Source organism: Variovorax sp. 10L426 (assembly GCF_056395305.1).
In genome coordinates this window covers 57,254-169,540 of record NZ_JBFTJF010000006.1, presented here as the reverse complement: position 1 = coordinate 169,540, position 112,287 = coordinate 57,254, and the positions used below count along the sequence as shown (strand labels likewise).

Genomic DNA, 112,287 nt, shown 5'->3' with positions numbered 1-112,287 from the left:
GAAGAAAGCCTTCGCCGGCAGGCTGCCGGCGGCCTGAGCGCCGGTGCAGCCGCCTTTGCGCGCGTGGGGCGCAACGACCCGTGCCCCTGCGGCAGCGGCAAGAAATACAAGCATTGCCACGGCAAGCTCTCTTGATATTCATCTGCAGGACATACCCATGCCCGTGAATCTCTCCGCCCCCGATCCCTCAGCGCTGCACGCGGTTCCAGGTGTCCGCATCGGCGTCGCCGAAGCCGGTGTGCGCAAGGCCAATCGCAAGGACCTGACGGTGGTGCTGATCGATGAGGGCGCCGCCGTGGGAGGTGTGTTCACGCAGAACCGCTTTTGCGCGGCGCCGGTCCAGGTCTGCCGTGATCACCTGGAGAAGAATTTCGGGATTCGCGCGATGCTGATCAACACCGGCAATGCGAATGCCGGAACGGGCGAAGACGGTTTGGCGCGCACTCGGGCGACGTGTATTGCGCTCGCCCGCGAGCTGAACCTGGCGCCGGAACAAATCCTGCCCTTTTCCACTGGCGTGATCATGGAGCCGCTTCCGATCGACAGGATCGAAGCCGGGCTGCCTGCCGCCCTGGCCGACGCCGCACCCGCGAACTGGGCGCGCGCCGCAGAAGGCATCATGACCACCGACACCGTGCCCAAGGCCTTCAGCCAGCAAGTACGCATTGGTGGCGCGACTGTCACCATCACCGGTATCAGCAAGGGCGCCGGAATGATCCGTCCGAACATGGCGACCATGCTCGGATTCATGGCGACCGACGCGAAGATCGATGCATCGCTGATCCAACCGCTCGCCGGGGCGCTGGCCGATGCATCCTTCAACCGGGTGACGATTGACGGCGACACGTCGACCAACGATTCCTTCGTGGTCATCGCCACGCAGAAGGCGGCGCACGACACCATCACCTCCCTCGATTCCGCCGAAGGGCGTGCCCTGCTGGAGGCCATGCAAAACGTTGCCCGCCAACTGGCGCAAGCCATCGTGCGTGACGGTGAAGGGGCGACCAAGTTCATCACGATTCGCGTCGAAGGCGGTCGTGATGGGGCCGAGTGCCGGCAGGTGGCCTATGCGGTCGCGCATTCGCCGCTGGTCAAGACGGCGTTTTTTGCGAGCGACCCCAACCTTGGGCGCATTCTTGCGGCCGTCGGCTACGCCGGCATCGTCGACCTGGACCAGACGGGCATCGACCTTTATCTCGACGACGTGCATGTGGCGGTCAAGGGCGGCCGCAATCCGTCCTACCGTGAAGAAGACGGCCAGCGCGTCATGAAGCAGAGCGAGATCCTGGTGCGCATCGTGCTGGGTCGCGGCAATGCTGCGGATACGGTCTGGACTTGCGATCTCAGCCACGACTACGTGTCGATCAACGCCGACTACCGGTCATGAACGAGAAGTTCGAACGCCTGATCGAACGCGCCGAGCAACTGATTGGTCGCATCGAATCGATCCTCCCCCAACCACTGGCGGCCCCCGCCGACTGGAATGCGTCCATCGCATGGCGCTATCGCCGCCGCAGCTCCGGCCATGGCACGTTGGAGCCGGTGCGTCACGTTGCCAAGATGCCACTCGACGCGTTGAAGGAAATCGACGCCCAGAAGGAAAAAATCGAGCGCAACACCCGCCAGTTCGTCGAAGGCAAGCCGGCCAACAACGTTCTGCTGACCGGTGCCCGGGGCACTGGAAAGTCGTCGTTGATCCGCGCGTGTCTCCATGCCTATGCGCCGCAGGGCCTGCGCCTGATCGAGGTCGACAAGGCCGAATTGACGGATCTGCCTGACATCATCGAAGTGGTCTCGAACCGGCCGGAGAAGTTCATCGTCTTCAGCGATGACTTGAGCTTCGACGAGGGCGAGCCGGGTTACAAGGCTCTGAAGTCGATCCTGGACGGATCGATCGCGGCGGCCACGCCGAACGTTCTGATCTACGCGACCAGCAACCGGCGTCATTTGCTGCCCGAGTACATGAAGGACAACCTGAGCTACACCCACACCGAGGATGGCGAGGTGCATCCTGGCGAAGTGATCGAGGAGAAGATCTCTCTCTCCGAGCGCTTCGGTCTCTGGGTGAGCTTCTACCCGTTCAGCCAGAACGAGTACCTGACGATCGTCGCGCAATGGCTTTCGTCATTTGGCGTCGACGCGAAGGCCATCGAGGCAGCGCGCCCCGAGGCCTTGGTATGGGCACTCGAAAGAGGCTCGCGCAGTGGACGCGTCGCGTACCAGTTTGCGCGCGACTACGCTGGACGAGCCTGATGTCCGAGACCACGACGCCACGCAAGCACACTGAGGTCGCCGTCGGCATTCTCATCCGCGAAGACGATGCGCTGCTGCTGTCGACGCGACCGGAAGGCAAGCCTTACGCGGGGTATTGGGAGTTTCCGGGCGGCAAGATCGAAGTCGGCGAGACGGTCGAACAGGCGTTGCGACGCGAGCTCCACGAGGAGCTTGGAATCACGATCAAAGGGGCGGTCATCTGGAAGGTGACCGAGCACGACTATCCGCACGCGCTCGTAAGGCTGCATTGGTGCAAGGTCACGGCCTGGGCAGGTGACTTCGAAATGCGCGAAGGCCAATCGATGTGTTGGCAGCAATTGCCGCTCGATGTGGCACCGGTGTTGCCGGGGGCGCTGCCGGTCCTGGAATGGCTCGCTGAGGAGCGGGGTCAGTCCAAGGTCACCTGACCGGAAAGCCGACGGGGCCAGCCAACGAGGGCCCGTAGGCTGGTGGTCAATCCATCATCATTGGCGCTTGGGATCGCCGAATGGATCGTCGTCGGGCGGCGTTTCTGCCGGCATCCTGAATTCTTCACTCGCCCAGGCGCCGAGATCGATCCCCTTGCAGCGAGCACTGCAGAACGGACGGTAAGGGTTGCGCGGCGCGTAGATGCTGTCCTGCCCACACGCCGGACACCTGACGATACGCTCGCCAAAAGAATTCTCGGGGCTCATGCGCAAAGGGTCAGCTCGAATGGCGTGTCGTCGGTGCTCTGGTGCAAGCGGTCGTCGGCTTCCTGTCGCATGAGACGCACAGACACCATCAAGCGATTTCCACTGATTTCAGGGATAAGGCCGAGTTTGGGATCGATCTTCAGACGGAGCAACTGAAAGCTGCGGCCCTGCGGTAGCGTCTGCTGGAATTGCCCATGCGCCGCCATGACTTTGTAGGGCACGTCCGCATCGCGCAGCAACTTCAACAACAGATAGATCGACTCGGCCAGCGGCGCCAGCGTCGACGACCAACGTTCCAGATCTGCGCGTCGCTCAGTGGGGCGGCCGTTCTGCCAGGCGAAGTAAGCTGGCAGATCGAATTCACAAGTGCCGCCTGGGATGCTTGCACGGCTGCGAATGCTCATCAGCCACTCGTTCTCGGTCAAGGCTTGGCCCGCCTTGCCCGGCACGGTATTGAGCGTCGTGAAGTTGCTCTCAAGCTTGCTGACGACCTGATCCAGCACCGATTCGGCGATCGCCGGGTTGCCGCGATAGCTGTTGAATACGTTCTTGTGTTTGTCGAGATCTCTGAGGACGTCGGCCTTGAGATCGGCACGGGCCGCCACGTCCATGATCTCGAAGATCGTGACGAGCGCGTAGTGATGCAGCAGGGCCGAATCGGCAGGCACCAGTTCACCAAGACGGCGGAACAGGTGCTCCAGCCGCAAATAGGTCCGGATGCGCTCGTTGAATGGGTACTCGTAAAGAATCACGCGTGACGGCTTCCGATCAGAGACGATGATAGCCTCAAGATGGCTTCGCCGGCGGTTGCGGCACGATCTTGCGGACTGCCTCGAGCATGATCTGGCCAACCGCCAACTGTCCATGCATCGACAGGTGCGTGTCGTTGGGGAAAAAGAAGTCGCGGATCTTCTTCCTCTGCTCCCTGGCAAAGGTAAAAAGGTCCGGCCCCAGCCCTGCTTGAGTGAAGGCTGTCACAAAATCTTTCGAATGATCCGGCATGACGTAGGTTGTCGTCTTGTTGGGAATCACCATCCACATGATCGAGCGGCTCGGATGGGCCTTGTTGAAGGCCTCCATCTGCGCGACGTTCTCAATGGTTAGCTCGCCGTTGTCGACGTCGTCCCTGAAGAACAATGCCTTCTCGCAATATCGATTGCTGAACATGGAGCAGCCGTCGGGCACGGGGCGCACCCATGTCACGTTGCTGGCCAGCGTGGCACCGTCCGATTTCTTCGCCGCGCGAGTATTCCGGTAAGTTGTATAGCCCGATGTCAGCTTTGCCGTCCAGTTGAGGGCGAATCCGGGCGGGTGTTCGGGATTTTCGAAGAAGGGCTTGGCCAGGGGCTCGATTGGCTTGAGCATCTTGGCGCATTTCTGCGTGTTGACAAGTCGATCGTTGAGCAAGCGTTCGGAGCTTTCGATCACGACCAGCTTGCCCCGGAAGCCCGCGCGATCAAGCCATGCATCGAAGTCATCGCACAGCGATTCGCCTAGCTCGCCCCAATAGACCGTTGAGATCCGGTAACCCTGCTTCGTGAGCACCGATTGCCAACGGTATGTCATTGAGTAGCTGTCGCCGAGCACCAGAATGTCCGCATCCGTGATGGGCGAGCCTCGAAGATATCGAGGATCGACGTGGGGCGGTTCCAACTGCCAACCGAACTCGTGATCGGAGACCAATCCGATCCTCGACAAATCGCCATAGGGGATGGTCGTGCTCAAAGTGACGATCAGCATCGCGACGATCACGGCGAAGCCTGCCGCGAAGATCTGCAACCAAAGTTTTGCGGGCGTCATATCAGAACTGGAAATAGAGGAATGGGCTGTAGGTACCCAGCCTCGACACGCAAAGGCCGAAAAGAATCACAGTCACCAGTGCCATGAGTGCGGTGAAAACCGTCGCGGCACGTGGGCGACCGGCCAGGGCCTGCGCCTGCGGGACCCAACGCTGCAGCGTGATGGTCGGTGGCAAGGCGAGGCAGATGAAGAGTCCGACCAGCATCGTCTGGAAGAACTCGGGCTTGCGAGACGGAACGCGGCCGAACTCTTCGAAGGCCACGAGCGGCGCGCCGTGCATTCCAAGCATGCCCTTGTAGATCTCGATCGCAGCATGCATGCTTTCCGCGCGGAAGACGACCCAGGCGATCATCACGAAGACGAAGGTCAGGAACCAGCCAAGAACGCGTGCCGGGCGGCCCGGCTTGGAATTGCGACGCACCTTGGCGTTCCAGAGGTGGTTGACGGCGAGAAATGCGCCGTGCAGGGCGCCCCAGATCACGAAAGTCCAGGCCGCGCCATGCCAGAGACCGCCGAGCAGCATCGTGATGAAGAGATTCAGGTATCGACGCGCCGGCCCCTTGCGATTGCCGCCCAGAGGAACGTAGAGGTAGTCGCGAAGGAACGTCGAAAGCGAAATGTGCCAGCGGCGCCAGAATTCGATGAGGCTGGTCGACTTGTACGGAGAGTTGAAGTTGAGCGGTAGTTCCACGCCCAGGCACAGCGACAGGCCCACCGCCATGTCCGAATACCCCGAAAAGTCGAAGTAGATCTGCAGGGTGTAGGCGAGCACACCGAGCCATGCGGTGTAAAGCGTAGGCACGGCACCGTTGTGGACGCCGGTGAACATGAGGTCGGCATATTCGCCCATCTTGTCGCCGATGAGCAGCTTCTTGGCCAGACCGAACACGAAGATCGCGAGGCCCAGTGCGACCTTGTTCAAGTCCACTCGATAAGTCGCCGGGTTGGCGAACTGGGGCATCATTTGCGCGTGATGCAGCACGGGGCCCGCAATCAGGTGCGGGAAGTACGTGACAAAGAGCACGTAGTGCACGAAGCTGCGTTCGTGGACCTTGTCCTGCCAGCAATCGACCAGGAATGCAATCTGCGTGAACGTATAGAAGGAGATGCCGATTGGCAGTGCAATGTGCAGCAACGGCAATGGCGTGAAGCCGGCCGCGGCAAGCCCTTCATTCACATTGCTGACGAAGAAGTTCGCGTACTTGAACGTGGCGAGCACGCCAAGATTGACCACCAACGCGATGATCAGCATGCGCTTTCTACCGGACTCGGTGCGCCCGGGTCCGTTCGTCAGGCGCAGTCCTGCCCAGTAGTTGAAGCAGATCGATCCGACCAGCAGCGGGACGGCATTGACGCTCCACCAACCGTAGAAGAACAGTGACGCCAGCGCGAGGAAACCGGCCGCAGCGCGCGCATTTCGCTTTCCGATGAGGAAGAACCCGAAAAGGACGATCGGGAAATAGCAGAAGATGAACGCGTATGAATTGAAGAGCATCTTTGGGGCTGTCTCGCGGGGCTTACTTGTGCGCCGCTTTCTTGTTGTCCGGCGCATGGGCCGGCTAACCGGGGATTATCGCGTGCCCGCGACCACCCACCGCTCCCAGAGACCCCGTACGTTGGAAGAGAGTTCCTCCAAGCTCAAACTCTCGTTGTAGATCACGGCGTCGGCCGCCGCCCTGCGCAAGGCGCGAGCGACCTGTTGGGCGATCACCGAGCGAACCGCATTGGGCGTCCAACCCGACCGGGCGACCACGCGTTCCAGCTGTGTTTGCTCGGTCGCATCGATCACCAGAACGCGATCGACGATTCCGCGCCAGCGCCTTGATTCGACCAGCAACGGCACGTCGAACACGATGGGTTGCCCTACGGCCGCCGAGGCGGCCTGGCGTTCGCACTCGGCGCCGATCAAGGGATGCAGGATGGCTTCCAGGCGCTTCTTGGCCATGGGGTCGAGGAACGCAATTTCCCTCATGTGCGTTCGGTCCATGCTGCCGTCCGGCGTGATGATGGACGGACCGAATTCCGCCTCGAGCGCCGGCATGGCCGCGCCGCGCGGCGCGGTCATCGCTCTTGCGATGGCATCGGTGTCGACCAGATGTGCGCCCAGAAGGACCAGCATGGACGCGACGGTGCTTTTGCCGCTTCCTATGCCTCCGGTCAGGCCGATGCGCATGGTTCGCGGGACCCTAAAGGCCCACCACTCGGAGGATCGCGTCGGGGCCGAAGACCATGGCGGTGAAGCCAGCCCCTGCCAGGAACGGCCCGAAAGGCACATAGCCGCCTTCGCGCAGTTTGCTATTGATCTTGAGTGCGAGACCGACGATCACGCCAATGACCGAAGCCATCAGGATGATCGGTACCAACGCTTGCCACCCGAACCATGCACCGAAGGCGGCAAACAGCTTGAAGTCGCCGTAGCCCATGCCTTCCTTTCCGGTCGTCAGCTTGAACAGCCAATAGACGGCCCAGAGCGAACAATAGCCGGCAACGGCACCCCAGACGGCGTTGGTGACCGAAATTCCCGTGAAGCCAGCGATGGAGGCCAGCAGGCCCGCCCACAGCAACGGCAGCGTGATGTCGTCGGGGAGGAGGGTCGTATCCCAGTCGATCAGCGCCAATGCCAGGAGCGCCGCCGCGAAGCCGCACCATGCAAGGCTGCCGAACGTGCCCGGCATGCGCCAGACACACCACGCGAACAACGCCGCGGTCACTATTTCGACCAACGGATAGCGCAGGCTGATCGGCGTTTTGCATGCCGAGCATTTGCCGCGCAGGAACACATAGCTGAGAACCGGAATGTTTTCGTACCAGCGAATCACATGGCTGCATTTCTGACAGCGCGAGTGCGGCACCATCAGGTTGAACCGCTCCGCGGGAGGTGGCTCCGATTCGTTCAAGCTGGCGCAGTCCGCAGCCCATTGCTGTTCGAGCATCTTGGGCAGTCGATAGATCACGACATTGAGAAAGCTGCCGATCAACAACCCGAGCAAGCCGGCCAACGCGGCGTCCACCCCGTGCGAAACCAGCATCAGACGACCTGGCCGAGCTTGAAGATGGGCAGGTACATCGAAACCACGATGCCGCCGATGATGACGCCGAGGAACACGATGATGATGGGTTCCATCAGGCTCGAGAGGCCGGCGACCATATCGTCGACCTCAGACTCGTAGAAGTCGGCCGCCTTGCCCAGCATGTGATCAATGGAGCCTGATTCCTCTCCAATGGCGGTCATCTGCAAGACCATCGAAGGGAACAGGTTGGCGTTGGTCATTGCCGTAGTCAGGCTTGTTCCGGTCGACACTTCCTGCTGGATCTTGGTCGTCGCTTCCGCGTAGACCGAGTTGCCGGATGCGCCGCCCACTGAATCGAGCGCTTCGACCAGCGGGACGCCCGCGGCAAACATGGTGGCAAGTGTTCGCGTCCAGCGCGCAACGCACGACTTGTCGATCAGCGCACCGAATATCGGCAGACGAAGGAGAAGGCGGTCCATGACCTTCTGAACGCGCTCGTTGCGCTTCCATGCCTGGAGGAAAAAGTAAGTGCCGCCGCCGACGACGCCGAAGATCAACCACCAGTAGGAAACGAAGAATTCGCTGATGCCCATGACGATCAGGGTCGGGGCGGGCAGGTCTGCGCCGAAGGAGGTGAACACCTGCTTGAATGCGGGGATCACGAAAATCATGATGATGGCCACCACCACGAAAGCAACCACGATCACCGAGGTCGGATACATCAGGGCTGACTTGATCTTCGACTTGATCGCCTCGGTCTTCTCCATATAGGTGGCCAGACGATCGAGCAGGTCTTCAAGAATACCGGCGGCCTCGCCGGCCTCGACCAGATTGCAATAGAGATTGTCGAAATACTTTGGAAACTTGCGAAACGCGGAGGACAGCGAGGTACCAGTTTCCACGTCGCTGCGGATGTCGTTGAGCAGTTTTGCCACGCTCGGATTGGCGTTGCCGCGGCCCACGATGTCGAAGGCCTGCAGCAAGGGTACGCCCGCCTTCATCATGGTGGCCAATTGGCGGGTGAAGATCGCGATGTCCTTCGGCTTGATCGCCTTGCCGGAGCGCATCCGACGCTTCTTGATCTTCGTCGTCAGCACACCCTGGCGCCGCAGAGCGGCCTGCACCTGGTTTTCGCCAGCGGCCCGTACCTCGCCGCGGACTGTCTTCCCGCTGCGGTCCTTTCCCTCCCACTCGAAGATGTATTCCTTGAGCGTTCGGTTTGATGCTGCTGCCGTTGCCATTGATTCTCCGCTTCTCGGTGCTATTCGTTGGTGACCGCGACCACTTCTTCAAGTGACGTCAGTCCCTGCATAACTTTCTTCAACCCGGATTGGCGCAGCGAACGCACGCCCTCGGCCTCCGCCTGCTTGGCGATATCCAGCGAAGATCCGTCGCGAAGAATGATCTTCTGGATCTCCTCGCTGATCGGCATCACTTGGTAGATGCCGACGCGGCCCTTGTAGCCGCCATTGCAGGCGGAGCATCCGACCGGGTGGTATGGCTTCCAGGTGCCGTCGACTTGATGATCCTTGAAACCCGCGTCGATCAATGCCTGTTTGGGCACGTCTGCGGGGGCGCGGCATACGGTGCACAAGCGCCGAGCAAGGCGCTGCGCGGTGATCAGGATCACGCTGGAAGCGATGTTGAAGGGCGCAATACCCATGTTGCGCATCCGCGTCAGCGTGGTGGGCGCGTCGTTGGTGTGCAGGGTTGAAAGTACCAGGTGGCCCGTCTGCGCCGCCTTGATTGAAATGTCGGCCGTCTCGAGGTCACGAATTTCGCCAACCATGATGATGTCGGGATCCTGCCGCAGGAAGGCACGTAGCGCTGTCGCGAAAGTCAGGCCCGCCTTCTCGTTGACGTTGACCTGATTCACGCCTGGCAGATTGATTTCGGATGGGTCTTCTGCCGTCGCGATGTTGACGCCCGGTTTGTTGAGCATGTTCAGACAGGTGTACAGCGACACTGTCTTGCCCGAACCCGTGGGCCCTGTGACCAGCACCATGCCGTAAGGGCGGGCGATGGCTTGCAGCAAGCGCTCTTTTTCGTCAGCGTCGTAGCCGAGCGCGTCGATGCCTAGTCGTGCACTGCTCGGGTCAAGAATACGGATGACGATTTTTTCGCCGAACAGGGTTGGCAGCGTGCTCACCCGGAAATCGATGACCCGCTCGGGACCGATCTTGAGCTTCATTCGCCCGTCCTGGGGAATGCGCTTCTCGGATATGTCCAGTCTTGAGATGACCTTGATGCGCGAGGCCAGCTTGTCCTTGATGACGGTCGGCGGACTTGCGATTTCGCGCAGTTCGCCGTCGATGCGGAAGCGAACACGGTAGTTGTGTTCGTAGGGCTCGAAGTGAATATCGGACGCGCGCATGCTGAACGCGTCGAGCAGCATCTTGTGAAGAAACCGGACGACCGGCGCATCCTCGACTTCGGCAACGGCTTGGTCGGGAGTCTCACCTGGTGTGTCCGTCGAAATCTCGTCGAACTCGAACTCAGCGCCGATGATGCTGTCGATCGTTTCGGAGGCCGTGACGGCCGCCGCTTCGATCATGCGAGAGAGCTTGTCGTACTCCGCGATGACCCAGTCAACGCCCATTTGCGACGCGAACTTGATCTTTTCAGCTGCCTGCTGATCGGAGGGATCGGCTGTTGCGACAATGAGACGGTTATTGCGCTTGCTAAGGACAACGACTCGGTAGGCCTGGCAAAGCTTGGTGTCAAGCAAGTCTTTGGGGAGACGCTGCGGATCGATGGCGTCGAGATCGAGCAGCGGCGCACCAAAGGCGCTCGATAGCGTATGCGCCAGATCGGCCGCCGAGACCGCACCTGTGCCGGTCAACTCCGCAATGAAGCTGGTGCGCCCGCTAAGGGACTTCTGATAGATGTCTTCCGCAACTTTAGCGGGGAGCTTTCCAGCCGAGACCAAGGCGCGCGCCAGTCCCGGAAGGGCGACAGGCGAGCTTTCTTTGACTAGGGGTTCGGCAGCGGCCATTCAACAATGTAAAAAACGTGAAAAAGTGCTTCACGATCATCGCTGATCACCCAGGGGCTGTAAACCTCTTCGCGATCGGTGATCGCGGAGGATTTGGCACTTGCAGCTCAAAAGGCTGGTCGGCTCAGCGAGGATTGAAGCCTCTAACCTCTTAAAAGGGAAAGGCATCTTATCAGCAGACCGAAGAAGCGCGGGGTGGGTTGAATGACGTTGCCGAAAGACGGAGACTCCGCTCCCATGCCCCATTGCAAGGCTGGCATTCAATGCTCGACGCTAGGAGGCCGCGCGGCAGAAGGTTGAGATGATGTCGATGGCGCAAGATTCAGCGCCGGCGACGCGGCCACCGGCAACTCGATAACCGTAGCGCCCAGTGCAAGCCTCGATGCGACTGTCGAGCGCCCTGATGTTCATGTTTCCGAGTGCCATCGGGCCTTCGGATCCTCTCAGGCACAGCGCATTGCGCACATCCTTTTCAGGTTCAGCGCCATGCACACGAGCTTGAACTCGGCCTCGACCTTCCTCAGACCCCGGAGGCTGAACTGCCGGAAGCCCAACACGCTCTTGATCCACCCGTTGGGCGCCTCCACGATCCACTTCCTCTTGCGGTAGGCCGCCTGTGTTTCTGGCGTCTTGAACTTGGCTTCCATCGCCGCGGTGCGTGGATATTGTTCGGCGTTGATGTCCACCGCCTGCTTGCCCTCCCGGCCCAGCGCCACGATCAGCTCGCTTGGACCCTCGCTGAACTGCTCGAACACCGCCTCCGAGCGGAACCCCGCATCGGCCAGCACTTGCCGGGCATCCTCGCCCAGGTTGGCCTTCACGGCTGCCAACAGCACCGGCAGTTGCTCACCGTCGGACGCGTTGTTGGTGAGCTCCGCAGCGACCACAATCTGCGCCGTCTCGTCCACTGCGGTGTGGGCGTTGTAGCTGTAGTCGTAGCCTCCGCCAGCGCGTTTCATGACGCGGCTGTCTGGATCGGTGAAGCTCTCCTGGGAACTGTCCTTGGGAACGCCGAAGTCGCGACTGAATTGCCGGCCTCGCTTGGGCTTGCCATCCTTGTCTCGGGGCTTGCGCTCGTCATCCTTGCTGCGCCCGCGGGCCGCATCGGCTTCTTGCTGGCGTTGCTCCAGTCGCAGCTTGGCCGCGGTGATCGCGGCCAGCCGGTCAGTTCTGCGTTTGATCTCGCCGGGAATGTCCAGATCCGGCTCGTTCTTCTCCAGGTCGTCGGCCGCTTTGGCGCGATTGAGCAGGCCGTCGATCTGCTCCTTGAGTTCGGCCTCGGCCTTGACCATGCGGTGATAGCTCATGGCCTTGTGGCGGCTGGCGTTGGCCTTGAGCTTGGTGCCGTCCACCGCCACGGTGCCCAGCTTCACCAGCCCGCATTCGCGCGCCAGGCGTACCACCTGCACGAACAGGGCTGCCAACTCCTCGAGGTGCAGCGCCCGGAAATCCGAGAGCGTGCGATGCGCGGGGTAGTTGTCTGCGGCCAGAACACGAAGTACAACGTCTTCGTGCAGCTTGGCCGCCAACTTGCGCGAGCTGAAGGTGCCCGTCGCGTAGCCGTAGATGAGCACCTTGACCATCATGGCCGGATGGAACGGCTGGTTGCGCGGGCCGCCCAGGGCATACCGGGCGTGGAATGCGCTCAGATCAAGACTGTCGACGCTGTCGCTGATGAAATACGCCAGGTGCCCTTCAGGCAGCCAGTCTTGCAGTGCGTCGGGCAGCAGTCGTTGCTGTTGCGGCTCGTAGGGCAGATAGCTTGCGGGCATGGGACCGCAATCTACCAAGCCATCATGCGTCCGTCACGCTTCTGCCGCGCACGCTCCTAGCGGGAATCTGGTCGGGGTGAGAGGATTCGAACCTCCGGCCTCTACGTCCCGAACGTAGCGCTCTACCAGGCTAAGCTACACCCCGATGGTTGCAAGAAAAGAGAGTCGTCCTTCGTGGTGACTTAGGCGCGTCGCTCAAGCAACTGAGCCGCTAATTGTAGCAAACCGGCGGAGTGCGAATTTGCAGGAAAACCACGAAGTGCGTCCATCGCACGCTGAGCCTCTGCCGCTGCAGCGTCTCTCGTGGCTTCAAGAGCGCCCGTTTCCCGCACGATTTCCACGATCCGCGGCAACTGTGTCGTATCTCCGGCTTCTATGGCCGCGCGGATGAAATCTCGTTGATGCGACGTGCCGCGTTGCATGGCGAGAATCAAGGGAAGTGTGGTCTTGCCTTCGCGAAGGTCATCTCCCACGTTCTTGCCGGTCTCGTTCGCGTCGCCGGCGTAATCCAGGACATCATCGATGACTTGGAAGGCCGTGCCGAGCGCTTGGCCGTAGGTGGCGCACGCCTCCTCGACTTCGGGTGTTGCCTTGGCGAGTACCGCCGCAAGCCGAGTGCTTGCCTCGAACAACTTGGCGGTCTTGGAGCGAATCACCCTGAGATAGGCTTCCTTGTCGAGCGAGGCGTCATGCATGTTCATCAGTTGGAGCACTTCCCCTTCGGCGATGACATTGGTTGCCTCGGCGAGTATCTCCATGACCCGGATGTCGTTCGCGTCCAACATCATTTGGAACGCGCGGGAGTACAGGAAGTCACCCACGAGTACGCTCGCGGGGTTTCCAAAGGATTCATTGGCTGTCGGTCGGCCGCGGCGAAGCGTCGATTCGTCGACGACGTCATCGTGTAACAGCGTCGCCGTGTGGATAAATTCCACGACGGCAGCCAAGTTGAAGCGTTGCTCCCCCTGATAACCCAGCGAGCCAGCCATGAGGAGGAGCAATGCGGGCCTCAGTCGTTTGCCGCCCGCGGAAATGATGTACTTCGACACCTGGCTCACGAGCGGCACGCCAGTATCGAGCCGGCGGGCGATCACAAGATCGACCCCGGCCATATCTTCTGCAATCAGGCTGAGGACGTTGGCGGCGGGGGAGGTGTCTGCGGCGGGAACTGACAAGGCGAGGGCGCTTGCGCGCTGCGAGAGGTGCGACGATGGCGCTTGGCCGGAAGTCGCCGATTATAGGGAGGCCAAAGGATTAATGGCCTCGCACCTTGGAATGATGGGTGTAGTCAGGCCGCATGCGTGCTAGAATCTTGGGCTCTGCGGAATTTGCCGTAGAGCCATCTTTTCCCAAGAGGTCCACATGTACGCGGTCATAAAAACCGGCGGCAAGCAGTATCGCGTTGCTTCCGGCGAGAAAATTAAAGTAGAACAGATTGCTGCGGACGTAGGCCAGGAAATCGTGATCGACCAAGTTCTCGCAGTCGGCGACGGCAGCGCAATCAAGGTCGGTACGCCCCTGGTGTCCGGCGCATCGGTGACAGCCACGGTGCTGTCGCACGGCAAGCACGACAAGGTTCGCATCTTCAAGATGCGTCGTCGTAAGCACTATCAGAAACGTCAAGGCCATCGCCAGCAGTTCACTGAACTGCAAATCGGCGCGATCGCCGGCTAAGGAGCTGATTCCATGGCACAGAAAAAAGGCGGCGGCTCTACGCGGAACGGGCGTGATTCGAAGCCCAAAATGCTCGGTGTTAAGGCCTTCGGCGGCGAATTGATCAGTGCAGGCTCGATCATCGTGCGCCAACGCGGCACGCAATTCCACCCTGGCATCAATGTCGGCGTGGGCAAGGACCACACGCTATTTGCGCTGGTGGACGGCCATGTGTCTTTCGGCACCAAGGGCGCACTCAACAAGCACACGGTCAACGTGACTCCGGCCTAAGCCTGTCACTTCGATCTTTTCGGAGCCCCGCTTTGCCGGGGCTTCTTCATTTGTAAACTGGATATCTCATGAAGTTCGTGGACGAGGCCTTCATCGACGTTGCTGCCGGCGACGGCGGCAACGGCTGCGTGTCGTTCCGTCATGAGAAGTACAAGGAATTCGGCGGGCCGAACGGCGGCGACGGAGGGCGGGGTGGCCACGTGTTCGCGGTGGCGGACTCAAACCTGAATACCCTGGTCGACTTCCGGTTTTCGCGCCGCCACGAAGCGAAGCGAGGGCAGCACGGGATGGGCTCGGACATGTTCGGCGCCGCCGGCGAAGACATCACGCTCAAGATGCCGGTCGGAACGATCATTTCCGATGCAGAGACCGGCGAGGTGCTTTATGAGCTGTTGGCGCCGGGCGAGGTGATCACGATTGCCAAGGGCGGTGACGGTGGTTTCGGCAACATGCGATTCAAGAGCGCCATCAATCGCGCCCCGCGGCAGAAGACCCCGGGCTGGCCTGGCGAGAAGAAGAACCTCAAGCTCGAACTCAAGGTTTTGGCAGATGTCGGCCTGCTAGGCATGCCGAACGCCGGCAAATCAACGCTCATCAGCGCCATTTCCAACGCGCGGCCGCGCATCGCTGACTATCCCTTTACAACGTTGCATCCCAATCTCGGCGTCGTCCGCGTCGGTCCGGAGCAGAGCTTTGTCGTGGCCGACCTCCCAGGATTGATCGAAGGTGCATCGGAAGGTGCTGGCCTTGGTCATCTCTTTTTGCGTCATCTTCAGCGCACTCGTTTGCTTCTGCACGTGGTCGACCTCGCACCGTTCGACGAGGGAGTCGATCCGGTGGCGCAGGCCAAGGCGATCGTCGGCGAGCTGAAGAAATACGATGCCGCTCTCTACGAAAAGCCTCGCTGGCTGGTGCTGAACAAGCTCGACATGATCCCCGTCGACGAGCGTGCCACGCGCGTCAAGGATTTCGTCAAGAGATTGCGTTTCAAGGGGCCGGTTTTCGAGATTTCTGCGCTCACCCGCGAAGGGTGCGAGCCGTTGGTTCAGGCGATCTACCAGCACGTCAAGGCTCAGCAGGTGGCCGAGCAGCCGCCGACTGAGATCGATCCGCGCTTTTCGTGAGTCCATCCGAGGACGGACAGTCCAGTAGCCATCAAGTTAGCCATAGCTCCATGACCTCAAGTTCTGGTTCAGCCGCACTCCGTGACGCACGTCGCATTGTTGTCAAAGTGGGCTCTAGCCTGGTCACCAATGAAGGGCGTGGCCTGGATGAGAGCGCCATTGGTGAATGGTGCCGCCAACTTGCAACGCTGGTCCGCGATGGCCGGGAGGTCGTGATGGTGTCGAGTGGCGCGATCGCCGAAGGCATGAAGCGACTGGGTTGGCGTGTTCGCCCGCATGAGATTCATGAGCTGCAGGCAGCCGCGGCAGTTGGCCAGATGGGCCTGGCGCAAGTCTATGAAACCAAGTTGCGCGAAAACGGTATCGGCAGCGCGCAAGTGTTGTTGACGCACGCAGATCTCGCGGACCGTGAACGCTATCTCAATGCGCGTTCCACCCTCGTTACCTTGCTTGCGCTCGGTGTGGTGCCGGTCATCAACGAGAACGACACGGTCGTCAACGACGAAATCAAGTTCGGCGACAACGACACCCTTGGCGCGTTGGTTGCCAACCTGGTCGAGGCCGACGCGCTGGTCATCTTGACGGACCAGAAGGGCCTTTTCACTGCCGACCCGCGCAAGGATCCTGATGCCCGCTTCGTGCACGAAGCGGCAGCGGGCGACCCGGCGCTCGAGGTCATGGCCGGTGGAGCCGGCAGCAGCATCGGCCGCGGCGGCATGATCACAAAAATCCTTGCGGCCAAGCGTGCGGCGGGGTCCGGTGCGTCGACTGTGATCGCCTGGGGCCGCGAGCCTGATGCTCTGCTGCGGCTGACGTGCGGCGAGCCTATCGGCACGCTTTTGCTCGCGCAAACCGCCAAGCATCAGGCGCGGAAGCGCTGGATGGCCGACCACCTTCAGCTGCGTGGCGCTGTGTCGGTGGATGCGGGCGCGGCGGCCAAGGTGCGTGGCGAGGGCAAGAGCCTGCTCCCGATCGGCATGACGAGCGTCGAAGGCGAGTTCTCGCGCGGCGACGTGATTGCGATACGCGATGACCGGGGAGTCGAACTCGCGCGGGGCCTTGCCAACTACTCAAGTGTCGAGGCTCGCATGCTCTGTCGCAAGCCATCGATGGAATTCGAGCGGCTCCTGGGCTATGTCGCCGAAGCCGAGATGGTCCATCGGGACAACATGGTGTTGATGCCCGACGGCCACTGACCGATCACTCGACCTCGCGGACCGGTGTCGTCAAGTTGCGAACCATTTCGTTCACTGAGGCCCGCGGGGCATGCCCGCGACACAGTCCCTGTGTAGCCAACGCGTAGACGTAGCGTGCGCTTCGTTCGCTGAAACGCCTCCATTCGGGATCGACCTGCTGCTCCCATGCTCCATTGATGAAGCGTGCGTAGGTCTTGTGCTCGTCGGTCGCGCACCGCACGCCTTCGTAGAAGGCATTGAATCCGCCGCCTTCGCGGTTGGATGCGACGACCACATAGCGCACCACGCCATCGCGTGTCACCTTGATGGTCGCGGGATCGACGCCGAACTTCAGGCTCATGTAGCGTGGCATGTCGATGCCGATCAGCTTGTCCTGGCTGAAAGCCGGGGGCGGTGGCACTTCGGATTCCTTCCAGTCGGCATCCTCAAACAACTGGGCGTGGGCGAGGCTCGAAGCGCCAAGAATGCAGGCGAGGGCGATTCGCCAGCTAGCGCGGAGCATGAAACGGGTCGCTGGTCGAGGGAGAGTCGTTCGCAAGGTTGGCATTCGGATTCGGGTCGAAGCTGGCGCCGGGCGGCAGTTCGAAGGTCGGTTCATGGCCCGGGCCGGGCGGATGGCGCTCGAATTCGCGCGCGCGCACATTGCTGCGCAGGAACCGGTTGCGGAAATCCTGCCGAGGCAGGTAGCGGGCGAGTTCGGTCAATGCCATCTCATAGACGCCGCGCTTGAATTCGACCACCACGTCCAACGGGACCCAGTAGTCATGCCAGCGCCAGGCGTCGAACTCGGGATGATCTGTGGCGCGCAGGTTCAGATCCCAGTCGTGACCGATCAATTGCAGCAAATACCAGATCTGCTTCTGGCCTTTGTAATGGCCGCGCGCGTCACGGCGGATGAACCGATCCGGCACCTCGTAGCGCAACCAGTCACGGGTACGGGCCACGATGCGCACATGCTCCGGGTGGAGACCCACTTCCTCATGCAGTTCCCGGAACATCGCCTGCTCGGGACTTTCGCCGCGATCGATGCCGCCTTGAGGAAACTGCCAGGAGTGTGTACGAATACGCTTACCCCAGAAAACCTGGTTTCTCTGGTTGAGCAGGATGATGCCGACGTTGGGCCTGAAGCCGTCCCGGTCGAGCATAATCAAACCCCAATTTTTGAACTGAGTCGATTATGCCTGCCGGCTTGCGTACGGCAAGCGGCCGGTTCCGGGCCTTCCGCCCTGCCACCAACCCCCTGCCCGTATTCTTTCTTTGCGTGACCGATGAAAGCTTCCCGATTCTTTATCTCCACCCTCAAGGAAGCGCCAGCCGACGCCGAAGTCGCGAGCCACCGTCTCATGATGCGTGCTGGCATGATCAAGAAGCTCGGCACCGGCATCTATACCTATATGCCGATGGGCCTGCGGGTCATACGCAAGGTCGAGGCGATCGTCCGGGAAGAAATGAACCGGGCGGGTGCAGTTGAGCTGACCATGCCCGTGGTTCAGCCCGCCGAATTCTGGGAAGAGAGCGGGCGCTTTCAGGGCTACGGCCTCGAACTCCTGCGCATCAAGGACCGTCACGAGCGCTCGTTCGTCATCCAGCCGACGAGCGAAGAGGTCGTGACCGATATCGCGCGCCAGGAAATTCGCAGCTACAAGCAGCTGCCGAAGAACCTGTACCAGATCCAGACCAAGTTCCGCGACGAGCGCCGACCGCGCTTCGGCCTGATGCGTGGGCGCGAGTTCATCATGAAGGACGCGTACAGCTTCGATCGAGACCTCGAAGGCGCGAAGGCCAGCTACAAGGTGATGGCCGACGCCTACCGGAAGATCTTCGACCGATTCGGCCTGCGCTACCGAGCTGTGGCGGCGGACAGCGGTGCGATCGGCGGTGACGTGAGCCAGGAATTCCAGGTGATCGCGGCGACGGGTGAGGACGCGATCGTCTATTGCCCCGACAGCGACTACGCCGCGAACATGGAAAAAGCCGAGGCCCTTGCACCGGCCGGGCCGCGCGGCGCGGCGACGAAGCCCCTGACGAAGACACCTACGCCGGGCAAGAGCACCTGCGAGGACGTGGCTGAATTGCTGGGCGTGCCGCTCTCGACAACCGTGAAATCGCTGGTCTTGGCGACCGACACACTGGACGCGGCGGGCAACATCAAGGGCGTCCAGGTATGGCTGCTGCTGGTTCGCGGCGACCATGAGATGAACGAGATCAAGGTGGGCAAGGTGCCGGGCCTCGACCAGGGCTTCCGCTTTGCAACCGTCACCGAGATCGAGGACCACTTCGGCAGCAAGCCGGGCTATCTGGGGCCGCTGAATCTCAAGCAGGCGGTCAAGATCGTCGCGGACCGCGAGGTTGCGGTGATGGCCGACTGGATCTGCGGCGCCAACGAAGTCGATTTCCATATCACCGGCGTGAACTGGGGTCGCGACCTGCCGGAGCCCGACGCCGTGGCCGACATCCGCAATGTCGTCGCTGGCGACCCGTCCCCCGACGGAAAGGGCATCCTGGCGATCGAACGTGGCATCGAGGTCGGCCACGTCTTCGTGCTCGGCACCAAGTACAGCAAGCCGATGAATGCGACCTTCCTCGACGAGGCCGGCAAGCCGCAGTTTCTCGAGATGGGTTGCTACGGCATCGGAATCACCCGGCTACCAGCCGCGGCGATCGAGCAAAACAACGACGAGCGGGGCATCATCTGGCCCGATGCGATCGCGCCATTCACCGTCGTGGTCTGCCCGATCGGCATGGACCGCAGCGCCGACGTGAAGGCGGCAGCCGAAGCTCTCTATGAGCGACTCCTGGCTGCCGGCGTCGATGTGCTGCTCGACGACCGCGGCGAACGCCCCGGCGCGATGTTCGCTGATTGGGAACTGATCGGCGTGCCGCATCGCGTCGTGATCTCCGATCGCGGGCTGAAGGAAGGCCAGTTCGAGTACCAACATCGCCGTGAAACCGCCGCGACCAAGGTGCCGATGGGCGGCATCGCGGATTTCATTGCCGGCAAGCTGGCTGCTGCATGAGCCTGACGGCGTCCATAGAAGCGTCCGGGCTTTCGCGGCGCCTCTGTCTGGGCGCCGCCGCCTGCGGGGCGCTGTCCCTGGCGCTGCCGCGCGAGGCCATCGCCGGTGCGCAGATCGAGGAACCGCTGATCGATTCCGTGCGCACCGCGCTGACGTCGGCCATCCGCAACAACGCGCCGCCGATCCCGGAATTCAAGGACACAGAATCCCGCCTCGTGTACTTGCGATGGCTCGGCGAAATGAGCGAACGGCTCAAGAAGAAACTGCCCGACTGGCCGACGCGGAAGGAATTCCTGCAAACCGTCTGGTACGAAGCGCGTCGCGCTGGCCTGGACGTCAGCCTCGTGCTCGGGTTGATCCAGGTGGAAAGCAACTTCCGCAAGTTTGCGGTGTCGAGCGTCGGCGCCCGGGGCTACATGCAGGTCATGCCCTTCTGGACCCGCGTGATCGGCGACGGCGATCCATCCAAGCTCTTCCACATGCAGACCAATCTGCGCTTCGGCTGCGTGATCCTGCGTCACTACCTCGACCGTGAATCCGGCGATTTGTTCATGACGCTCGGTCGCTACAACGGCAGCCGTGGCAAGTCGCCCTATCCGGATGCTGTCTTTGCGAATCAGCGGCTCTGGGTGTTCAAGGATCCGCGCAAGGACATCAGGCCGGACTGAGGCTCAGGCCTTGGCCGTCATCGCGGCCGTGCGGGTGACCATCACCTGGTCGATGCGGTAGCTGTCCACGTCCATCACTTCGAAGGTGTAGCCCGCCCAACTGACGCTGTCGGTTCTCTTGGGAACGCGGCGGAGCATCACCATGAGGAAGCCGGCGAGCGTTTCGTACTCGTCCGGATGTGGCAGTTCCTCGATGTCGAGCGCCCGCTGGACGTCCTGAATCGGCGTCACGCCGTCGATCAGCCACGAGTTCTCGTCGCGCTTCACGATCTGCTGTTCTTCGTCCTGATCGCCGACCAGGTCGCCCATCACGGTGCTCATCACGTCATTGAGCGTGATCACGCCGACCACCAGGCTGTATTCGTTCACGATGATCGCGAAGTCCTCGTGGGCCTGTTGAAATTGTTCGAGCACCTCGGTCAGCGACAGTCTGTCGGGAATGACGAGCGCCTTGTGAAGCGGCAGACCATGGTCGAAGGAGAGCGGCTGATCGCTCAGCACGCGCTGGAACATGTCCTTGCTGTCGACGTAGCCGAGCACATGGTCGATCTCGCCGTCGCACACGGGGTAGGCGGAAAAGGGTTCGGCCACGATGCGCGCGCGCAGCACCGTCTCCGGGTCGTCCCGAAGAAACCAAGCGATGCGGTCGCGCGAAGTCATCACGCTGCTCACCAGTCGGGTGTCGAGCTCGAACACGTTGGCGATCACCTGCTGCTCCCGCTGCGCCAGAACGCCCGCGCGCGCGCCAGCTTCAGTCATCGCGAGGATGTCGGCCGAGGTGATCTTTTCGTCGCGCTGCATCGGCATGCCGAGCAGCTTGAAAAGCACATCGGTGCTGACCGTGAAGAACCAGACCAGCGGCTTGAAGGTGGTGATCAGCACCTGCATCGGGCCGACCATCCGCACCGCAAGCCGCTCGGGGCTGCTCATGCCGAGCCGTTTGGGAAACAGGTCGGCAAACACGAGGAAGACCGCGATGATCGTGATGAACGAAGCGAGGAAGGCCGCAGTCTGCGCGGCCTCGACGCTGAGCCAAAGCTCGAACAGGCGCGCGTAATAGGGGCTCAGCGAACCTTCGCCGACCACACCGCCGAGGATCGCGACGGCGTTGAGTCCGATCTGGACCACGGTGAAGTAGTGGCCCGGCTGCTCCTGGATGCGCATCACGCGCTCGGCACGGACGTCGCCTTCGTCGGCCATCTGACGCAGGCGGAGACGGCGGGAAGCGGCCAGGGAAATTTCGGCGAGGGAGAAGAAGGCGCTCGTCGCGATGAGCGCGACGATGACCAGCAAGCTTTGGGTCAGGGTCATGGGTCGGTCGATGAAGACCGACATGGTGCCACGACCCGGGCGCGTTCCATCCCGGGTCGACCCGGCACGCTTCTATTGCACGAAACCGATGCGGCTTCGAGGCGTGCTGACCCGTGGAAGATCCTCCACGCGCACCTCGCCCCGGCCGGCCAGGCGGGCATTGCCGAAGCCGGTCATCAGCGCGCGCCGCATCTCGCGCGGCGCGAGGGTTGCGAGTTGGTCGAGTACATCGTCGGAGGGTTCTTCGGTCAGCAGGCGGCCCCAGTCATGCTCGCCCTTGATCGACACGTAGAGTTGGCGCGCAATCTGCCGAGAAGCTTCTGGCGAGGGCGCCTCGATCTCGAACACGTTCATGCGGTTCAGGATGGGCTCGGGAATGCCGCGTTCGTCATTTGCGGTGGTAATCCAGATCACCTGGCTGGCGTCGATCGGGACTTCGGCGAACTCGTCGACGAACGCGTGGGCTGTGTCGTGCTCCAGCAGGCTGTAGAGCGCGCCGAGCGGGTCGTACTGGCTGTCGGCACCTGCCTTGTCGATTTCGTCAATGACCATCACGGGGTTTGCGTACTGGCCGTCGACCAGCGCTTCGAACACCTTGCCGGGCTTCGCGCCCTTCCATTGCGAGGATGCACCGGACAACAGCCAGCCGGCTGTCATGGAGTTCATCGGAACCAGCGACATTCCGGTACCCAGCAGGTCGGCCAGTTTCCTTGCGAAGTGGGTCTTGCCGACACCCGGCGGCCCGAGCAGCAACATCGGCGTGACTTCGAGTCCGTCGCGACTGTCCTGGGCGAGCGCCACGTGGCGACGCACGTCGTCGAGCACTTCGGTGAAGTTGGGCAGTTGCGCGTAGAGGCCGGACATCTCTGGCACGCCGCTGGGCTTGACCTGGAAGCGATCGGGGCCGCGTTCGAGCATGCGTTCGTAGGTCGTCCGCAGGTGTTCGTGGTCGCGATCGGGGAGCTTGGCGAGCTTGCGCTCGACGTCGTGCGTCTGGAAAACGCTGCGCAGGTTGGCGACCGGCAACTGGAACGACGACGCGGGGACGAGACTGCGGGAATCCATGGACACCTCCGGTTTCGAACACTTGGATACAGCATAAGCCGTGCCCGGTGTTCGCAGATGTCTATGTTTTCTCGGATTTGCCGTTTTGTCGCGAAGAGGTCAAATACCGCCTTGCGGGTGCGTGGGATCGACCCATAGAACCGACTCGGGCTTCTCGACAGGCTCAATGTCGAGGTTGATCGCCACGGCCTGGCCGTCACTGCGGCAGAGCACGCATTCGAGGGCTTCGGTCTCGCTGGCGTTGATTTCCTGGTGCGGCACGTAGGGCGGCACATAGATGAAATCGCCCGGACCTGCCTCAGCCGTGAACTCCAGTTGTTCACCCCATCGCATGCGGGCGCGCCCCCGAACGACATAGATCACCGATTCGAGGTGACCGTGGTGATGTGCACCGGTTTTGGCATTCGCATGAATGGTCACGGTCCCCGCCCACAGCTTCTGCGCGCCGACGCGCGCAAAGTTGATGGCCGCCGCCCGGTTCATGCCCGGCGTCTGCGCCGTGTTGGTGTCAAGCTGATTGCCCGGAATCACGCGCACGCCATCGTGCTTCCAGGCCGGGTCGTCATGCGCGTGCCCGTCATCCCCATGGTCGTGACTCATGCTCAGTCTCCATTCATGAAACACCGCGGAACCTGCTTAGCCGGGCCGCCGGTGTTGCCCCCGGCAGGGGGTGGGCGCCCGACACGGAGTGCGGGCAACCTGGGGGCGAGCAATATCAAGCCGGATTGCTGTTCAGCATTTGCTGCAATTCGCCGGATTCGTACATTTCCATGAGGATGTCCGAGCCGCCGACGAACTCGCCCTTCACGTAGAGCTGCGGAATAGTCGGCCAGTTGCTGTATTCCTTGATGCCCTGGCGAATGGCATCGTCTTCCAGCACGTTGACGGTCTTGAGCGTTCGGGGGTCGACACCTACCGCCTTGAGGATCTGGATCGCGCGACCCGAGAATCCGCACATCGGAAAGCTGGCGTTGCCCTTCATGAAGAGGACAAGATCGTTGGTCTTGACGAGGTCGTCAATGCGTTGCTGGGCTTCGGACATGGGTGACTCCTGAAATTGGGCTGGGCGGATTATTTCACCGCCCGCCAGATCCCGCCGGAACATCGCGCGATGCCGGCGAGGTCGTCGCGGCTTTGGGATTCGGAAAAACCCTGTCGAGACAGCAGTTGCCGGACCGGCTCGCTCTGGTCGTAGCCGTGTTCGAGCAAAAGCCAGCCGCCTTCTTTCAGATGCGCGGGCGCTGATTGGACGATGCGGCGGATGTCGTCCAGGCCGTCGTCGCCGGAGACGAGTGCGCCCTGTGGTTCGTGGCGCAGGGCGGCCAGATGCGCGTCGCCGTGGGCGATGTAGGGCGGATTCGAAACGATCAAGTCGAGGCCGCGTTCGGCGCCGGCGAGCCAGTCTGCCTGCGTAAAACGCACAGGCAGTCCGAGCCGCTCAGCATTCGCGCGCGCCACCATGAGTGCCTCGGCGCTGGCATCCACTGCCGCCACGTGGGCGTCGGGACGCGCGTGTTGGATCGCCAGGGCGATGGCGCCGCTGCCGGTGCCGAGATCCAGCACCGAGGGCGTCTCCCGCCCTTCCAGGCATTGCAGGGCCCAGTCGACCAGCGTTTCCGTATCGGGACGAGGGACCAGGACGCGGCCGTCGACTCTCAGGCTGAGCCCGTGAAATTCCTTTTCGCCAACCAGGTAGGCCACCGGCTCGCCTGCCCTTCGCCGGGCACACAGTCGTTCGAAACCGGGCCAGACCTCTTCCGCCAACGTGTCGGTGTCATGGGCCAGGAGCCATGCTCGTTCATCTGCGGGACGCCCCAGCACATGCAGCAACAGAAGCTGCGCATCCAGCCGGTCGATGTCCAGGGCGGCCGCTGCAGCCAACATGGCGGCTGGCGTCGAGGGCGAATTGGCTTCCGCTGTGTTCACGCTGGCAAGGCGGCTTCGAGTTCCGCGAGTTGCTCGGCTTCGCGCGCGGATTGCAGGGCGTCCAGCACGTCACCCAGATCGCCCTCCATGATGGCCAGCAGCTTGTAGAGCGTCAGGTTGATGCGATGGTCCGTGAGCCGCCCCTGGGGAAAGTTGTAGGTGCGGATCCGGTCGCTGCGGTCGCCGCTGCCGACGAGTCCCTTGCGCAGCGCAGCATCCTTGGCCGCTCGTTCGCTGCGCTCCTTTTCCTGGATGCGTGCCGAGAGCACTTGCAGCGCCTTGGCCTTGTTGCGATGCTGGCTGCGATCGTCCTGGCACTCCGCGACGATGCCCGTCGGGACGTGCGTGATGCGTACTGCAGAGTCGGTCTTGTTGATGTGCTGGCCGCCGGCGCCGCTGGCGCGGAAGGTGTCGATGCGCAGGTCGGCCGGGTTGATCTGCACTGCTTGCGCCTCGTCCGGCTCTGCGAGCACGGCGACCGTGCATGCGCTGGTGTGGATGCGGCCTTGCGTTTCGGTGGCAGGCACGCGCTGCACGCGATGGCCGCCCGATTCAAAGCGAAGCTTGCCGAACACCTCGTCGCCGACGACGCGAATCACCACTTCCTTGTAGCCGCCGAGTTCGCTTTCGCTTTCGCTGACGATTTCGCAGCGCCAGCCCACTCGGTCGGCATAGCGCGTGTACATGCGCAGGAGGTCGCCGGCGAAAAGGGCCGACTCGTCGCCGCCCGTGCCGGCGCGGATTTCAAGGAAGGCATTGCGCGCGTCGTCCGGATCCTTGGGAAGCAGCAGGCGCTGGAGTTCATCTTCGAGTTGCGTCAGCTCCGCTTCGGCGCTCGCGATTTCCTCCTGTGCCATCTCGGCCATGTCAGGATCGTCGAGCATCTCGCGCGCCCCGGCCAGATCCGCCTCGCGTTGCAGGTAGCGGGTGTACCGGCCAGCGATCTGCGTGACTTCCGCGTGCTCGCGGGAGATGGTGCGGTACTGCGCCATGTCGGACATGATGTCCTCCCGCGAAAGCAGGAAGTCGAGTTCGCCGAGGCGTTGCGCAAAGCGCTCGAGCTGTTGACGCAGGAAGGGTTTCACGGGAAAGGGGCGAAAGAGGGCGGGTTTGCGAAAGGTTCAAGCCGCGTGCGAAGGCGAAGGCGGCAAGGGCGTGTTCGGCGCGCGGCGCCGGAGCAGGGGCGTCGCTAACGCTCTTTGCGCGTGTCGCTGCGGAGTTCGTTTCGCAGGAAGAGGCGCGAAATGGTCTGCGCCGTGTGTTCGCGCGCGGCGGCGTCGCCGGCGTGCAACTCGGCCAGGGCGCCGTGGAGCATCTTCTGGGTCAGCCCGCGCGACAGCGCTTCGAGTACGGCTTCGACGCTCTCTCCCTTGGCAAGCAGCCTGCGCGCCCGCGCCAGTTCGGCGGCACGCCATTCGTCGGTCTGAGCGTTGAGTTGCTGGATCAGCGGCACGGTGCCGCGCTGGTCCAGCCAATGCATGAAGCTCTGGACCCCGGCGTCGATGATGACCTCGGCTTGCGCCACTGCGGCCTGCCGGCTGGCGTGCCCCTGCTGCACGACTTGCGCGAGATCGTCGACCGTGTAGAGATAGATGTCTTCGAGCGCCTTGACCTCGGGCTCGATATCGCGCGGCACAGCAAGGTCGACCATGAACATCGGGCGGTGCTTGCGCAGCTTGAGCGCGCGTTCGACGGCGCCCAGGCCGATCAGCGGCAAGGTGCTGGCCGTGCAACTCACGACGATGTCGAATTCGGCCAGACGGGCTGGCAGGTCGGCCAGCCGCATGGCCTCGCCGCCGAAGCGCGAGGCCAGCTTTTCGCCGCGCTCCAGCGTACGGTTGGCAATGACGATGGACTTGGGTTGCCTGGCCGCGAAGTGCGTCACGGCCAGGTCGATCATCTCGCCGGCACCGACGAACAGCACGCGGGTGCGTTGCAGATCCTCGAACAGCTGACCAGCCAGGCGAACGGCCGCCGCGGCCATGCTGATCGAGTGGGCGCCGATTTCAGTGGCGGTGCGGACTTCCTTGGCGACGGCGAAGGAGCGCTGGAACAGCTGGTTCAGCGTGCTACCGAGGGCGCCGGCCGTCTCGGCGGCGCGCACGGCATCCTTCATCTGGCCGAGGATCTGGGCCTCGCCCAGGACCATGGAATCGAGCCCGCTGGCGACGCGGAAGGCGTGGCGGGCGGCCTGGTCGTCGTGCAGGGTGTACGCGTGCGAGCGGAGGAGCGCTGGCGACACCCCGCCACTGTGGGCGAGCCAGTCGACGGTGTGGTCGAGCGCGAGATGATTGGCGGCGCAGTAGATCTCGGTGCGGTTGCAGGTCGAGATGATGGCCGCTTCGACGTCGGGATGCCTGTTGGAGCCAAACGAATGCCGAAGGCTCTGGAGCGTCGGAGCGATTTGGTCGATGGCGAACGCGAAACGACCGCGCAGGTCGAGCGGCGCGGTCGTGTGGTTCAACCCGAGGGCCCAGACTGACATAGCCGGCGATTATAAAATCTGCGGCCCGTAGACGGTCCGGCATCGAAAAATGGCCGTTGCCAGAGCTTCCCAATCCCGTGGATTCCCGTCTCGCGAGCCTTCGCAATGACGCCTCTGGACCTTTTCGATCATCTCCTCAACTTTGTTGCCCCGGCGTTCGCGGTCGGCTTTCTGTGCGCGCTCCTGGGTCGATTCACGATGCGCCGGTCCGGCAAGCCTCGGGCTTGGTGGACTCAGGGCGCGGTCAATTTCGTCGTTGGCGTTGCAGTCCTGGTCGCTGGGCTGATCGTCTTCGGTCAGGACGGCAGGATGGCGACCTACGCCGCGCTGGTGGCGGCGTGCGGGACCAGCCAGTGGCTCGTCTCCGGAGGCTGGCGGCGCTAGGTGGCGGTTCCCGGCAGCACGCTGGGTGGCGGCGGCACAGCGGCCACGGGGGAGGGAGGCGCCGGCATGCCGGCCGGTACTCCAGGATAGGCAGCCATCGGCAAGCCTGCCGCGCGAAGCCCATCGAGGATGGTGAACAGCACGTCGCTGCGTATTCCGCCGGAAAGCCGCGGGCTCTGCACATAGGCAACCGCCTGGAAGATCATGAAGCCGACCTCGATACCTTCGAGCGTGACGGCCGGTGCCGGGGTGGCCAGCACGCCCGGATGGTTCGCAAACGCCGACAGCATCACCTCCCGCGCGCGCTTGGCGTCGGTCGTCAGAGGCATGGGCAGGCGGATCAGCACGCGGCCCTCGGCGTTCGAGAGCGTCATGTTGCGGACCGTCTTGGTGATGAATTCCGAATTCGGAACGATCATCGTGGACCGGTCGCCCAACTGGATCTCGGTCGCGCGAACGTTGATGCGGCGGATGTCTCCCTCGGCATTGCCCAGGACCACCCAGTCGCCCACCTTCACCGGCCGTTCCGCCAGCAGGATCAGCCCCGAGATGAAGTTCTGCACGATCGCCTGCAAGCCGAAGCCGATACCCACCGACAGCGCACTGGCCACCCAGGCGATGCGTTCGATGCCGATGCCGAGCGCCGACATCGCGAAAGCGATCACGATGATCCCGCCCACATAGCCCAGCAGCGTCGTGATCGAGCTCTGCATCCCCGGCTCGAGGGCCGTGGTCGGCAGGAAGCGTGTGTCCAGCCAGTTCTTGACGATCCGCAGGGCGATGAAGCCGGCAACGAGCACCGCGATCGCGCCGAAGATCGCGCCGGGCACCAACTGGATCTCGCCGACCTTCACCCCCGTGCCGTATTTGCCGCTTCGCTGGAACACCTCGCCCGGGCTCGTGCCGAGGGGCGTCGCCAGCGCGATGATCATGTAGAAGAACAGCGCGACGCGGCTCAAACCCGACAACGCGACGGCCGTCTGATCCAGCGTGCGCTGGGTGAGTCCGAAACTCAGGTGCAGCCGTTGGCCGAAGCTGCTGCGCGACGACACCACCGCCATGAAGAAATCGTCGGCGAACTTGAAAAGCACATAGAAGGCCGACACGACGATGCCGGACCAATTGAGTTGGCTGGCGAGAAAGCTCGCCAGGGCGACGTAACCGGTCGCGACCAATACCCAGATCACGATGAGGATCAGCGTGACCAGCCCCAACAGCACCCCCACCCAGAGCGGTCGCTCCGTTGCGTCCGGCACAGCGGGTGCAGCGGCAGCGTCGCCCGTCGCTTCGGTCGCTGGCGCCGGCACAGCGTCGCGCGGACCCCGCAGCCGCAGCAGCATCGCGCCGATGATTCCGGTAAGGGCCAGGGCCATCACCACGTGCGCCGCAACCACGGCTGCGAAGCTGGCGTCGACCAACGCATTGACCTGCGTCGGCACCCATACCAGGACGGCGACCAGCGCCATCAACCAGGGGTAAGGGGCAAGCCGCGCGGCCATCCAGTTGGGGATCGGCGGCAGCCGCCACGATGGCCGGCCGTTGGACAGCAGCGCCCGGCCGAGGCCGACGACGAAGGCGATGAAAACGCTCGACTGCACCATCGCCTGCCCCAGTTTCCGCGTCTTTTCGCCCCACACCTGGTGGAGGTCGAGCGTGGTGAAGACGCCATGCGCCGCCAGTCCGACCAGAAGGACGTTGGTGCTGACGATCGCGATCACGAGCAGCGATCGTCGCAGTCTTCCAGTCGGCAGCACGCGAGCGGCAATCCGGGTGAGCGCTCGCTCGGCCAGCCAGTTGCCCGGCAACGCCAGGAGCAGCGCCACGATCAGGCTGACGAGCACCGCCGTGGCATGGGCCGGCTGCCTGGCAACGTTCAGACTTGCTTCCAACTCGGTGCCGAGTTCACTCAGTCGATCCACGTCGCCGGACCAGGCCTCGGCCATGTCGCCCCAGAACTCCCTGCCGAGTGGCGAGGGCGCGCGTTCGGTCAACTGGGCTTCGAACATGGCGCGTCGCTTGGCGAGGACATCACTGGCGCGTTGCTGGGCGTCGACGGTCACGAGGCGGGCCAGCCGAATGTCGGCGTCGAGCGCGTTGCGTTCCTTGGTCAAGGTGGCGCGGCGACGGGTGATGTCCGGGTTCTCGGGGGCCGCGCCCGCGGGCGGTGGGTTGCCGAGTTCGCCGAGGCGTGCGTTGAGATCGTTGAGGTCGCCGGTGCGCGAGGCGATGAACTTGTCGGTCGCGGCGCTGATCCCGTTGAGTTCCGTGATCACGCCGGCGACGTCCTCGGCGTTCTCGACATTCCGCGGGACGGCGTCGAGCCGGGCTCGCAGCGCCGCCACGGTGGGGGCGACATCGGCTGTTTCGCTCCCCTGCGCCATCGCCGTGCAGCAAAGCATGGCGGCCAGCAACAGGGCCGCAAGACGTGGGAGCCAGGTCATGTCTTCATCATAGAAGGCGCGCGTCCGGCGGACGAAACGAGGTGCGACGCGACGATCAGTCTGCCGGACTGAACCTGTCGATCCGATCCGTGATGATCCCGTCGGTGCCGAGCGCGATCAATCGCTGCGCGGCCCATTCGTCGTTGACGGTGTAGCTCAGCGCGCGCAGGTCCGCCGCGTGCACCTGCGCCACGGTCGAAGCGTCCCATAGCGCGTAGTTGCAGACGACCGCCGAACAGCGCAATTGCAGCGCTGTGTCGAGCCAGCCGTCCCACAGCGTGTCGAGCAGCAGGCCGCGCGGTAGCTCCGGACGTGTCGTCAATGCGCCCCGCAGCGCGTCGGGCTGAAAAGACGTGAGGAAGGGCGGAGGAAGCGTGGGGTCAGTCCACAGCATGGCCGCATGGCGTGCCACTGCTTCACCGGTGGGCCGCTCTTGGCCGGGCGTGGGCTTGATCTCGATGTTGAGTGCATGCCGGTTTGCCAGGCAGAAACGGATCAGTCCCTGGAGTGTGGCCAGCGGCTCGCCGGCATAGCGGCGCGAATGCCATGTGCCGGCGTCCAGTTGGGACAGTGCCATCCAGGGTTGGTCGCCCGCGACGCCGTGGCCGTTGCTCGTGCGTTCGAGCGTGCTGTCGTGCAGGAGGAAGGGCACGCCGTCGGCGCTGAGCTTGGCGTCGCATTCGAACATGCGAAAACCATACTCGGCGCCGAGCCGGAAGGCGGCCAGCGTGTTCTCCGGCGCGAGCTTGCCCGCGCCGCGATGGGCGATCCAGCGCGGATAGGGCCACGGTTTCATGCTCGCTTCCCGGAGCCGGCGTCGAACCAGTGGAGCTTGTCCTGCCGCGCGGCGATTCGGATGGTGTCGCCCGCGACAGGCGGCGTTTGGCCTTCGTCGGCGCGCATGACCAGTTGCTCGTCACCGATGCGGCCGTAGATCAGCCGTTCGGCGCCCAGCATTTCCACGTACTCGACCTCCACCGACCAGCCGTTCGAGTCGAGCGTCAGGTGCTCGGGTCGGATGCCGAGGATCATGCCCGTCCTCACACCCGGCGCGTGCTTCAACAGGTTCATCGGCGGCGAGCCCATGAAGCTCGCGACGAAGGTCGTGGCGGGGCGCGAGTACACCTCTTCGGGCGTGCCGAACTGGTCCATCACGCCGCCGTTCATCACGATGATCCGCTGGGCGAGCGTCATGGCCTCGACCTGGTCGTGCGTGACGAAAAGCGAGGTAATGCCGAGTTCGCGGTGGAGCTTCTGGATCTCCAGCCGGGTCTGCGCGCGCAGCTTGGCGTCGAGGTTCGACAGCGGCTCGTCGAACAGGAACACCTGCGGTTGCCGAACGATCGCGCGGCCCATCGCGACGCGCTGCCGCTGGCCGCCGGACAACTCGCGCGGCTTGCGCGCCAGCAGGTGGCCGAGTTCCAGGATCTTCGCGGCCTTGTCGACCCGGGCCTTGATCTCGGGCACCGGAATCTTGGCGATCTTCAGGCCGTAGGCCATGTTGTCGAACACCGACATGTGTGGATAGAGCGCGTAGTTCTGGAACACCATCGCGATGTCGCGCTCTGCCGGTTCGAGGTTGTTCACCACCCGATTGCCGATGTGGATCTCCCCGACGCTGACTTCCTCCAGCCCTGCGACCATGCGCAGCAGCGTGGACTTGCCGCAGCCCGAGGGCCCGACGATGACGATGAATTCGTGGTCTGCGATGTCGGCGCTGACGCCGTGGATGACCTGGTTCGCCTTGGGCCCGTGCCCATAGCGCTTGATGACGTTGCGAAACGAGAGAGCTGCCATGTTCTGATTAGTTTTGACCAATGGCTACCAGCGAGCTGGCATCCAAGTTCCAGGAATACCGCGGAACCGGCTTCGCCGGGCCGCTGGTATTGCCCCCTGAAAGGGGGTGTGCGGCTACGCGAAGCGAGCAAGCCTGGGGGTGTTTCATTTTTCGGTATCCACGAGGCCCTTCACGAACCATTTCTGCATGAGGACGACGACCAATGCGGGCGGCACCATCGCAAGGATGGCGGTGGCCATCACCACGTTCCACTCGTTCTGCGAATCGCCGCCGGCGATCAGGCGCTTGATGCCGACGACCACCGGGTACATGTCCTCGCCAGTGGTCGCAAGCAGCGGCCAGAGGTACTGGTTCCAGCCGTAGATGAACTGGATCACGAACAGCGCGGCGATCGACGTCTTCGACAGCGGCAGCAGCACGTCCCAGAAAAAGCGCATCGGGCTGGCCCCGTCCATGCGCGAGGCCTCGGTGAGTTCGTCCGGCACCGTCATGAAAAACTGGCGGAACAGGAAGGTCGCCGTCGCCGATGCGATGAGCGGCACCGTCAGCCCCGCATAGGTGTTGAGCATGTGGAGATCCGACAGCACCTTGTAGGTCGGCAGGATGCGCACCTCCACCGGCAGCATCAGCGTCACGAAGATCATCCAGAAGCAGAACCGCCGAAACGGGAACTTGAAGTAGACGATCGCGAACGCCGACAGCAGCGAGATCGTGATCTTGCCGATCGCGATGACGAGTGCGGTGACCAGGCTGACCCACATCATGTGGGCCACCGGCGCGTTGGAGCCGGCGCTGGTCTCGCGACCGAAAAGCGCCGATTTGTAGCTCTCCATCATGTGACTGCCCGGCAGCAGCGGCATGGGCGCCTGGACGATCTCTTGCGCCGTGTGCGTCGAGGCCACGAACGCGAGGTAGATCGGAAAGGCGATGATGAAGACGCCGAGCACCATCACCACTTGGGCGAGGATGCCGTGAGTGCCACGCTTCTCGACCATGGTTCAGTACTGCACTTTCTTTTCGACGTAACGAAACTGGAGGACCGTCAGCACGATCACGATCAGCATCAGGACGACCGATTGCGCGGCGGAGCCGCCGAGGTCCATCGCCTTGAAGCCGTCGTAGTAGACCTTGTAGACGAGGATTGTGGTGTCCTTGCCCGGGCCGCCCATCGTGGCCGCGTCGACGATCGCGAAGGTGTCGAAGAAGGCATAGACGATGTTGATCACGAGCAGGAAGAAGGTGGTCGGCGACAGCAGTGGGAACTGCACGGTCCAGAACCGGCGCCAGGGACGCGCGCCGTCGATCGCGGCGGCCTCGATGAGCGATTTCGGGATCGACTGCAGGCCGGCCAGGAAGAACAGGAAGTTGTAGGAGATCTGCTTCCAGACCGACGCGAGCACGATCAGCGCCATGGCGTGCCCCGAATTCAAAAGGTGGTTCCAGTCGAAGCCGAACTTGCCCAACGCGTAGGAGACCACCCCGAGTGAGGGCGAGAACATGAAGACCCACACGACCGCAGCAACGGACGGAGCGACCGCGTAGGGCAAGATCAGCATGGTCTTGTAGACCATGCCGCCGTGGATGATGCGGTCCGCAAAAACCGCCAGCGCGAGCGACAGGCTCAGGCCGATGCCCGCCACGAGCACCGAGAACACCGCGGTGGTCTTGAATGACTCGATATAGCTTGGGTCATTGAACAGCTGGCGAAAGTTGTCGAGCCCCACGAACTCGACCGACGTACCGAACGCATCCTGCTGCTGGAGCGATTGCAGGATCGCCTGCGCCGCGGGCCAGAAAAAGAACACGAGGATCACCAGGATCTGCGGAGCCATCAACAGCCACGGCAGCCAGCGGGATCGGAAAACAACCCGTTTTTCCATGCAACCTCAAAAAAAGAAAACCCGCCAGTCTTGGAAGAGGCGGGCGGGGCGAGTCTACTGCGGCATCAATTGTTGGGAGGCACCCTCCCCGCTTGGCGGGGAGGGCAGGGTGGGGTGCAAATACGGCAGCTGAAAGCTGGCAAGGGCTTCAGCCCTTGTTGGCTTTCTGGAAGCGCTCGATCTGCTCGTTGCCGCGCTTGACGATCTCGTCCAGCGCTTCCTTGGCCGTCTTCTTGCCGTTCCAGACCTGTTCGAGCTCTTCGTCCTCGATGGCGCGGACCTGCACGTAGTTGCCCAGGCGGATGCCGCGACTCTTGTCCGTCACCTTGCGGATCATCTGTGTCACGGCGACATCGGTGCCGGGGTTTTCCTTGTAGAAGCCCGACTTCTCGGTGAGTTGATAGGCCGCCGTCGTGATCGGCAGGTAGCCCGTGCGCTTGTGACTGGCCGACTGCACTTCAGGCTGCGAGATGAAGCTGAAGAACTTCGCAACACCCTTGTATTCGGCCGGCTTCTTGCCCGACATCACCCACAGGCTGGCCCCGCCGATCACGGTGTTCTGCGGAGCGCCCGGAACGTCCGGGTAGTAGGGCAGCGGTGCCAGCCCATAGGCGAACTTGGCGTTCTTGGCGACGTTGCCGTAGAAGCCCGAAGACGTGTTGATCATGGCGCACTCGCCGGACACGAAGCTCGCCTCGGGCACGTTGCCGCGGCCCTTGTAGACGAAGAGACCCTGCTTGGCCATGTTGGCCAGGTTCTCGATGTGGCGCACGTGCAGCGGCGAGTCGATCTTCATGCGCGCGTCAAGACCGGCCAGGCCGTTGCTCTTGGTCGCGAATTCGACGTTGTGCCAGGCAGAGAAGCTCTCGAGCTGTGTCCAGCCCTGCCACGCCGTGGTGAAGGGGCACTTGTGGCCCGCGGCCTTGAGCTTGGCGGCGGCGGCGATGACTTCGGGCCAAGTCGCAGGGGCCTTGTCGGTCGGCAGGCCGGCCGCCTTGAAGGCGTCCTTGTTCCAGTAGAAGATCGTGGTCGAGCTGTTGAACGGGAAGCTCAGCATCTGGCCGTTGGGCGCCGTGTAGTAGCCGGCGACAGCGGAGATGTAGCCGCTCGGGTCGAACTTCTCGCCCGCGTCCTTCATGACCTGGCCGACCGGAACGATGGCGCCCTTGCTGGCCATCATGGTCGCGGTGCCCACTTCGAACACCTGCAGGATGTGCGGCGCATTGCCGGCGCGGAAAGCCGCGATCGATGCCGTCATCGATTCGTCGTAGGTGCCCTTGAACACCGGCACCACCTTGTATTCCTTCTGGCTCTCGTTGAACTGCTTGGCCAAGTCATTGACCCACTCGTTGTTGACGGCGGTCATGGAATGCCACCACTGGATCTCGGTCTGCGCGAACGCGGGTGTGAACAGCGTTGCTGCAAGGGCCGAGGCCAAGGCGAGCGTTTTGAATCGCATGAAGACTCCTGAGGGGAATTGGAAAGAAATGAACGCGCGAATGCTAGGTGGCGCGTATGACACGACAACGTCACATATTCTTTGTGCGGCGCGCAGTGTGCCTCAACGGGGGAAACCCTTTTGGTGCGCGACGACCCCAGTCTCTGCATGTTGCAGCGCACCATGCTAGCATCGCCCTCCCTTTTTTCGGCTCCGCCTCTTGCGTTCCGGGCGGGCCTTTCCTGACTCGCAATGAGCAAGACCTCCCTCGACAAAAGCAAGATCAAGTTCCTCCTGCTCGAAGGCATCCATCCTTCGGCGGTCGAGGTGCTTCACGCAGCGGGCTACACCAACGTCGAGACGCTTTCCGGCGCCTTGCCAGACGCCGAACTCAAGGCGCGCATTGGCGATGTGCACTTTCTCGGCATCCGGTCGCGCACGCAATTGACTGCAGAAGTGTTCGCCGAAGCGAACAAGCTGGTGGCCGTCGGCTGCTTCTGCATCGGCACCAACCAGGTCGACCTCGACGCGGCGCGCGAACATGGCGTGGCCGTTTTCAATGCGCCGTTCTCGAACACCCGCTCGGTTGCCGAACTGGTGCTGGCCGAAGCCATCCTGCTGCTGCGCGGCGTGCCCGAGAAGAGCGCCGTCGCCCACCGTGGCGGCTGGCTCAAGTCGGCCGACAACGCATTCGAGATTCGCGGCAAGACCCTCGGCGTCGTGGGCTACGGTTCGATCGGTGCGCAGCTCTCGGTGCTCGCGGAAGCGCTGGGGATGAACGTTGCCTTCTTCGATGTCGTGACCAAGCTGCCCCTGGGCAACGCACGGCAGGTACGGGAACTGAAGGATCTGCTCGCGCAGAGCGACATCGTGAGCCTGCACGTACCCGAGACGCAGGCCACCCAATGGATGATCGGCGCCGCCGAGATTGCCGTCATGAAGCCCGGCGCCATCCTGATCAATGCCTCGCGCGGCACGGTGGTCGAGATCGAGGCGCTGGCCGTGGCCCTGAAGGAGAGGAAGCTGCTGGGCGCGGCGATCGACGTGTTCCCCGTCGAGCCGCGAAGCAACAAGGACGAGTTCCAGTCGCCACTTCGCGGCCTGGACAACGTGATCCTCACGCCTCATATCGGCGGCTCGACGATGGAAGCACAGGCCAACATCGGCCTCGAAGTGGCCGAGAAACTCGTCAAGTACAGCGACAACGGCACTTCGACCTCGTCGGTGAATTTCCCCGAGGTGGCGCTTCCGGCGCACCCCGGCAAGCACCGGCTGTTGCACATCCACCGCAACGTGCCGGGCGTTTTGTCGGAGATCAACCGGATCTTTTCCGACAACAACATCAACATCTCCTCGCAGTTCCTGCAGACCAACGAGAAGGTCGGCTACGTGGTGACCGACATCGATGCGGCCTCGTCCGACCTGGCGCTCGAAAAGCTCGCCAAAGTGCCCGGCACGATCCGGAGCCGGGTGCTCTTCTGACCTGTCTGCAGGCCTTTCGGGGCTGCCTTAAAATTCACGCCCCTGGTTCATGGGGCGCGCAGCGCCCGACCGAGGCCACTCCCCGATGAATGCTCCGACCGCGTTGACGGCGTTGTTGTCGCAGGCCGCAGAGCCCGCGCGATTGCGTGAGATCCCCTACAACTACACCAGCTTCTCCGATCGCGAGATCGTGATTCGCCTGCTCGGCGAACGAGGGTGGGAACTGCTGCAAACCCTTCGATCAGAGCGCCGCACCGGCCGGTCGGCCCGCATGCTTTACGAGGTGCTGGGCGACATCTGGGTCGTCCAGCGCAATCCCTACCTCGTCGACGACCTGCTGGACAACCCGCGTCGACGGGGCCAGCTGGTGGATGCGCTCAATCACCGTCTCACTGAAGTGCAGAAGCGGCGCACGCCCGATACCGATGCCCAGCGCGACGCGCTTGTGGGCGAATTGACCGGCCTCGCGGCACAGGCCATCTCGACCTTCGACACCATGTTCCGCGACGTTGCGGCCCTGCGGCGCATGGCGACGCGCACGCTGCGCCGGCTCACGGCCAAGGACAACATCAAGTTCGACGGTCTCTCCCGCGTGTCGCACGTGACCGACGCCACCGACTGGCGTGTCGAATACCCCTTCGTCGTACTGACGCCCGATACCGAGGCCGAGATGGCCGCCCTGGTCAAGGGTTGCATCGAACTCGGTCTGACCATCATTCCGCGTGGCGGCGGCACCGGCTACACCGGCGGCGCGATCCCGCTGACGTGGAACAGCGTCGTCATCAACACCGAGAAGCTCGAGGCGATGACCGAGGTCGAGATGGTCTCGCTGCCCGGTCTCGAAGCGCCGGTCCCGACGATCTGGACCGAAGCCGGCGTGGTCACGCAGCGCGTGGCCGATGCGGCCGAGCGCGCGGGCTTCGTGTTCGCGGTCGACCCCACCTCTGCCGAGGCGTCGTGCGTGGGCGGCAACGTTGCCATGAATGCCGGCGGCAAGAAAGCGGTGCTCTGGGGCACGGCGCTCGACAACCTCGCCTCGTGGCGCATGGTGACGCCGCAGGCCGAGTGGCTGGAGGTCACGCGGGTTGGCCACAACCTGGGCAAGATCCACGACGCCGAAAGCGCGGTGTTCGAGCTGCAGTACTTCGCAGCCGACGGCAAGACGGCACTGCGCGCCGAGCGTCTGGAAATCCCCGGCAAGACTTTCCGCAAGGAAGGCCTCGGGAAGGACGTGACCGACAAGTTCCTCTCGGGCCTTCCCGGCATCCAGAAGGAAGGCTGTGACGGCCTGATCACCAGCTGCCGCTGGATCGTGCATCGCATGCCGGCCCATACCCGGACGGTCTGCCTCGAATTCTTCGGCAACGCGAAGGACGCGGTGCCCAGCATCGTCGAGATCAAGGACTTCATGTTCGCGGAACAGAAGCGCTCCGGCGTGCTGTTGGCGGGCCTGGAGCATCTCGACGACCGCTATCTCAAGGCGGTCGGCTATGCCACCAAGTCCAAGCGCCACGGCGGCCTGCCGAAGATGGTGCTGTTCGGCGACATCGCCGGCGATGATGCCGATGCGGTGGCACGCGCGACGTCCGAGGTGGTGCGCATCGCCAATTCGCGCAGCGGCGAAGGCTTCATCGCCATCAGCCCCGAGGCACGCAAGAAGTTCTGGCTGGACCGCAAGCGCACCGCGGCGATCAGCCGGCACACCAACGCCTTCAAGATCAACGAAGACGTGGTGATCCCGCTGCCGCGCATGGCCGAATACACGGACGGTATCGAGCGCATCAACATCGAGCTGTCGCTGCAGAACAAGATCGCGCTCGCCGACGAGCTCGAAGCCTTCCTGGCGCGCGGCAACCTGCCGTTGGGCAAGAGCGACGACGCCAACGACATCCCCTCGGCCGAACTACTGGAAGACCGCGTGGCGCAGGCCGTGACGCTCGTGCGTGAAGTGCGCGCGCTCTGGCAGCAATGGCTCGACGATGTCGAAACGTTGTTCCCGAAGTTGCAGGATCACTCGCTGCGCGCGAGCTGGAAGACGCAACTGCGCGAGCCCCTGGCGTCGATCTTCACCGGTGGCGAGTTCACGCCGATCCTGACCGAGTGCAGCGCCATCCACAAGCGCGTGCTCAAGGGCCGCGTCTGGGTTGCGCTCCACATGCACGCGGGCGACGGCAACGTGCACACCAACATCCCCGTCAACAGCGACAACTACGAGATGCTGCAGACGGCGCACAAGGCCGTCGCGCGCATCATGGTGCTTGCGCGCAGCCTCGACGGGGTGATTTCGGGCGAGCACGGCATCGGCATCACCAAGCTCGAATTCCTGAGCGAAGACGAGCTTCAGCCCTTTGCCGACTACAAGCGAAGGGTCGATCCCGAGGGCCGGTTCAACAAGGGCAAGCTCCTGCGGGACAACACGAATTTCGCGCGGGACGGACACTCGCTCCCGGCCGATCTGACCAATGCCTACACGCCGAGCTTCGGCCTCATGGGGCACGAGTCGATCATCATGCAGCAGAGCGACATCGGCGCGATCGCCGACAGCGTCAAGGACTGCCTGCGCTGCGGCAAGTGCAAGCCGGTGTGTGCGACGCACGTGCCGCGGGCCAACCTGCTGTATTCGCCTCGCAACAAGATCCTCGCGACCTCGCTGCTCGTTGAAGCTTTCCTGTATGAGGAACAGACCCGCCGCGGTGTCAGCATCAAGCACTGGGAAGAGTTCGAGGACGTGGCCGACCATTGCACGGTCTGCCACAAGTGCCTCACGCCATGCCCGGTGAAGATCGACTTCGGCGACGTGTCGATGAACATGCGCAATCTCTTGCGCAAGATGGGGCAGAAGTCCTTCCGTCCCGGCAATGCGGCCGCGATGTTCTTCCTCAATGCCACGAACCCGCAGACCATCAAGATGATGCGCTCGGGCATGGTCGACATCGGCTTCAAGGCGCAGCGACTCGCCAACGACCTGCTGCGCGGGCTGGCGAAAAAGCAGACAGCCGCGCCGCCGGCTTCGCTGGGCCCCGCGCCGGTCAAGGAACAGATGATCCACTTCATCAACAAGAAGATGCCCGGTGGATTGCCGAAGAAGACAGCGCGCGCCTTGCTCGACATCGAGGATGCAGACTACGTGCCGATCATCCGGAATCCGAGCGCGACGACGCCTGAGACCGAGGCGGTGTTCTATTTCCCCGGTTGCGGCTCGGAACGGCTCTTCTCGCAGGTGGGCCTGGCGACGCAGGCCATGCTTTGGCATGCCGGCGTGCAGACCGTCCTGCCGCCGGGCTACCTGTGTTGCGGCTATCCGCAGCGCGGCAGCGGCCAGTTCGACAAGGCGGAGAAGATGATCACCGACAACCGCGTGCTCTTCCACCGTGTCGCCAATACGCTGAACTACCTCGACATCAAGACGGTGGTGGTGAGTTGCGGCACTTGCTACGACCAGTTGCAGGGCTACCAGTTCGACAAGATCTTCCCGGGTTGCCGCATCGTCGACATCCATGAATACCTGCTCGAAAAAGGCATCACGTTGGGCGACGCCGGCGGTGGCGGTTACCTCTATCACGACCCCTGCCACACGCCGATGAAACTGCAGGACCCGATGAAGACCGTGAAGGCGCTCGTCGGCGACAACGTGCTCAAGAATGACCGCTGCTGCGGCGAGTCCGGCACGTTGGGCGTGACGCGGCCGGACATCTCGACGCAGATCCGGTTCCGCAAGGAAGAAGAACTGAAGAAGGGTGAAGCCGAATTGCGCGACGCCGGCAAGATCGCGCCGCATGGCAACGTCAAGATTCTCACGAGCTGCCCGAGTTGCCTGCAGGGCCTGAGCCGCTATGGCAACGACCTGAACAACGGTCTGCTCGAAGCGGACTACATCGTGGTTGAAATGGCGAACAAGATCCTGGGCGAAAGCTGGATGCCCGACTACGTGGCCGCCGCGAACCAGGGTGGTATCGAGCGCGTGCTGGTGTGACGGCAATGCGCGTCAAGGGCTGCCCCCTGTGCGACGAAGCCGGCGGCCGGCTGGTCTTCGACGCCGCGAAATTCCGTGTGATCCATGCGGCCGAAGAGGGCTTCCCCGCGTTCTATCGTGTCGTGTGGAAGGATCACGTGGCCGAATGGTCCGATCTGTCGGCTGCCGATCGCACGCAGTGCATGGAGGCCGTTGCCGTTGTCGAGCAAAGCATGCGCGACGTACTGGCGCCGGCCAAGATCAATCTCGCCGCGCTCGGCAACATGGTGCCGCACCTTCATTGGCACGTGATCGCGCGTTTCGACTGGGACAACCGCTTTCCGTCGCCCGTGTGGGCTCCCGCGCAGCGAGAGCGCGATCGGCAGCATGAGATCACCATCGAGGCCCTCTTGCCGGAAGTGGAACGCGATATGGTCCAGCGTCTTGCGACAAGGAGTTTCTGATGGCAGGTTTGCAGGCAGGCGCGCCGACGCCCCAATCGATCACCGTCCACAACCGGTCACGCGTGCTGGAAATCGGCTTCTCCGACGGCACGCTTTTCAGGATTCCCTTCGAGCTGATGCGCATCTATTCGCCGTCAGCCGAAGTGCAGGGGCACGGTCCGGGCCAGGAAATCCTCCAGACTGGCAAGCGCAATGTCGATCTGCTGGACTTGCAACCGGTCGGCAACTACGCGGTCCAGCCGACCTTCAGCGACGGCCACAACACCGGCATCTTCACGTGGGACCTGCTGTACGAACTCGGCGCTCGTCAGGATGAGAAATGGGCCGAGTACGAGCGTCGCCTTGCGGCCGCTGGTGTCGATCGCGATGCACCGATGCCCGAGAAGAGCGGACACGCCTGCGGCAGCCATTGAGTCATTGAGTGACAAATGCCCGGTGTCCCTGCGGGGTCGTCGGCGCGGTATGAACGCTTCCGGCCTAACATCGGGAGCATGAGTACCACCCATTTCGGTTTCGAATCGGTCGACGAGCGCGACAAGGCAGGACGCGTGCGCGGCGTGTTCGATTCGGTCGCCTCGCGCTACGACCTCATGAACGACCTCATGTCGATGGGTCTCCATCGGGCGTGGAAGGCATACACCATCATGGTCGCCAACGTGGGCGAGGGCTCCAAGGTGCTCGACATCGCCGGCGGCACCGGCGACCTCGCGCTCGCCTTCGCCAAGAAGGTCGGCACCACCGGTGAGGTGGTGCACACCGACATCAACGAGGCCATGCTGCGCACCGGGCGCGATCGGTTGCTCGATGCCGGCGTTGCATTGCCCACGCTGGTCTGCGATGCGGAGAAGCTGCCTTTTCCGGACGATCACTTCGACGTCGTGACCGTGGCTTTCGGCCTGCGCAACATGACGCACAAGGACATTGCGATCAAGGAAATGAACCGTGTGCTGAAGCCGCGCGGCAAGTTGCTGGTGCTCGAATTTTCCAAGGTCGCCAAGCCGTTGCAGAAGGCGTACGACTGGTATTCGTTCAGTGTGCTGCCGCGCCTGGGCAAGGTCGTGGCGGGTGATGACGCCAGCTATCGCTACCTGGCCGAGTCCATCCGCATGCATCCTGCGCAAGAGGAACTCAAGACCCTCATGAAGGAGGGCGGTTTCGGGCATGTGGACTATCACAACATGACGGGCGGTGTTGTCGCGCTGCATGTTGGAATCAAGTGTTGAAGCTGTTTGCCGTAGAGGAGACGTCATGAAGAATTTTTGGTCCGTCATGCTGGTGTGTGCGCTGGCCGTCGTGAGCATCGATGCCGACGCTGCACGCCTGGGTGGCGGAAGGTCGTTCGGCAAGCAGTCGAGCAACGTGACCCAACGCCAGGCGACGCCGCCGGCAAGCCCCGCCGCACCGGGTGCGCCGGCCCAGAGCGCGAACAACGCCGCGGCCAAGCCCGCACCCGCAACACCCGCGGCCACGCCTGCTGCGGCGCCCAAGCGTCCATGGGCTGGCATGCTCGGCGGTCTGGCCGCAGGCCTGGGCCTGGCGTGGCTGGCCAATTCCCTCGGACTCGGCGCCGCTTTCGGCAACATTCTGCTGATCGGTCTTCTGGTGCTGGCCGCAGTGGTCGTGTGGCGCATCTTTTCGGCGCGTTCGCGCTCGACGCCAGCAGCGCGTACTGGCGGTTTCGCGTTCCAAGGCGCAGGCAGCCCGGCGGATGCGACCGCGCCCGTGCAGTACAGCCCCAACAATGTTGGCAACGATGCCTCGGCGCGTCCGTGGGAACGCAACCATGCCGCCTTCGACGCTTCCCCGGCCCAGGCGGAGCACCCGGCCAGCACCGGCGGGTCGTCCATGGCGGGCGCCGCGGCCGCGGGCGGCAGCATGATCGGGTCGGCGCTGGCCGGCTCCCAGACCTGGGGTATTCCTGCAGGCTTCGATGCCGATGGCTTCCTCAACGCCGCCAAGCGCAATTTCGTGACCTTGCAGGACGCCTGGGACCGGGCCGATATCACCACGCTGCGGTCGATGATGACCGATGGCATGGTCGGCGAAATCCGCCAGCAGTTGGCCGAACGCGAAGCCCACACGGGCGGACAGCCGAACAAGACCGAAGTCGTGATGCTCGACGCCAAGCTGCTCGGGATCGAGGAACTGCCCGACGCCTATCTGGCCAGCGTCGAGTTCTCCGGCATGATTCGCGAAGACATCTCCTCGGGGCCGAGCCCGTTCCGCGAAGTCTGGAACATGACCAAGCCGACGAGCGGCACGAGCGGCTGGCTCGTAGCTGGCGTCCAGGCACTTCAGTAAGTCAACGGCGGCTCGATCCGGTCGCAAGACCGGGATAATGGGGACATGGTTACACCATCGTCCCCATTTTCATTTTTTGACGATCTATTCAATCGCGTTGGCGAGCGGTTGCAGCCGCCCGGCTGGGCGATCCACGAGATCCAGCACCGGACAGTGCTGTTCTTGAATCACGTGTTGCAGCAGGAGCCTGAGGCCCAACAACGGCTGATGCGTCAGCAGGGAAGGGTGGCGCTGTTCGAATGGCGCTTCGTGACGATGAAGTTCGTCGCGACGCCCGCCGGTCTGCTCGACCTGGCGCCCGAAGACGCTGTGCCCGAACTCACGCTGACCGTGACGGAGGAGTCTCCCTTCGGTCTTGCCCGGGCGGCCTTCCGCGGCGATAAGCCCGCCGTTCGCATCGAGGGCGACGTGCAATTGGCCGCCGAGGTCAACTGGCTGGTCGACCATGTGCGTTGGGACGTGGAGGACGATCTTGCGCGCGTGATCGGCGATGTGCCGGCGCACACGATCGCGACGGGTGCCCGTCGCGTGGTGGAGGGGTTGCGGCGCTTTGTCGGCGAACGCTCCGGCAAGGCCGGCGGGCCCGCGGGCGCCGAATGAGGCGTTTTTATCGCGGCATCTTCATCGTCTGGGTCGCGCTCCGCTACGGCCTCGACGAACTCGTGCTCACGAGCCTCCAGAAGCCTTGGCTTCGCGTGGTGGCCCGGGTTGTCTCGGTCGGCCGCAATCTCGACGCGCCGCGCGGCCAGCGTCTGCGTGAGGCGTTGGAACGGCTTGGGCCGATCTTCGTCAAGTTCGGCCAGGTGCTGTCGACTCGACGCGACCTGCTGCCCCCGGATATCGCCGACGAGCTTGCATGGCTGCAGGACCGGGTGCCGCCCTTCCCGTCGAAGGTAGCCATCGCAACGATCGAGCGTGCCTTCCGCCGACCGGTCGGCGACATCTTCGTGGAGTTCGACGAAACGCCCGTGGCGAGCGCGTCGATCGCCCAGGTGCATTTCGCGACCGTCCGATGGACCGACGGCACCGTGCGCGAGGCGGCGGTCAAGGTGCTGCGTCCCGGCATGCGCGACATCATCGAGAAGGATCTCGCGCTGATGGCCATGATGGCCGGCTGGGTCGAGGGGCTCTCCGCTGACGGCAAGCGCCTGAAGCCGCGCGAGGTGGTCGCCGAGTTCGACAAGTACCTGCACGACGAGCTCGACCTGGTGCGCGAAGCCGCCAACGCCGCCCAGTTGCGTCGCAACATGGAGCCGCTCAAGCTGGTGCTGATCCCGGAAATGTTCTGGGATTTCTGCCACCCCGAAGTGATCGTCATGGAGCGCATGAAGGGCGTGCCGATCGCCCAGCTCGACCGTCTGCGCGCGGCCGGCGTCGACATCCCGAAGTTGGCTCGGGACGGCGTCACCCTCTTCTTCACGCAGGTGTTCCGCGACGGGTTCTTCCATGCCGACATGCACCCCGGCAACATCCAGGTGAGCCTGGAGGCGGAGACCTTCGGCCGCTACGTGTCGCTCGATTTCGGCATCATCGGAACGCTGACGGAGTCCGACAAGGAATACCTCGCGCAGAACTTCGTCGCCTTCTTCCGCCGCGACTACAAGCGGGTGGCCGAGCTGCATCTCGAAAGCGGCTGGGTTCCGGTGGGCACGCGCATCGACGAACTCGAGGCGGCGATCCGCACGGTGTGCGAGCCTTACTTCGACCGTCCGCTCAAGGAAATCTCCCTGGGCATGGTGCTGATGCGGCTGTTCCAGACTTCTCGCCGCTTCCACGTCGAGATCCAGCCCCAACTCGTGCTGCTGCAGAAGACCCTCCTGAACATCGAGGGACTTGGCCGGCAGCTCGACCCGGAGCTGGACCTCTGGAACACCGCCAAGCCTTTCCTCGAAAAGTGGATGAGCGAGCAGATCGGCCCGCGCAAGCTGTTCGAACAGTTGCGCGCCGAGGCCCCCCGGTACGCCAAATTGCTGCCCCAGTTGCCGCGGCTCATGCACGATTTCCTGGAAAATCGCCCCGCCGACCACCGCCGTGAACTGCTGGAGCTGTTGGCGGCCCAGAAGCGGACCAACCGCTTGCTGCAGGCGATCATCTACGGTGGCATAGGTTTTGTATTGGGTTTGATCGCGATGCAGGTGCTGGTGCGCGTGCGTCTTTTCTGATTGGAGAAATTCGCCGTGCTGTTGACCTTGGTCATCGTCTACCTGTTGATCACCATCGCGATCGGGCTCTACGCAGCCAAGCGCGTGAAGAACACCACCGACTTCGCGATCGCAGGGCGGCATCTGCCCCTCTACATGATCGTGACGACGACCTTCGCGACGTGGTTCGGCTCAGAGACGGTGCTTGGCATCCCCGCCAAGTTTATCGAGGGCGGCCTGAACGGGGTGATCGAGGACCCGTTCGGCGCCGGCACCTGCCTGATCCTGGTCGGGCTCTTCTTCGCGGGCAAGCTCTACCGCATGACGCTGCTCACCATCAGCGACTACTACCGCGAACGCTACGGCCGGACCATCGAGGTCGCCTGTTCGCTGATCATCATGCTGAGCTACCTGGGGTGGGTGTCCGCGCAGGTGACGGCGCTGGGGTTGGTGTTCAACGTGTTGTCCGGCGGTGCGATCGGCGTCTCGCTGGGCATGGTGATCGGTGTCGTGTCGATCCTGGCCTACACGCTCTTCGGCGGCATGTGGTCGGTCGCGGTGACCGACTTCATCCAGATGATCATCCTGGTGCTGGGCCTCGCCGTGATCGCGATGTTCGCGGGCCACATGGCCGGCGGCGCCGACAAGGTGGTCGAGCTTGCCGTCAGCAAGGACCTCTTCAAGTTCTGGCCCGAGCCGACCCTGAAGGACATGATCTTCTTCTTTGCCGCGGCGATCACCATGATGCTGGGCTCGATCCCGCAGCAGGACGTGTTCCAGCGCGTGATGTCCGCCAACAGCGCCAAGTCTGCCACGCGCGGCCCGGTGATCGGCGGCGTCGCCTACATCCTGTTCGCCTTCGTCCCGATGTTCCTCGTGACAAGCGCGCTCCTGATCATGCCGGAGCAGACCGCCACGTTGCTGAAGGAAGACCCTCAGAAAGTCTTGCCGACGCTCGTGCTCGAAAAGATGCCGTTCGTGATGCAGGTGCTGTTCTTCGGTGCGCTGCTCTCGGCCATCAAGTCGACGGCCTCCGCGACCCTGCTCGCACCGAGCGTGACCTTCACCGAGAACATCTGGCGCCAGTTCCGCCCGGCGGGCAGCGATCGGTCGAACCTCATGACGATGCGGATCACGGTGCTGGTTTTCAGCGCGGCGGTGCTGCTCTATGCGATCCGGATGCAGGGGACGCCCATCTACGAACTGGTCTCGGGCGCCTATCAGGTCCCGCTGGTCGGGGCATTCGTGCCGCTGGTGTGCGGCCTGTACTGGAAGCGCGCCACCACGCAGGGGGCCGTGGCTTCGGTGGTGCTCGGCATCGGCGTCTGGCTGCTGTTCCTGGCAATGCCATGGGGCAAGGAATTCCCGGCCCAACTGGCGGGGCTCCTGGCTTCGTTCGGCGGCATGGTGGTCGGGTCGCTGGCGCCGCAGTGGGTCTCCAATACCCGGACACCGCACAGGCCGCTTGCCGTCGACCCGGCCTGATCCACACGACGCCCTCCGAGAGGGGCGCCCTATAATCGAGAGCTTTGCGAGCAGCCGCCGGTCGCTCTTTTTGTCCTTATCCATGCCTATCTACGCCTACAAGTGCAGCGCCTGCGGCTTTGCCAAGGACGTGCTGCAGAAAATGTCCGATGCACCTCTCTCGGAGTGTCCGACTTGCGGCGCAAGTGCGTTCAGCAAGCAAGTGACCGCTGCCGGCTTCCAGCTCAAGGGCTCTGGTTGGTATGCGACCGATTTCCGCGACGGCGGCAAGAAGGCCAGCGCCGAAAAGGGTTCTGCCGCCAGCCCGTCTGCTGACGGTCCAGCTGCCAAGCCGGCCGATGCTCCCGCGGCCACGCCCGCGCCGTCGCCCGCACCCGCGCCCGCCGCTTCACCCGCACCCAGCGCCGACTGAGGCCGCCACGCCATGCTCGCGTTGCGCAAATGGCTGCTGTCCGGATTGCTGGTCATCGTTCCGCTGGCCATCACGCTGGGCGTGCTGAACTGGATCATCGGCACGCTGGATCAGACGCTGTGGCTGCTGCCCGAACAGTGGCAGAGGTATCTCAACGACCACAAGGTGCGCGGGCTGGGCGTCCTGCTCACGCTGGGCATCCTGCTGTCCGTCGGCGCGATCGCGAGCAATTTCGTCGGCAAGCGGCTGCTCGGCTGGGGCGATGCGGTCGTCCGCCGGATCCCGGTCGTGCGCTCGATCTATTCCAGCGTCAAGCAGGTTTCCGATACCTTGTTCTCCGAGAACGGCAATGCATTTCGCACTGCCGTGCTGGTCCAATGGCCGCGTGAAGATGTGTGGACGATCGCCTTCGTCACCGGCACGCCTGGCCAGGAAGTTGTCGAACACCTGGGCGGCGGTGACTACCTCGGCGTCTACGTGCCGACGACACCCAACCCGACGGGCGGCTATTTCGTGATGCTCAAGCGCAGCGACTGCATCGAACTCAGGATGAGCGTGGACGACGCGCTCAAGTACATCGTGTCGATGGGGGTCGTCGTACCTGGCGGCCCCGCGACGATAGCGATCAAATAAACGCGCCCACCGGCGCCGGAATCCATCTATGGCCATGCGTACAAACTATTGCGGTCTCGTGACCGAAGCCCTTCTGGGTCAAACCGTCACCCTTTGCGGCTGGGTCAATCGCCGGCGCGACCATGGAGGCGTGATCTTCATCGACCTGCGTGACCGCGAAGGCTACGTTCAGGTGGTGTGCGACCCGGACCGCGCCGCAACGTTTGCGGCCGCCGAAGGCCTGCGCAACGAGTTCTGCGTGCAGGTTACCGGCCTCGTGCGCGCCCGCCCCGCAGGCACGACCAACGAGAACCTCAAGAGCGGCAAGATCGAAGTGCTGTGCCACGAGATGAAGGTGCTGAATCCGTCGGTCACGCCACCGTTCCTGCTCGACGACGACAACCTCTCCGAGACGACCCGCCTCACGCATCGCGTGCTGGACCTGCGCCGTCCCGTGATGCAGCGCAACATGATGCTGCGCTACAAGGTGACGATGGAGGCCCGCAAGTTCCTCGATGCCAATGGCTTCATCGACATCGAAACGCCGATGCTGGGCAAGTCCACGCCCGAAGGCGCGCGCGACTACCTGGTGCCGAGCCGGGTTCACGACGGCAGTTTTTTCGCGTTGCCCCAATCGCCGCAGCTCTTCAAGCAACTGCTGATGGTGGCCGGCTACGACCGCTACTACCAGATCGTCAAGTGCTTCCGCGACGAAGATCTTCGCGCCGATCGCCAGCCCGAGTTCACGCAGATCGACATCGAGACGTCCTTCATGGCCGAGGAAGAGATCCGCGAGATGTTCGAAGGCATGATCCGCAAGGTGTTCCGCGCGGCGGCCGAAGTCGAGCTGCCCCCGTTCCCGGTCATGAGCTATGGCGACGCCATGTTCAAGTACGGCTCCGACAAGCCCGACTTGCGCGTCAAGCTCGAGTTCACCGAGTTGACCGACGTGATGCGCAATGTCGAGTTCAAGGTGTTCGCCCAGGCAGCCAGCACGGCCGGCGGCCGTGTCGTGGCGTTGCGCGTACCGGGCGGCGGCGGCGAGGGCGGTCTCTCGCGCGGCGACATCGATGCCTACACCGAGTTCGTCAAGATCTACGGCGCCAAGGGTCTGGCCTACATCAAGGTCAACGACGCAGCGCAGGGCCGTGAAGGCCTGCAGAGCCCGATCGTCAAGAACCTCAATGACGCATCGCTGGCCGAGATCATCGCGCGCACCGGCGCTCGCAACGGCGACATCCTGTTCTTCGGCGCTGACAAGGCCAAGATCGTCAACGATGCCATCGGCGCACTGCGCGTCAAGATCGGCCACAGCGCCTTCGGCAAGAAAAATGGCCTGTTCGAAGACCGCTGGGCGCCGTTGTGGGTGGTCGACTTCCCGATGTTCGAATTCGACGAGGAAGGCCAGCGCTGGTCGGCCGTGCATCATCCGTTCACGGCACCGAAGGACGGCCACGAAGACCTCATGGACTCCGCACCGGAGAAGTGCATCTCCAAGGCCTACGACATGGTGCTCAACGGCATCGAGATGGGCGGCGGTTCGGTGCGTATCCATCGCGAGGAAGTGCAGAGCAAGGTCTTCCGCGCTCTCAAGATCAGCGCCGAGGATGCGCAGAACAAGTTCGGCTTCCTGCTCGATGCCCTGCAGTATGGTGCGCCTCCGCACGGCGGCATCGCGATCGGTCTGGATCGTTTGGTCATGCTGCTGAGCGGCGCCGACTCCATTCGCGACGTCATCGCGTTCCCGAAAACGCAGCGTGCGCAGGACTTGCTGACGCAGGCGCCGAGCCCGGTCGACGAGAAGCAGCTGCGCGAGCTGCACATCAAGCTGCGCAACACCCAGCCGGCGGCCTGATCCGACCGGAAGACCGGAAAGGGCGCGACAAGCATGAGCGAGCGCCCCTGGAAGATCCCGGAGTCGGTGCTGGTCGTGATCCACACACCGGCGCTGGACGTCCTGTTGATCCGTCGCGCCGATGCCGAGGACTTCTGGCAGTCAGTCACGGGCAGCAAGGACTTCGAAGACGAAGCGCTGACGCTCACGGCGGTGCGCGAAGTCGAAGAAGAAACCGGCATCGCCTGCGGGCCCGGCACTGAGCTCGCGCAGCGGCTGGCCGACTGGAATCTCCAGAACATCTACGAGATCTACCCGCGCTGGCGTTCCCGCTACGCGCCGGGGATCACGCACAACACGGAGCATCTTTTCGGACTGTGCGTGCCGGATCGCCTGACGCCGAAGCTGGATCCGCGCGAACACACGGCCTGGCGCTGGCTGCCATACCGCGAAGCAGCGGACGCCTGTTTTTCACCGTCGAACGCCGAAGCGATACTGCTCCTGCCACAATTTGCGCGATGAATTCGCCGGTCAACAACCTTCGCGTGGCCACGTACAACATCCACAAGGGTGTGCAGGGGATCGGGCCTGCGCGGCGCCTGGAAATCCACAACCTCGGCCACGCCATCGAGCAGCTCGATGCGGACATCGTGTGCCTTCAGGAGGTGCGCAAGATGAACCGCCAGGCTGCCGTGCGGTTCAGGCATTGGCCAGAGCAGCCACAAGCCGATTTTCTGGCGCCGGAAGGCTATACGGCGGTCTACGAGACCAATGCCGTCACCCGGCACGGCGAACATGGCAATGCGCTGCTCACGCGTTGGCCGGTGCTGCGCAAGACGCACCAGGACATCTCGGACCATCGTTTCGAGCAACGTGGGCTGCTGCACGTCGCGATCGAAGTCGACGGCCAGCCGGTCCACGCGATCGTCGTGCACCTGGGACTGATCAAGGGAAGCCGCATCCGGCAGGTCGCGCGGCTGCGCGAATTCATCGAACGCGAAATTCCCCCCAAGGAGCCGCTGGTCGTGGCCGGCGACTTCAACGATTGGGGCGCGCGGATGCGCTACGCCATGAATGCGATGGGCATGCGGGATTCGAGCGACTTGCGCGGCCCGCGCCCGCTGACCTATCCCTCGCGCCTGCCTGTGACCCAGCTCGATTTCATCTATGGCAGGCAACTCGAACTCCATGCCTGCGCGGTGCCGCGAGGGCCGATCTGGGCCCGGATGTCCGACCACCTCCCGCTGGTGACGGACTTCTTGCTATCAAAACAGTAGCTACATAGATAGGCAGGAAGGGGCTGTAGGCGCTGTAGGGCTAATTGCCCGAAGTCCATTCGCTGTTAGGATGCACGGATGCTTAGGACCATCGATGCCGCACGGCGCCCCGCGGAAGGGGCTGAGGACGAGGGCACGCCCGTGTCCGTCAAGATTCGGGAGCGCCTCCTGGCGGCCCGGAGACGTTTCAACGCCAACGACAACATCGCCGAGTTCATCGAACCGGGCGAGCTCGAGCATTTGCTCGACGAGGTCGAAGGCAAGATGAAGCACGTGCTCGAAAGCCTCGTCATCGACCTCGAGAACGATCACAACACCGAGAACACGGCCCGTCGCGTCGCAAAGATGTACCTCAACGAGGTGTTCAGGGGGCGCTACGTGGCCCCGCCGTCGCTGACCGAATTCCCGAATGCGGAGCATCTCAATGAGCTGATGATCGTCGGGCCGATCACCGTTCGCAGTGCCTGCTCGCACCATTTCTGCCCCATCATCGGCAAGCTGTGGATCGGCGTCATGCCCAACGAGAAGACCAATGTGATCGGCCTGTCGAAGTATGCGCGGCTGGCCGAGTGGGTCATGGGCCGTCCGCAGATCCAGGAGGAAGCCGTGGTTCAGTTGGCCGACCTGATCCAGGAAAAGACACAGCCCGATGGTCTCGCGCTGGTGGTCGAGGCAGAGCACTTCTGCATGCAGTGGCGCGGCGTCAAGGAAATGGACAGCAAGATGATCAATTCCGTGATGCGCGGGGTATTCCTGAAGGACCCGAATCTCCGCCGCGAATTTCTCTCCCTTCTTCCCCGCAAGCACTGAACGCCATGCTCGTACGCCTTCTCTACGCAAGCCGCGCTGTGGACACAAGCCAGGCCGCGATCGACGAAATCCTTGCGCAATCGCGTTCGCACAATCCCGGGTGTGGCGTCACCGGCATCCTTTGCTACGGCGCAGGTGTCTTCCTGCAGGCCATCGAAGGTGGGCGGATGGCCATCAGCGAGTTGTACGGTCACATCCAGCGCGATCCTCGCCACAAGGACGTGGTGCTGCTGCACTACGAAGAGATCTCGGAGCGCCGTTTCGGTGGATGGACCATGGGGCAGGTCAATCTGTCGAAGCTCAACGCCTCGACGCTGCTCAAGTACTCCGAAAGGGCGGAGCTCGACCCCTATTTGGTCTCCGGCAAGGTGTCGCTGGCGCTGCTCGAAGAGTTGATGGCCACCGCCGCCATCGTCGGCCGGCACTGAATCTTCCTTCAATGCCAGGTTCCGCGGCTTTCGCGGCGGATTGAAGCCGTTCCATGCTCTTGCTCGGATGCGATTTTTCGAGTTCGCCAACCGCGCGCAAGCCCATCGTCGTCGCGCTCGGCACGCTGGAAGATCGCTGCGTACAGCTGTCCGACTTCGAGTGCTTTGCTTCGCTGGACGCCTGGAGCCGTTGGCTGGCTGAGACACCGGAATGGCTCGGCGCGTTTGATTTTCCGTTCGGCTTGCCGCGCGAACTGGTCACCCTTCTGGGATGGCCCCTGGAATGGCCGCTGCTCATCGCCCACTACGCTGCGCTCGAACGGTCCGAAATCCGCAGCACCTTCGCGGCGTTTTGCGCGGCGCGCCCGATCGGCGGCAAGTTCGCACATCGTGTGACGGATGGCCCGGCGGGCTCCAGTCCGTCGATGAAGTGGGTCAATCCGCCGGTGGCTTTCATGTTGCACGCTGGCGTGCCCTGCCTGATCGAAGCCGGTGCCGAGTTGCCGGGGCTTCACATGCCGTCAGGGGGCGGATCGCGCATTGCGCTGGAGGGCTATCCGGGACTGCTGGCGCGGGAGTTGATCGGCCGGCGAAGCTACAAGAGCGACGATGCGGCATCCCAGACGGTCGATCGCCGTGTCGCACGTGGCGATCTCCTTGCAGCGCTCGAAAAGGGATCCGCGCGCGTAGGGCTCCGTCTCGCACTGTCCTGCCCCTTGCGAGAACGCATGCTGGCGGATGCAAAGGGCGATTTCATCGATGCCGCACTTTGCCTCGTCCAGGCCGCATGGGGCGCCGCACACAAGGCGAGCGAAGGCCCCGGCTACGGCCTTCCGGCAGATCTCGATCCGCTCGAGGGCTGGATCGTGACAGCCTGACTTCCCCATGTCCTACAGCAGGTCGCGCCGCTGCCGCCGCGCGACGACGGGTGCTGCTGGCTAGATTGACTTGCGTGGTTCGGGCGAACCATCCATCAACCCATTCACCAAGGAGTTCAACATGAACAAGGATCAAGTGGCAGGCCGCGTCGAGGAGGCCAAGGGCAAGGTCAAGGAAGCGGCCGGCAAGGTGGTCGGCAGCGACAAGTTGAAGACGGAAGGCGTCGTCGACCAGGCGGCCGGCAAGGTGCAGAAGACCTATGGCGATACCAAGGAACAGGTGAAGGACGCCCTCAAGGACGATGCGGACAAGTTGTGAACCGAGGGCCCGCGCCATGCACGGGCACCTCTCTTCGAGGAACAGGAGGTTCTCCATGACTGATTTCGACCCCACATCCGGAAAGTTCCGAAAAAACCTCTTTGTGCTGCTGGCAGGCGGCGCCCTCGCGCTGACGGCCTGCGGTGACAAGGCAGGGGGCCCGACCGCGGGTGAAAAGGTGGATTCGGCAATTGCCAAGACCGAGCAGGCGGGCGCGGATGCCAAGGCGAAGGCTGGCCAGATGGCCAGTGAAGCCAGGGCCAAGACGGAATCCACTGCGGCCAATGCGTCGGCGACGATGGACGATGCAGCCATCACTGCCGGCGTGTCGACGGGCCTTGCCAAGGACCCTGACCTGAGCGCGATCAAGATCGACGTCGACACCAAGGGCGGCGTCGTGAGCCTGAGCGGACCGGCACCCAATGCGGCGGCCAAGGCACGTGCAGAGGAGATCGCGAAGTCCGTGAAGGGCGTCGGCGCGGTCAACAACAACCTTCAGGTGAAGGCGATGTAGCTTGTGCGTTCGCGCATCAAAAAACCCGGCATCTGCCGGGTTTTTTTGATGGAAAAGTCGGCGGACCGCGACTCAGTGGCCGAGCCAATCCTTCAGTTCGTCCGCGTGTTCCTCCTCGTCCGCGAGGATTTCCTCGAGCATGCGGCGCGTCGTCGGATCCTTGTCCCCGATGAGCGAGATCATCTGGCGATAGGTCTCCACCGCGATGCGCTCCGCAACGAGATTGGCGCGCACCATCGCCTGCAGCTCGCTGGATTCGTCGTAGTCGGCGTGGCTGCGTTCTTGCAGGGACGCTGGGTTGAAATCCGGCTCGCCGCCAAGCTGCACGATGCGTTCGGCAATCCTGTCCGCATGGCCGGATTCTTCGTTCGCGTGAACGAGGAATTCCTCGGCGATTTTCGGCGATGCCTCGCCATTGGCAGTGAAGTAGTGGCGCTTGTAGCGCAGCACGCAGACCAGCTCCGTTGCCAGCGCGTCGTTCAACAGCTTGACGATGTCGTCGCGCCACGGCCCGTAGCTGGGCGTGACGGCGCCTTCATCAAGGCTCTTGGAAGCCGCGGCATCGATGGCTCGTTGATCGAGCACCAAGCGGGTCGGGCGTTCTTTGACAGCAGTGTTCATGGCGCATCCTTTCGTGGGTTCGTGGTTTTCTTCATGAGCGTGGTGACCAGATCGGCCACGTCCGAAGTCTTCAGCACGGCCGCCAGCACGGCAGTGATGGAAAGCAGCCGCCAAGGTTTGACGAGCACGACCAGCGCGCCGGTCGCGGCTGCCGCGGCGACGAGCTTTGCGGGTTCTTCGCGTGCATATCGTTCAAGCACGGGTAACGCGAGTTGGCCGGCAGCGTTTGCCGGGTGTCTGCGCCACCAGCGACGGACCACATTGCCGGCCACAGCACTCCAGTTGTAGGGGCGGGCGCCGGCTTTGCCGCCGCGATGGGGAGGCGGCCCTTCGGCCGCATCGATCTCGTCAGGATGGGACTGTTCGCCGTACAGCTGCGCGATCAGGGCCTGGCGCGAGACCGTCAGGCGTTCCTGGGGAGTGAGCTGGTCTCGTTCAATGTTCATGCCGCTCTCCCGCCAGATGGAGCGCATGCAGATCCGCGTCGAGTTGCGCGCGCAGATCCGAGAACGCATGGAATTCGCGCGGCCGCATGGCAATACCGGCTGATATCAGTGCGATCAATACCGCAACGCCCGGCACGACGGCGAGCACCCAATGAAACGTGCCATGCAAGAAGCCGAGCATGACGGCGACGCCGATCAGGCCAAGTGCCAGCATGGCGCTCACTGCGGCAAGAACGCCCGCGACCGTTCGGGCGATCAGGTCGCGGCTTGCTTCTTCAGTCTCCTGCCGAAGGAGCGCGCCATAGTTCGCAAGGTGATCAGCGATCAACTCCGGATGCCCTAGCACCGTGGAGTAAATGGGATGGAGCATGGTGCCAGGCGGGTTGAGGCTCGCTGGGAGCCGTTAATGAAAACGGCTTAGGTCAGTAGTCGTCCCGGCGGCGGCTGGCCAGCACGATGAGCGCCGCGATCGCGGCGCCGGCTGCGGCGGCAACCAGCACGGAGCGAACGGGCTGGTCCGCGATGTACTTGCCGGTGACGTCGGCGGCCTGTTCGAGGCGGCGCTGCGCGCGGGCACTGGTGGTCGAGGCCGCATCCAGTCCGCGTTGGACTGCCTGCTGGACCCGGGCGGCGAGCTGTTCGACTGCCGGCTCCGCATCACGGCGCAGGTCACGAACCTTTTCCCCGGCTGCGTTCACCGCGTTCTGCGCATAGGCACGCGTTGTGTCGATGGCGTCGTTGGCAGTTTGTCGGGCGTCTTCTGCCAGTTGGGCGGGGGTCTTCACGGTCGTGTTCATGAAAAGTTTTCCTTCCAGGGGAGTTGTTGCGAGTGCCTGCCCATCGTAACGACGCTACCCGCGTCGTATCAAGCCCGCGATGAAACTTGCTAGCGCGAGGATCAGGAAGATGATGAAGAGGATCTTCGCGATGCCGACGGCGCTTGCCGCAATGCCGCCGAATCCGAAGAGGGCGGCGATCAAGGCAATGACGAGGAACACGACTGCGTAGTGCAACATGTTGAACTCCTTCCGAGATTGGTCTCGTTGATGTGGAACCGACGTTAAGTGCGCCGTCGTTCGCGCCCTGTCAGCAGCAATGGCCGCGGGGCGTAGGAGAGGGTCGAATGAGATCGATCGCCGAATGCCGGCGCTTGCCTAGCGGGTTGGCGACGACGGCAGGACGGCTCTCAGGCGCGTACCCTCGCCCGGCTTCGACGCGATGGCGAGCTTGCCCTTGGCTGCCTCGACACGGTGCCGCATGCCCTGGAGGCCGTGGGTCGACGGGCGGCTGTGCTGAGGGTCGAAGCCCTTGCCGTTGTCCGTGACTTCGACGACGACGTGATTGCCGTAGTTCTTCATCACGATGCTGGCCTCGGTGGCCTGCGCGTACTTGCTGATGTTGGTGAGGCCTTCCTGCACCATGCGATAGACCGTGAGTTGGTTCGCTTCATCGAGAGAGGCCGGCTCGAGCACCATCTCGATTTCCATGTTCGAGCGCTCAGCGAACTCTCGCCCGAGGATCTCGAGCGAAGCGACCAGCCCGAGATTGGCCAGCGAAGACGGCCGGAGATCCTCGATGATGCGGCGCTTGAGCGCGATTCCGCTGTTGAGCAGGTCGTTCAGATGCTGCAGCCGCTGCGTCGCGTCCGGCGAATCGGCCAGCCTGGATTTCAGGCGGGCGACGTCGAGCTTCGCGGCGGTCAAGAGCGATCCCAGCTCGTCGTGCAGTTCGCGCGCGAGATAGCCGCGCTCGGTCTCGCGCACCTGTTGCAGGTGGGTGGCGAGCTCCGCCAACGTCGCGGTGCGCTCGCGGACCTCGCCCTCGAGCGTATTGCGTTCGCGTTCCAGCGCCTGTTGCTGACGCTCGCCGACCGAGCGCAGCGCATGCGTCTGTCTCAGATAGAGATAGAAAGCGATGAGTCCGGCAAGCGCCACGATGCCGATGCCGATGCGGGCAAAGCGGAGGGACCTTGTAATCTGGAGCTGCCCGCGCGTGAGTTCGTCGCTGCTGATCGCGATGAGATCGCCGACCTCGTTGCGAATGGCGTCCATTTCCTCGCGGCCCACATCGGTCGTGATGACGAATTTCCATGCGTCCTCGTTGCCGCTTTGGCGCAGGCGAACGCTCATGTCCATTTCAGCAAGCTTTCGTGACACATGCTTCGAAAGCTGGCTCAACTGAGCAAGCTGTGCCGGCCGCTGGGCGTAGAGGATCTGCAGCGCGGCCAAATGACCGTCGACCTGCTTGACCGCCTGGTCGTAGGGCTCGCGATAACGCGCCTCGCCTGTCAACAGGTAGCCCCGCTGGCCCGTTTCAGCATCGAGGATGTTCTGCAGCATCAGATTGAGCACCGTGCGCGCCCGCTGTGCGTCGCTGACCTCGACGAGGGCCTGGTAGGACTGGCGGTAGCTGGCCTCGTTGATGCTCACAAGCGCCAGCGCTGCCAGTGTGGCGAGCGTGAGGCTCAGGGCCATCTTCGGGAAAGCTAACCAGCGCATGAGGTCTCCGAGGGGTGCCTACATCTCAAATTCGGGAATAATCGAAATCGACCAGGGATCGACATGTTGCGGCGCAAAATGGCCGTGACGAACGACGAAGGTAACAGATGATCAAGATCGGAATTGTGGACGACCATGCCATCGTGCGGTCCGGCTTGCGGCAGTTCTTTTCCGAGCACGTTGACCTGCGCGTGGTAGGTGAAGCAGCGAGTGGCCGCGAGGCCATCGAACTTGTGCGTACGACCGAACTGGACGTGCTGGTGATGGATCTGTCGATGCCGGGCCAAAGCGGCATCGATGCGCTCGCGATGATTCGCGCCAAGGCGCCGGATGTCGGAATTCTTATCCTGAGCGGGTACCCTGAAGAGCACTACGCGATGAACCTCATCCGTCAGGGCGCGAGCGGCTATCTCAACAAGGAGTGCGATCCGATCGAGATCGTGAACGCGATCCGCACCATTTCGCTGGGCCGTCGGTACATCACGCCGGCAGTGGCCGAACTGCTGGCCCGCCAGCTTGATCGCAAGGACGACGCTGCGCCTCACGAACAACTCTCTGAACGCGAGTTCCAAGTGTTCCTCAAGCTGGCAAAGGGCGAGACGGCAGGGGATATCGCCAAGACGCTGTCGTTGTCGGTCAAGACCGTGAGTACGTATCGCACGCGGTTGATGGAGAAGATGAATCTGTCTTCAAACAGCGACCTGACGTACTACGCCCTTAAAAACAAATTGATTGATTAAGCTCGCCCCCAGGCTGCGCGCACTTCGTGTCGCTTCGCCAACCCCCTACCGGGGGCGGCACCAGCGGCCCGGCGGAGCCGGTTCCGCGGTGCCTCCCGAACCTGAGATCGCCCGGGTCAGTTCCGGGTGGTGTGCTGCTTGGTGCGAGATGAGGCTTGCTCGATGCAGAAATCGATGAGGGCGTCAATTTCGTTTGACTTGTCGAAGACTGCGTCCACGCCGAACTGGGCGCAGCGCTTGCGGATGTCGGGAGTGGCGTAATTGCTGAGAACCACCACTTTCTGGTTTGGACGGCGCGACATGCAGGCTTGAAGGACGCCCAAGCCGCTTCCCTGCTTCAGGAAGAGGTCGACGATGGCCAGTTCCCATGCGTCGGCGTTTTCACTCAGCCATTGGCTGGCTTCGGTTTCCGTTTCCGCGAAACCGATGGCCGAGATGCACGTGAGTTCTTCCAGAGTGCCGACGAGATTCTCTCGGATCGTGACGTTGTCTTCGACGATGTAGGTTTTCAATCTTGGGTCCATAAGAACCACTGCCTCTTGGCGAGCCATGCGAGTACTTGCTTGCTCCCCAAGGAAAGCTGTCGTTGCAAATGCTACCGTTTATTGGCCCAGATGATGCAAGGTTCCGCGGTCTGCAGATGTAGGCTTGTTCTTACGAGTTCCCGGGCGTCTCGCTCGTAGGCCCGGCCTCACAGCGGCTGCGGCCAGGCGCCGACCTGCTGTGCGCATCGTTCACATTAGGCTGGTTACATTCGGTCGCCGTGGTTGCGGCGATCCCGACATCGCCATGAAAGGGGTGCTCTGCCTTGACCGCGATGGCTCCAACGTCAAAGCCAAAGCGTCGATCGGTTTGGCTCAGGCTGGGCGTTCCATTGCTGGGGCTGTTCGCCGTGCTGGTTCTGGGCGTGGTGCTTTTCCCGTGGGACGTTCTTCGTGAGCCGCTCAATCGCTATGTCAGCGAACGCACCGGCCGTCACTTCGAAATCACGCGCCGGCTGGATGTGAAGCCGGGCTGGCACGTTGCGACGGTCAAGCTTGATGGCGTCGAATTCGCCAATCCTTCCTGGGCGCGAGACCCGTACCTGGTGCGGGCTGAAGGCGCGGAGTTCGATGTCGAATTCTGGCGGCTGCTCGTTGGCAAGGTTGTGCTGCCGCGTCTCGTGCTGAGTTCGCCGACGCTCGGGCTTCAGGTGGAAGAGGATGGGCGGCGCACATGGGCGCTAGGCCAAGACACGGCCAATGAGGACTCTGTTCCGACCATCGGTTTGCTGCAGGTCGACGGCGGCACTGTCGACTTTTTCGCGAAGCACGAGGATGTGGATCTGCATGCAGCCTTTACCTTGGACAGCAGCCGGGGCGACATGCCCTTGAGCTTCGAGATCAAGGGCCGCTATCGGCATCAGCCGGTTTCGGCCGATGGGCGCACCGGCAACGTGCTGCAACTCAATACACCGGGAAAGTCGCCGTTCCCGATCGAGATCGATCTCCGGGCCGGCCATGGCCGGCTGAAGGCGAAGGGCACGGTCGTCGAGCTGGCAACCCTGGATGGTCTGGATGCCCAGGTCGAGCTGAGGGGGCAGAACCTCGGCAATCTCTTTCCCATTCTTGGCATAGCGCTGCCGCAGACTCCGCCCTATGCGCTCAGCGGCAATCTCCACAAACAAGGATCGTTGTGGGAAATTCGGGGCATGAAAGGCCGGCTGGGGCTCTCCGACATCGGCGGCGAGATGGCGTTCGACAAGGCCCAGGAGGTGCCGCACCTGAGCGGCAGTCTCCGCTCGCGCGTGCTCGACATGGACGACCTCGGTCCGTTCATCGGTCTGGCACCGACCGCCCGTTCAGTCAACGCGGTCGAAGGCGTAGCGCCGCCCCCGACCATCGAGCAGGTCAGTCGGTCGAAGCACGATGCCGGGCGCAAGGTGCTGCCCGATGCGCCGCTCGACTTCGAGCGCGTGCATGCGATGAATGCCGACGTGAAATACACCGCCGATCGCATCGAGAACGTGCGGGAACTGCCGCTGGACAAGGGAAGCGTGCAAGTGACGCTCAAGGACGGCGTGCTGATGCTGGACCCGCTTGAATTGGGCGTCGCCGGCGGCAAGGTGGCCGGCGCGATACGTATCGACGGCACTCGGAATCCGGCCGACATTCGCGCGTCGCTCGACGTGCGGGGAATACAGCTTAGTCGCCTCATCCCGAAGGTCGAAACGCTGAAGACGAGCTTCAACAAGTTGGACGGGCGAATCAACCTCTCCGGACGCGGTAATTCGGTGGCTGGCTGGTTGGGTGCCGCGTCTGGCGACGTCGCGGCCATCACGGGCCGCGGGCAGATCAGCAATCTGCTGATGGAGGTTCTCGGTCTCGACGGCGGCGAGATCATCAAGTTTCTGCTCAGGGGCGATCGCAATGTGACGCTGCGATGCGCAGCGCTGGCGTTCGATGTCGAAAAGGGCGTGATGAACGGCCGCAGCCTCGTCTTCGATACGAGCGACACGGTGTTCTACGGTGCCGGGAACGTCAGCCTGCGGGACGAGACGATGAATCTCGTGGTTCGGCAGCAGCCCAAGGACAAGAGCATCCTGGCGGTGCGCACGCCGCTCCTCATCCGCGGCACGTTTGCATCGCCGAAGGTCGGCGTCGAGACGGGGCCATTGATCACGCGCGGTGTGGCCGCCGCGGCGTTGAGCGTCATCAATCCTCTGCTTGCGCTTGCCGCGACCATCGAAACCGGCCCCGGGCGCGACGTCGACTGCCAGGACGTCCTGACGCAGGCGAAACGGCCGGAATCGCGCGAAGCCGCGGCTGGCGCGGCCAAGGCAAGGAAGCAGTCGCCGCCCATCGGGAACGGCAGTTAGTGCTCAGGGCCCGGGGCGGTGGCCGCAAACGCTGCAGTCCGGATCGCGCGCAACGCGAAGAGTGTCGAAGGTTGTACGGCGACCGTCGAACATCAACAGACTGCCCGCCAGCGAGGGGCTGATCCCTGCGAGAAGCTTCAAGGCTTCGCTGGCCTGCAAGGTGCCGATGGTGCCGACCACTGGCGCAAATACGCCGAGCACTGCGCAACGGGTCTCCTCGAATTCCGCGTCCGGCGGAAACAGGCATGCATAGCATGGGGAGGCAGGATCGCGCGTGTCATAGACGCTCAGTTGTCCGTCGAAGCGGATGGCCGCGCCGGCCACCAAGGGCTTCGCGTGCGCCACGCACGCACGGTTGACGGCGTGGCGCGTGTGGAAGTTGTCGCTGCAGTCGATCACGACGTCGGCCGCCGTCACCCATTGCGCCAGCAACTCGTCGTTGGCGCGCAGCTTGCGGGTTTCGATGGAAATATCGGGATTGATGGCCCGCATGGCTTCGGCAGCCGAGTCGACCTTGGCCATCCCCACGCGCGCGGTCGTGTGTGCCACCTGCCGTTGGAGATTCGTCAGGTCAAGCTCATCGTCGTCGACGAGCGTGATGCGGCCGACCCCCGCTGCTGCGAGATAGAGCAGGGCCGGAGAACCGAGCCCTCCGGCACCGATGACGAGCGCGTGCGACGCACTCACCCGCGCCTGGCCGTCGATGCCGAATTCTTCAAGCAGGATGTGGCGCGAATAGCGCAGGAGGTCGTGGTCTTCCATGCGCCTCGTGGATCGCCAGGGCGGCCAGGGCTCCTTTGCGGAGCCCGCCCCGGGATCAGTTCTCCTTTTTCTCTTCCTTGTTGTCGACGATCACCTGCGTCTTGCTCACGAGCACCGGTTGGCCCTTGAGCCGGTTGAACGCCTGGATCAATGGGAAGTCCTTGTCGGAACCGAACTCAGGCACCTTGCGGTCCTGCGGCGGCTTCTTGGCTTCTTCCTCGAGGCGCTTGCGGGCGTCGTCCCGTGCCTTTTCGCGCTCGGGGTCCTTGGCCTCGGGTCCCTGGCCGCTGGCCAGATGCTTTTCGAGGTCGGCCTCGCGCATGCGCAATGCGGCGTAGGGGCTGCCTTCGGCGCTCTCGTCGACCAGCACGTTCGGCACGATGCCCTTGGCCTGGATCGAGGTGCCGCTCGGCGTGTAGTAGCGCGCAGTGGTGATCTTCAAGCCGGTGTCCGGGCCGAGCGGCCGTACGGTCTGCACCGAGCCCTTGCCGAAGGTCTGGCTGCCCATGACGGTGGCGCGCTTGTGGTCCTGCAGCGCACCGGCGACGATTTCGCTGGCCGACGCGGAGCCTTCGTTGACGAGCACGACCAGTGGCACCGTCTTGAGCCCGGCGGGCAGGTTGCGCAACGGATCGCTGCCAGCACGGCGCTGATAGAACTCGGGCGCAGCCTTGTAGACAGCCTTGCTTTCGGCGAGTTGGCCGTCGGTGGAGACGACAGTCACGTTTTCAGGCAGGAACGCAGCGGAAACCGCGACGGCGGCGTCGAGCAAGCCGCCCGGATCGTTGCGCAGGTCGAGCACCAGACCCTTGAGATTGGGGTCCTGCTTGTAGATTTCCTCGACCTTCTTGACGAAGTCGTCGACCGTGCGCTCCTGGAACTGCGACAGGCGGATCCACGCATAGCCGGGCTCCATCACCTTGCCTCGCACCGATTGCGTGCGGATTTCCTCGCGCGTGATCGTGACCGGGAAGGTGCGGTTCTCGTCCTTGCGGTAGATCGTGAGGAGAACCTTGGTGTTGGCCTCGCCGCGCATGCGCTTGACGGCATCATTGAGCGACAGTCCGCGAACAGCGGTGTCGTCGATCTTGGTGATCAGGTCGTTCGGCTTGAGGCCCGCGCGGAATGCCGGCGAACCCTCGATCGGGGAGACCACCTTGATCAGGCCATCTTCCTGCGAAATCTCGATGCCGACACCGACAAAGCGGCCGGTGGTGCCTTCGCGAAATTCCTTGAACGATTTCTTGTCGAAATACTGGGAGTGCGGATCGAGCCCGGCGACCATGCCCGATATCGCGTCGGAGATGAGCTTCTTTTCGTCGACGGGTTCGACGTAGTCGCTCTTGACCATGCCGAAGACGGCAGCGAGTTGCTGTAGTTCTTCCAGTGGCAGGGGAGCCAGTGACCCGCGTGCAACGGTTTGCAGTGAGACCGTGGTCAGCGCGCCGGCAAAGGCGCCCGCGGCAACCCAGCCGGTGATTTTCAATTTCTGGCCCATGTGTAAGAGTCCTTGTCGCCTGTCAAACCAATATACACAGCTTGGAAGCTGGTTGTGTGCCGGGGTTCCGTGAATCCCTTCAATCTATTTCCGACTTTTTCGTCAGCCTTTGCCTTGCGCTGCGACAGCTGCCGCGGCTTTTTCGGCCGCGTCGGCATCGCCGAGGTAATAGTGTCGCAAGGGCTTGAGGTCGTCGTCGAGCTCATAGACCAGCGGGATGCCGTTGGGGATGTTGAGGCCGACGATGGCGTCGTCCGAGATGCCGTCGAGGTATTTCACCAGTGCGCGAATCGAATTGCCGTGCGCTGAGACAACCAGGCGTCGTCCGGCCCGGATCGCGGGTGCCATGGATTCGTTCCAGAAGGGAAGGACGCGTGCCACGGTGTCCTTCAGGCATTCGGTCAAAGGGATCTGCTCGGGGCTCAGCTTGGCATAGCGCACGTCGCCGCGTTCGCTGCGGGGGTCGTTCGCTTCAAGCTGCGGCGGGGGGGTGTTGTAGCTCCGGCGCCAGACCAGGACCTGCTCATCGCCGTATTTCTTGGCGGTTTCGGCCTTGTTCAGGCCTTGCAGACCGCCGTAGTGGCGCTCGTTGAGGCGCCAGGAATGCACGACCGGCAACCAGGTGCGGTCGAGTTCGTCAAGGGTGTGCCAGAGCGTCCGGGTGGCGCGTTTGAGGACACTGGTATAGGCCACATCGAAGTCGTAGCCCTCCGCCTTGAGCAGTCGACCGGCCTGCTTGGCCTGTTCGATGCCGGTCGCCGTCAGGTCGACGTCGGTCCAGCCGGTGAAGCGGTTTTCGAGATTCCAGGTCGATTCGCCGTGGCGGATCAGTACCAGTTTGTGCATGGGGGAGGCCTTTGGGAACGCGTGCGGAAACCCGACATTCTAAAATCCGGGGTTTGCCACTCAAGGAACACCGTGAAATTCATCGTCGACAACTGGATGTTGATCCTGATCGCGCTCAGCTCGGGCGGCATGCTCGCCTGGCCGATGCTGCGCGGCGCCAATGCCGGCTCGCTGACGGCGCAGGGCGCAGTCCAGCTCATCAACCGCGAGCGCGCGGTGGTGGTCGACGTTCGCGAGCCTGAGGAATTCGCCGCAGGCCACGTCACCGGCGCGAAGAACGTGCCGCTCGATCAGCTGGAGCAAAAGCTCCCGACAGCCGTCAAAAACAAATCGTTGCCTTTGTTGCTTATCTGTGCAACTGGCGCGCGCGCTCAACGCGCCGTGGCCACGGCCAAGAAGCTCGGCTATGAGCAGGCCCAAGCAGTCGCCGGCGGACTCAAATCGTGGAAAGACGCTAACCTGCCGGTCGAAAAGGCCTGAACCCCAGAGATACCCCCGATGCAAGCTGTCAAGATGTACACCACCGCCGTTTGCCCGTACTGCATTCGCGCGAAGCAAATCCTCATGTCCAAGGGCGTGGAGCAGATCGAAGAGATCCGCATCGACAGCGACCCGCAGGCGCGCGCCACGATGATGGACATCACCCAGCGTCGCACCGTCCCGCAGATCTTCATCGGTGACACGCATGTCGGCGGCTGTGATGACCTCATCGCGCTCGATGGTCGCGGCGCCCTGATACCTTTGCTTCAGGGCGCCTGAGCCCTGTAACGCGCGCGGGCGATAATCCACGGCTACATCCAGAAGCCCGCTCCGGGGTTTTCCCGGGGCGGGCGTTGTTTTGACCCTAGAAAGTTCAGCCATGGCCGACCAGCAAGCCCAAGATCCCGTTTTTCAGATCCAGCGCGTCTACCTGAAAGACATGTCGCTCGAGCAACCCAACTCGCCGGCCATCCTGCTCGAGCAGCAGCAACCCACCGTCGACATCCAGCTCGGCATCGACGCCCAGCCGGTGGCTGACGGAATCTTCGAGATCGTCGTGTCGGCCACCGTGCAGACCAAGATCGAAGAGAAGACGGTATTCCTGGTCGAGGCCAAGCAGGCCGGCATCTTCGAGATCCGCAATCTGCCGGACGAGCAGATGGGCCCGATCCTCGGCATCGCCTGCCCGCAGATCGTCTACCCCTACCTGCGCGGCAATGTGGCCGACATCATCCAGCGCGGCGGCTTCCCGCCCGTGCACCTCGCCGAAGTCAACTTCCAGGCGATGTTCGAGCAGCAGCAAGCCCAGGCAGCCGCCCAGGGCGCGCCGACCCTCGCGCAGTAAGCCGGTCACCTTCCGTCGCCGCCGATGAAAATCTGCGTGCTCGGCGCCGGCGCCTGGGGTACGGCGCTGGCGGTCAATGCCTCCGGCCGGCACGCGGTCACCCTGTGGGCCCGTGATGCCGCTCAGGCGCAGGCCATATCGGCGGCGCGCGAAAACGCGCGCTACCTGCCCGGCATCGCGCTTTCTCCTTCCCTGACCGTTTGCGCCGGCGATCCGCTGGCAGCGGTGGCGGGTGTCGACCTCGTCATCGTGGCGACGCCGATGGCAGCATTGCGCGAGCAGCTCCATGTATTGCGCGAACTGGCGTGTCCCGTGGCTTGGCTGTCCAAGGGCGTGGAGCCGGCGCTTGTCGATTCGGGCGAGGAAGGCCTTCTTGCCCACGAAATCCAGGCCAGGGTTGCGCCGCGCTTGACGGCGGGCGTCTTGAGCGGCCCGAGTTTTGCGTTGGAAGTGGCTCAGGGCCGGCCCACCGCACTGGTCGCTGCCAGCCCGCACGCCCATCTGCGCGAGGCGCTGGTGGAGGCTTTTCATGGTCCTTCGCTGCGTGTCTATGCAAACGAAGACATCGTCGGCGTCGAAGTCGGCGGGGCGGTCAAGAACGTGCTCGCCATCGCCACCGGCCTTGCCGATGGCCTGGCGCTCGGTCTCAACGCCCGGGCTGCGCTCATCACACGCGGTCTCGCGGAGATGACACGCTTCGGCGTCGCATTGGGCGCGCGGGTCGATACCTTCATGGGTCTTTCCGGCCTCGGCGATCTCGTCTTGACGGCGACAGGTGACCTTTCTCGCAACCGCAAGGTCGGCCTGTTGCTGGCCCAGGGCCGCACGCTCGCCCAGGCCGTGGATTCGCTCGGCCACGTGGCCGAGGGCGTTTATTGCGCGCGCACGGTCGTGCAGCGTGCGCGGCATCTGGGTGTCGAGATGCCCATTTCCGACAGTGTGGTCGCGGTACTCGACGGCCGGGTGCGGCCGGCCGAAGCGGTCGCTGAACTTATGGGGCGGGAGCCGGGCGTCGAATCCGCCTGAATCCGCGCCCGCTTGCAGAATCAGCATGAACAACTCCTTCTTCGATTTTTCCGAGGCCCAGGTGGCCGAACTGGCGCGGGCGGATGCCGCGCGCGCGCTCAAGGAAGACGCCGGCGACGGCGATCTCACCGCCGGGTTGATCAGCACCGAGACGCGCGCGACGGCCCGCGTGCTCGTGCGCGAGTCGGCAGTGCTATGCGGCGCGCCTTGGGTGGAGGCAGTCGTGCGCCAACTCGATCCGCAGGCGCGCGTGCTGTGGCATGACAAGGAAGGCGCTCGCGTCGCTGCCGAACAGACGGTGCTCGAAATCTCGGGCAGTGCGAGGTCGATCCTGACAGCCGAGCGCACCGCGCTCAACTTCCTGCAACTGCTCAGTGCGGTGGCGACGCGGACCGCCACCTACGTCGAGGCCATCCGTGGTACGCGCGCGCAAATCGTCGACACGCGCAAGACGCTGCCGGGCCTTCGCCTCGCGCAAAAGTACGCGGTACGCGTTGGCGGGGGCACGAACCACCGCATCGGCCTCTATGACGCGATCCTCATCAAGGAAAACCACATCGCCGCGGCAGGCGGTGTCCGTGCCGCGCTCCGTGCCGCCGAAGAGGTTGCCGCGCGCGCCAAATTCGTCGAGATCGAGGTCGAGACGCTCGCGCAACTCGACGAGGCCCTTGCCAACGGCGCCCGCATGGTGCTGCTGGACAACATGGACCTTCCCACCCTGCGCGAAGCCGTGCGCCGCAACGATGCAGCAGGCGATGCCCGCGCCGTGCTCGAAATTTCCGGCGGCGTAACGCTCGACAGCGTTCGCGCCCTGGCTGAAACCGGCGTGGACCGCATCTCGGTGGGCGCGCTCACCAAGGATGTGAAGGCGGTCGATTTCTCGATGCGATTCCAGGAAGCCTGACCATGTCATCTGCCGTCATCAGCGTCGATTACGAACAACCGGCGTTGTACCGCCCCGAAGACGATGCCATCGTCGAGAACGACGCCGCCGTGTGCGACACGCGCCGGGCCTGGGCCCGCGTGCCGCCAGAACCATCGCCCGCGGAGCGCGGTGCGCTGAAGGACCGCATTCGCCGCTTGCTGGTCGAGCGCAATGCAGTGATGGTGTCCCACTACTACGTTCATCCGGACCTGCAGGACCTGGCCGAGGAAACCGGCGGCCTCGTCAGCGATTCGCTCGAAATGGCGCGCTTCGGTCGCGACCATGCGGCGCAGACACTCGTGGTTTCGGGCGTGCGTTTCATGGGCGAGACGGCCAAGATCCTGTCCCCGGAAAAGCGGGTCCTGATGCCCGATCTGGACGCCACTTGCTCGCTCGACCTCGGCTGCCCGGAGGATGCGTTCAGCGCGTTCTGCGACCAGCACCCGGATCGCGCCGTGGTCGTCTACGCGAACACGAGCGCGGCGGTGAAGGCGAGGGCCGACTGGCTCGTCACATCGAGTTGCGCGCTGGACGTGGTGCGCGCGCTGACGGCACAGGGCCAGAAGATCCTCTGGGCGCCCGACCGCCACCTGGGCGACTACATCCGCCGCGAAACCGGCGCCGACATGGTCAGCTGGCAGGGCGCCTGCATCGTGCACGACGAGTTCAAGGCGCTGGAACTCGAACTGCTGATGAAGGACCACCCCGGTGCCAAGGTGCTCGTGCATCCCGAGGCGCCTGCCGATGTGATTGCGCTGGCCGATGCGGTGGGATCGACCTCCGCCATCCTGAGCGCCGCGCAGCGCATGGATGCGACCGAGTTCATCGTCGCGACCGACAATGGCATGTTGCACAAGCTGCGCACGCTCAACCCGGGCAAGACCTTCATCGAGGCGCCGACCGCCGGCAATTCGGCCACGTGCAAGAGCTGCGCGCACTGCCCGTGGATGGCCATGAACGGCCTCGCGGATCTGGCACGCGTGCTGGAGACGGGGGCTGGCGAAATCTACGTCGACCCGGCGCTCGGCCGGCGTGCCCGCGTGCCGATCGATCGCATGCTGGCCTTTACCGCCGCGCTGAAGAGCGGTCAGCCGACCGGTGCAATCGTCGCAGGGATCGGTGCGGCCTGAGCCGGATTCAACAGGCACTCGTCACCCAGCGCGTCGCGCCAGACGCGCACTTGCGAGATGCGCGGCTGCATGTCGCTCAACGCCGCGGCAATGAACAGGCAGAGGTTTTCCAACGTGGGAATGCCGAGGCCTGGGACATCGTCGAGCAAATGATGGTCGAGTCGCGCGCGCACATCCTGCAGACGTGCGCGCAGAACGCCGAGATCGAGCACCATGCCTGTCTCGGGATCGAGCGGCCCGCGAATGGAGATCTCCGCGTGATAGGTGTGGCCGTGAATGCGGCGACTGCCTTCGGCTTCGATCTCGCGCCGCAAGGTGTGGGCGGCATCGAAAAAGATGCGTTGACTGACGGTGAGTTGCTGCGAGGGCATGATCGTTTCCGTGCGGACCTCAGCGGATCCCGGTGAGCTTGTGCGTCTGCAGGCTCAGCCGCCAGCCGGGGTGGCGCATGCAGGTGTCGATGCACAACGCGATGTTGTCGGCCTGAGCGGGACCATCCATCGGTTGCAGGAAATGGTGCGCGAAGCGACCTTCGGCATACAGCACGTCCAGGTCCAGGCCGGGCTGCGGCCAGACCACTTTGAGTTCCTGTCCGCTGCGTTGAATCCAGGGCGCGCCGGCTTTCGGGCTGATGCAGAGCCAGTCGATGCCGTCAGGTGCCGCGAGCGTGCCGTTGCTTTCAACCGCAATGCGGAAGCGGCGTGCGTGCAGCGCGTCGATCAGCGCAGCGTCCAGTTGCAGAAGCGGTTCGCCGCCGGTGATGACGATCAGCCGATGGGCGTCGTCGTCGGCCGGCCATTGCGCGGCGATGGTATCGGCCAGCAAATCGGCGCTCGCGAACTTGCCGCCCAGCGTACCGTCCGTGCCCACGAAGTCGGTGTCGCAGAAACGGCAGACTGCACTGGCGCGGTCGCTTTCGCGGCCGGTCCACAGATTGCACCCTGCAAAGCGGCAGAACACGGCGGGCATGCCAGCTTGGCCGCCTTCGCCTTGCAATGTGTAGAAGATTTCCTTGACGCTGTAGGTCATCGCAATCTCAAGGATCGATTTCCAGATTGTCGATGAGGCGCGTTGTTCCCAACCGTGCGGCGGCAAGTGCGACCAGCGGTTCACCCGGCGCCGGCGCTTGCAGGTCGGAGCGTCGGCGCAGCACCACGTAGTCGGGCTTCCAGCCGCGCTGTTCGAGCAACTGCATCGCACGCGCCTCCAGCGCACCCAGGTCGCGCTCACCGGCCTGGATGGCCGTCGCCATCGCCCGAAGTGCCGCCGAGAGTTGCACGGCCTCCGCGCGTTCGGTCTCGCCCAGATAGCCGTTGCGTGACGACAGGGCCAGGCCATCGTCCGCTCGCCGGGTCTCGCCGCCCACGATCTCGATGGGCAGCGCGAACTGCCGCACCATGTGCCGGATGATCATCAGTTGTTGATAGTCCTTCTTGCCGAACACTGCAACGGCGGGCTGCACGCAGGCGAACAGCTTCATGACGACCGTGCAGACGCCGATGAAGAAGCCAGGTCGGAAGTGGCCTTCGAGTATGTCGGCCAAAGCGCCATCAGGATGCACCTTGCAAGTCTGCGGCTCGGGGTAGAGCGCGCGTTCGTCGGGCGCGAAGAGCACGTCGCAACCGGCGGAGCGCAGCTTTTCGCAGTCACTCTCCCAGGTGCGCGGATAGGTGTCGAAGTCCTCGTGCGGCAAGAACTGCAGGCGGTTGACGAAGATGCTCGCCACCGTCACGTCGCCCAGCGGCTTGGCCTGCCGCACCAGCGCCAGGTGGCCGTCGTGCAGGTTGCCCATGGTGGCAACGAAGGCCGGGCGACGGAAGCGACTCAGATGGTCGCGCAGTTCAGGAATCGTGCGGGCGATGTACATGGCGTGCTCTCGGTCGAACAGGTTGAAGGATGGCACCGCCTCACACCGCGGGTGGCACCAGAATGGTCGGCGCTGCCGGTGCGGCGAGCGCCGGATAGTCGCGGCTGAAATGAAGTCCGCGACTTTCGCGGCGCGCTTGGGCGGAGCGCACGATCAGGTCCGCCACCTGCACCAGGTTGCGCAGCTCCAGCAGATCGCGCGTGACGTGGAAGTTCGCATAGAACTCGTGGATCTCGCCGGTGAGCAGCGCGATCCGGTGCGCCGCACGGTCGAGCCGCTTGTTGGTGCGCACGATGCCCACGTAATCCCACATGAAGCGCCGCAGTTCGTCCCAGTTGTGCGAGATGACCACCGTTTCATCGGCATCGGTGACGCGGCTGTCGTCCCACGTGGGCAATGCCACGCGCTCACGTGCCGGAGCATCCGCGACGGCCTTCGCCGCTGCACGCGCGAACACCATGCATTCGACCAGCGAATTGCTGGCCAGCCGGTTGGCGCCGTGCAAGCCAGTGCATGCGGTTTCGCCGATAGCGTAGAGGCCGGGCACGTCGGTGCGGCCGCTGAGATCGGTCAGCACGCCGCCGCAGGTGTAATGCGCCGCCGGCACCACAGGAATCGGCTCGCGCGTGATGTCGATGCCGAGTTCGGCGCAGCGCGCGAGGATGTTCGGAAAGTGTTCCTTCAGGAAAGCCGGGCTCTGGTGCGAGATGTCGAGGTACACGCAGTCCAGGCCGTGCTTCTTCATCTCGAAGTCGATGGCGCGCGCCACCACGTCGCGCGGCGCGAGTTCGGCACGCTCGTCGTGCGCCGACATGAAGCGCGTGCCGTCGGGCAGCAGGAGTCGCCCGCCTTCACCCCGCACCGCTTCGCTGATGAGGAAGGACTTCGCGTCAGGGTGATACAGACAGGTCGGGTGGAACTGGATGAACTCCATGTTCGCCACGCGGCAGCCTGCGCGCCAAGCTGCAGCGATGCCATCGCCCGTGGCCGTGTCGGGATTGGTCGTGTAGAGATAGACCTTGCCCGCGCCGCCCGTGGCCAGGACGGTGTGGGGTGCGCGAAAGGTGACGACCTCGTCAGTTGATGCGTCCAGCGCATGAAGGCCCAGGCAACCGGCATCGGAAAGGCCGAGCTTGCGGCCGACGATCAGGTCGACCAGCGTGTGCTCCTCGAACAGCGTGATGCCTGGCGTGCGCCGGACTGTCTCGATCAGGGTGCGCTGCACGGCAGCGCCAGTGGCGTCGGCCGCATGCACGATGCGGCGCTGGCTGTGGCCGCCCTCGCGCGTGAGGTGCAGGTCGCCGTGCTCCAGCGAAAACGGCACGCCGAGTTCGCGCAGCCAGGCAATGGCGTCCGGCGCATGCTCGACCACGAAGCGGGTGGCCGCCAGGTCGCACAGCCCCGCGCCGGCGACCAGCGTGTCATCGACATGGGACTGGATGCTGTCGCCTTCGGCCAGCACGGCAGCGATGCCGCCCTGCGCCCAATGGCTCGCGCCGTCGTGCAACGAGCGCTTGGTGATCACGGCCACGCGATGCGTGGGCGCCAGGTGCAGTGCGGTGCTGAGGCCAGCGAGCCCGCTGCCGACGATGAGGACGTCGAAGTCGTGCAGTGCCATCGGAATTCCGGTGAGCCCTTGATCGGGCGATGTAAGTGGAGACGGTGAAGAGGAGGGAGAGCAGTCAGGCCGGCGAGTACGCCAGCCGCACGTAAATAGGCGCGAAGGCTTCGGCCTGGGTGATCTCGATGAGCGTCTCTTTCGCGAGCTCGAGCATGGCGATGAAGGTCACGACCAGCACCGGCGTGCCGCGCGTCACGTCGAACAGACTCTCGAACTCGACGAACTTGCGGCCCTGCAGATGGCGCAGCACGATGCTCATGTGCTCGCGCACGCTCAGTTCCTCGCGCGAGATCTTGTGGTGCTGCACCAGCTTGGCGCGCTTGAGGATGTCGGCCCAGGCTTCGCGCAGGTCGACGACGTTCACATCGGGGAAGCGCGGCTTGAGTGATTGCTCGATGTAGACCTGGCCCTTCCAGAAGTCGCGCCCAGCCTGCGGCATCGCGCTGAGCGAGGCGGCCTGCAGCTTGGTCTGTTCGTATTCGAGCAGACGGCGAACCAGCTCGGCGCGCGGATCCTCGGCTTCCTCGCCGTCGGCCGTCTTCTTCGGCGGCAGCAGCATGCGCGACTTGATCTCGATCAGCATCGCGGCCATGAGCAGGTATTCGGCGGCGAGTTCGAGATTGGTCTGGCGAATTTCGTCGACGTAGCTGAGGTATTGCCGCGTCAGTCCCGCCATCGGGATATCGAGGATGTTGAAGTTCTGCTTGCGGATCAGGTAGAGCAGCAGGTCCAGCGGGCCTTCGAAGGCTTCGAGGAAGACCTGGAGGGCCTCGGGCGGGATGTACAGGTCGTTCGGAAGGGCGAACAGCGGTTCGCCATAGAGCCGGGCGAGCGCGACCTGGTCGACCACGTCCGGCATCGAGGGCACCACGGCCGCGCCGTCGTCCGCGATGACTTCGTCCTGGACGGAACGGACGGTGTCGTCCGTTTCGGCGCCATCACCTTGCCGGCGGGCGCCGGAGCCCGGAATGGCCCGGATGGTCACTTACTTGACTTGGGTCTGGTAGACGTAGGACTGCTGCGGAACGTTTGCTTCGCTGTATTCCTCGAGCAGGCTGCGGTCGAGGTGCTTGTCCCAGAGGAGCGCGCGGCCGGCGCGTTGTTCGGCCTCCAGCGTCGGCTTCTTTTCTTTCATCTGTTCGATGAAATTGGTGATTTCGGACGTGTAGTGGGGGCGGGCGAAGATGGACATGGCAATAGGACCTTTGGGCGCGGATTTTACCGGGTGGGCCGGACAGGGGCGCACAAACGGGTGGATTCCGCATTGAAGCCACCGTCGGCATGCGCTAGCGTGGCGGCTCCCATCCACCCAAGGAGACTGCCGATGAAGCGCCGTTACTCGATGTTCCTTGCCGCGACCGCTGCAGCCGGCGTGCTGCTGGTGGCTTGCAGCACCACCGGGCCCGCCACGCCGCAGAGCAAGATGAGCTTTTTCATCACCAGCGTGAATCCGGGGAAAGGCGCCGACTTTGGCGGCCTCGCGGGCGCCGACCGCTATTGCCAGAGTCTTGCGGCGAATGTCGGTGCCGGCAATCGAACATGGCGGGCCTATCTGAGCACCACGGCCACGCCGGGCAACCCTGCGGTCAATGCCCGCGATCGCATCGGCAATGGCCCGTGGTTCAATGCCAAGGGCGTGCTGATCGCCAGCAACCTCGACGAACTGCACGGCGTGAACAAGATCAACAAGGAAACCGCGCTGACCGAAAAGGGTGAAGTCGTCAGCGCGAGCGGTGATCCCGTCAATCGGCATGACATCCTGACTGGTTCGTCTCCCGACGGCCGCGCCATCAACGACACCAAGGACACGACCTGCGGCAATTGGACGAAGAGCGGCGACGGCTCGGCCATCGTCGGGCATCACAACCGCATGGGCACCAACGCTCCTCCAGCTTCGATGTCGTGGAATTCCTCGCATCCCACCCGGGGCTGCAGCATGGATGCGCTCAAGAGCACAGGCGGCGCAGGACTGCTCTACTGTTTCGCGGTGAACTGAGCGCCGGGCCGGCGGATAGACTGGCCGCTCCCATCTGAATTCCCGAGGAAGGCATGGAGCGACAAGTGATCCGTTCGGCGTTGGCGGTGCTGCTGCTGGGCGCCACGTTGTGGCTGACGGGCTGCGATCCGAAGCACATCAGCGAGCTGGAGGAGGGCGTGGCCACCGAAGCCGACGTGCGCGCGCGCTTCGGCGAGCCCGAGAACATCTGGGATGCGCCCCAGGGCAGGGTCTTCGAATACAACCGACAGCCCCAGGGCCAGAAGAACTACATGATCACCATCGGGCGCGACGGCAAGATGAGCGCCTTGCGCCAGGTGCTCACGCCCGAGAACTTCAACAAGGTCCAGGCCGGCATGCCGATGGAAGACCTGCGCAAGCTGCTCGGCAAGCCCGCGAAGCGCACGCCGTTTCCACTCAAGAACCAGACCGAATGGGAATGGCGCTGGGTGCAGCCGCCGAATTCGCCCATGGTGTTCACCGCCACGCTCAATGACGACCAGCGCGTGGTGAGTGCGGGTTCCTCGCCGGACCGCGCGACCGAGGCGAACTAGATTTCGTCGCTGTCCGCGCTCGTCGCGCCGCCGGTCAGCTCGTCGGCAAACCCCGAGCGCACGATCACTTCCAGCGGCTGCGGTTGCAGCGATTCGATGCGCAGCACGCCGTCGCGCGACAGCACGGCCTTGTGAACCTGTCGCAGTGCATCGAGCCCGGTGGCGTCCAGCGAGATGAGATGGAGTGCGTCGAGTACCACCGTCATGCCGCGGGGCGCGCGCTCGACTGCCTGCACCGCCGGGTCCAGCTTGGCCGCTGCGCCGAAGAACAGCGCGCCGTAGAGCCTGAAGGTCAGCACCGGCGGCTCCAGTGACACCATCTCGATGCTGAACAACTCGCTCATGCGTCGGATGAAGAGCGCGCAGGCCAGCACGACGCCTGCCTGGAACGCCACCGTGAGGTCGAACACCACCGTGAGGAAGAAGGTGCCCAGCATCAACAGCCTGTAATGTCGGCTGAAGCGTCGCAGCATGTAGGGCGAGAACTCGCGCCATTCGCCCATGTTCCATGCCACGAAGATGAGAATGCCCGCGAGCACCGCCAGCGGCACGAGATGCGCGAGCGGCGCGGCAAGCAACACGACCACCATGAGCGTGATCGCATGCACGATGCCGGCAATCGGTGAACTCGCGCCTGCGCGCACGTTGGTTACGGTGCGGGCAATGGTGCCAGTTGCCGGCATGCCGCCGAAGAACGGCGCGACCGCGTTCGCAATGCCCTGTGCCATCAACTCCTGATTGGGATCGTGCCGCGGCAGCCCGCTGACCTGATCGGCAACCCGAGCGCACAGCAGCGATTCGATCGCCCCGAGCATGGCGATGGTGAGCGTGGGCGTGACCAGAAGCTTGACCGTCGTCCACGTGAACTCCGGCAGCGCGAACACCGGCAACCCCTCGGGAATGCCGCCGAAGCGCGTGCCGATCGTCTCGACCTTCAGGCCGAACCCCCACGACACCAGCGTGAGCGTGACCAGCGCGACGATCGGCCCCGGCACGCGCGAGCCTGCGCGCGCGGCACGCGTATCGGCCACTCGGCCCAACACAAAGCGCACCGCGTAGCCGAATCGCGTCTTGTCGTGGAGCAGCTTCGGCCATGCGAAAAGCCCGACAAGGCAGGCCAGGCCGAGTCCGAAGGCATAGGGGTTGAAGGTGTCGAGGTGCGTGGCCAGCGTGTGCAGTTGCGAGAACATGTCGGCCGGCATCTTGGGTGTAGACAGTCCAAGCCAGTCCTTGATCTGCGAGATCAGGATCAGCGCCGCGATGCCGTTGGTGAAGCCCACGACGATCGACAGCGGCACGTAGCGCACCAGCGTGCCGAGACGAAACAACCCGATCAGGAACAGCAACACGCCGGCACAGGCGGTCGAGATGAGCAGGTTCGCCACGCCGTAGCGTTCGACGATGCCGTAGACGATCACGATGAAGGCGCCGGCCGGGCCGCCGATCTGCACCGCTGAACCGCCGAGCGCGGAGATGAGAAAGCCCGCGATGATCGCCGTCCAGATGCCGGCTTCGGGCTTGAGCCCCGAAGCGATGGCGAACGCCATTGCGAGCGGGAGCGCGACGATGCCGACCGTGGCACCCGCGCCGATGTCCTTGAGGAAGCGCTCCTTGTTGTAGTCCGCGAGCGCGTCGATCAGCTGCGGCCGGAAGCGTGCGAACTTCAGGGGCGAGGTCATGGGCGCTATTGTGGATGCGCCCGGGGTTCAGGCCCTATTTCGAGTCACCCGGCAACACCGCATCGGCTGCTGCACCGACGGCCTTGCCCGTGATGCGGGCCGTTCCGATCGCGGCATCGGCGGCGAGCCCCACGGCACCCGCGCCCACGCTCACCGCAGTGCTCGTGACGCTGACCGCCGCACCGGCGACAGCACATCCGCCCAGTACAACGGTACAGACCCATGCCGCACCGAGTACTCCGATTCGGGAGACCAGTCTGAGGATATTCATCATCTGACTCGCATGCCGGCGACAGCGCCCGGCGACGGTTCGAGGACGTAGATGCCCGGATTCGCTTTCTCGTCCGCGTGACTCGCGGCCAGCACCATGCCTTCGGAAATGCCGAACTTCATCTTGCGCGGCGCGAGGTTGGCGACCAGCACGGTGAGCTTGCCGACAAGCTGTTCGGGCTGGTAGGCCGAGGCGATGCCCGAGAAGACGTTGCGCGTCTTGCCCTCGCCGGCGTCGAGCGTCAGGTGCAGCAGCTTGGTCGAGCCCTCGACCTTCTGGCAGGCCACGATCTTCGCGATGCGGAGGTCGATCCTGGCGAAGTCGTCGATGCTGATGGTCGGTGCGATGCCTTCGCCGCCCGGCAGCTCCGTCGCTGCGGCAGTGCTTTCGGCGACCGGCTCTGGCGGCTCGAAGAGCTGGTCGAGCTGCTTGGCGTCGACGCGCTGCATCAGGTGCTTGTAGTCGTTGATGGCATGACCCGCGCCGAGCAGCTTGCCCGCGTCCGCAGACAGCAGCGGCGTCGTGCCCAGGAAGGCTTCGACCTGTGCGGCCAGCGTGGGCAGCACCGGCTTGAGGTAGATCGTCAGCAGGCGGAAGGCCTCGATGCACGCCGTGCACACGTCATGGAGGCGAGCCTCCATGCCTTCCTTCTTGGCAAGCTCCCAGGGCTTGTTCTGGTCGACGTATTCGTTGACCTTGTCGGCCAGCAGCATGATTTCGCGCAGGGCCCGCGCGTAGTCGCGTCCGTCGTAGAGCGCCTGCATCTGCGCGGAAGCGGCCTGCAGCGCGGACAGCAGCGCCGCACCGTCGGCCGAGACCGTGCCGAGCTTGCCGCCGAAGCGCTTGGCGATGAAGCCTGCCGCGCGGCTCGCGATGTTGATGTACTTGCCGATGAGATCGGCGTTCACGCGCGCCATGAAGTCGTCGGGGTTGAAGTCGACGTCTTCCACCTTGGCATTGAGCTTGGCCGCGATGTAGTAGCGAAGCCACTCGGGGTTCATGCCGATCGAGAGGTACTTGAGCGGATCGATGCCGGTGCCCCGGCTCTTGCTCATCTTCTCGCCCGAGACGGTGATGAAGCCGTGCACGTTGACCTGGCTCGGTGTCTTGCGGCCGCTGAACTGCAGCATCGCGGGCCAGAACAGCGTGTGGAAGTAGACGATGTCCTTGCCGATGAAGTGCACCTGTTCCACAGCCGGATCGGCCACGAAGTCGTCGAAGCTCTGCGATGTGCGCGATGCCTCGTGCCAGTGCCTGGCGGCCTGACCCTTGTCGAAGTGGTTCTTCAGGCTGGCCAGATAGCCCACCGGCGCATCGAGCCACACGTAGAAGTACTTGCCGGGTTCGTCGGGGATCTCGATGCCGAAGTACGGCGCCTCGCGCGAGATGTCCCAGTCGCTCATTCCACCGTCCGGGCCGGCCTCGAACCACTCGCTCGCCTTGCGGGCCATCTCGGGTTGCAGCTTGCCGTCCTGCGTCCAGGTCTTGAGAAAGTCGACGACCTTGGGGTCGGAGAGCTTGAAGAAGAAGTGCTCGGAACTGCGCAGCTCGGGCGTCGCACCGGTCAGCGTCGAGTACGGATTGATCAGCTCGGTCGGCGAATAGACGCTGCTGCACACCTCGCAGGCATCGCCGTACTGGTCCTTGGCGTGGCACACCGGGCATTCGCCCTTGATGTAGCGGTCGGGGAGGAACATGCCCTTGACCGGATCGTAGAACTGCTCGATGGTGCGATTGGCGATCATCCCGCCCGCCTTGAGCTTCTTGTAGATGCCCTGGGCGAGTTCGGTGTTCTCGGCGCTGTCGGTCGAATGCCAGTTGTCGAAGCGGATGTGAAAGCCGTCGAGGTATTCCTTGCGGCCCGCGGCGATCTCGCCGACGAATTCCTGCGGCGTCTTGCCGGCCTTCTCGGCCGCGATCATGATCGGCGCGCCGTGCGCGTCATCAGCGCCCACGAAGTGCACCATGTGCCCCTGCATGCGCTGGAAGCGCACCCAGATGTCGGCCTGGATGTATTCCATGATGTGGCCCACGTGGAACTTGCCGTTGGCGTAGGGCAAGGCGGTGGTGACGAAGAGTTTGCGCTGGGACATCGCGAGGGGCGCTTTCGGGACGAGAGAGAGGACCCGGCATTTTAGGTGGCGGGGCTATAGTCGTCCCGCCAACCCGAGTTCCCAGTGATTGCCGCCTACGAAATCACCCTCGCCCAGGAGTCCGACGCGCCCGATATCGCGGCGTTGTCGCGCGATGCCATCGAACGCGGTCTTTCGTGGCGCTGGACCCAGCGGCGCGTGTTGCGGGCCATCCGGGACCCGGTGACCAATGTCGTGGTCGCCCGGCGCGCTGGCGCACTGCTTGGCTTCGCCATCATGCAGTACGGGGACGAAGAAGCGCACATCGCGCTCTTCGCAGTCGAGGCATCGCAGCGCCGCGCCGGCCTGGGCGCCGCATTGCTGGCGTGGCTCGAAGCGACAGCTGCCATCGCCGGCATCCACACGATCCGCCTCGAAGCCAGGGCCGGGAACGCTGCGGCGAAATCGTTCTATCGCCGACATGGCTTCACAGAGTACGCGTCGAGCCCCGGCTACTACGAAGACGTCGAGGATGCGGTGCGCATGATGAAGCGACTTGGCCCCGATGCGGGTATCTCCTGAGCAAATGATTAGCTGAAATAACTATTCTGCGATGCACATAGTGGGTATCGCGGTGCTGGCTTTCCAATCGAAATAGGCGATTGGAAGGCAGATTCAGGGCAAAGAATAGTTAACAACAGGAGACATCATGGAGTCCCATGCCACGTTGAAAATTCTGGTCGCGGGCGCCTTGTCCGCTGTCGCACTGAGCGGTTGCGGCGGTGGAGGCGGCGGTTTTCCGTTGCCGATCGCGACCGCTCCGGCCCCGGCCCCGGCACCTGCGCCAGGCGCTCCTCCGGCCCCGGCCCCAGCTCCCGCCCCCACACCGGCGCCGCTCCTGAACAATCCCAACGCCGCGGCCGGCTGCGATGCGGTGGCGACGCTGGCGTCGGAGCTGTCGGCGACAGGCCGCACAGTGAGCATCACGTCAACAACCCTGTCAAAAACCACCGCCACCGATGCGAGCGGCAATCCCCAGACCTATTGCGCCGTGGTCGGCACCATCAACGGCGGCCGAGCGGGCTTCAAGGCCGCGGGCCAGACCGATGCGCAGACCACCTATGCGATCGGCTTCCAGATCAACCTGCCGAGCACCTGGAACAGCCGTCTCTTTTTCAGCGGCGGCGGCGGAACGGACGGATCCATTCCCGACACGACGGGTGTCATCACCAATGGCGAGGCGGTCAACCCGCTGCTTTCCGGCTACGCGACGGTGTCGGACGACAGCGGCCACAGCGACAGCGTGAACAGCGATCCGAACAATGCCGGCAGTTCGGCATTCGGTCTCGATCCGCAGGCGCGCCTGGACTTCGGCTACAACGCCATCGGCCAGACCAAGCAACTGGCCAATCAACTGATCGCGCGCTACTACGGCAAGAAACAGGACTACGCCTACTTCATGGGCTGCTCCGAGGGCGGACGCGAGGCGATGATGGTGTCGCAGCGCTTCGGCGACGAGTTCGACGGCGTCGTGGCCGGCGATCCCGGTTCGGATCTTCCCAAGGCCTGGCTGGCCGAAGCCTGGGACACCCAGCAGTTCGCGGCGGCAGCGGCGGCGCAGGGCTTCTTCGAGAACGGCCCGGGGGCGAGTGCTGGCACGCCACTGCTTTCCTCGGCATTCACGTCGGCGCAGTGGTCGGCCATGCAGAACGCGATCCTCGCCAAGTGCGATGCGGACGACGGCCTGGTGGACGGCATGATCAACAAGGCCTGCACCTTCGATGTGAGCACCCTGGCGTGCGGCACTGCGGGCGCTCCGACCGCTCCGGCCTGCCTCAGCGCCGCACAGGTCACGGCCATGCAGAAGGTCATGGGCGGTCCGAAGAACAGCGCCGGCGACGCGCTCTATGCGGATTGGCCGTGGGACGCGGGGATCGGCGCGCCGGGCTGGCTGATCTGGAAAGTGGGCATCCCGGGAGCCTTCGGCCCACCCGGCGTGAACGGCGCGATCAACGTGACGCTCGGCGGCGGTGCCGGTCCGCTGATCTTCACCACGCCCCCTACGCAAGGCCTGTCGACGGCGAACTCGCTGGTGCAGTACCAACTGAATTTCGACTGGGACAACGACGCACCGAAGATCACCACCACCAGCGGCATCTACGGCACGTCGGCCTATGACTTCATGGGCACGCATTCGACCGACCTGTCGACGCTCAAGAACAAGGGCGGCAAGCTGATCGTCTATCACGGCACCAGCGATCCGGTGTTCTCGTTCAACTACACGGCCAACTGGTACAACGCGCTGAGCCAGACGGCCGCGAACGGCACGGTCAAGGACTTCGCGCGCCTCTTTCCGGTCCCCGGCATGAATCATTGCTCGGGCGGTCCGGCAACGGATTCGTTCCCGGCCTTCACCGCCGTCGTGAACTGGGTCGAAAAGGGTCAGGCGCCAGACCGCCTGATTGCGAGTTCGAGCACCGCGACGCCGGCACAGTTCGGCTGGGCCTTGCCTGCAGGTGCGACGACCCGTGTGCGGCCGCTGTGCCCCTATCCGCAGTATGCGAAGTACACCGGCGCGACGGGTAGCTCGCCTGCGGCGCTGACGGCGCAGAACGATCCGGCCAACTACGTCTGCACGCCCTGAAGCCGCGTTGCGTGCCGGCATGAACCCCGGGAGGCGGCCGCTACACTGGCCGCCGACATGACGGCACGCACCCCCAATCCGACGCACGAGGCCGCACTGCATTCCCCTCGCGGGGTCCTGGAAGACGAGCGCTTGCGCCGGCTTCTCGGCTACAGCCTCGTGCAAGCGGCGATCCCGACCACCAACCTGTTCCTCAAGCACGTGGGCGAGCCTTTCGACCTCCGCCGGGTCGAATACTCGCTCCTGGTGCTGGTCGACTCGAACCGCGATGTCACCCCGAAGCAGCTCTCGCGTGCTCTTGCGGTGTCGGTGCCCTATCTCACCGTCACGCTCGACCGGCTCGAGGCGCGCGGCTTGCTGGGTCGCAGCCGCAGCGAGGTCGATCGGCGCTCGCAGCATGTGCGGCTGACGCGCAAAGGCGCCGACTTGGTCAAGAAGGCCGAGGCCGTGGCTACCTCGATGGAAGAGGAGCTCCTCGGTCATCTGACGCCGGGCGAAAGCGCGCTTCTCTTCGAGTTGCTGCAGCGCATTGCCGCGCATCGGCGAGCCTGAGCGCGGCTGCACCTAGGCGGCGCGGCTCCAGCCCAGGAAGGCACGCACCGCCTCGCGCTGATCAAACGCGTCCTTGCGCCCCAGCGCCATCAGTTCCCGCGTGAAAGCCGACTCGAACAGCAGATAGCTCGCGAGCGCCGAACCCTTGAGATCGCTCGTCTCGGCGGGCACGGCCGGTTCGCCCAGCAGGCTGCGCACGGCGGCCGGCAGTGCATGGGCGTGCTTCGCGGCGATGAGATCGATGCGCTGCGACGGCGCGATCAGCAGCAGTTCCACAGGCTGCAGTTCGGTTGCGGCGCGTGCTTCGGGCGGGATCAGCGAGAGCGTCGCGTTGATGCGCTGAAGGCGCTCCACGTCGGCCGTCAGTGAGTCGAGGAAGATGCTCGACAGCGCATGGCCGGCGATCTGTGCCAGCGACGGATAGCCGCTCAGCGCGTTGGGCGCCAGCACGTTGGCCGGTTCCTGCATGCGACCGGCGCCGACAGCCAGGATGCGCCGCGCGCCAAGATGGATGGCTGCAGCCAGCGGCGCCGACTGGCGCATGGAGCCATCGCCGAAGTACTCGACGTGGTCCCCGACCTCCAAGGCCGTGGCCGGAAACACGAACGGGATCGCGGACGACGCCAGCAGATGCTCGTGTGCGATCTGCACCGGCACCGCCTGCCGCTTGGACCGGACCCAGGGCAGCTGTTGCGAACCGGCCTGGTAGAAGGTCACGTGCTCGCCCGAGCTGTAGCTCGACGCCGTGACGGCCAGGGCATCGAGGTGGCCCTGCGATATCAGTCCCGGCAGCCGTTCCAGCGACAGGAGCTGCTCCAGAAGCTGCCGCAGCGGCGCGCTGTCGAGCAGGGAGCGCAAGCCGCTGCGCCGCCAGCGCGCAACCAGCCAGCCGGCGGACAACAACCGGGCCCACGGCGCCTCGCTGTGCAGGACGGTCAGGGCGTCGGCGCGGTAGATCTGCGTCGGCTCGAGCCTTGTCCATACGTGCGCGATCTTGCGCACCGTCGTATCGAAGTCGTCGGCGCCGCAGGCCAGCGCGGCCGCATTGATCGCGCCCGCCGATGTGCCGGTGATGATCGGAAAGGGATTCGCGTGTGCGGACGCGCCGGCGTCGCGGCGAAGCTTTGCCAGGGCTTGCAGCACGCCGACCTGGTAGGCCGCGCGTGCGCCGCCGCCTGTCAGCACCAGGCCTGTGGCGGGAGGAAGGTCGGAAAGTTGGATGGGCGGGACGGAAGGCATGTGACGCGCCCAAGCGTACCCGTCCTTCGGCTTCGGCGTAGGGTCAAGATATCCGCCGTGGGGTGCCGGTTTCGCGCCGCACTAGACTAGCTGTCATTCAGGAGTTACCCATGGCAGTTACACAAGAGGCGGTCACGAACGCGCTCAAGTCCGTCCTCGACCCGAACACGGGCAAGGATTTCGTCAGCGGCAAGGCGTTGAGGAACCTCCAGGTCAACGGCGGGGACGTGGCCTTCGACATCGAGTTGGGCTATCCGGCCAAGAGCCAGGTGCCGGAGCTGCGCAAGTCCCTCGTCGCAGCCGCCAAGGCGGTCCCGGGCGTGGAGAACGTCTCGGTCAACATCACCACCAAGGTCATCAGCCACGCCGTGCAGCGCGGTGTGCAACTGATGCCCAACGTGAAGAACATCGTCGCCGTGGCGTCGGGCAAGGGCGGCGTGGGCAAGAGCACCACCGCGGCCAACCTGGCGCTCGCGCTTGCGGCGGAGGGCGCGAAGGTGGGTCTGCTCGATGCCGACATCTACGGTCCGAGCCAACCCATGATGCTCGGCATCGACCGCCGCCCTGAGAGCGAGGACGGCAAGACCATGGAGCCGCTCGAAAACCATGGCGTGCAGGTCATGTCGATCGGCTTTCTCGTCGATCAGGACGAAGCCATGATCTGGCGCGGCCCGATGGCCACGCAAGCGCTGGAGCAGTTGCTGCGGCAGACCAACTGGAAGGACCTCGACTACCTCATCGTGGACATGCCGCCCGGAACCGGCGACATCCAGCTCACGCTCTCGCAGCGCGTGCCGATGACGGGCGCGGTGATCGTCACCACGCCGCAGGACATCGCACTGCTCGATGCGAAGAAGGGCATCAAGATGTTCGAGAAGGTCGGCGTGCCGATCCTCGGCATCGTCGAGAACATGGCGGTGCACGTGTGTTCCAACTGCGGCCATGTCGAACACATCTTCGGCGCCGACGGCGGCAGGAAGATGGCCGAGCAATACAACATGGACTACCTCGGCGCGCTGCCGCTGGACATCAACATCCGCCTGCAGGCCGACAGCGGCAAGCCGACGGTGGTGGCCGATCCCGACGGCGAAGTGGCGGGCATCTACAAGGCCGTCGCGCGGCGCGTGGCGGTGGGTATCGCTGAAAAGGCGAAAGACTTTTCCGCCAAGTTCCCGACCATCACAGTCAGCAAGAACACCTGACATGGCATCCCGCCCAGCAAGGCGAACCAACTTCGGGAAACACCGCGGAACCGGCTCCGCCGGGCCGCCGGTGTTGCCCCCGGCAGGGGGTTGGAGAAGCGACACGAAGTGCGCGGAGCCTGGGGGCGAGCTCTGAACCTCCTCGCCTCGATGCGCTATCTCGTCGCGCTGGACGAGCATCGCCATTTCGGCCGCGCGGCGCAGGCCTGCCACATCACGCAGCCGGCGCTGTCGAATGCACTGCGCGTGCTGGAGACGGAGTACGGTGTCGTCATCGTCCGCCGTGGCCGCACCTACGTGGGCCTGACGCACGAAGGCGAACGCGTGCTCGCGGCGGCCCAGCGGATGCTGCGCGAAAGCGAAATCCTTCAACAGGAGTTGCGCAGCGAGGAGGGCAAGCCGTGCGGCAACCTGCGCATGGCGGCGGTGCCGACCGCGATCCCGATGCTGGCCCGTTTCGCGGCGATGCTGCAGCAGCGCCATCCCGGCATCGTGCCCGCGGTGCTGACGATGAGCTCACAGGAGCTGGAGACGGGCCTCGAAAGCCTGTCGCTGGATCTCGCACTGGGTTACACCGAACGTATGCATCTGCGGGACGTCAAGCTAGAGGCCTGGCCGCAGAGCATCGAGCACTACTTCTTGCTGCGTCGCGCGGCAAATCCCGCGGCCGATGTGTTGCGGATCGGCGAGCCCATCACCTGGGCCGAAGCCGCCTCTCAGTCGTTGTGCCTGCTCACGCCGGACATGCACAACCGCTTCATCATCGACCAGGCCTTCCGCACCGCCGGCGTGACCGTCGCACCGGCCATCGAGACCAACTCGGTGCTCACGCTGGTGCTCGGCGTCCTGGCCGGCAATGTCTCCAGCGTCCTGCCGGGCGCCATGGTTGCCGCCGTGCGCAGCCATCGCGAACTGGAGGCGCTGCCGCTGGTGTCGCCGGATGTGAAGACGCCGATCGGCTTCATGACGCAGCAGGGGGTGCGGCCTTCACGCGCGCTCGCCGCAGCGCTGGATATGCTGCAGACGCCGCAATGGCGCGAGCAGGTCAAGAAGCACAGTGGCGCGCTCGACAACTGAGCGCGGTCGCGAGCCGGGGCCGGCGGCGCCTGCCGCGTCGTTACGTTCATTTGGGTTTTGAATCGTCACATAGGGCAAACCTATTTGACGCTTTGTAACAATCCCGTCGACACTCCGCAGGCCCCAGAGAGGGCGTGTCAATCCCACAACAGGAGTAATCCACATGGCAGCTTCCAACGCAGGCGTCCTCGACGGGGACGGCGGCATCGGCGACTACGGCCCCCAACCGGGCCTTCTCGACAAGGAACGCATCATCGCGGGGCCCGGCTTCAACCGCTGGCTGGTTCCGCCGGCGGCTTTGGCCATCCACCTCTGCATCGGCATGGCCTACGGCTTCTCGGTGTTCTGGCTGCCGCTGTCGAAGGCGCTGTCGGCCGCTGGCACCGGCGCGCAGGCCTGCCCGAAGGACATGAGCTTTTTCGCCGAACTGTTCGCCACCGGCTGCGATTGGCGCATCGCCACGCTGGGCTGGATGTACACGCTCTTCTTCGTCTTCCTCGGGTGCGCGGCCGCGCTGTGGGGCGGCTGGCTCGAACGCGCGGGTCCACGCAAGGCCGGTGTGGTGGCGGCGGTCTGCTGGTGCGGCGGCATGCTGCTGTCCGCCGTAGGCATCCACCTGCATCAGTTCTGGCTGATGATCATCGGCTCGGGTGTCATCGGCGGCATCGGCCTCGGCCTGGGCTACATCTCGCCGGTGAGCACGCTCATCAAGTGGTTCCCCGACCGTCGCGGCATGGCGACCGGCATGGCGATCATGGGTTTCGGCGGCGGCGCGATGATTGGTTCGCCGCTCGCGGTGGACCTGATGAAGCGCTTCTCCACACCGACTGACGTCGGTGTGATGCAGACCTTCGTCGTGATGGCGATCGTGTACTTCGTCTTCATGTTGGGCGGTGCGTTCGGCTACCGCGTGCCGGCGACCGGCTGGAAGCCCGAGGGCTGGACACCGCCGCCGGCGCAGGCCGCCAACGCCATGATCACGCAGCGCCACGTGCACGTGAAGAAGGTGTGGGGCATCCCCCAGTTCTGGCTCGTCTGGATGGTGCTCACCATGAACGTGAGCGCGGGCATCGGCGTGATCGGCATGGCCAGCCCGATGCTGCAGGAAGTGTTCGGCGGCAACCTGATCGGCGTCGCCAAGAAGTTCGGTGAACTCGACAAGACCCAACTCGCCTCGATCGCCGCGGTGGCCGGCGGCTTTGCGGCACTGCTGTCGCTTTTCAACATCGGTGGGCGCTTCTTCTGGGCGAGCCTTTCGGACAAGCTCGGCCGCAAGCTGACCTACACCGTCTTCTTCGTGCTCGGCGGATTGCTGTACTGGAGCATTCCGGGCTCGGCGAACCTCGGCAGCAAGCTGATGTTCGTCGGCGCCTGCTGCATCATCGTGTCGATGTACGGCGGCGGCTTCTCGACCGTGCCTGCCTACCTGGCCGACCTGTTCGGCACGCAGATGGTCGGCGCCATCCACGGCCGCCTGTTGACCGCATGGGCCACGGCCGGCATCCTGGGTCCGGTCGTCGTGAACTACATGCGCGAATACCAGCTGGGGCTTGGCATTCCGCGTGAGCAGGTTTACAACCAGACCATGTACATCCTGGTGGGTATGCTCGTGATCGGGCTGATCTGCAACCTGCTGGTGCGGCCCGTGGCGGACAAGCACTTCATGACCGAGGAAGAATTCGCGCAAGAGAAGAAGCTCGCCCATGAAAAGGCGCTGGCCGCCGAGATGGGATCGGCGTCAGCGCGCGGCAACGGTGCGGTCAGCCCCCTCGTGGTGGTCCTGGCGTGGCTGGCGGTCGGCATCCCGCTGGCCTGGGGCACGTACCGGACACTGGTGGCCGCCGCGAAATTCTTCAACTGACCGTGTGAGACCGGCGCCCGCCCGAACGGCGGGCGCCCCAAGGCCGAGGCAAATGCAATACCCAGGCACCGCAGAAAAAATCAGGGAAGTCGCCGTTGCAACGCCCGACCAGTTGCGTGAGCGCATTCGGCGCAAGAGCAAGCTCAAGGGGCGGCAGCCCGAAGAAGCATCGCTGCAGCAGGTGAGCGAATGGATCGGCCCGCCGGCTGGCGATGGCTACCCGCGTGATCTGCTGATCGAATTCCTGCACCGCATCAACGACGCGCACGGGTGTCTGCGCGACCATCACCTGGTCGCCCTGGCGAAGCTGATGAACATCCCCATGGCGGAGGTGTTCGAAGTCGCAACCTTCTATCACCACTTCGAAGTCGTTCGCGGCGACGCGCAGGCGCCCGGCCTCACCGTGCGCGTGTGCGACAGCCTCTCGTGCGAGCTGGCCGGCGCGCAGGACCTGCTCGCTCGCTTGCCGGCTTTGCTGGGCGCGGCGGGGCGCGACGATGTCCGTGTGATCGCGGCGCCTTGCATTGGCCGTTGCGAGCAGGCGCCCGCCGTTGCCGTCCACCAATGCGCCGTTCCGCTGGCGACGGCGGACAAGGTGTTGGCGGTGGTTCGGTCCGGCGACTCGCTGTGCGCCGAGACACCCGACCCGGCCCGTGGCACTGTCCGTTTCGAGCCGTCCGAGTTGGCGGAGCAGGGCGTCTCGCCGCTGCCCGAGTCCATCGACGCGAGGCCCGCGTACACCGACTACGCCACCTACCGCGCCCACGGCGGTTATGCGCTCGCTGTGGCGGTGGCCCATAACGACGAGGACCCGGAAGCCATCATCCAGGCCTTGGAGCACTCCGGCCTGCGCGGCCTGGGCGGCGCGGGATTCCCGACCGGGCGCAAATGGCGCATCGTGCGCGACCAATCGGCGCCCAAGCTCATGGCCGTGAACATCGACGAGGGAGAGCCCGGCACATTCAAGGACCGAACCTACCTCGAACGCGATCCGCATCGCTTTCTCGAGGGCCTGCTCGTCGCGGCACACATCGTGGGCATCGAGGCCTGCTATGTCTACCTGCGCGACGAATACCACGACTGCCGCGAGCTGCTGCAGACGGAATTGGCCAGGCTGCAGGCCGATCCACCCTGCGCGCTGCCGAGGATCGAATTGCGCCGGGGCGCCGGCGCCTATATCTGCGGCGAAGAGTCCGCGATGATCGAAAGCATCGAAGGCAAGCGCGGCGAACCGCGCATGCGGCCGCCCTACATCGCCCAGGTCGGCCTCTTCGGCCGGCCGACGCTGGAGCACAACTTCGAAACGCTGTACTGGGTGCGCGATATCGTTCAGAAAGGGCCGCAGTGGTTCAGCGGCTTCGGCCGCCACGGTCGCAAGGGGCTGCGCAGCTTCAGCGTGAGCGGTCGGGTGAAGCTGCCGGGCGTCAAGCTCGCACCGGCGGGCATCACGGTGCAGGAACTGATCGATGAGTACTGCGGCGGCATGCAGGAAGGGCACACGCTGCACGCCTACTTGCCGGGCGGCGCATCCGGGGGCATCCTGCCGGCGAGCATGAACGATATTCCGCTGGATTTCGACACGCTGCAGACCTATGGCTGCTTCATCGGCTCGGCTGCCGTGATGGTGCTGAGCCAGCACGACCGCGCGCGCGACGCGGCGCTCAACGTCATGCGCTTCTTTGCGCACGAGAGCTGCGGCCAGTGCACGCCGTGCCGCGTGGGCACGGCCAAGGCGGCGGCGCTGATGCAGGCGTCCACTTGGGACAACGCCACGCTCGAAGACCTCGCGCAGGTGATGGGCGACGCGTCCATTTGCGGGCTGGGGCAGGCGGCGCCCAATCCGATCCGCAGCATCCGCAAATACTTTCCGCAGGAGATCGCATGAACGCGCCTGCCAAGTTCGAGGAACTGATGCCGCAGACGGTCGACTTCCAACTCGACGGCCGGGCGGTCCAGGCCTTCGAGGGCGAGACCATCCTCAAGGCGGCGCAACGCCATGGCGTCGACATCCCGCACCTTTGCTTCAAGGACGGCCTGCGTGCCGACGGCAATTGCCGCGCCTGCGTGGTCGAGCTCAAGGGCGAACGCACGCTCGCGCCGAGCTGCTGCCGCGCCGTGGCGGCCGGCATGGAAGTGCAGGCCACCAGCGAACGCGCGCTGAAGAGCCAGAAGATGGTGGTGGAGATGCTGCTGTCGGACATGCCCGACGACGGCTACAAGTGGATCGGCGACGACGTCACGCGGCAGCACGGCGAACTGAGCGAATGGGCCGCGAAGCTCGACGTGGCCGTGCGCCCCGAGCTCAAGGTCCTGCGCCGCGAGCAGCCCGCTGCCGACGTCTCGCACCCCGCCATGGCCGTCAACCTCGACGCCTGCATCCAGTGCAACCGCTGCGTGCGGGCCTGCCGCGAGGAGCAGGTCAATGACGTGATCGGCTATGCGATGCGCGGCGAGCATTCGAAGATCGTCTTCGATCTCGACGACCCGATGGGCGACAGCACCTGCGTGGCCTGCGGCGAATGCGTGCAGGCCTGCCCCACCGGCGCGCTGATGCCCAAGAGCCACATCGGCTCGCAGAAGGTCGACCGCAAGGTCGATTCGGTGTGCCCGTTCTGCGGCGTGGGCTGCCTCATCACCTACAACGTCAAGGACGAGAAGATCGTCAGCGTGGACGGCCGCGACGGTCCGGCCAATCACAGTCGCCTGTGCGTCAAGGGACGCTTCGGCTTCGACTACGCGCATCATCCGCAGCGCCTCACCAAGCCGCTCATCCGGAAGCCCGGCGTGCCCAAGAATTTCGACGACGCGCCGCGTCCCGGCGACTGGGGCGAGGCCTTCCGCGAAGCGAGCTGGGAAGAGGCGCTGGCCTTCGCGGCGGGCAAGCTCAAGGACTTGCGCGACACGCACGGCAAGAAGGCGCTGGCCGGCTTCGGCTCTGCCAAGGGCAGCAACGAAGAGGCCTACCTGTTCCAGAAGCTGGTGCGCACGGGATTCGGCAGCAACAACGTCGACCACTGCACGCGGCTGTGCCATGCGTCGAGCGTCGCGGCGCTGCTCGAAGGCGTGGGCTCGGGGGCGGTGAGCAACCAGGTCAACGATGTCGAGCATGCTGACTTGATCTTCGTGATCGGTTCCAACCCGACCGCCAACCATCCGGTGGCCGCCACATGGATGAAGAACGCCGCGAAGCGCGGCACGAAGATCGTGCTCGCGGACCCGCGCCTCACCGACATCAGCAAGCATGCATGGCGCACGCTGCAATTCAAGGCGGACACCGACGTCGCCATGCTCAATGCGCTCATCCATGCGGTGATCGACGAGGGCCTGGTGGACGAGGCCTTCATCCGTGATCGCGCCAGCAACTTCGAGGCGCTGCGCGAGAACGTCAAGGGCTACAGCCCCGAGGCGATGGAACCGATCTGCGGCATTCCGGCCGAGACCTTGCGCGAGGTCGCCCGCGCCTTCGCGACCGCCAAGGGCGCGATGGTGCTATGGGGCATGGGCATCAGCCAGCACGTGCATGGCACCGACAACGCGCGCTGCCTGATTGCGCTGGTCACGGTCACGGGGCAGATCGGCAAGCCCGGGTCGGGCCTGCATCCGCTGCGTGGCCAGAACAACGTGCAGGGCGCAAGCGATGCAGGGCTGATCCCGATGATGTTCCCGAACTACCAGCGCGTCGACAACGCCGGCGCGCATGCGTGGTTCGAGAACTTCTGGGGTGTTCCGCTCGACGAGAAGCCCGGCTATACGGTCGTCGAGATCATGCACAAGGTGCTCGCGCCCGACGACGATCCGCACAAGATCCGCGGCATGTACATCATGGGCGAGAACCCAGCCATGAGCGACCCTGACCTGAATCATGCCCGCCATGCGCTCGCGAGTCTGGAGCATCTGGTGGTGCAGGACATCTTCATGACCGAGACCGCGTGGCTGGCCGACGTGGTGCTGCCCGCGAGCGCATGGCCCGAGAAGACCGGCACCGTGAGCAACACAGACCGCATGGTGCAGCTCGGCAAGCGGGCATTGGACCCGCCGGGCGATGCGAAGCCCGACCTCTGGATCATCCAGCAGATTGCAACCCGCATGGGCCTCGCCTGGAACTACCAGGGAGAAGAGTCGGGCGTCGCAGAGGTCTACGAGGAAATGCGACAGGCCATGCACGCCGCCATCAGCGGCATCACCTGGGACCGCCTGCAACGCGAATCGAGCGTGACCTACCCGTGCCTGAGCGCCGACGATCCAGGCCAGCCGACCGTGTTCATCGAAAGCTTCCCGACCGCCGACGGCCGCGTGAAGCTGGTGCCGGCCGACATCATCCCGGCTGACGAGCGCCCCGATGCGGACTATCCGTTCGTGCTCATCACCGGGCGCCAGCTCGAGCATTGGCACACCGGCAGCATGACGCGCCGCGCGACGGTGCTCGACGCGCTGGAGCCGATGGCGACGGCGTCGATGAACCAGGCCGATCTCGCTGCGATGGGCCTCCAGCCGGGCGACGTGATCACGATTCGCTCGCGACGCGGCGAAGTGGCGATCCACGTGCGGCGCGACGACGGGACACCGCACGGCGCCGTGTTCGTGCCCTTTGCCTACTACGAGGCGGCCGCCAACCTGATGACCAATGCGGCGCTCGATCCTTTCGGGAAGATTCCCGAGTTCAAATACTGCGCGGTGAGCATCGAGCGTGGCGGCGTGCCGATGGCGCCGAGAGGTTACGGAACGGGCGTAACAGGGGACAATGCGCCCCAGACATGGACAGCCTCGACCTGATCAGGACCTTTCGCGAAGTCGCCTCCCACGGGAGCTTCTCGCGCGCAGCCACCAAGCTCGACGTATCGAAGGCCACGGTAAGCAAATACATCGCCGAGCTCGAGTCGCGCCTCGGCGTACGGCTGCTCAACCGTTCGACGCGCGCGGTGAGCCTCACCGATGCAGGCTCGCTGCTGCTCGAACGCAGCAAGCCGATGATGGAGATGTTCGAGCTCACCCAGGCCGAGGTGCAGGAGCACGCGAGCCACCCGACCGGTCGGCTGCGCATTTCGGCGCCGCTCGGATCGGGGCATGGCGACCTGCCGAAGATGATCGGCGAGTTCATGGGTCACTACCCCGACGTCAGCATCAGCCTGCGCCTGACCAATCGCACGATCGACATGGCCGAAGAGGGCGTTGACCTCGCGTTCCACTTCGGTCCGATCGAGGACGAGAACCTGATCGTTCGCAAGCTGGCGCGCCGGAACCTGGTGGTGTGCGCCTCGCCGGTGTACTGGAAGAAGCACGGCAAGCCGTCCCATCCGAGCGATCTCTCCGAGCACGACACGCTCACGCAGTCGCGCCAGGGCCTGCATCCGGAATGGCGCTTCGAGGTCGACGGCAAGCCCTTCGACGTGCCCGTGAGGAGCCGCATGGACGCCACCGAGGCGGCGCCGCTCATCCAGGTCGCGATGCAGGGCTTCGGCGTGATCTACATGGCCGATATGCTGGTGCAGCCTCATGTCGACCACGGCGAACTCGTGCCCGTGCTGCAGGACTACACGCGCGGCGACATGTGGCTCTCGGCCGCCTATCTGCAGCGGCGCCACAACAGCGCGGCCTTGCGCGCGCTGCTCGACTTCCTCGAAATGCGCTTCAGCGGGCGGACCAGGACCAAGGATTGACCGGCCTGGGTCAGAGCGCGAGCGCCAGCCGATAGAGAATCGTCAGCGACGCGGCCGTGACCACCAGGATCGTCAGGCCCGCGCCGCTCTGGCGCGGCATCGTGGGGCCCAGCGAACGGCTGAGTCCCACCGCGTTGAACAACCGGGCGATCACCAACACGGCACCCAGCGCGTGAATCATGGCCGCCGGCGTGCCGAGCATCTCCGCCAGCACGATCAGCAAGAGGGCCATCGGCACCTGTTCGGCAAAGTTCGCGTGGGCACGGATGGCCTGCGCGAGGCTGGCGTTGCCGCCATCGCCTGCGGTGATGCTGCTCTTCACTCGGTACAGGATGACCCGCACGGTCAGGACGACCGCAAGCAGGCCGTGAATGGCGGCATAGATGGCCGAAGTGATTGGAATGGTGGCGAACATGGGATTCCTTTCGATGGAGGCGGCCCGGATGGGTCGCTTGCATCAATGACGTTCCGCGCCGCCTGATTTCGACAGGCTGCGCCATTTCCATTTCCCTTTCGAATCTCCGCATGTCCCGATTCAATTTGACGCTGCAGCGACCGGCACGAACACTCGCCCGATGCAAGAAGAAAAGATCGCCTTCTACAAGGGGCCGGCCGGAGGATGGGGCGCGCTGCGCAGCGTGACGAACGCTCTGTTGAAGCAGGACATCGCGGTCAAGGGCGCGCGAACGATGTTGTCGGCCAACCAACCCGACGGCTTCGACTGCCCCGGTTGCGCCTGGCCGGACCGCAACCACGCGTCGAGCTTCGAGTTCTGCGAGAACGGCGTGAAGGCCGTGGCGGCCGAGGCCACTGCGCGGCGTGCCGGGCCTGAGCTCTTTGCCCGCCACACGGTGACGGAACTGGCCGTGCAGAGCGACTTCTGGCTCGAAGACCAGGGACGTCTGACGCAGCCGATGGTCTATGACGCGGCAAGCGACAAGTACTGGCCCATCGAATGGGACGACGCCTTCGCGCTGATCGCGCGGCATCTCAACGCGCTGCCGGACCCGAACCAGGCCATCTTCTACACGTCGGGCCGTGCCAGCAACGAGGCCGCCTTTCTCTACCAGCTGTTCGTGCGCGAGTACGGCACCAACAACTTCCCCGACTGTTCGAACATGTGCCACGAGCCCAGCGGCAACGCCATGCGGGCGCAGATCGGCGTGGGCAAGGGCACCGTCACGCTCGAAGACTTCGAGAAGGCCGACGCGATCTTCATCTTCGGCCAGAACCCCGGCACGAACCATCCGCGAATGCTCGGCGAGCTGCGGGCGGCGCACCGGCGCGGCGCGAAGATCGTCAGCTTCAATCCGCTGCGCGAGCGCGGACTGGAGCGCTTCGCCGATCCGCAGGACAAGCTGGAGATGGCGACGATGGGCTCGACGCCGATCAGCACGCACTACTTTCAACTGCGCGTCGGCGGCGATTTCGCGCTGGTCAAGGGGATGATGAAGCACCTCATCGAGCGCGAAGACGCGGGTGAGGCCGCGCTGGACCACGCGTTCATCGCACAACACACGGTGGGGTTCGACGCGCTGGCCGCCGACCTGCGGGCCGAGTCATGGACGCTCCTGGTGCAGGAGTCGGGCCTGACCGAAGCGCAGATCCGCGCGGCCGCCGATGTGTATCGCCACGCCGAGCGAGCCATCGTCTGCTGGGGCATGGGCATCACGCAGCACGTGGATTCCGTCGCGACCATCCAGATGCTGGGCAACCTGCTCCTGCTGCGCGGCAATATCGGCCGGCCCGGCGCCGGTGCCTGTCCGGTGCGCGGCCACAGCAACGTTCAGGGCGATCGCACCATGGGCATCTGGGAAAAGCCGCCTGCTGCGCTGCTCGACCGCTTGCGCGATGCGTTCGGGTTCGAGCCGCCACGCCGGAACGGCTGGGACACGGTCGAATCCATCCGCGCGATGCTGGACGGTAGGGGCAAGGTCTTCTTCGCGCTCGGCGGCAACTTTGCCGCCGCCACGCCGGACACGCCCGAGACCTGGAAGGCGCTGCGCCGGTGCGACCTGACGGTGCATGTCACCACCAAGCTCAATCGCAGCCATGTGGTGCATGGCCGCGAGGCGCTGATCCTGCCCTGCCTGGGCCGGACCGAAATCGACATCCAGGCCAATGGCCCGCAGGGCGTGACGGTCGAGGATTCGATGAGCATGGTGCACATCTCTTCCGGCATCAATCCGCCGGCCTCCGAGCACCTGCTGTCGGAACCCGCCATCGTGGCGCGGCTGGCGGCCGCCACGATCGGCCACCGCAGCCAAACGCCGTGGTGCTGGATGGTCGAGGACTACAGCCGCATCCGCGACAAGATCGAGGCAGTCTTCGGCGACTTCCGGGACTTCAACCGCCGTGTGGCTGCACCGGGCGGATTCCGGCTGCGCAACGCCGCGAGTGAGCGGCTGTGGGAGACACCGGCGGGCAAGGCGACCTTCTTCACGCATGCGGTGCCGCAGGACACGCCCTCGCATCGTGCCCGGGCACGTGTGCGCGACGCGGTTGTCTTCACGCTGCTCACCACGCGTTCGCACGACCAGTACAACACCACGATCTACGGCCACGACGATCGCTACCGCGGCGTGTTCGGCCAGCGCCGCGTGGTCTTCATCCACGCGGAAGACATCCGGGCGCTGGGGCTGAAGGATGGCGACTGGGTCGACATCCAGACCGTGTGGGACGATGGGCAGGTGCGGCGGGCCGACAGGTTCAGGCTGGTGGCCTACGACATCCCGCGCGGCAACCTCGCGGCGTATTACCCTGAGACCAATCCACTGGTGCCGCTGGCTGCCGTGGCGCGCGATGCCGGCACGCCGGCCTCCAAGTCCATTCCCGTCGTCCTGACGCCGCACGTGGGAGCCGCCGCTTGAACGCGATCTTCGAGAGTGTCGAAGACGCGGTCGTGGCGCCGCTTTCGCGCTATGCCGTGCGCGTGATCGGCGAGGCCGGCGTGCCCGCCGAAGGGCTCGTGCGCGAAGACACCTTGGCCGCGGAGGTGCCGGTCGCGCTGGTCTTCAATGGCGTGTCGCATGCCGTGATGATGGCCACGCCGCGGGATCTGGAGGCCTTCGCGCTCGGCTTCGCGCTCAGCGAGGGCATCCTCGACCAAGTGCGCGACTGCCGCGACATCGAAGTTCGCACGGTCGATGCGGCGGACGCCGGGTTGCCGGACGGCCTGGATGGCATCGAAGTGCATCTCGACATCTCGACCCGCAGTTTCGAGCGGCTGAAGGGACGTCGCCGCAGCATGGCGGGACGCACGGGCTGCGGTGTCTGCGGCGTCGAGAGCTTCGCGGCGCTTGATCTGTCGCCCACGCCCGTCGCGCGGCGCGGCTGGATCGATCGGGTCGACCTGCCGACCGTGTTGCGCGCGCTCGGCGAACTGCCCGCGCTGCAGATCCTCAATGCCGAAGCCGGTGCCATCCATGCTGCAGGCTGGGCCACCCTGAGCGGCGAGCTGACCGATGTGATGGAAGACCTGGGCCGTCACAACGCCCTCGACAAGTTGCTGGGCACGCTGGCCCGCGCCGGTCGCCTGAGCGAGCCTGGTTTCGTCGTGATGTCGAGCCGTGGCAGCCATGAACTGGTGCGCAAGTGCGCCCGACTCGGCATCGCGGCGCTGGCCACCATCTCGGCGCCGACCGCGACCGGTGTGCAGGTGGCACAGCTCGCAGGGCTGCGTCTGTGGGGCTTGTGCAGGGCGCCTCGGGGCGTTCTGTACGCGCCGGGCTCCGCGCTCTGATTTCGCGTTTTCCGAAGCGGAAGCGCAATGCCGAAACTTACCCGCTTGTCACGAACAGGAATGGATTAATCCTTCTGTTTCGGTCTTTCGGCCAGAGCCTGCCCGCCTAAGCTCCTTGTCAGTGCAATGAACGACAGGAACAGCTATGGCAAGACTGATCATCCTGGCCCGGCGCAACAGCGTGCGGCAGGTCAACATCGCGGCCCAGATCACCACCATCGGGCGATCCGGCTCCAACAACGTGTGCATCGACAGCGAGAGGGTGAGCCGTCACCATGCCGCCATCCAGTGGACGGGCGACCGATTCATGCTGACCGACATGGGCAGCCGCAACGGCACCTTCGTCAACAACGTGAAGGTCAGGGCGCGCGCATTGAGGAACGGCGACGCGATCGTGATCGGCGACTGCCAACTGCGGTTTCTGTACAGCAGCATGGAACTGCCGGAAGCCGAAGCGTTGCGGCTCCTGACGACGCCCGACGATCTCCTGCAGCTCGCTTCGGTCCGGTAGTCCGCAATCCGGCGGCGGCGCGCTCAGGCCGCCAGGGAAGCGGCCTGGCGCTGCGGCACTGGCGTGGCAGGGCTTGGACGGCGTTCGTTGATCAGGCGGGCGGCCAGCTGCGAGGCCATTTCCAGCTTCTTGAGATCGCGGGCTTCGACGGCCGGATCGGGACTGAAGCTGAACGAATAGAGACTGCCGTACGTGCTGCCGTTGGCGAGCACGACGGGCGCGCTGAGGTAGCAGCCGGCGGGCACACGGGCGCGGAGCACCTGCTTGCAGAAGGCCAGCTCCAGCGGTTCGGCCTGTTCGTCGATGAATTGGGCGCGATGCGTGGGTTGCGAACGGTGCGACACGCGCCGGCCGTCGATGACCTCGCAGGCGTAGGCGGCTTCCATCCCGTGCTGTTCGCGCAGCAGCTTCAGAACCTGATGGATGCCCGGGTCGACCAGCGGGTCGCAAAGGTCCGGCGTTGCGATGAGCAGATCCGACACCTTGACCTCCAGGGCGTCGTGGGCGTAGTTGCAATCGTTGTAGTAGCTCATGGCGGGGACCTTTGTCTTGATGGCTTCATTGGAGCGTACAAACGGCCCTTCGCTGAAAAATGAGAACTATGGTTTAGCATTGTTTGGCGACGTTTGTCACAAAAGTACTACAACAAGCGGTTGAAACCGGACGGACGGCCAATCCCCCGTTGGCTGTCACTCGCGGCGCATCGGCTATCGTCCGGCACATGGCGATCTCTGAGGAACCACCCGCAACCGTCGAGCGCGCGCCGCTGGACGTCGCGGTCATCATGCGACGCGAAAGGCTGCATGGCCCGTCGAGCCATTGGCAGCCGTGGCGCTGGGCGCTCGAAGCCGTGGTGCCCGACGAGCCGGGCTTCGGCCGCGAGCCGCGGCTGCTGGACGAGGGCGCGGAGGGGCAGCGCTGGCTTCACCCCGGCTTCAAGGTCGAGTTGTTCCGCGACGAAGCGGAGGGCTATCACCTCAACGCCTCGTCCCCGGCGCCGTGCTGGTTCGTCTTGTGGCGCATGGACGAGATGGCGACCCTGGCGCCGGAACCGATCCCGAGGCCGGTCGTCGTGACTCTGAGCTACTACGAGGCCGGCCGCTGGCTCGACGCGCAGGAAACCGTCGAACAGGTGCCGGCGCCGGTCGAAGTGGTGGACTGGCTGCGCGCCTTCATCGAGGAACACTACGTGGTGGAGCCCAAGCAACGGAAGCGGCCCGAGAGTTTCCGCCCGCTCGTGGATCGCTTCGGCAACGCCGCGAGCGTGTCGACCGAGAAGCGGCGTGGCAGGGGAGCGGGTGATGTCTGAAGGCTTCTTCGATCGGTGGTCGCGCCGCAAGCAGCAGGCCCGGACGGGCGAACTGCCTGAGGAGCCGAAGCCGGAAGCTCCGCGGGCCGCCTCTGTCGAGCCGTCTCAAGCGCCGGCAACGTCAGTGGTGCCGGCCAGCCCCGATCCGATCAACGAAGCGCCCGATGCGCCGGCGCCGCTCACCTTGGCCGACGTTCAGGCGCTGACCATCGATTCGGACTTCAGGCCTTTCGTTGCAAAGGACGTGGCGCCGGAAGTCAAGAACGCGGCCTTCAAGAAGCTTTTCGCTGATCCGCATTTCAATGCCATGGATGGCCTGGACACCTATGTCGACGACTATTCGAAGCCGACGCCCCTGCCCGAGAGCGTGTTGCGCCAGATGGCGAGCGCCAAGTTCCTGAAACTCTTCGACGAAACGCCGGAAGAGACTCCGGGGGATGGTGGATTGCCCGACGTGGCACAGTCGGGCGATTCAGGAGACCTTCCCAGCCAGCCGGTTGCTCATGTGCAACCCGCAAGCCAAGAGACCGATGACCACCACGCTGATCTGCGACTGCAACCAGACGATGCCCCTCGACCCGAAGACGCTCGGGACGGCACTGGCTGAAACACTGCCCCTCCACTCGGTGCTCTGCCGCCGCGAAGCCTCTTCGTTCCAGCGGGCCATCCAGTCCGGCGACGACGTGGTGGTTGCCTGCACGCAGGAAAAGCGGCTCTTCGGCGAACTCGCGCAACAGACGCCGGAAGCGACTTCGCCGATCCGCTTCGTCAACATCCGCGAAACGGGCGGCTGGAGCCGCGACGCGAAAGGCGCGAGCCCCAAGATCGCCGCGCTGCTGGCTGCCGCCCGCCTGCCCGAACCCGACCCGGTCGCGACCGTCAGCTATGCGAGCCAGGGCCGGTTGCTGATTGTCGGCCCGCTGGACGAGGCGGAGAAGGCTGCGGCACTGGTCGCCGACACCCTCGACGTCACGATCTTCTCGCAAGGTCCGGGCGCTTCGGGCGGCGCGCAGGAACGGCGCTGGCCGGTGATCGCGGGCCGGATCGATGCGCTCGACGGATGGCTCGGCGCATTCAGGCTGCACTGGACGCGCGACAACGCGATCGACCTCGACCTGTGCACGCGCTGCAATGCCTGCGTGGCCGTCTGCCCGGAGCAGGCCATCGGCTTCGACTACCAGATCGATGCCGCGAAATGCACCTCGCACCGTGATTGCGAGCGCGCTTGCACCGTGGCCGGGGCGATCCGATTCGACCGGGCGCCGGAGCCACTCGACGGCGCCTTCGACCTGGTGCTGGATCTCGGTGCTACGCCGCAGATCGATTGGCACGCGCCGCCGCAGGGCTATTTCCATCTGCCGGGCGGCGTGGCGCATCCGCTGGGCGTGCAGACCTTGCTGCGCCTGCGCGACATGGTCGGTGAATTCGAAAAACCGAAGTTCTTCGACTACAAGCAGAAGCTCTGCGCCCACAGCCGCAACGAGGTCGTGGGCTGCAGCGCCTGCATCGACGTGTGCTCGGCGCATGCCGTGAGCAGCGACAAGGAACGCCAGCGCATCGTCGTCAACCCCAACCTCTGCGTCGGCTGCGGCGCGTGCACCACGGTGTGCCCGACCGGTGCGCTGGGCTACACCTACCCGCGCGCGCCCGACCAGGGGCTCAAGCTGCGGACGCTGCTGTCCACCTATGCGGGTGCGGGCGGGCGCGATGCGGTGCTCCTGCTGCACAGCGAAGAGGGCGGCCAGGCGCTGGTCGCGCAACTGGGGCGCCACGCACAACTCGGGAAGGCGCAGGGCGTGCCGGCGAACGTGATCCCGGTCGCTCTCTTCCATGCGGCGAGCACGGGCATCGACCTGTGGCTGAGCGCCGTGGCATTCGGCGCGTCGCAGGTCTGCGTGCTGGTCACGGGCGAGGAAGCGCCGCAGTATCTCGCCGCATTGAAGGCGCAGGCGGCGATTGCCCAATCGTTGCTGAACGGGCTGGGCTATGCGGGAACGCACTTCCGGGTGATCGAGGCGGCATCGCCGGCCACGCTTGACGGAGCGCTCGCTGCACTGCGCGATACGCGTCAGCAGATTCCTCCCAAGGCGGCCCGGTTCGCGGTCGGCAACGAAAAACGCAGCACGTTCGAACTCGCGCTCGACCAGCTGTTGGAGGCTTCGCCGGCGCTCAAGACGCCGGCCGACGCGCTGCTCGCCATCCCGCTGCCACAGGGATCTCCCTTCGGCGCCGTCACGGTCAACAAGGACAAGTGCACCCTGTGCCTCGCCTGCGTCAGCGCCTGTCCCGCGAGCGCCCTGCAGGACAATCAGAACACGCCGCAACTGCGGTTCATCGAAAAGAACTGCGTGCAGTGCGGGCTGTGCGAAACCACCTGTCCCGAAGACGCGATCGCGCTCGTGCCGCGACTCCTTGCCTCTGCCGAGCGCAAGCAGGCGGTCGTGCTCAATGAAGCCAGGCCGTGGGCCTGCATCCGCTGCGGGAAGCCGTTCGGGACCGAGAAGGCCATCGAAGCCATGCTCGGCAAGCTGGCCGGCCACGCGATGTTCCAGGGCGAGGCGCTGGAGCGCCTCAAGATGTGCAGCGACTGCCGGGTCATCGACCTCTACAGCGCGCAGAACGAAATGAAGATCACACGCCAATGAGCGACCGTATTTCCGTTCCCGTTCCCGTTCCCGTTTCCTCGGCTCTCGACGAAGAAGTCGCCCGCGCGGAACTCTATGGATTGCTGGCGCGCCTCTGGTACGCCGCGCCCGACGCCGAGTTGCTCGAAGCCTTCCAGGTCGCGCCCACCGAAGCGCCGGCCGCCGGCGCCTTTCTGGAAGAGCCGTGGCGGCAGCTCGTCGGCGCGGCGCGCGGGATCGACGCAGCGGCGGCGCATCGCGAATACGACGCGCTCTTCGGCGGCATCGGCAAGCCGGAGGTGTACCTGTTCGGCTCGCACTACCTGAGCGGCTTCCTCAACGACAAGCCGCTGGCGAAACTCCGCAACGATCTCGACCGCCTCGGCCTGGCGCGCGAAGAGGCCATCCCGGAAACCGAGGATCACATCGCCTGCCTGTTCGAGGTGATGCGCTACCTGATCGCCGGGGACGACATCGCGGTGGCGAACCTCAGCCGGCAGCAGGCCTTTTTCTCGACCCACGTGCAGCCGTGGCTGCCGGCCATGTGCGATGCCGTGTCCCGGCACCCGAAGGCGCGCTTTTACGCCACGCTGGCAGCGCTGACGCGGGCTTTCGCCGAGGTCGAAACGCAGGGCTTCGACATGCTCGACTGAAATCGGGGTGATTTCCGACAGGCGCGTATTAGGGTCTGGACTACTATCCAAACATATGTAACTGGTTTCATATCTGACCTGGAACATCAGTTCAGCCAATCCTGGAGATCGTCATGCAGGACAGCCAAACATCCGGCCCTCGGCCGGCCTCTCGTCGGAGGTTCTTTGTCGGCGCCGCCACGGTCGGCGCCGCCGCCGCAGCCGTTACGGTGCTGCCCAAAGTCGTCGAGTCGCCCGCCACCTCCGAAGCCTCCGCACTGCCGCCCCCGCCCGAGAAGGGCGGCGGCTACTCGCTGAGCGAGCACGTCAAACGCTACTACAAGACCGCGTCGACCTGAGAACGGGAGCCGAACCCATGCTATTGACCAAGAAAGCGTCCGGCGCCGCGCGAGATGGCGCCTCTCCGTCCTCCTCGTCATTCGTGCACAGCCTGCGCCGCGGCCTTTCCAGCGCGTTGCCGACGATGGACCGGCGCGCCTTCCTGCGGCGTTCCGGCCTCGGCGTCGGGGTCGGCCTCGCGGCAGGCCAACTCACGCTGATCCGCAAGGCACGCGCGGCCGATGGGCGGCCGGTCGCCATCGGTGCCGGCAAGGTCGAAGTCAAGCGCACCGTGTGCTCGCACTGCTCGGTCGGCTGCGCGTCGGATGCCGTGGTCGAGAACGGCGTCTGGGTGCGCCAGGAGCCGGTGTTCGATTCGCCGATCAATCTCGGCGCGCATTGCGCCAAGGGCGCCGCCCTGCGCGAACACGGCCATGGCGAATACCGGCTGCGCTACCCGATGAAGCTCGTGAACGGCCAGTACGAGCGCATCAGCTGGGACACCGCGCTCGACGAGATCACCGCCAAGCTCAAGGAGCTCTCCAAGGCGAGTGGTCCCGATTCGATCTACTGGATCGGCTCCAGCAAGCACAGCAACGAGCAGTCGTACTTGATGCGCAAGTTCGTGAGCTTCTTCGGCAGCAACAACTGCGACCACCAGGCGCGCATCTGCCATTCGACCACCGTCGCCGGCGTCGCGAACACATGGGGCTACGGCGCCATGACCAATTCGTACAACGACATGCGCAGTGCCAAGGTGGCGCTCTACATCGGCTCGAACGCGGCCGAGGCGCATCCCGTGAGCATGCTGCACATGCTCCATGCCAAGGAGAACGGCTGCAAGATGATCGTGGTCGACCCACGCTTCACGCGCACGGCTGCCAAGGCCGACGAGTACGTGCGCATCCGCTCGGGGTCCGACATCCCCTTCCTCTTCGGGGTGCTGCACCACATCTTCAAGAACGGCTGGGAAGACAAGAAGTTCATCCACGACCGCGTCTTCGGCATGGACGAAGTGCGCGCCGATGTCATGGCCAAATGGACCCCCGACAAGGTCGAGGAAGCCTGCGGTGTGAAAGAGGCGCAGGTTCTCAAGGTGGCGACCTGGCTCAACGAGAACCGCCCCGGCACCATCGTCTGGTGCATGGGGCAGACGCAGCACTCCATCGGCAATGCGATCGTTCGCGCCTCGTGCATCGTGCAACTGGCGCTCGGCAACGTCGGCGTTTCAGGCGGCGGCACCAACATCTTCCGTGGCCACGACAACGTGCAGGGCGCCACCGACGTGGGGCCGAACCCCGATTCGCTGCCCGGCTACTACGGCTTGCTCGAAGGCTCGTGGAAGCATTTCGCGGCGACCTGGGGCGTGGACTACGAATGGATCAAGAGCCGCTACGCCTCGCCGGCGATGATGACCAAGCCCGGCATCACCGTCTCGCGATGGATCGACGGCGTGCTCGAGAAGAACGAGCTGATCGACCAGGATTCGAACCTGCGCGGCGTGTTCTATTGGGGCCACGCGCCGAACTCGCAGACGCGCGGCCTCGAGATGAAACGGGCGATGGACAAGCTCGATCTGCTGGTGGTGGTCGATCCCTATCCTTCGGCGACCGCGGCCATGGCCGCCATGCCCGGCCGCCCGGAAGACCTGAACCCCCATCGCGCGGTCTACCTGCTGCCGGCTTGCACGCAATTCGAGACCAGCGGGTCCGTGACGGCGTCCAACCGCTCGCTCCAGTGGCGCGAGAAGGTCATCGATCCGCTGTGGGAAAGCCGCAGCGACCACATGATCATGCAGCAGTTCGCCGACCGCCTCGGCTTCGGCAAGGAACTCAGCAAGAACTACAAGATGCAGAAGGTCAAGGGCATGGATGAACCCGTGCCGGACGACATCCTTCGCGAGATCAACAAGTGCTGCTGGGCAGTGGGCTACACCGGGCAGAGCCCCGAGCGACTACAGGCGCACATGCGCAACATGGCGGCGTTCGACGTGCGTACGCTCAAGGCCAAGGGCTCGGTCAAGGACAAGGTCAACGGCTACGACATCGCGGGCGACTACTTCGGCCTGCCGTGGCCCTGCTATGGAACGCCCGAACTCAAGCATCCGGGCTCGCCGAACCTTTACGACACCTCCAAGCACGTGATGGACGGCGGCGGCAACTTCCGCGCGAACTTCGGCGTGGAACGCAATGGCCAGAACCTGCTCGCCGAGGACGGCTCGCATTCGCTGGGCGCCGCGATCACGACCGGTTACCCCGAACTCGACCACCTTCTGCTGAAAAGGCTCGGGTGGTGGGATGAGCTGACCGACGCCGAGAAGGCCAAGGCCGATGGAAAGAACTGGAAGACCGACAGCTCGGGCGGCATGATCCGCGTGTTCATGCAGAACCACGGCTGCCATCCCTTCGGCAACGCGAAGGCGCGCGCCTTGGTGTGGAACTTCCCCGATGCGATTCCGCAGCATCGCGAACCGCTCTACGGCACACGCCCCGACCTCGCGGCCAAGTACCCCACGCACGACGACAAGATGGCGTTCTGGCGTCTGCCCACGCTCTTCAAGAGCGTGCAGCAGCGCAACATCGCCGACAAGATCGCCGAGAAGTTCCCCTACGTGATGACTTCAGGGCGGCTGGTCGAATACGAGGGCGGCGGCGAGGAAACCCGCTCCAACCCCTGGCTCGCCGAGTTGCAGCAGCACATGTTCATCGAGATCAATCCGAAGGTGGCGGCCGAGAAGGGCATTCGCGACGGCGAGCGCGCCTGGGTCCACACACCCACCGGTGCGCGGCTCAATGTGCAGGCACTGGTGACCGAGCGGGTCGGGCCCGACACGGTGTTCATGCCCTTCCACTTCTCCGGTCACTGGCAGGGCGTCGACCTGCTTGCGCACTACCCGGCTGGCGCGCACCCGATCGTGCGCGGGGAGGCGATCAACACTGGCACGACCTACGGCTACGACAGCGTCACGATGATGCAAGAGACCAAGACCACCGTCTGCAACGTTGAAAAGGCCTAGAGGAGTCGTCATGGCAAGAATGAAATTCATCTGCGACTCCGAGCGCTGCATCGAATGCAACGGCTGTGTCACGGCCTGCAAGAACGAGAACGAGGTGCCGTGGGGCGTGAACCGGCGCCGCGTGGTCACGCTCAATGACGGCGTGCCGGGCGAGCGGTCGATCTCGGTGGCCTGCATGCATTGCTCCGACGCGCCTTGCATGGCGGTGTGCCCGGTGCAATGCTTCTATCGCACCGAAGAGGGCGTTGTGCTTCACGACAAGGACGTGTGCATCGGCTGCGGCTATTGCTCCTATGCCTGCCCTTTCGGCGCGCCGCAGTTTCCGGAGCAAGGCACCTTCGGCGTGCGCGGCAAGATGGACAAGTGCACCTTCTGCGCCGGCGGCCCCGAGGCCAACGGCTCGCAGGCCGAATTCGAGAAATACGGGCGCAACCGCCTCGCCGAAGGCAAGCTGCCGGCCTGTGCGGAAATGTGTTCGACCAAGGCACTGCTCGCGGGCGACGGCGATGTCGTCGCCGACATCTTTCGCACACGCGTGGTCCAGCGCGGCAAGGGTGCCGAAGTCTGGGGCTGGGGCACTGCGTACGGATCTCGGCAGGCCGGTACGCCGACCCACGGAGGCACGAAGTGAAGCGCGCACTGGCGACCGTCGCGCTGGTCTCGGCGGCCGTGTTCCTTGCTGCCTGCGGTGAGAAGCCGCAAACCAATGCTCACGGTGTCAGGGTTGATGCGCCGCCGTGGACCGGCACCGGCGTGCAGCCGAATACCGGCACAGCCTTCACCGCCAGCGGTTGGACGCCGGGCGACAGGGCCTCGTGGGAAGAGCGCCTCAAGACGCGCATGCAATACGGCCAGAACGAATACAACCGGATCAGGTGAACCGGAGGAGGTTGCATGAGACAAGTGCTTAACGCCCTGGTCCTGGCCGCGTCGCTGGCTTGCGGCCTGGCGGTTGCGCAGACGCCGGCACCTGCCGCCGCGGAGGCGCCGCCCGCCGCTCCCAGCGCTCCGGCTGCTGCACCTGCACCCGCCGAGTCCGCCGGCGGCATCCGCGGCCAGAACATCTTCGAGGTCAAGCCCGACGCGAGCGCCGATCCTGACTACCTCAACCAGACCAATGGCGAGCGCCAGCGGGTGCAGCCGGGCAACAACGCGCCGATGTGGCGGCAGGTGAGCAGCGGCGTGACCGGCACCACCAGCCTGCCGCGGAGCGAGGCGCCTGAGGCGGGCAACCTGATCCAGCGTTTCGTGAAGTACCCGGGCTCGTACTACACCAACGCGGGCGAAGCCTGGCGGCAGGCGCGCAACACCTTGATCATCCCGTACGGGGCCGCGCTGCTGTTCGTGATGCTGCTCGCGCTGGCGATCTTCTACTTCACGCGCGGGACCATCGGCCTGCACGGCAAGGAAACCGGCCGCAAGATCGAACGCTTCACGCCTTTCGAACGCGCCACGCACTGGTCGAATGCCATCGCCTTCGTCATCTTGGCCATCTCGGGCCTCGTGATGGCCTTCGGCAAGTTCTTCCTGCTGCCGGTCATCGGCGGTGCGCTGTTCGGCTGGCTGACCTACGTGCTCAAGACCGTGCACAACTTCGTGGGGCCGCTGTTCGTGGTGACCACGATCTTCATGGTGTTCACGTTCATTCGCAGCAACTGGCCCAGCAAGGACGACATTGCGTGGCTCAAGCGCGGCGGCGGGCTTTTCGGCGGCTCGGAGCCGCCGTCGCATCGCTTCAATGCGGGAGAAAAGGCGGTGTTCTGGGGCGGGGTGTTGTTCCTGGGGGCCTTCGTCATCGGGTCCGGCCTCTTCCTGGACAAGCTGCTGCCCGGCTTCGTCTACACGCGCGGCCAGATGCAGATCGCGCACATGATCCATGCGGTCGCCACGCTCCTCATGATCGCGCTCATCATGGGCCACATCTATATCGGAACCCTCGGCATGAAGGGCGCCTACCCGGCCATGCGCGACGGCTATGTCGATGAAACCTGGGCCAAGGAGCATCACGCCCTCTGGTACAACGACATCGTTGCGGGCAAGATTCCGGCGCAGCGCAGTGCCGAGGCACGCGCCCAGGCGCCGGGGCACGGCGCGCGGGTTGAAGGAAGTCCCTCATGAAGAAGTCTTCGTTGATCCTCTGCAGCGTGGTTCTGGGCCTGGCGTTCGCGCCGGGGGCCTTTGCCAAGCTGCCCGCCCCGGCAACCACGCCGGAAGCCAAGGCCAAGGCGGCCGAAGCTGCCGCCAAGACCGCCTGGAGCGCCAAGGTCGACGGCTTCCTGCTCTGCCGCGCGCAAGAGCGCGTGGCCGCCCGCGTCCGCGATGACCTCGTGGCAGCAGGCAAGCCCGTGCCCACCGCGACGCCGACGCCACCCTGTGCCGATCCAGGCTCCTTTGCCTTCGCGCCGCCGGAAGAGGCCAAGCCGATCGAGGCTTCGGGCGCACATTCGCCGGCTTCCACGGCCGCTTCGCCGCCCAGCACGACCCAGCCTTCGGCCGACATCAATCCCGCGCCCAACAAGTGAAGCTGCCGCGCCTGACGCAGGCCCGGGCGCCGCTCACGCGCGAGGTCGAGATCGTCGATGAGCATGGCGACACGGGCATGGTCTCCATTCCGGCGGAGCGCGACCTGACGGTCTACGTGGATCGCCGCGAACTCGTCACGCTGATGACGCTCGGCGCCCAGCCCGAATTGCTGGTGCTCGGCTACCTGCTCAACCAGCGCTTGATCGAATCGGCCCGGGATGTCGAATCGATCACTGTCGACTGGGAGGTCGGCGGCGCCGCCGTCAGGACGCACACCGGCATCGATCGCATCGAGGAGCGCACCGCCAAGAAGGTCGTCACCACCGGTTGCGGCCAGGGCAGCGTGTTCGGCGAGCTGATGGCCGGCATCGACAAGCTCCGCCTGCCCGACACCCGCATGACGCAGGCCCAGCTCTATGCGCTGGTCAACGCGATCCGGCTCCAGGAGAGCACCTACAAGTCGGCCGGTTCGGTCCACGGATGCGCGCTCTTCACGCTGGGCGACGGTGCCGAAGACGTGCGCATGCGCTGCTTCATCGAGGACGTGGGCCGCCACAACGCCATCGACACCATTGCCGGCTGGATCGCCATGCAGCCGCCGCACGAGCTCAGCGACGCGCGGGTGTTCTACACGACCGGACGCCTCACCAGCGAGATGGTGATCAAGTCCGCCCAGATGGGCGTGGCCATCGTGGTTTCGCGCAGCGGCATGACGCAGATGGGCCACGAGGTCGCGACGCGCGTGGGCCTGTGCGCCATCGGGCGTGCGACCAACCGGCGCTTCGTCTGCTATGCGGGCGCGCAGCGGCTGGTGCTTCAACCGGAGCTGGCTGGCGCGCGGGCGCCGGCCGCAGCCTGAAAGATCGATCGACGACATGAGCGACCCTCAATTTCAATACGTTCAGGGGCAGGTGCGCGAGACCTTTCCGGCGCTTCTCGCCGCCTACGAAGCGGAGAGCCATGCTGCCGTGACCAGCGAAGACTGCGCACTCGACGTGCGCTATGGGCCGCTCGAGCGGCAGACCTTCGATTTCTTTGCCGCTCGCGGCCGTCCGCGCGGAACGCTGCTGTACTTTCATGCCGGCTACTGGCAGACGCGGGACAAGTCGAACTTTCGCTTCATTGCGCCCGCGTACACCGCCGCCGGCTTGAACGTGGCGCTCGCGAACTATCCGTTGTGCCCCACCGTGTCGCTGGCCGAACTCGTGGAAGCCGTGCGGGCCTCGGCCCCGGCGATCCAGGCGCATGCTGCCAGTGGCGGCGCTTCGCCTGCGCTGGTGGTGTCGGGCCATTCCGCGGGCGGCCATCTCGCGGTCGAGATGGGGTTGGCGCGCTGGCCTTCGTCCTCGCCAGAGCCCGAGATTGCCGGCATCGTCGCCATGAGCGGCATCTTCGACCTCGCTCCCCTGGTCACGACGTCACTCAATGACAAGCTGCGGCTCGACGAATCCGCCGCCGCAGCCTGTTCGCCTCTCCATCGCGTGCATGGCGGCGCACCGCCGGCGCTGATGGTGGTCGGCGGCGCGGAGACCCCGGCCTTCGTCGACCAGAGCCAGCGCATGCACGAGACGTGGATCGAGGCAGGCAACCGCAGCAGCCTGCACATCGAAGCGCACGCGGATCATTTCAGCCTGCTGCGTCCGTTCGCGTCGCCCGCGAGCGCGCTCTTCACCAAGGTTCTCGGCCTCCTGGGTTGAGTCGAAATCATCCTTCGGTTTGGTGGGGGTTGGCCTGTGGGCTATCGTCATGCCCCATGAATGCCTCCCTCCGTCTCGGTTGGCGAACGCTCTGGCGCGATCTTCGCGCGGGTGAGCTTCGCCTTCTCATCGTCGCCGTGCTGCTTGCGGTGGCGGCGCTCACTGCCGTCGGCTTCTTCGCCGACCGGCTCAAGGGCGGCCTGCAACGCGACGCGCGCCAACTGCTGGGCGGCGACGCCGTGCTGGCAAGCGACAACCCGACGCCGCCCGTCTTCATTGAACGCGCCCGTGCGCTCGGCTTGCAGGGCGCGATCACCTACGGATTCCCGACCATGGCACGCGCGAGCGATGCGCAGGGCGGCACGAGCAAACTGGTAGCGCTCAAGGCGGTGACTGCGGGCTATCCGTTGCGCGGCAGCCTGCAGGTCAGCCAGGACCCGGCCGGGCCCGGCCAGACGACCCGCGACGTTCCAGCGCCGGGGGATGCCTGGGTCGATGCTTCGTTGCTTGACTCGCTCGGCCTCAAGGTCGGCGACACGCTGCTTCTCGGCGACACGGGACTTCGCATCGCGCGCGTGATCACGCTCGAACCCGATCGCGGCGCCGGCTTCATGAGCTTTGCGCCGCGCGTCATGCTGAATCAGGCCGATGTGGCGCGCACGGGCCTCGTGCAGCCGGCGAGCCGCGTGAGCTACCGGTTTGCGGTCGCGGGCGGGGCAGGCGCGGTCAAGCAGTTCAGCGACTGGGCCGACGAAGCGATCAAGAAGGGCGAACTGCGCGGCGTGCGCCTCGAATCCTTCGAAAGCGGCCGCCCCGAGATGCGCCAGACGCTCGATCGCGCGGAGAAATTCCTGAACCTCGTCGCGCTGCTCGCCGCGCTGCTGTCGGCGGTGGCGGTTGCGCTGGCGGCGCGCGGATTCGCGGCCAGGCACCTCGACGATTGCGCCATGCTGCGGGTGCTCGGCCAGAGCCAGCGCACCATCGCGGGCGCCTACGCTTTCGAGTTTGCCGTCATCGGGGTGATCGCCAGCGGCCTCGGCGTCGCGATCGGATTCGGCGTGCACTACGCGTTCGTGCTGCTGCTGGCCGGGCTGGTCGAGAGTGCGCTGCCCGCGCCGACGATCTGGCCCGTCGCATTCGGCCTGGGTGTGGGGCTCACGCTGTTGTTCACGTTCGGGCTGCCGCCGGTGCTGCAACTGGCCCGCGTGCCGCCCCTGCGCGTGATTCGCCGCGATGTCGGCAGTCTCAAGCCCGCATCGATCGCGGTACTTGGCCTGGGCGTCGTCGGTTTCGCCGCATTGCTGGTGGCCGCGAGCAGCGATCTGAAGCTGGGGCTGATCGCGGTCGGCGGATTCGCGGGGGCAGTGGCGGTGTTCGCCCTGCTGAGCTGGGTGGCCGTGCTGCTTCTACGCCGCAGCGTCAACGAGACCACGGCGCCGCGATGGCTGGTGCTGGCCACGCGGCAGATTTCCGCGCGGCCTGCGTATGCTGTGGTGCAGGTCAGCGCGTTGGCCGTCGGTCTGTTGGCGCTGATCCTGCTGGTCCTGCTGCGCACCGACCTCGTGTCGAGCTGGCGCAAGGCGACGCCGCCCGACGCGCCGAATCGTTTCGTCATCAACGTGATGCCCGACCAGAGTGCGGAATTCCAGAAGACCCTGCGCGACAACGGCGTCAAGAAGTTCGATTGGTACCCGATGATCCGCGGCCGGCTGGTCGCGATCAACGACAAGCCCGTGTCGCCCGACGACTACGCGGACGATCGCGCGAAGCGGCTGGTCGATCGCGAGTTCAACCTCAGCAACAGCGCCGATGCGCCGCCGCACAACATCATCACGTCCGGCACATGGAAGCCCGATGCGCCCGGCGAGGTGAGCGTCGAGGCAGGGCTCGCCGACACGCTCGGCCTGAAACTCGGCGACACCCTGCGCTTCGACATCGGCGGCATGCAGAACGAGGCGCGAATCACCTCACTGCGCAAGGTCGACTGGGGCTCGATGCATGCGAATTTCTTCGTCATGTACACCGTCGCTGCGCTGGCCGATGTGCCGGTCACCTACATGGGCGCGTTTCGTGCGCCCGACGTGAAGGGCTTCGACAACGCGCTCGTGAGAACCTATCCGAACGTCACCAATGTCGACATGAGCGCCACGATCAACCAGGTGCAGCGGGTGCTCGACCAGGTCATCCGCGCCGTCGAGTTTCTTTTCGGATTCACGCTCGCGGCGGGGCTCGTGGTGCTGTTCGCTTCAGTCACGGCCACGCGCGAGGAACGTGCGCGCGAGTTCGCAGTGATGCGTGCGGTGGGCGCCCGGGGAAGCCTGCTGCGCCAGGTCCAGCGCGCCGAGTTGGCCGGCGTGGGGCTGATGGCGGGCTTTCTCGCGAGCATCGTCGCTTCGGTGATCGGGTGGGCGCTGGCGCGCTATGTGTTCGACTTCACCTGGACCGCTTCGCCGCTCGTGCCGATCGCCGGCGCGCTGTCGGGTGCGGTGCTGGCTTGGGCGGCGGGCTGGTGGGGGTTGCGCGAGGTGCTGCGGCGGCCGGTCGTCGCGACCTTGCGGCAGGCTTCGGAATAGGAGCCCATCGCGCCATGGCGGAGTGCATCGAGTTCGATACGGAGCGTCTCCGGGTGCGGCAATGGCGCGAAAGCGACCGCGAACCCTTCTCTCGACTGAACGCCGATGCGCGCGTGATGGAGTTCTTCCCTGCGCCGCTCTCGCGCGCCGAAAGCGACGCGATGGTCGACCGCTGCGCAGAAGGCATCGCTCAAAGGGGCTGGGGGTTCTGGGCCGTCGAGGAGCGTGCCAGCGGCGCGTTCAT

Annotated in this window: 113 protein-coding genes and 1 tRNA gene (2 of these 114 only partly in view); 66 read left to right on the top strand and 48 right to left on the bottom strand. The window is 64.5% G+C overall.

Translation table 11 applies throughout. From position 1 onward, the window contains the following. The 4 genes in view from secA to AC1DHL_RS11080 are tightly spaced (at most 22 nt apart) and all read left to right on the top strand, a layout consistent with a single transcriptional unit that may run on beyond the window. On the top strand, positions 1–135 hold the 3' portion of the coding sequence (gene secA / locus AC1DHL_RS11095; RefSeq protein ID WP_478098428.1) for a preprotein translocase subunit SecA. 2,643 nt of this gene lie to the left of the window's left edge; the window shows 135 of its 2,778 coding nt (coding positions 2,644–2,778); its start codon lies beyond the left edge, outside the window; its stop codon occupies positions 133–135. Between the two features lie 22 nt (positions 136–157). Further along, positions 158–1,387, top strand: a complete 1,230-nt coding sequence (gene argJ, locus AC1DHL_RS11090) for a bifunctional glutamate N-acetyltransferase/amino-acid acetyltransferase ArgJ (protein WP_478098426.1) — start codon at positions 158–160, stop codon at positions 1,385–1,387. Then, positions 1,384–2,253, top strand: coding sequence for an ATP-binding protein (locus AC1DHL_RS11085; RefSeq protein WP_478098424.1), 870 nt, complete (start codon positions 1,384–1,386; stop codon positions 2,251–2,253). The genes argJ and AC1DHL_RS11085 overlap by 4 nt, the downstream gene beginning before the upstream one ends. Then, a complete protein-coding gene (locus tag AC1DHL_RS11080) occupies positions 2,253–2,681 on the top strand; it encodes an NUDIX domain-containing protein (protein WP_478098422.1) in 429 nt (142 codons plus the stop codon). The genes AC1DHL_RS11085 and AC1DHL_RS11080 overlap by 1 nt, the downstream gene beginning before the upstream one ends. Positions 2,682–2,738: 57 nt before the next feature. Here the strand turns inward: AC1DHL_RS11080 and AC1DHL_RS11075 are convergent, their stop codons facing one another. From AC1DHL_RS11075 to AC1DHL_RS11025, 11 genes are all read right to left on the bottom strand, one after another. Then, on the bottom strand, positions 2,739–2,948 hold the full coding sequence (locus AC1DHL_RS11075; protein WP_478098420.1) for a DNA gyrase inhibitor YacG: 210 nt from the start codon (positions 2,946–2,948) through the stop codon (positions 2,739–2,741). Continuing rightward, positions 2,945–3,700 carry a cell division protein ZapD gene (zapD, locus tag AC1DHL_RS11070; RefSeq protein WP_478098718.1) on the bottom strand — a complete coding sequence of 252 codons (756 nt, stop codon included), beginning with the start codon at positions 3,698–3,700 and terminating at the stop codon, positions 2,945–2,947. The genes AC1DHL_RS11075 and zapD overlap by 4 nt, the downstream gene beginning before the upstream one ends. Before the next feature lie 34 nt (positions 3,701–3,734). Continuing rightward, positions 3,735–4,748, bottom strand: a complete 1,014-nt coding sequence (locus AC1DHL_RS11065) for an alginate O-acetyltransferase AlgX-related protein (RefSeq protein ID WP_478098418.1) — start codon at positions 4,746–4,748, stop codon at positions 3,735–3,737. Between the two features lies 1 nt (position 4,749). After that, the gene (locus AC1DHL_RS11060; RefSeq protein ID WP_478162023.1) at positions 4,750–6,243 is read right to left on the bottom strand and encodes an MBOAT family O-acyltransferase; all 1,494 of its coding nucleotides are present in this window, start codon (positions 6,241–6,243) and stop codon (positions 4,750–4,752) included. Between the two features lie 75 nt (positions 6,244–6,318). Beyond that, a complete protein-coding gene (gene coaE, locus AC1DHL_RS11055) occupies positions 6,319–6,921 on the bottom strand; it encodes a dephospho-CoA kinase (RefSeq protein ID WP_478162022.1) in 603 nt (200 codons plus the stop codon). A gap of 13 nt (positions 6,922–6,934) precedes the next feature. Then, a complete protein-coding gene (locus tag AC1DHL_RS11050; protein ID WP_478098412.1) occupies positions 6,935–7,777 on the bottom strand; it encodes a prepilin peptidase in 843 nt (280 codons plus the stop codon). After that, entirely contained in the window at positions 7,777–9,000 is a 1,224-nt protein-coding gene (locus tag AC1DHL_RS11045; protein ID WP_478098409.1) for a type II secretion system F family protein, read from the bottom strand. Before AC1DHL_RS11045 ends, AC1DHL_RS11050 begins: the two co-directional genes overlap by 1 nt. Positions 9,001–9,020: 20 nt before the next feature. Beyond that, a complete protein-coding gene (gene pilB / locus AC1DHL_RS11040) occupies positions 9,021–10,754 on the bottom strand; it encodes a type IV-A pilus assembly ATPase PilB (protein WP_478098407.1) in 1,734 nt (577 codons plus the stop codon). Positions 10,755–11,197: 443 nt separating this feature from the next. Further along, positions 11,198–12,526 carry an IS1182 family transposase gene (locus AC1DHL_RS11035; RefSeq protein WP_478162021.1) on the bottom strand — a complete coding sequence of 443 codons (1,329 nt, stop codon included), beginning with the start codon at positions 12,524–12,526 and terminating at the stop codon, positions 11,198–11,200. A gap of 68 nt (positions 12,527–12,594) precedes the next feature. Further along, positions 12,595–12,671 (bottom strand) — tRNA-Pro (locus AC1DHL_RS11030). A 37-nt stretch (positions 12,672–12,708) separates the two neighbouring features. Further along, a complete protein-coding gene (locus tag AC1DHL_RS11025; RefSeq protein ID WP_478162020.1) occupies positions 12,709–13,701 on the bottom strand; it encodes a polyprenyl synthetase family protein in 993 nt (330 codons plus the stop codon). A gap of 187 nt (positions 13,702–13,888) precedes the next feature. Between AC1DHL_RS11025 and rplU the strand changes: the two genes are divergently transcribed. From rplU to proB, 4 genes are all read left to right on the top strand, one after another. Beyond that, the gene (gene rplU, locus AC1DHL_RS11020; protein WP_093105742.1) at positions 13,889–14,200 is read left to right on the top strand and encodes a 50S ribosomal protein L21; all 312 of its coding nucleotides are present in this window, start codon (positions 13,889–13,891) and stop codon (positions 14,198–14,200) included. Positions 14,201–14,212: 12 nt separating this feature from the next. Further along, a complete protein-coding gene (rpmA, locus tag AC1DHL_RS11015; RefSeq protein WP_478098401.1) occupies positions 14,213–14,470 on the top strand; it encodes a 50S ribosomal protein L27 in 258 nt (85 codons plus the stop codon). Positions 14,471–14,538: 68 nt separating this feature from the next. Further along, positions 14,539–15,594 carry an Obg family GTPase CgtA gene (gene cgtA / locus AC1DHL_RS11010; protein WP_478098399.1) on the top strand — a complete coding sequence of 352 codons (1,056 nt, stop codon included), beginning with the start codon at positions 14,539–14,541 and terminating at the stop codon, positions 15,592–15,594. 50 nt (positions 15,595–15,644) lie between these two features. Further along, positions 15,645–16,790, top strand: a complete 1,146-nt coding sequence (proB, locus tag AC1DHL_RS11005) for a glutamate 5-kinase (protein ID WP_478098397.1) — start codon at positions 15,645–15,647, stop codon at positions 16,788–16,790. Between the two features lie 4 nt (positions 16,791–16,794). Here proB and AC1DHL_RS11000 read toward each other — a convergent pair whose 3' ends face one another. Both AC1DHL_RS11000 and AC1DHL_RS10995 read right to left on the bottom strand, forming a co-directional pair. Continuing rightward, the gene (locus AC1DHL_RS11000) at positions 16,795–17,292 is read right to left on the bottom strand and encodes a CNP1-like family protein (RefSeq protein ID WP_478098396.1); all 498 of its coding nucleotides are present in this window, start codon (positions 17,290–17,292) and stop codon (positions 16,795–16,797) included. Next, positions 17,279–17,935 (bottom strand): RNA pyrophosphohydrolase, encoded by a 657-nt coding sequence (locus AC1DHL_RS10995; RefSeq protein ID WP_478098716.1) that lies wholly within the window; start codon positions 17,933–17,935, stop codon positions 17,279–17,281. Before AC1DHL_RS10995 ends, AC1DHL_RS11000 begins: the two co-directional genes overlap by 14 nt. Positions 17,936–18,058: 123 nt before the next feature. Between AC1DHL_RS10995 and AC1DHL_RS10990 the strand changes: the two genes are divergently transcribed. Together AC1DHL_RS10990 and AC1DHL_RS10985 are read left to right on the top strand one after the other, a co-directional pair. After that, a complete protein-coding gene (locus AC1DHL_RS10990; RefSeq protein WP_478098394.1) occupies positions 18,059–19,807 on the top strand; it encodes a proline--tRNA ligase in 1,749 nt (582 codons plus the stop codon). Continuing rightward, positions 19,804–20,475: a lytic transglycosylase domain-containing protein gene (locus tag AC1DHL_RS10985; protein WP_478162019.1), complete on the top strand. Its 672-nt coding sequence runs from the start codon at positions 19,804–19,806 to the stop codon at positions 20,473–20,475. The genes AC1DHL_RS10990 and AC1DHL_RS10985 overlap by 4 nt, the downstream gene beginning before the upstream one ends. A gap of 3 nt (positions 20,476–20,478) precedes the next feature. Here AC1DHL_RS10985 and paeA read toward each other — a convergent pair whose 3' ends face one another. The 7 genes from paeA to hemA form a co-directional block, all read right to left on the bottom strand. Then, entirely contained in the window at positions 20,479–21,786 is a 1,308-nt protein-coding gene (gene paeA, locus AC1DHL_RS10980) for a polyamine export protein PaeA (protein WP_478098390.1), read from the bottom strand. A gap of 72 nt (positions 21,787–21,858) precedes the next feature. Continuing rightward, positions 21,859–22,851, bottom strand: a complete 993-nt coding sequence (locus AC1DHL_RS10975) for an AAA family ATPase (RefSeq protein WP_478162018.1) — start codon at positions 22,849–22,851, stop codon at positions 21,859–21,861. A 99-nt stretch (positions 22,852–22,950) separates the two neighbouring features. Beyond that, entirely contained in the window at positions 22,951–23,451 is a 501-nt protein-coding gene (locus tag AC1DHL_RS10970) for a cupin domain-containing protein (protein WP_478098386.1), read from the bottom strand. Positions 23,452–23,566: 115 nt separating this feature from the next. Continuing rightward, positions 23,567–23,893, bottom strand: a complete 327-nt coding sequence (gene grxD, locus AC1DHL_RS10965) for a Grx4 family monothiol glutaredoxin (RefSeq protein ID WP_478098384.1) — start codon at positions 23,891–23,893, stop codon at positions 23,567–23,569. Between the two features lie 29 nt (positions 23,894–23,922). Then, positions 23,923–24,735, bottom strand: a complete 813-nt coding sequence (gene prmC / locus AC1DHL_RS10960; protein ID WP_478098382.1) for a peptide chain release factor N(5)-glutamine methyltransferase — start codon at positions 24,733–24,735, stop codon at positions 23,923–23,925. 38 nt (positions 24,736–24,773) lie between these two features. After that, positions 24,774–25,862, bottom strand: coding sequence for a peptide chain release factor 1 (prfA, locus tag AC1DHL_RS10955; protein WP_478098380.1), 1,089 nt, complete (start codon positions 25,860–25,862; stop codon positions 24,774–24,776). Positions 25,863–25,966: 104 nt separating this feature from the next. Next, the gene (hemA, locus tag AC1DHL_RS10950) at positions 25,967–27,262 is read right to left on the bottom strand and encodes a glutamyl-tRNA reductase (RefSeq protein ID WP_478098378.1); all 1,296 of its coding nucleotides are present in this window, start codon (positions 27,260–27,262) and stop codon (positions 25,967–25,969) included. A 105-nt stretch (positions 27,263–27,367) separates the two neighbouring features. Between hemA and AC1DHL_RS10945 the strand changes: the two genes are divergently transcribed. Next, positions 27,368–27,646: a hypothetical protein gene (locus tag AC1DHL_RS10945; protein WP_478162017.1), complete on the top strand. Its 279-nt coding sequence runs from the start codon at positions 27,368–27,370 to the stop codon at positions 27,644–27,646. Here AC1DHL_RS10945 and AC1DHL_RS10940 read toward each other — a convergent pair. The 6 genes from AC1DHL_RS10940 to ugpB all read right to left on the bottom strand — a co-directional run bounded on the left by AC1DHL_RS10940 (position 27,643) and on the right by ugpB (position 35,224). Next, entirely contained in the window at positions 27,643–30,087 is a 2,445-nt protein-coding gene (locus AC1DHL_RS10940) for a DUF3772 domain-containing protein (RefSeq protein ID WP_478162016.1), read from the bottom strand. The two genes, AC1DHL_RS10945 and AC1DHL_RS10940, sit on opposite strands and share 4 nt — an antisense overlap. 55 nt (positions 30,088–30,142) lie before the next feature. Next, positions 30,143–30,883: a glycerophosphodiester phosphodiesterase gene (gene ugpQ / locus AC1DHL_RS10935; RefSeq protein ID WP_478098373.1), complete on the bottom strand. Its 741-nt coding sequence runs from the start codon at positions 30,881–30,883 to the stop codon at positions 30,143–30,145. Continuing rightward, entirely contained in the window at positions 30,880–31,884 is a 1,005-nt protein-coding gene (ugpC, locus tag AC1DHL_RS10930; protein WP_478098371.1) for a sn-glycerol-3-phosphate ABC transporter ATP-binding protein UgpC, read from the bottom strand. Before ugpC ends, ugpQ begins: the two co-directional genes overlap by 4 nt. A gap of 144 nt (positions 31,885–32,028) precedes the next feature. Beyond that, positions 32,029–32,880, bottom strand: a complete 852-nt coding sequence (gene ugpE / locus AC1DHL_RS10925; RefSeq protein WP_478098369.1) for a sn-glycerol-3-phosphate ABC transporter permease UgpE — start codon at positions 32,878–32,880, stop codon at positions 32,029–32,031. A gap of 3 nt (positions 32,881–32,883) precedes the next feature. Continuing rightward, positions 32,884–33,765, bottom strand: coding sequence for a sn-glycerol-3-phosphate ABC transporter permease UgpA (gene ugpA, locus AC1DHL_RS10920; RefSeq protein WP_478098367.1), 882 nt, complete (start codon positions 33,763–33,765; stop codon positions 32,884–32,886). Positions 33,766–33,913: 148 nt separating this feature from the next. Next, a complete protein-coding gene (gene ugpB, locus AC1DHL_RS10915) occupies positions 33,914–35,224 on the bottom strand; it encodes a sn-glycerol-3-phosphate ABC transporter substrate-binding protein UgpB (protein WP_478162015.1) in 1,311 nt (436 codons plus the stop codon). 231 nt (positions 35,225–35,455) lie between these two features. Here ugpB and serA point away from each other — a divergent pair, with 231 nt between their 5' ends. The 19 genes from serA (at position 35,456) to AC1DHL_RS10820 (ending at position 54,112) form a co-directional block, all read left to right on the top strand. Next, positions 35,456–36,685 carry a phosphoglycerate dehydrogenase gene (gene serA, locus AC1DHL_RS10910; protein ID WP_478162014.1) on the top strand — a complete coding sequence of 410 codons (1,230 nt, stop codon included), beginning with the start codon at positions 35,456–35,458 and terminating at the stop codon, positions 36,683–36,685. A gap of 85 nt (positions 36,686–36,770) precedes the next feature. Continuing rightward, a complete protein-coding gene (locus AC1DHL_RS10905) occupies positions 36,771–40,658 on the top strand; it encodes a DUF3683 domain-containing protein (RefSeq protein ID WP_478162013.1) in 3,888 nt (1,295 codons plus the stop codon). 5 nt (positions 40,659–40,663) lie between these two features. Continuing rightward, positions 40,664–41,101: an HIT family protein gene (locus AC1DHL_RS10900; protein WP_478162093.1), complete on the top strand. Its 438-nt coding sequence runs from the start codon at positions 40,664–40,666 to the stop codon at positions 41,099–41,101. Further along, complete coding sequence (locus AC1DHL_RS10895; RefSeq protein ID WP_478098359.1) at positions 41,101–41,514, top strand: gamma-butyrobetaine hydroxylase family protein; 414 nt, start codon at positions 41,101–41,103, stop codon at positions 41,512–41,514. Before AC1DHL_RS10900 ends, AC1DHL_RS10895 begins: the two co-directional genes overlap by 1 nt. 78 nt (positions 41,515–41,592) lie before the next feature. Next, positions 41,593–42,324: a bifunctional demethylmenaquinone methyltransferase/2-methoxy-6-polyprenyl-1,4-benzoquinol methylase UbiE gene (gene ubiE, locus AC1DHL_RS10890; protein WP_478162012.1), complete on the top strand. Its 732-nt coding sequence runs from the start codon at positions 41,593–41,595 to the stop codon at positions 42,322–42,324. Positions 42,325–42,349: 25 nt separating this feature from the next. After that, complete coding sequence (locus AC1DHL_RS10885; protein WP_478162011.1) at positions 42,350–43,402, top strand: Tim44 domain-containing protein; 1,053 nt, start codon at positions 42,350–42,352, stop codon at positions 43,400–43,402. Positions 43,403–43,447: 45 nt separating this feature from the next. Beyond that, positions 43,448–44,002, top strand: coding sequence for a ubiquinone biosynthesis accessory factor UbiJ (locus tag AC1DHL_RS10880; RefSeq protein WP_478162010.1), 555 nt, complete (start codon positions 43,448–43,450; stop codon positions 44,000–44,002). Next, complete coding sequence (ubiB, locus tag AC1DHL_RS10875) at positions 43,999–45,564, top strand: ubiquinone biosynthesis regulatory protein kinase UbiB (protein WP_478162009.1); 1,566 nt, start codon at positions 43,999–44,001, stop codon at positions 45,562–45,564. The genes AC1DHL_RS10880 and ubiB overlap by 4 nt, the downstream gene beginning before the upstream one ends. Before the next feature lie 15 nt (positions 45,565–45,579). After that, positions 45,580–47,028, top strand: a complete 1,449-nt coding sequence (locus AC1DHL_RS10870; protein WP_478162008.1) for a high affinity choline transporter 1 — start codon at positions 45,580–45,582, stop codon at positions 47,026–47,028. Positions 47,029–47,110: 82 nt separating this feature from the next. Beyond that, positions 47,111–47,440, top strand: a complete 330-nt coding sequence (locus AC1DHL_RS10865) for an FmdB family zinc ribbon protein (RefSeq protein WP_478162007.1) — start codon at positions 47,111–47,113, stop codon at positions 47,438–47,440. A gap of 12 nt (positions 47,441–47,452) precedes the next feature. Beyond that, positions 47,453–48,073, top strand: coding sequence for a DUF502 domain-containing protein (locus tag AC1DHL_RS10860; protein WP_478098347.1), 621 nt, complete (start codon positions 47,453–47,455; stop codon positions 48,071–48,073). Between the two features lie 28 nt (positions 48,074–48,101). Continuing rightward, positions 48,102–49,907, top strand: a complete 1,806-nt coding sequence (gene aspS, locus AC1DHL_RS10855; protein ID WP_478162006.1) for an aspartate--tRNA ligase — start codon at positions 48,102–48,104, stop codon at positions 49,905–49,907. 33 nt (positions 49,908–49,940) lie between these two features. Continuing rightward, entirely contained in the window at positions 49,941–50,408 is a 468-nt protein-coding gene (gene nudB, locus AC1DHL_RS10850) for a dihydroneopterin triphosphate diphosphatase (protein ID WP_478162005.1), read from the top strand. Beyond that, positions 50,405–51,163 (top strand): endonuclease/exonuclease/phosphatase family protein, encoded by a 759-nt coding sequence (locus AC1DHL_RS10845; protein ID WP_478098341.1) that lies wholly within the window; start codon positions 50,405–50,407, stop codon positions 51,161–51,163. The genes nudB and AC1DHL_RS10845 overlap by 4 nt, the downstream gene beginning before the upstream one ends. A 78-nt stretch (positions 51,164–51,241) precedes the next feature. Further along, positions 51,242–51,973, top strand: coding sequence for a GTP cyclohydrolase I (folE, locus tag AC1DHL_RS10840; protein WP_478162004.1), 732 nt, complete (start codon positions 51,242–51,244; stop codon positions 51,971–51,973). A 5-nt stretch (positions 51,974–51,978) separates the two neighbouring features. Continuing rightward, the gene (locus AC1DHL_RS10835) at positions 51,979–52,401 is read left to right on the top strand and encodes a BLUF domain-containing protein (protein ID WP_478098336.1); all 423 of its coding nucleotides are present in this window, start codon (positions 51,979–51,981) and stop codon (positions 52,399–52,401) included. A 53-nt stretch (positions 52,402–52,454) separates the two neighbouring features. Further along, positions 52,455–53,279, top strand: a complete 825-nt coding sequence (locus AC1DHL_RS10830) for a DUF429 domain-containing protein (protein ID WP_478098332.1) — start codon at positions 52,455–52,457, stop codon at positions 53,277–53,279. Positions 53,280–53,400: 121 nt separating this feature from the next. Next, positions 53,401–53,598: a CsbD family protein gene (locus tag AC1DHL_RS10825; RefSeq protein ID WP_478098329.1), complete on the top strand. Its 198-nt coding sequence runs from the start codon at positions 53,401–53,403 to the stop codon at positions 53,596–53,598. Positions 53,599–53,653: 55 nt separating this feature from the next. After that, positions 53,654–54,112, top strand: a complete 459-nt coding sequence (locus tag AC1DHL_RS10820; RefSeq protein WP_478098327.1) for a BON domain-containing protein — start codon at positions 53,654–53,656, stop codon at positions 54,110–54,112. Positions 54,113–54,184: 72 nt separating this feature from the next. Here AC1DHL_RS10820 and AC1DHL_RS10815 read toward each other — a convergent pair whose 3' ends face one another. From AC1DHL_RS10815 to AC1DHL_RS10790, 6 genes are all read right to left on the bottom strand, one after another. Further along, on the bottom strand, positions 54,185–54,733 hold the full coding sequence (locus AC1DHL_RS10815; RefSeq protein ID WP_478098324.1) for a ferritin-like domain-containing protein: 549 nt from the start codon (positions 54,731–54,733) through the stop codon (positions 54,185–54,187). Beyond that, entirely contained in the window at positions 54,730–55,179 is a 450-nt protein-coding gene (locus tag AC1DHL_RS10810) for a hypothetical protein (RefSeq protein ID WP_478098319.1), read from the bottom strand. The genes AC1DHL_RS10815 and AC1DHL_RS10810 overlap by 4 nt, the downstream gene beginning before the upstream one ends. Continuing rightward, positions 55,169–55,549 (bottom strand): hypothetical protein, encoded by a 381-nt coding sequence (locus AC1DHL_RS10805; protein ID WP_478098317.1) that lies wholly within the window; start codon positions 55,547–55,549, stop codon positions 55,169–55,171. Before AC1DHL_RS10805 ends, AC1DHL_RS10810 begins: the two co-directional genes overlap by 11 nt. Before the next feature lie 52 nt (positions 55,550–55,601). Continuing rightward, positions 55,602–55,976: a hypothetical protein gene (locus AC1DHL_RS10800; RefSeq protein ID WP_478098315.1), complete on the bottom strand. Its 375-nt coding sequence runs from the start codon at positions 55,974–55,976 to the stop codon at positions 55,602–55,604. A 54-nt stretch (positions 55,977–56,030) separates the two neighbouring features. Then, positions 56,031–56,195 carry a DUF1328 domain-containing protein gene (locus tag AC1DHL_RS10795; RefSeq protein ID WP_478098313.1) on the bottom strand — a complete coding sequence of 55 codons (165 nt, stop codon included), beginning with the start codon at positions 56,193–56,195 and terminating at the stop codon, positions 56,031–56,033. Positions 56,196–56,333: 138 nt separating this feature from the next. Continuing rightward, a complete protein-coding gene (locus tag AC1DHL_RS10790) occupies positions 56,334–57,677 on the bottom strand; it encodes a CHASE3 domain-containing protein (protein WP_478098311.1) in 1,344 nt (447 codons plus the stop codon). A 107-nt stretch (positions 57,678–57,784) separates the two neighbouring features. On the opposite strand from AC1DHL_RS10790, the gene AC1DHL_RS10785 reads away from it, so the two are divergent. Next, a complete protein-coding gene (locus AC1DHL_RS10785; RefSeq protein WP_028249172.1) occupies positions 57,785–58,417 on the top strand; it encodes a response regulator in 633 nt (210 codons plus the stop codon). 116 nt (positions 58,418–58,533) lie between these two features. Here the strand turns inward: AC1DHL_RS10785 and AC1DHL_RS10780 are convergent, their stop codons facing one another. Beyond that, positions 58,534–58,941: a response regulator gene (locus tag AC1DHL_RS10780; RefSeq protein WP_478098308.1), complete on the bottom strand. Its 408-nt coding sequence runs from the start codon at positions 58,939–58,941 to the stop codon at positions 58,534–58,536. Positions 58,942–59,291: 350 nt separating this feature from the next. On the opposite strand from AC1DHL_RS10780, the gene AC1DHL_RS10775 reads away from it, so the two are divergent. Beyond that, on the top strand, positions 59,292–61,274 hold the full coding sequence (locus AC1DHL_RS10775; RefSeq protein ID WP_478162003.1) for an AsmA family protein: 1,983 nt from the start codon (positions 59,292–59,294) through the stop codon (positions 61,272–61,274). Positions 61,275–61,277: 3 nt separating this feature from the next. On the opposite strand, the gene AC1DHL_RS10770 is transcribed toward AC1DHL_RS10775, so the two are convergent. From AC1DHL_RS10770 to gpmA, 3 genes are all read right to left on the bottom strand, one after another. Next, positions 61,278–62,036, bottom strand: coding sequence for a HesA/MoeB/ThiF family protein (locus tag AC1DHL_RS10770; RefSeq protein WP_478098306.1), 759 nt, complete (start codon positions 62,034–62,036; stop codon positions 61,278–61,280). Between the two features lie 55 nt (positions 62,037–62,091). Further along, the gene (locus tag AC1DHL_RS10765) at positions 62,092–63,534 is read right to left on the bottom strand and encodes a S41 family peptidase (protein ID WP_478098305.1); all 1,443 of its coding nucleotides are present in this window, start codon (positions 63,532–63,534) and stop codon (positions 62,092–62,094) included. A gap of 102 nt (positions 63,535–63,636) precedes the next feature. Continuing rightward, positions 63,637–64,380, bottom strand: a complete 744-nt coding sequence (gene gpmA / locus AC1DHL_RS10760; RefSeq protein WP_478162002.1) for a 2,3-diphosphoglycerate-dependent phosphoglycerate mutase — start codon at positions 64,378–64,380, stop codon at positions 63,637–63,639. Positions 64,381–64,452: 72 nt separating this feature from the next. Here gpmA and AC1DHL_RS10755 point away from each other — a divergent pair, with 72 nt between their 5' ends. The 6 genes from AC1DHL_RS10755 to nadA all read left to right on the top strand — a co-directional run bounded on the left by AC1DHL_RS10755 (position 64,453) and on the right by nadA (position 68,785). Next, the gene (locus tag AC1DHL_RS10755) at positions 64,453–64,860 is read left to right on the top strand and encodes a rhodanese-like domain-containing protein (RefSeq protein ID WP_478098301.1); all 408 of its coding nucleotides are present in this window, start codon (positions 64,453–64,455) and stop codon (positions 64,858–64,860) included. An 18-nt stretch (positions 64,861–64,878) separates the two neighbouring features. Continuing rightward, on the top strand, positions 64,879–65,139 hold the full coding sequence (gene grxC, locus AC1DHL_RS10750; protein ID WP_478098299.1) for a glutaredoxin 3: 261 nt from the start codon (positions 64,879–64,881) through the stop codon (positions 65,137–65,139). A 100-nt stretch (positions 65,140–65,239) separates the two neighbouring features. Beyond that, positions 65,240–65,704, top strand: coding sequence for a protein-export chaperone SecB (secB, locus tag AC1DHL_RS10745; protein ID WP_478098297.1), 465 nt, complete (start codon positions 65,240–65,242; stop codon positions 65,702–65,704). Between the two features lie 24 nt (positions 65,705–65,728). Then, positions 65,729–66,730 (top strand): NAD(P)H-dependent glycerol-3-phosphate dehydrogenase, encoded by a 1,002-nt coding sequence (locus AC1DHL_RS10740; RefSeq protein ID WP_478162001.1) that lies wholly within the window; start codon positions 65,729–65,731, stop codon positions 66,728–66,730. 25 nt (positions 66,731–66,755) lie between these two features. Beyond that, complete coding sequence (gene nadC / locus AC1DHL_RS10735; protein ID WP_478162000.1) at positions 66,756–67,634, top strand: carboxylating nicotinate-nucleotide diphosphorylase; 879 nt, start codon at positions 66,756–66,758, stop codon at positions 67,632–67,634. 2 nt (positions 67,635–67,636) lie between these two features. Further along, the gene (nadA, locus tag AC1DHL_RS10730) at positions 67,637–68,785 is read left to right on the top strand and encodes a quinolinate synthase NadA (RefSeq protein WP_478161999.1); all 1,149 of its coding nucleotides are present in this window, start codon (positions 67,637–67,639) and stop codon (positions 68,783–68,785) included. Here the strand turns inward: nadA and AC1DHL_RS10725 are convergent. From AC1DHL_RS10725 to AC1DHL_RS10700, 6 genes are all read right to left on the bottom strand, one after another. Beyond that, positions 68,743–69,156 carry a 6-carboxytetrahydropterin synthase gene (locus tag AC1DHL_RS10725; RefSeq protein ID WP_478161998.1) on the bottom strand — a complete coding sequence of 138 codons (414 nt, stop codon included), beginning with the start codon at positions 69,154–69,156 and terminating at the stop codon, positions 68,743–68,745. The genes nadA and AC1DHL_RS10725 overlap by 43 nt on opposite strands. A gap of 19 nt (positions 69,157–69,175) precedes the next feature. Further along, positions 69,176–69,814: a 7-carboxy-7-deazaguanine synthase gene (gene queE, locus AC1DHL_RS10720; protein ID WP_478161997.1), complete on the bottom strand. Its 639-nt coding sequence runs from the start codon at positions 69,812–69,814 to the stop codon at positions 69,176–69,178. A 7-nt stretch (positions 69,815–69,821) separates the two neighbouring features. Continuing rightward, the gene (gene panC, locus AC1DHL_RS10715; protein ID WP_478161996.1) at positions 69,822–70,652 is read right to left on the bottom strand and encodes a pantoate--beta-alanine ligase; all 831 of its coding nucleotides are present in this window, start codon (positions 70,650–70,652) and stop codon (positions 69,822–69,824) included. Between the two features lie 40 nt (positions 70,653–70,692). Beyond that, entirely contained in the window at positions 70,693–72,270 is a 1,578-nt protein-coding gene (nadB, locus tag AC1DHL_RS10710; protein ID WP_478161995.1) for an L-aspartate oxidase, read from the bottom strand. Positions 72,271–72,334: 64 nt separating this feature from the next. Further along, positions 72,335–73,132 (bottom strand): segregation and condensation protein A, encoded by a 798-nt coding sequence (locus AC1DHL_RS10705; protein ID WP_478098711.1) that lies wholly within the window; start codon positions 73,130–73,132, stop codon positions 72,335–72,337. Positions 73,133–73,258: 126 nt separating this feature from the next. Continuing rightward, complete coding sequence (locus AC1DHL_RS10700; protein WP_478161994.1) at positions 73,259–73,465, bottom strand: DUF3460 family protein; 207 nt, start codon at positions 73,463–73,465, stop codon at positions 73,259–73,261. Between the two features lie 132 nt (positions 73,466–73,597). On the opposite strand from AC1DHL_RS10700, the gene AC1DHL_RS10695 reads away from it, so the two are divergent. Together AC1DHL_RS10695 and AC1DHL_RS10690 are read left to right on the top strand one after the other, a co-directional pair. Then, positions 73,598–74,269, top strand: coding sequence for a hypothetical protein (locus tag AC1DHL_RS10695; RefSeq protein ID WP_478161993.1), 672 nt, complete (start codon positions 73,598–73,600; stop codon positions 74,267–74,269). A gap of 53 nt (positions 74,270–74,322) precedes the next feature. After that, positions 74,323–74,823 (top strand): outer membrane protein assembly factor BamE, encoded by a 501-nt coding sequence (locus AC1DHL_RS10690; protein WP_478161992.1) that lies wholly within the window; start codon positions 74,323–74,325, stop codon positions 74,821–74,823. Here AC1DHL_RS10690 and AC1DHL_RS10685 read toward each other — a convergent pair. Genes AC1DHL_RS10685 through metG form a run of 3 tightly spaced genes read right to left on the bottom strand, consistent with a single transcriptional unit; the run spans position 74,820 to position 78,866 of the window. After that, positions 74,820–76,502, bottom strand: a complete 1,683-nt coding sequence (locus AC1DHL_RS10685) for a SulP family inorganic anion transporter (RefSeq protein ID WP_478161991.1) — start codon at positions 76,500–76,502, stop codon at positions 74,820–74,822. The two genes, AC1DHL_RS10690 and AC1DHL_RS10685, sit on opposite strands and share 4 nt — an antisense overlap. Before the next feature lie 34 nt (positions 76,503–76,536). Beyond that, complete coding sequence (locus AC1DHL_RS10680; RefSeq protein ID WP_478098273.1) at positions 76,537–76,773, bottom strand: hypothetical protein; 237 nt, start codon at positions 76,771–76,773, stop codon at positions 76,537–76,539. Further along, complete coding sequence (gene metG, locus AC1DHL_RS10675) at positions 76,773–78,866, bottom strand: methionine--tRNA ligase (RefSeq protein ID WP_478098271.1); 2,094 nt, start codon at positions 78,864–78,866, stop codon at positions 76,773–76,775. Before metG ends, AC1DHL_RS10680 begins: the two co-directional genes overlap by 1 nt. 84 nt (positions 78,867–78,950) lie before the next feature. On the opposite strand from metG, the gene AC1DHL_RS10670 reads away from it, so the two are divergent. The 3 genes from AC1DHL_RS10670 (at position 78,951) to AC1DHL_RS10660 (ending at position 82,041) form a co-directional block, all read left to right on the top strand. Beyond that, entirely contained in the window at positions 78,951–79,427 is a 477-nt protein-coding gene (locus AC1DHL_RS10670; protein WP_478098269.1) for a GNAT family N-acetyltransferase, read from the top strand. 127 nt (positions 79,428–79,554) lie between these two features. Continuing rightward, on the top strand, positions 79,555–81,489 hold the full coding sequence (locus tag AC1DHL_RS10665; RefSeq protein ID WP_478098267.1) for a tannase/feruloyl esterase family alpha/beta hydrolase: 1,935 nt from the start codon (positions 79,555–79,557) through the stop codon (positions 81,487–81,489). A gap of 57 nt (positions 81,490–81,546) precedes the next feature. Beyond that, positions 81,547–82,041, top strand: coding sequence for a MarR family winged helix-turn-helix transcriptional regulator (locus AC1DHL_RS10660; RefSeq protein ID WP_478098265.1), 495 nt, complete (start codon positions 81,547–81,549; stop codon positions 82,039–82,041). Positions 82,042–82,053: 12 nt separating this feature from the next. On the opposite strand, the gene AC1DHL_RS10655 is transcribed toward AC1DHL_RS10660, so the two are convergent. Beyond that, entirely contained in the window at positions 82,054–83,280 is a 1,227-nt protein-coding gene (locus tag AC1DHL_RS10655; RefSeq protein ID WP_478161990.1) for a patatin-like phospholipase family protein, read from the bottom strand. A gap of 110 nt (positions 83,281–83,390) precedes the next feature. Between AC1DHL_RS10655 and apbC the strand changes: the two genes are divergently transcribed. From apbC to AC1DHL_RS10625, 6 genes are all read left to right on the top strand, one after another. After that, on the top strand, positions 83,391–84,482 hold the full coding sequence (apbC, locus tag AC1DHL_RS10650; protein ID WP_478098261.1) for an iron-sulfur cluster carrier protein ApbC: 1,092 nt from the start codon (positions 83,391–83,393) through the stop codon (positions 84,480–84,482). A gap of 132 nt (positions 84,483–84,614) precedes the next feature. Further along, the gene (locus AC1DHL_RS10645; RefSeq protein WP_478098709.1) at positions 84,615–85,559 is read left to right on the top strand and encodes a LysR substrate-binding domain-containing protein; all 945 of its coding nucleotides are present in this window, start codon (positions 84,615–84,617) and stop codon (positions 85,557–85,559) included. Positions 85,560–85,722: 163 nt separating this feature from the next. Next, a complete protein-coding gene (locus tag AC1DHL_RS10640) occupies positions 85,723–87,420 on the top strand; it encodes an OFA family MFS transporter (protein WP_478098260.1) in 1,698 nt (565 codons plus the stop codon). Between the two features lie 52 nt (positions 87,421–87,472). Continuing rightward, on the top strand, positions 87,473–89,305 hold the full coding sequence (locus AC1DHL_RS10635; protein WP_478161989.1) for an NADH-ubiquinone oxidoreductase-F iron-sulfur binding region domain-containing protein: 1,833 nt from the start codon (positions 87,473–87,475) through the stop codon (positions 89,303–89,305). Further along, entirely contained in the window at positions 89,302–92,193 is a 2,892-nt protein-coding gene (gene fdhF / locus AC1DHL_RS10630; protein ID WP_478161988.1) for a formate dehydrogenase subunit alpha, read from the top strand. Before AC1DHL_RS10635 ends, fdhF begins: the two co-directional genes overlap by 4 nt. Further along, positions 92,175–93,077, top strand: a complete 903-nt coding sequence (locus AC1DHL_RS10625; RefSeq protein ID WP_478161987.1) for a LysR family transcriptional regulator — start codon at positions 92,175–92,177, stop codon at positions 93,075–93,077. The genes fdhF and AC1DHL_RS10625 overlap by 19 nt, the downstream gene beginning before the upstream one ends. 10 nt (positions 93,078–93,087) lie before the next feature. On the opposite strand, the gene AC1DHL_RS10620 is transcribed toward AC1DHL_RS10625, so the two are convergent. Next, positions 93,088–93,492 carry an MAPEG family protein gene (locus AC1DHL_RS10620; RefSeq protein WP_478161986.1) on the bottom strand — a complete coding sequence of 135 codons (405 nt, stop codon included), beginning with the start codon at positions 93,490–93,492 and terminating at the stop codon, positions 93,088–93,090. A gap of 160 nt (positions 93,493–93,652) precedes the next feature. On the opposite strand from AC1DHL_RS10620, the gene AC1DHL_RS10615 reads away from it, so the two are divergent. The 3 genes from AC1DHL_RS10615 to AC1DHL_RS10605 all read left to right on the top strand — a co-directional run bounded on the left by AC1DHL_RS10615 (position 93,653) and on the right by AC1DHL_RS10605 (position 97,330). Next, positions 93,653–95,947 (top strand): FdhF/YdeP family oxidoreductase, encoded by a 2,295-nt coding sequence (locus AC1DHL_RS10615; protein ID WP_478161985.1) that lies wholly within the window; start codon positions 93,653–93,655, stop codon positions 95,945–95,947. Next, on the top strand, positions 95,944–96,819 hold the full coding sequence (gene fdhD / locus AC1DHL_RS10610; protein ID WP_478161984.1) for a formate dehydrogenase accessory sulfurtransferase FdhD: 876 nt from the start codon (positions 95,944–95,946) through the stop codon (positions 96,817–96,819). Before AC1DHL_RS10615 ends, fdhD begins: the two co-directional genes overlap by 4 nt. Before the next feature lie 145 nt (positions 96,820–96,964). After that, the gene (locus AC1DHL_RS10605; protein ID WP_478098246.1) at positions 96,965–97,330 is read left to right on the top strand and encodes an FHA domain-containing protein; all 366 of its coding nucleotides are present in this window, start codon (positions 96,965–96,967) and stop codon (positions 97,328–97,330) included. A gap of 23 nt (positions 97,331–97,353) precedes the next feature. On the opposite strand, the gene AC1DHL_RS10600 is transcribed toward AC1DHL_RS10605, so the two are convergent. Further along, positions 97,354–97,863: a hypothetical protein gene (locus tag AC1DHL_RS10600; RefSeq protein ID WP_478098245.1), complete on the bottom strand. Its 510-nt coding sequence runs from the start codon at positions 97,861–97,863 to the stop codon at positions 97,354–97,356. Between the two features lie 188 nt (positions 97,864–98,051). On the opposite strand from AC1DHL_RS10600, the gene AC1DHL_RS10595 reads away from it, so the two are divergent. The 14 genes from AC1DHL_RS10595 to AC1DHL_RS10530 all read left to right on the top strand — a co-directional run. After that, entirely contained in the window at positions 98,052–98,639 is a 588-nt protein-coding gene (locus AC1DHL_RS10595; RefSeq protein WP_478161983.1) for a DUF3305 domain-containing protein, read from the top strand. Further along, on the top strand, positions 98,632–99,246 hold the full coding sequence (locus AC1DHL_RS10590; RefSeq protein ID WP_478161982.1) for a DUF3306 domain-containing protein: 615 nt from the start codon (positions 98,632–98,634) through the stop codon (positions 99,244–99,246). The genes AC1DHL_RS10595 and AC1DHL_RS10590 overlap by 8 nt, the downstream gene beginning before the upstream one ends. Further along, positions 99,170–101,284: a 4Fe-4S binding protein gene (locus AC1DHL_RS10585; protein ID WP_478161981.1), complete on the top strand. Its 2,115-nt coding sequence runs from the start codon at positions 99,170–99,172 to the stop codon at positions 101,282–101,284. The genes AC1DHL_RS10590 and AC1DHL_RS10585 overlap by 77 nt, the downstream gene beginning before the upstream one ends. Beyond that, positions 101,281–101,916 (top strand): TorD/DmsD family molecular chaperone, encoded by a 636-nt coding sequence (locus AC1DHL_RS10580; protein ID WP_478161980.1) that lies wholly within the window; start codon positions 101,281–101,283, stop codon positions 101,914–101,916. The genes AC1DHL_RS10585 and AC1DHL_RS10580 overlap by 4 nt, the downstream gene beginning before the upstream one ends. 113 nt (positions 101,917–102,029) lie before the next feature. After that, positions 102,030–102,254, top strand: a complete 225-nt coding sequence (locus tag AC1DHL_RS10575; RefSeq protein ID WP_478098236.1) for a twin-arginine translocation signal domain-containing protein — start codon at positions 102,030–102,032, stop codon at positions 102,252–102,254. A gap of 17 nt (positions 102,255–102,271) precedes the next feature. Beyond that, entirely contained in the window at positions 102,272–105,250 is a 2,979-nt protein-coding gene (locus AC1DHL_RS10570; protein ID WP_478161979.1) for a formate dehydrogenase subunit alpha, read from the top strand. A 10-nt stretch (positions 105,251–105,260) separates the two neighbouring features. Continuing rightward, complete coding sequence (gene fdh3B, locus AC1DHL_RS10565) at positions 105,261–105,881, top strand: formate dehydrogenase FDH3 subunit beta (RefSeq protein WP_478098232.1); 621 nt, start codon at positions 105,261–105,263, stop codon at positions 105,879–105,881. Further along, a complete protein-coding gene (locus AC1DHL_RS10560) occupies positions 105,878–106,129 on the top strand; it encodes an LptM family lipoprotein (protein ID WP_478098231.1) in 252 nt (83 codons plus the stop codon). Before fdh3B ends, AC1DHL_RS10560 begins: the two co-directional genes overlap by 4 nt. A gap of 15 nt (positions 106,130–106,144) precedes the next feature. Continuing rightward, positions 106,145–107,368 carry a formate dehydrogenase subunit gamma gene (locus AC1DHL_RS10555; RefSeq protein WP_478161978.1) on the top strand — a complete coding sequence of 408 codons (1,224 nt, stop codon included), beginning with the start codon at positions 106,145–106,147 and terminating at the stop codon, positions 107,366–107,368. Continuing rightward, positions 107,365–107,772, top strand: coding sequence for a hypothetical protein (locus tag AC1DHL_RS10550; protein ID WP_478161977.1), 408 nt, complete (start codon positions 107,365–107,367; stop codon positions 107,770–107,772). The genes AC1DHL_RS10555 and AC1DHL_RS10550 overlap by 4 nt, the downstream gene beginning before the upstream one ends. Next, complete coding sequence (locus tag AC1DHL_RS10545) at positions 107,769–108,632, top strand: formate dehydrogenase accessory sulfurtransferase FdhD (RefSeq protein ID WP_478161976.1); 864 nt, start codon at positions 107,769–107,771, stop codon at positions 108,630–108,632. The genes AC1DHL_RS10550 and AC1DHL_RS10545 overlap by 4 nt, the downstream gene beginning before the upstream one ends. 16 nt (positions 108,633–108,648) lie before the next feature. Continuing rightward, positions 108,649–109,470 carry an alpha/beta hydrolase gene (locus tag AC1DHL_RS10540; protein ID WP_478161975.1) on the top strand — a complete coding sequence of 274 codons (822 nt, stop codon included), beginning with the start codon at positions 108,649–108,651 and terminating at the stop codon, positions 109,468–109,470. Positions 109,471–109,526: 56 nt separating this feature from the next. Further along, entirely contained in the window at positions 109,527–112,043 is a 2,517-nt protein-coding gene (locus tag AC1DHL_RS10535; protein ID WP_478098222.1) for an ABC transporter permease, read from the top strand. A gap of 14 nt (positions 112,044–112,057) precedes the next feature. After that, positions 112,058–112,287 carry the 5' end (the start) of a GNAT family N-acetyltransferase gene (locus AC1DHL_RS10530; RefSeq protein ID WP_478161974.1) on the top strand. 322 nt of this gene lie beyond the right edge of the window, so the window shows 230 of its 552 coding nt (coding positions 1–230); it begins with the start codon at positions 112,058–112,060; its stop codon lies beyond the right edge, outside the window.

Coding starts and splice junctions, on each gene's coding strand:
- argJ (WP_478098426.1), top strand. CDS start 158: ATGCCCGTGAATCTCTCCGCCCCCGATCCCTCAGCGCTGCACGCGGTT.
- AC1DHL_RS11085 (WP_478098424.1), top strand. CDS start 1,384: ATGAACGAGAAGTTCGAACGCCTGATCGAACGCGCCGAGCAACTGATT.
- AC1DHL_RS11080 (WP_478098422.1), top strand. CDS start 2,253: ATGTCCGAGACCACGACGCCACGCAAGCACACTGAGGTCGCCGTCGGC.
- AC1DHL_RS11075 (WP_478098420.1), bottom strand. CDS start 2,948: ATGAGCCCCGAGAATTCTTTTGGCGAGCGTATCGTCAGGTGTCCGGCG.
- AC1DHL_RS11065 (WP_478098418.1), bottom strand. CDS start 4,748: ATGACGCCCGCAAAACTTTGGTTGCAGATCTTCGCGGCAGGCTTCGCC.
- AC1DHL_RS11060 (WP_478162023.1), bottom strand. CDS start 6,243: ATGCTCTTCAATTCATACGCGTTCATCTTCTGCTATTTCCCGATCGTC.
- coaE (WP_478162022.1), bottom strand. CDS start 6,921: ATGCGCATCGGCCTGACCGGAGGCATAGGAAGCGGCAAAAGCACCGTC.
- AC1DHL_RS11050 (WP_478098412.1), bottom strand. CDS start 7,777: ATGCTGGTTTCGCACGGGGTGGACGCCGCGTTGGCCGGCTTGCTCGGG.
- AC1DHL_RS11045 (WP_478098409.1), bottom strand. CDS start 9,000: ATGGCAACGGCAGCAGCATCAAACCGAACGCTCAAGGAATACATCTTC.
- pilB (WP_478098407.1), bottom strand. CDS start 10,754: ATGGCCGCTGCCGAACCCCTAGTCAAAGAAAGCTCGCCTGTCGCCCTT.
- AC1DHL_RS11035 (WP_478162021.1), bottom strand. CDS start 12,526: ATGCCCGCAAGCTATCTGCCCTACGAGCCGCAACAGCAACGACTGCTG.
- rplU (WP_093105742.1), top strand. CDS start 13,889: ATGTACGCGGTCATAAAAACCGGCGGCAAGCAGTATCGCGTTGCTTCC.
- rpmA (WP_478098401.1), top strand. CDS start 14,213: ATGGCACAGAAAAAAGGCGGCGGCTCTACGCGGAACGGGCGTGATTCG.
- cgtA (WP_478098399.1), top strand. CDS start 14,539: ATGAAGTTCGTGGACGAGGCCTTCATCGACGTTGCTGCCGGCGACGGC.
- proB (WP_478098397.1), top strand. CDS start 15,645: ATGACCTCAAGTTCTGGTTCAGCCGCACTCCGTGACGCACGTCGCATT.
- AC1DHL_RS11000 (WP_478098396.1), bottom strand. CDS start 17,292: ATGCTCCGCGCTAGCTGGCGAATCGCCCTCGCCTGCATTCTTGGCGCT.
- AC1DHL_RS10995 (WP_478098716.1), bottom strand. CDS start 17,935: ATGCTCGACCGGGACGGCTTCAGGCCCAACGTCGGCATCATCCTGCTC.
- AC1DHL_RS10990 (WP_478098394.1), top strand. CDS start 18,059: ATGAAAGCTTCCCGATTCTTTATCTCCACCCTCAAGGAAGCGCCAGCC.
- AC1DHL_RS10985 (WP_478162019.1), top strand. CDS start 19,804: ATGAGCCTGACGGCGTCCATAGAAGCGTCCGGGCTTTCGCGGCGCCTC.
- paeA (WP_478098390.1), bottom strand. CDS start 21,786: ATGACCCTGACCCAAAGCTTGCTGGTCATCGTCGCGCTCATCGCGACG.
- AC1DHL_RS10975 (WP_478162018.1), bottom strand. CDS start 22,851: ATGGATTCCCGCAGTCTCGTCCCCGCGTCGTCGTTCCAGTTGCCGGTC.
- AC1DHL_RS10970 (WP_478098386.1), bottom strand. CDS start 23,451: ATGAGTCACGACCATGGGGATGACGGGCACGCGCATGACGACCCGGCC.
- grxD (WP_478098384.1), bottom strand. CDS start 23,893: ATGTCCGAAGCCCAGCAACGCATTGACGACCTCGTCAAGACCAACGAT.
- prmC (WP_478098382.1), bottom strand. CDS start 24,735: ATGTTGGCTGCAGCGGCCGCCCTGGACATCGACCGGCTGGATGCGCAG.
- hemA (WP_478098378.1), bottom strand. CDS start 27,262: ATGTCAGTCTGGGCCCTCGGGTTGAACCACACGACCGCGCCGCTCGAC.
- AC1DHL_RS10945 (WP_478162017.1), top strand. CDS start 27,368: ATGACGCCTCTGGACCTTTTCGATCATCTCCTCAACTTTGTTGCCCCG.
- AC1DHL_RS10940 (WP_478162016.1), bottom strand. CDS start 30,087: ATGACCTGGCTCCCACGTCTTGCGGCCCTGTTGCTGGCCGCCATGCTT.
- ugpQ (WP_478098373.1), bottom strand. CDS start 30,883: ATGAAACCGTGGCCCTATCCGCGCTGGATCGCCCATCGCGGCGCGGGC.
- ugpC (WP_478098371.1), bottom strand. CDS start 31,884: ATGGCAGCTCTCTCGTTTCGCAACGTCATCAAGCGCTATGGGCACGGG.
- ugpE (WP_478098369.1), bottom strand. CDS start 32,880: ATGGTCGAGAAGCGTGGCACTCACGGCATCCTCGCCCAAGTGGTGATG.
- ugpA (WP_478098367.1), bottom strand. CDS start 33,765: ATGGAAAAACGGGTTGTTTTCCGATCCCGCTGGCTGCCGTGGCTGTTG.
- ugpB (WP_478162015.1), bottom strand. CDS start 35,224: ATGCGATTCAAAACGCTCGCCTTGGCCTCGGCCCTTGCAGCAACGCTG.
- serA (WP_478162014.1), top strand. CDS start 35,456: ATGAGCAAGACCTCCCTCGACAAAAGCAAGATCAAGTTCCTCCTGCTC.
- AC1DHL_RS10905 (WP_478162013.1), top strand. CDS start 36,771: ATGAATGCTCCGACCGCGTTGACGGCGTTGTTGTCGCAGGCCGCAGAG.
- AC1DHL_RS10900 (WP_478162093.1), top strand. CDS start 40,664: ATGCGCGTCAAGGGCTGCCCCCTGTGCGACGAAGCCGGCGGCCGGCTG.
- AC1DHL_RS10895 (WP_478098359.1), top strand. CDS start 41,101: ATGGCAGGTTTGCAGGCAGGCGCGCCGACGCCCCAATCGATCACCGTC.
- ubiE (WP_478162012.1), top strand. CDS start 41,593: ATGAGTACCACCCATTTCGGTTTCGAATCGGTCGACGAGCGCGACAAG.
- AC1DHL_RS10885 (WP_478162011.1), top strand. CDS start 42,350: ATGAAGAATTTTTGGTCCGTCATGCTGGTGTGTGCGCTGGCCGTCGTG.
- AC1DHL_RS10880 (WP_478162010.1), top strand. CDS start 43,448: ATGGTTACACCATCGTCCCCATTTTCATTTTTTGACGATCTATTCAAT.
- ubiB (WP_478162009.1), top strand. CDS start 43,999: ATGAGGCGTTTTTATCGCGGCATCTTCATCGTCTGGGTCGCGCTCCGC.
- AC1DHL_RS10865 (WP_478162007.1), top strand. CDS start 47,111: ATGCCTATCTACGCCTACAAGTGCAGCGCCTGCGGCTTTGCCAAGGAC.
- AC1DHL_RS10860 (WP_478098347.1), top strand. CDS start 47,453: ATGCTCGCGTTGCGCAAATGGCTGCTGTCCGGATTGCTGGTCATCGTT.
- aspS (WP_478162006.1), top strand. CDS start 48,102: ATGGCCATGCGTACAAACTATTGCGGTCTCGTGACCGAAGCCCTTCTG.
- nudB (WP_478162005.1), top strand. CDS start 49,941: ATGAGCGAGCGCCCCTGGAAGATCCCGGAGTCGGTGCTGGTCGTGATC.
- AC1DHL_RS10845 (WP_478098341.1), top strand. CDS start 50,405: ATGAATTCGCCGGTCAACAACCTTCGCGTGGCCACGTACAACATCCAC.
- folE (WP_478162004.1), top strand. CDS start 51,242: ATGCTTAGGACCATCGATGCCGCACGGCGCCCCGCGGAAGGGGCTGAG.
- AC1DHL_RS10835 (WP_478098336.1), top strand. CDS start 51,979: ATGCTCGTACGCCTTCTCTACGCAAGCCGCGCTGTGGACACAAGCCAG.
- AC1DHL_RS10830 (WP_478098332.1), top strand. CDS start 52,455: ATGCTCTTGCTCGGATGCGATTTTTCGAGTTCGCCAACCGCGCGCAAG.
- AC1DHL_RS10825 (WP_478098329.1), top strand. CDS start 53,401: ATGAACAAGGATCAAGTGGCAGGCCGCGTCGAGGAGGCCAAGGGCAAG.
- AC1DHL_RS10820 (WP_478098327.1), top strand. CDS start 53,654: ATGACTGATTTCGACCCCACATCCGGAAAGTTCCGAAAAAACCTCTTT.
- AC1DHL_RS10815 (WP_478098324.1), bottom strand. CDS start 54,733: ATGAACACTGCTGTCAAAGAACGCCCGACCCGCTTGGTGCTCGATCAA.
- AC1DHL_RS10810 (WP_478098319.1), bottom strand. CDS start 55,179: ATGAACATTGAACGAGACCAGCTCACTCCCCAGGAACGCCTGACGGTC.
- AC1DHL_RS10805 (WP_478098317.1), bottom strand. CDS start 55,549: ATGCTCCATCCCATTTACTCCACGGTGCTAGGGCATCCGGAGTTGATC.
- AC1DHL_RS10800 (WP_478098315.1), bottom strand. CDS start 55,976: ATGAACACGACCGTGAAGACCCCCGCCCAACTGGCAGAAGACGCCCGA.
- AC1DHL_RS10795 (WP_478098313.1), bottom strand. CDS start 56,195: ATGTTGCACTACGCAGTCGTGTTCCTCGTCATTGCCTTGATCGCCGCC.
- AC1DHL_RS10790 (WP_478098311.1), bottom strand. CDS start 57,677: ATGCGCTGGTTAGCTTTCCCGAAGATGGCCCTGAGCCTCACGCTCGCC.
- AC1DHL_RS10785 (WP_028249172.1), top strand. CDS start 57,785: ATGATCAAGATCGGAATTGTGGACGACCATGCCATCGTGCGGTCCGGC.
- AC1DHL_RS10780 (WP_478098308.1), bottom strand. CDS start 58,941: ATGGACCCAAGATTGAAAACCTACATCGTCGAAGACAACGTCACGATC.
- AC1DHL_RS10770 (WP_478098306.1), bottom strand. CDS start 62,036: ATGGAAGACCACGACCTCCTGCGCTATTCGCGCCACATCCTGCTTGAA.
- AC1DHL_RS10765 (WP_478098305.1), bottom strand. CDS start 63,534: ATGGGCCAGAAATTGAAAATCACCGGCTGGGTTGCCGCGGGCGCCTTT.
- gpmA (WP_478162002.1), bottom strand. CDS start 64,380: ATGCACAAACTGGTACTGATCCGCCACGGCGAATCGACCTGGAATCTC.
- grxC (WP_478098299.1), top strand. CDS start 64,879: ATGCAAGCTGTCAAGATGTACACCACCGCCGTTTGCCCGTACTGCATT.
- secB (WP_478098297.1), top strand. CDS start 65,240: ATGGCCGACCAGCAAGCCCAAGATCCCGTTTTTCAGATCCAGCGCGTC.
- AC1DHL_RS10740 (WP_478162001.1), top strand. CDS start 65,729: ATGAAAATCTGCGTGCTCGGCGCCGGCGCCTGGGGTACGGCGCTGGCG.
- nadC (WP_478162000.1), top strand. CDS start 66,756: ATGAACAACTCCTTCTTCGATTTTTCCGAGGCCCAGGTGGCCGAACTG.
- nadA (WP_478161999.1), top strand. CDS start 67,637: ATGTCATCTGCCGTCATCAGCGTCGATTACGAACAACCGGCGTTGTAC.
- AC1DHL_RS10725 (WP_478161998.1), bottom strand. CDS start 69,156: ATGCCCTCGCAGCAACTCACCGTCAGTCAACGCATCTTTTTCGATGCC.
- queE (WP_478161997.1), bottom strand. CDS start 69,814: ATGACCTACAGCGTCAAGGAAATCTTCTACACATTGCAAGGCGAAGGC.
- panC (WP_478161996.1), bottom strand. CDS start 70,652: ATGTACATCGCCCGCACGATTCCTGAACTGCGCGACCATCTGAGTCGC.
- nadB (WP_478161995.1), bottom strand. CDS start 72,270: ATGGCACTGCACGACTTCGACGTCCTCATCGTCGGCAGCGGGCTCGCT.
- AC1DHL_RS10705 (WP_478098711.1), bottom strand. CDS start 73,132: ATGCCGGACGTGGTCGACCAGGTCGCGCTCGCCCGGCTCTATGGCGAA.
- AC1DHL_RS10700 (WP_478161994.1), bottom strand. CDS start 73,465: ATGTCCATCTTCGCCCGCCCCCACTACACGTCCGAAATCACCAATTTC.
- AC1DHL_RS10695 (WP_478161993.1), top strand. CDS start 73,598: ATGAAGCGCCGTTACTCGATGTTCCTTGCCGCGACCGCTGCAGCCGGC.
- AC1DHL_RS10690 (WP_478161992.1), top strand. CDS start 74,323: ATGGAGCGACAAGTGATCCGTTCGGCGTTGGCGGTGCTGCTGCTGGGC.
- AC1DHL_RS10685 (WP_478161991.1), bottom strand. CDS start 76,502: ATGACCTCGCCCCTGAAGTTCGCACGCTTCCGGCCGCAGCTGATCGAC.
- AC1DHL_RS10680 (WP_478098273.1), bottom strand. CDS start 76,773: ATGAATATCCTCAGACTGGTCTCCCGAATCGGAGTACTCGGTGCGGCA.
- metG (WP_478098271.1), bottom strand. CDS start 78,866: ATGTCCCAGCGCAAACTCTTCGTCACCACCGCCTTGCCCTACGCCAAC.
- AC1DHL_RS10665 (WP_478098267.1), top strand. CDS start 79,555: ATGGAGTCCCATGCCACGTTGAAAATTCTGGTCGCGGGCGCCTTGTCC.
- AC1DHL_RS10660 (WP_478098265.1), top strand. CDS start 81,547: ATGACGGCACGCACCCCCAATCCGACGCACGAGGCCGCACTGCATTCC.
- AC1DHL_RS10655 (WP_478161990.1), bottom strand. CDS start 83,280: ATGCCTTCCGTCCCGCCCATCCAACTTTCCGACCTTCCTCCCGCCACA.
- apbC (WP_478098261.1), top strand. CDS start 83,391: ATGGCAGTTACACAAGAGGCGGTCACGAACGCGCTCAAGTCCGTCCTC.
- AC1DHL_RS10640 (WP_478098260.1), top strand. CDS start 85,723: ATGGCAGCTTCCAACGCAGGCGTCCTCGACGGGGACGGCGGCATCGGC.
- AC1DHL_RS10635 (WP_478161989.1), top strand. CDS start 87,473: ATGCAATACCCAGGCACCGCAGAAAAAATCAGGGAAGTCGCCGTTGCA.
- fdhF (WP_478161988.1), top strand. CDS start 89,302: ATGAACGCGCCTGCCAAGTTCGAGGAACTGATGCCGCAGACGGTCGAC.
- AC1DHL_RS10625 (WP_478161987.1), top strand. CDS start 92,175: ATGGACAGCCTCGACCTGATCAGGACCTTTCGCGAAGTCGCCTCCCAC.
- AC1DHL_RS10620 (WP_478161986.1), bottom strand. CDS start 93,492: ATGTTCGCCACCATTCCAATCACTTCGGCCATCTATGCCGCCATTCAC.
- AC1DHL_RS10615 (WP_478161985.1), top strand. CDS start 93,653: ATGCAAGAAGAAAAGATCGCCTTCTACAAGGGGCCGGCCGGAGGATGG.
- AC1DHL_RS10605 (WP_478098246.1), top strand. CDS start 96,965: ATGGCAAGACTGATCATCCTGGCCCGGCGCAACAGCGTGCGGCAGGTC.
- AC1DHL_RS10600 (WP_478098245.1), bottom strand. CDS start 97,863: ATGAGCTACTACAACGATTGCAACTACGCCCACGACGCCCTGGAGGTC.
- AC1DHL_RS10595 (WP_478161983.1), top strand. CDS start 98,052: ATGGCGATCTCTGAGGAACCACCCGCAACCGTCGAGCGCGCGCCGCTG.
- AC1DHL_RS10590 (WP_478161982.1), top strand. CDS start 98,632: ATGTCTGAAGGCTTCTTCGATCGGTGGTCGCGCCGCAAGCAGCAGGCC.
- AC1DHL_RS10585 (WP_478161981.1), top strand. CDS start 99,170: ATGACCACCACGCTGATCTGCGACTGCAACCAGACGATGCCCCTCGAC.
- AC1DHL_RS10580 (WP_478161980.1), top strand. CDS start 101,281: ATGAGCGACCGTATTTCCGTTCCCGTTCCCGTTCCCGTTTCCTCGGCT.
- AC1DHL_RS10575 (WP_478098236.1), top strand. CDS start 102,030: ATGCAGGACAGCCAAACATCCGGCCCTCGGCCGGCCTCTCGTCGGAGG.
- AC1DHL_RS10570 (WP_478161979.1), top strand. CDS start 102,272: ATGCTATTGACCAAGAAAGCGTCCGGCGCCGCGCGAGATGGCGCCTCT.
- fdh3B (WP_478098232.1), top strand. CDS start 105,261: ATGGCAAGAATGAAATTCATCTGCGACTCCGAGCGCTGCATCGAATGC.
- AC1DHL_RS10555 (WP_478161978.1), top strand. CDS start 106,145: ATGAGACAAGTGCTTAACGCCCTGGTCCTGGCCGCGTCGCTGGCTTGC.
- AC1DHL_RS10550 (WP_478161977.1), top strand. CDS start 107,365: ATGAAGAAGTCTTCGTTGATCCTCTGCAGCGTGGTTCTGGGCCTGGCG.
- AC1DHL_RS10540 (WP_478161975.1), top strand. CDS start 108,649: ATGAGCGACCCTCAATTTCAATACGTTCAGGGGCAGGTGCGCGAGACC.
- AC1DHL_RS10535 (WP_478098222.1), top strand. CDS start 109,527: ATGAATGCCTCCCTCCGTCTCGGTTGGCGAACGCTCTGGCGCGATCTT.